The organism is Micromonospora sp. M71_S20 (assembly GCF_003664255.1).
GTDB lineage: Bacteria > Actinomycetota > Actinomycetes > Mycobacteriales > Micromonosporaceae > Micromonospora.
Map to the genome: position 1 here is coordinate 4228766 of NZ_RCCV01000001.1, position 115343 is coordinate 4344108.

The 115343-nt window shown below is 73.9% G+C and carries 102 protein-coding genes, 1 pseudogene and 1 riboswitch (2 of these 104 running past the window's edge); of the genes and pseudogenes, 56 read left to right on the forward strand and 47 right to left on the reverse strand.

What is annotated here, in order from left to right; translation table 11 throughout:
- On the reverse strand, positions 1–668 hold the start of the coding sequence (locus DER29_RS18210) for a sodium:proton antiporter (RefSeq protein ID WP_233600079.1). It extends 688 nt beyond the left edge of the window; only the first 668 of its 1356 coding nucleotides appear in the window; its start codon is at positions 666–668; its stop codon lies off the left edge, out of view.
- Between the two features lie 197 nt (positions 669–865).
- Between DER29_RS18210 and DER29_RS18215 the strand changes: the two genes are divergently transcribed.
- Together DER29_RS18215 and DER29_RS18220 are read left to right on the forward strand one after the other, a co-directional pair.
- Positions 866–1750, forward strand: a complete 885-nt coding sequence (locus DER29_RS18215; protein ID WP_199729345.1) for an ABC transporter ATP-binding protein — start codon at positions 866–868, stop codon at positions 1748–1750.
- Positions 1747–3372, forward strand: a complete 1626-nt coding sequence (locus DER29_RS18220) for a polyketide antibiotic transporter (RefSeq protein ID WP_121398419.1) — start codon at positions 1747–1749, stop codon at positions 3370–3372. Before DER29_RS18215 ends, DER29_RS18220 begins: the two co-directional genes overlap by 4 nt.
- Positions 3373–3537: 165 nt before the next feature.
- Here the strand turns inward: DER29_RS18220 and DER29_RS18225 are convergent, their stop codons facing one another.
- Genes DER29_RS18225 through DER29_RS18245 form a run of 5 tightly spaced genes read right to left on the reverse strand, consistent with a single transcriptional unit; the run spans position 3538 to position 10507 of the window.
- On the reverse strand, positions 3538–4407 hold the full coding sequence (locus DER29_RS18225) for a carbohydrate ABC transporter permease (RefSeq protein ID WP_121399313.1): 870 nt from the start codon (positions 4405–4407) through the stop codon (positions 3538–3540).
- 38 nt (positions 4408–4445) lie between these two features.
- Positions 4446–5489: an ABC transporter ATP-binding protein gene (locus DER29_RS18230; protein ID WP_121398420.1), complete on the reverse strand. Its 1044-nt coding sequence runs from the start codon at positions 5487–5489 to the stop codon at positions 4446–4448.
- Positions 5486–6808: a sugar ABC transporter substrate-binding protein gene (locus DER29_RS18235; RefSeq protein ID WP_121398421.1), complete on the reverse strand. Its 1323-nt coding sequence runs from the start codon at positions 6806–6808 to the stop codon at positions 5486–5488. Before DER29_RS18235 ends, DER29_RS18230 begins: the two co-directional genes overlap by 4 nt.
- Before the next feature lie 26 nt (positions 6809–6834).
- Complete coding sequence (locus tag DER29_RS18240) at positions 6835–7689, reverse strand: carbohydrate ABC transporter permease (protein ID WP_121398422.1); 855 nt, start codon at positions 7687–7689, stop codon at positions 6835–6837.
- Positions 7690–7714: 25 nt separating this feature from the next.
- Complete coding sequence (locus DER29_RS18245) at positions 7715–10507, reverse strand: sialidase family protein (protein ID WP_121398423.1); 2793 nt, start codon at positions 10505–10507, stop codon at positions 7715–7717.
- 171 nt (positions 10508–10678) lie between these two features.
- On the opposite strand from DER29_RS18245, the gene DER29_RS18250 reads away from it, so the two are divergent.
- The 4 genes from DER29_RS18250 to DER29_RS18265 all read left to right on the forward strand — a co-directional run bounded on the left by DER29_RS18250 (position 10679) and on the right by DER29_RS18265 (position 13480).
- Complete coding sequence (locus tag DER29_RS18250; protein WP_121398424.1) at positions 10679–11491, forward strand: SDR family oxidoreductase; 813 nt, start codon at positions 10679–10681, stop codon at positions 11489–11491.
- A gap of 334 nt (positions 11492–11825) precedes the next feature.
- Positions 11826–12716: a pentapeptide repeat-containing protein gene (locus DER29_RS18255; RefSeq protein ID WP_233599894.1), complete on the forward strand. Its 891-nt coding sequence runs from the start codon at positions 11826–11828 to the stop codon at positions 12714–12716.
- Positions 12717–12964: 248 nt separating this feature from the next.
- Positions 12965–13201, forward strand: coding sequence for a preprotein translocase YidC (locus DER29_RS18260; protein WP_121398426.1), 237 nt, complete (start codon positions 12965–12967; stop codon positions 13199–13201).
- A gap of 48 nt (positions 13202–13249) precedes the next feature.
- Positions 13250–13480 carry a hypothetical protein gene (locus DER29_RS18265; protein ID WP_121398427.1) on the forward strand — a complete coding sequence of 77 codons (231 nt, stop codon included), beginning with the start codon at positions 13250–13252 and terminating at the stop codon, positions 13478–13480.
- Between the two features lie 17 nt (positions 13481–13497).
- On the opposite strand, the gene rnhA is transcribed toward DER29_RS18265, so the two are convergent.
- Positions 13498–13977 carry a ribonuclease HI gene (gene rnhA, locus DER29_RS18270; protein WP_121398428.1) on the reverse strand — a complete coding sequence of 160 codons (480 nt, stop codon included), beginning with the start codon at positions 13975–13977 and terminating at the stop codon, positions 13498–13500.
- Between the two features lie 223 nt (positions 13978–14200).
- Positions 14201–15451: a lycopene cyclase family protein gene (locus tag DER29_RS18275; protein ID WP_121399314.1), complete on the reverse strand. Its 1251-nt coding sequence runs from the start codon at positions 15449–15451 to the stop codon at positions 14201–14203.
- A gap of 144 nt (positions 15452–15595) precedes the next feature.
- Here DER29_RS18275 and DER29_RS18280 point away from each other — a divergent pair, with 144 nt between their 5' ends.
- The gene (locus tag DER29_RS18280) at positions 15596–16738 is read left to right on the forward strand and encodes a serpin family protein (RefSeq protein ID WP_121398429.1); all 1143 of its coding nucleotides are present in this window, start codon (positions 15596–15598) and stop codon (positions 16736–16738) included.
- Here DER29_RS18280 and DER29_RS18285 read toward each other — a convergent pair.
- Positions 16711–17247, reverse strand: a complete 537-nt coding sequence (locus DER29_RS18285) for a GNAT family N-acetyltransferase (RefSeq protein WP_121398430.1) — start codon at positions 17245–17247, stop codon at positions 16711–16713. The two genes, DER29_RS18280 and DER29_RS18285, sit on opposite strands and share 28 nt — an antisense overlap.
- 55 nt (positions 17248–17302) lie before the next feature.
- Positions 17303–17638: a helix-turn-helix domain-containing protein gene (locus DER29_RS18290; RefSeq protein WP_121398431.1), complete on the reverse strand. Its 336-nt coding sequence runs from the start codon at positions 17636–17638 to the stop codon at positions 17303–17305.
- Between the two features lie 138 nt (positions 17639–17776).
- Between DER29_RS18290 and DER29_RS18295 the strand changes: the two genes are divergently transcribed.
- The 6 genes from DER29_RS18295 (at position 17777) to DER29_RS18320 (ending at position 23287) form a co-directional block, all read left to right on the forward strand.
- Positions 17777–18661, forward strand: a complete 885-nt coding sequence (locus tag DER29_RS18295; RefSeq protein WP_121398432.1) for an NAD(P)-dependent oxidoreductase — start codon at positions 17777–17779, stop codon at positions 18659–18661.
- Positions 18658–19548, forward strand: a complete 891-nt coding sequence (locus tag DER29_RS18300; RefSeq protein ID WP_233599896.1) for an NAD(P)-dependent oxidoreductase — start codon at positions 18658–18660, stop codon at positions 19546–19548. The genes DER29_RS18295 and DER29_RS18300 overlap by 4 nt, the downstream gene beginning before the upstream one ends.
- Before the next feature lie 110 nt (positions 19549–19658).
- Positions 19659–20498 carry a metalloregulator ArsR/SmtB family transcription factor gene (locus DER29_RS18305; protein ID WP_121398433.1) on the forward strand — a complete coding sequence of 280 codons (840 nt, stop codon included), beginning with the start codon at positions 19659–19661 and terminating at the stop codon, positions 20496–20498.
- Positions 20499–20904: 406 nt separating this feature from the next.
- A complete protein-coding gene (locus tag DER29_RS18310) occupies positions 20905–21393 on the forward strand; it encodes a hypothetical protein (RefSeq protein WP_121398434.1) in 489 nt (162 codons plus the stop codon).
- A 111-nt stretch (positions 21394–21504) separates the two neighbouring features.
- Positions 21505–22119: a class F sortase gene (locus tag DER29_RS18315; protein ID WP_233599898.1), complete on the forward strand. Its 615-nt coding sequence runs from the start codon at positions 21505–21507 to the stop codon at positions 22117–22119.
- 64 nt (positions 22120–22183) lie between these two features.
- The gene (locus DER29_RS18320; RefSeq protein WP_121398436.1) at positions 22184–23287 is read left to right on the forward strand and encodes a magnesium and cobalt transport protein CorA; all 1104 of its coding nucleotides are present in this window, start codon (positions 22184–22186) and stop codon (positions 23285–23287) included.
- Between the two features lie 6 nt (positions 23288–23293).
- On the opposite strand, the gene DER29_RS18325 is transcribed toward DER29_RS18320, so the two are convergent.
- The 6 genes from DER29_RS18325 to DER29_RS18350 form a co-directional block, all read right to left on the reverse strand.
- Positions 23294–25477 carry a N,N-dimethylformamidase beta subunit family domain-containing protein gene (locus tag DER29_RS18325; RefSeq protein ID WP_121398437.1) on the reverse strand — a complete coding sequence of 728 codons (2184 nt, stop codon included), beginning with the start codon at positions 25475–25477 and terminating at the stop codon, positions 23294–23296.
- 247 nt (positions 25478–25724) lie between these two features.
- A complete protein-coding gene (locus tag DER29_RS18330; protein ID WP_121398438.1) occupies positions 25725–27197 on the reverse strand; it encodes an NAD(P)/FAD-dependent oxidoreductase in 1473 nt (490 codons plus the stop codon).
- Positions 27194–27454, reverse strand: coding sequence for a (2Fe-2S)-binding protein (locus DER29_RS18335; protein WP_121398439.1), 261 nt, complete (start codon positions 27452–27454; stop codon positions 27194–27196). The genes DER29_RS18330 and DER29_RS18335 overlap by 4 nt, the downstream gene beginning before the upstream one ends.
- Before the next feature lie 43 nt (positions 27455–27497).
- Complete coding sequence (locus DER29_RS18340; protein WP_121398440.1) at positions 27498–28685, reverse strand: FAD-binding oxidoreductase; 1188 nt, start codon at positions 28683–28685, stop codon at positions 27498–27500.
- On the reverse strand, positions 28682–29602 hold the full coding sequence (locus DER29_RS18345; RefSeq protein ID WP_121398441.1) for a dihydrodipicolinate synthase family protein: 921 nt from the start codon (positions 29600–29602) through the stop codon (positions 28682–28684). Before DER29_RS18345 ends, DER29_RS18340 begins: the two co-directional genes overlap by 4 nt.
- 72 nt (positions 29603–29674) lie before the next feature.
- Positions 29675–30211, reverse strand: coding sequence for a helix-turn-helix domain-containing protein (locus DER29_RS18350; RefSeq protein ID WP_089000224.1), 537 nt, complete (start codon positions 30209–30211; stop codon positions 29675–29677).
- Between the two features lie 302 nt (positions 30212–30513).
- Between DER29_RS18350 and DER29_RS18355 the strand changes: the two genes are divergently transcribed.
- From DER29_RS18355 to DER29_RS18440, 18 genes are all read left to right on the forward strand, one after another.
- The gene (locus DER29_RS18355; RefSeq protein WP_121398442.1) at positions 30514–32121 is read left to right on the forward strand and encodes an ABC transporter substrate-binding protein; all 1608 of its coding nucleotides are present in this window, start codon (positions 30514–30516) and stop codon (positions 32119–32121) included.
- A 7-nt stretch (positions 32122–32128) separates the two neighbouring features.
- Positions 32129–33217, forward strand: a complete 1089-nt coding sequence (locus DER29_RS18360; protein ID WP_199729347.1) for an ABC transporter permease — start codon at positions 32129–32131, stop codon at positions 33215–33217.
- Positions 33214–34131 carry an ABC transporter permease gene (locus DER29_RS18365; RefSeq protein ID WP_121398443.1) on the forward strand — a complete coding sequence of 306 codons (918 nt, stop codon included), beginning with the start codon at positions 33214–33216 and terminating at the stop codon, positions 34129–34131. The genes DER29_RS18360 and DER29_RS18365 overlap by 4 nt, the downstream gene beginning before the upstream one ends.
- A gap of 3 nt (positions 34132–34134) precedes the next feature.
- Positions 34135–35112: an ABC transporter ATP-binding protein gene (locus DER29_RS18370; RefSeq protein ID WP_121398444.1), complete on the forward strand. Its 978-nt coding sequence runs from the start codon at positions 34135–34137 to the stop codon at positions 35110–35112.
- Entirely contained in the window at positions 35109–36092 is a 984-nt protein-coding gene (locus DER29_RS18375) for an ABC transporter ATP-binding protein (RefSeq protein WP_121398445.1), read from the forward strand. Before DER29_RS18370 ends, DER29_RS18375 begins: the two co-directional genes overlap by 4 nt.
- A 10-nt stretch (positions 36093–36102) precedes the next feature.
- Positions 36103–37341: an amidohydrolase family protein gene (locus tag DER29_RS18380; RefSeq protein WP_121398446.1), complete on the forward strand. Its 1239-nt coding sequence runs from the start codon at positions 36103–36105 to the stop codon at positions 37339–37341.
- Positions 37338–38984 carry a DUF885 domain-containing protein gene (locus DER29_RS18385; protein WP_121398447.1) on the forward strand — a complete coding sequence of 549 codons (1647 nt, stop codon included), beginning with the start codon at positions 37338–37340 and terminating at the stop codon, positions 38982–38984. Before DER29_RS18380 ends, DER29_RS18385 begins: the two co-directional genes overlap by 4 nt.
- Before the next feature lie 41 nt (positions 38985–39025).
- On the forward strand, positions 39026–39403 hold the full coding sequence (locus DER29_RS18390) for a nuclear transport factor 2 family protein (RefSeq protein ID WP_121398448.1): 378 nt from the start codon (positions 39026–39028) through the stop codon (positions 39401–39403).
- Complete coding sequence (locus tag DER29_RS18395; protein WP_121398449.1) at positions 39400–39726, forward strand: TIGR04076 family protein; 327 nt, start codon at positions 39400–39402, stop codon at positions 39724–39726. Before DER29_RS18390 ends, DER29_RS18395 begins: the two co-directional genes overlap by 4 nt.
- On the forward strand, positions 39723–40721 hold the full coding sequence (locus DER29_RS18400) for an LLM class flavin-dependent oxidoreductase (protein WP_199729348.1): 999 nt from the start codon (positions 39723–39725) through the stop codon (positions 40719–40721). Before DER29_RS18395 ends, DER29_RS18400 begins: the two co-directional genes overlap by 4 nt.
- Positions 40722–40893: 172 nt before the next feature.
- Positions 40894–43278, forward strand: coding sequence for a discoidin domain-containing protein (locus DER29_RS18405; RefSeq protein ID WP_121398450.1), 2385 nt, complete (start codon positions 40894–40896; stop codon positions 43276–43278).
- Between the two features lie 70 nt (positions 43279–43348).
- On the forward strand, positions 43349–45394 hold the full coding sequence (locus tag DER29_RS18410) for a glycosyl hydrolase family 28-related protein (protein WP_121398451.1): 2046 nt from the start codon (positions 43349–43351) through the stop codon (positions 45392–45394).
- 448 nt (positions 45395–45842) lie between these two features.
- The gene (locus DER29_RS18415) at positions 45843–46547 is read left to right on the forward strand and encodes a tryptophan 2,3-dioxygenase family protein (RefSeq protein WP_121398452.1); all 705 of its coding nucleotides are present in this window, start codon (positions 45843–45845) and stop codon (positions 46545–46547) included.
- Positions 46548–46605: 58 nt separating this feature from the next.
- The gene (locus DER29_RS18420; protein WP_121398453.1) at positions 46606–47898 is read left to right on the forward strand and encodes a tryptophan 2,3-dioxygenase family protein; all 1293 of its coding nucleotides are present in this window, start codon (positions 46606–46608) and stop codon (positions 47896–47898) included.
- Entirely contained in the window at positions 47895–49073 is a 1179-nt protein-coding gene (locus DER29_RS18425; RefSeq protein ID WP_121398454.1) for an aminotransferase class V-fold PLP-dependent enzyme, read from the forward strand. The genes DER29_RS18420 and DER29_RS18425 overlap by 4 nt, the downstream gene beginning before the upstream one ends.
- The gene (locus DER29_RS18430; RefSeq protein ID WP_121398455.1) at positions 49070–50101 is read left to right on the forward strand and encodes a methyltransferase; all 1032 of its coding nucleotides are present in this window, start codon (positions 49070–49072) and stop codon (positions 50099–50101) included. The genes DER29_RS18425 and DER29_RS18430 overlap by 4 nt, the downstream gene beginning before the upstream one ends.
- 107 nt (positions 50102–50208) lie before the next feature.
- Positions 50209–50580: a hypothetical protein gene (locus DER29_RS18435; protein ID WP_121398456.1), complete on the forward strand. Its 372-nt coding sequence runs from the start codon at positions 50209–50211 to the stop codon at positions 50578–50580.
- 129 nt (positions 50581–50709) lie between these two features.
- Positions 50710–51126: a YchJ family protein gene (locus tag DER29_RS18440; RefSeq protein ID WP_121398457.1), complete on the forward strand. Its 417-nt coding sequence runs from the start codon at positions 50710–50712 to the stop codon at positions 51124–51126.
- 39 nt (positions 51127–51165) lie between these two features.
- Here the strand turns inward: DER29_RS18440 and DER29_RS18445 are convergent, their stop codons facing one another.
- The 8 genes from DER29_RS18445 to DER29_RS18480 all read right to left on the reverse strand — a co-directional run bounded on the left by DER29_RS18445 (position 51166) and on the right by DER29_RS18480 (position 58840).
- Positions 51166–51711 carry a gluconokinase gene (locus DER29_RS18445; RefSeq protein WP_121398458.1) on the reverse strand — a complete coding sequence of 182 codons (546 nt, stop codon included), beginning with the start codon at positions 51709–51711 and terminating at the stop codon, positions 51166–51168.
- Positions 51701–53035, reverse strand: coding sequence for a D-mannonate dehydratase ManD (manD, locus tag DER29_RS18450; RefSeq protein WP_255421060.1), 1335 nt, complete (start codon positions 53033–53035; stop codon positions 51701–51703). The genes DER29_RS18445 and manD overlap by 11 nt, the downstream gene beginning before the upstream one ends.
- Positions 52963–53916 carry a sugar kinase gene (locus DER29_RS18455; RefSeq protein WP_121398460.1) on the reverse strand — a complete coding sequence of 318 codons (954 nt, stop codon included), beginning with the start codon at positions 53914–53916 and terminating at the stop codon, positions 52963–52965. Before DER29_RS18455 ends, manD begins: the two co-directional genes overlap by 73 nt.
- Positions 53913–54551 carry a bifunctional 4-hydroxy-2-oxoglutarate aldolase/2-dehydro-3-deoxy-phosphogluconate aldolase gene (locus DER29_RS18460; RefSeq protein ID WP_121398461.1) on the reverse strand — a complete coding sequence of 213 codons (639 nt, stop codon included), beginning with the start codon at positions 54549–54551 and terminating at the stop codon, positions 53913–53915. Before DER29_RS18460 ends, DER29_RS18455 begins: the two co-directional genes overlap by 4 nt.
- A gap of 4 nt (positions 54552–54555) precedes the next feature.
- Complete coding sequence (gene dgoD, locus DER29_RS18465; protein WP_121398462.1) at positions 54556–55704, reverse strand: galactonate dehydratase; 1149 nt, start codon at positions 55702–55704, stop codon at positions 54556–54558.
- Between the two features lie 7 nt (positions 55705–55711).
- Positions 55712–56527: a carbohydrate ABC transporter permease gene (locus DER29_RS18470; RefSeq protein WP_121398463.1), complete on the reverse strand. Its 816-nt coding sequence runs from the start codon at positions 56525–56527 to the stop codon at positions 55712–55714.
- Entirely contained in the window at positions 56524–57474 is a 951-nt protein-coding gene (locus tag DER29_RS18475; RefSeq protein WP_199729349.1) for a carbohydrate ABC transporter permease, read from the reverse strand. The genes DER29_RS18470 and DER29_RS18475 overlap by 4 nt, the downstream gene beginning before the upstream one ends.
- A 76-nt stretch (positions 57475–57550) precedes the next feature.
- Complete coding sequence (locus DER29_RS18480) at positions 57551–58840, reverse strand: sugar ABC transporter substrate-binding protein (RefSeq protein ID WP_233599902.1); 1290 nt, start codon at positions 58838–58840, stop codon at positions 57551–57553.
- 145 nt (positions 58841–58985) lie between these two features.
- On the opposite strand from DER29_RS18480, the gene DER29_RS18485 reads away from it, so the two are divergent.
- The gene (locus tag DER29_RS18485) at positions 58986–59747 is read left to right on the forward strand and encodes a FadR/GntR family transcriptional regulator (RefSeq protein WP_233599904.1); all 762 of its coding nucleotides are present in this window, start codon (positions 58986–58988) and stop codon (positions 59745–59747) included.
- 224 nt (positions 59748–59971) lie between these two features.
- Positions 59972–60691 (forward strand): DUF4287 domain-containing protein, encoded by a 720-nt coding sequence (locus DER29_RS18490; RefSeq protein WP_233599906.1) that lies wholly within the window; start codon positions 59972–59974, stop codon positions 60689–60691.
- Positions 60692–60799: 108 nt separating this feature from the next.
- On the opposite strand, the gene DER29_RS18495 is transcribed toward DER29_RS18490, so the two are convergent.
- The 4 genes and pseudogenes from DER29_RS18495 to DER29_RS18510 all read right to left on the reverse strand — a co-directional run bounded on the left by DER29_RS18495 (position 60800) and on the right by DER29_RS18510 (position 66301).
- A complete protein-coding gene (locus DER29_RS18495) occupies positions 60800–62170 on the reverse strand; it encodes an MFS transporter (protein WP_121398467.1) in 1371 nt (456 codons plus the stop codon).
- 466 nt (positions 62171–62636) lie between these two features.
- A pseudogene (locus tag DER29_RS18500) lies at positions 62637–63431 on the reverse strand (hypothetical protein); the annotation flags it as partial.
- A gap of 52 nt (positions 63432–63483) precedes the next feature.
- Positions 63484–64620 (reverse strand): hypothetical protein, encoded by a 1137-nt coding sequence (locus DER29_RS35455; protein ID WP_233599908.1) that lies wholly within the window; start codon positions 64618–64620, stop codon positions 63484–63486.
- A 46-nt stretch (positions 64621–64666) separates the two neighbouring features.
- Positions 64667–66301: a serine/threonine-protein kinase gene (locus tag DER29_RS18510; protein WP_121398469.1), complete on the reverse strand. Its 1635-nt coding sequence runs from the start codon at positions 66299–66301 to the stop codon at positions 64667–64669.
- Between the two features lie 264 nt (positions 66302–66565).
- Between DER29_RS18510 and DER29_RS18515 the strand changes: the two genes are divergently transcribed.
- A complete protein-coding gene (locus DER29_RS18515; RefSeq protein ID WP_121398470.1) occupies positions 66566–68125 on the forward strand; it encodes an ATP-binding protein in 1560 nt (519 codons plus the stop codon).
- Between the two features lie 22 nt (positions 68126–68147).
- Here the strand turns inward: DER29_RS18515 and DER29_RS18520 are convergent, their stop codons facing one another.
- The gene (locus DER29_RS18520; protein ID WP_121398471.1) at positions 68148–69002 is read right to left on the reverse strand and encodes an SPFH domain-containing protein; all 855 of its coding nucleotides are present in this window, start codon (positions 69000–69002) and stop codon (positions 68148–68150) included.
- A 93-nt stretch (positions 69003–69095) separates the two neighbouring features.
- Positions 69096–70331 carry an MFS transporter gene (locus tag DER29_RS18525; RefSeq protein WP_121398472.1) on the reverse strand — a complete coding sequence of 412 codons (1236 nt, stop codon included), beginning with the start codon at positions 70329–70331 and terminating at the stop codon, positions 69096–69098.
- 249 nt (positions 70332–70580) lie between these two features.
- Here DER29_RS18525 and DER29_RS18530 point away from each other — a divergent pair, with 249 nt between their 5' ends.
- From DER29_RS18530 to DER29_RS18545, 5 genes are all read left to right on the forward strand, one after another.
- Entirely contained in the window at positions 70581–71312 is a 732-nt protein-coding gene (locus DER29_RS18530; RefSeq protein ID WP_233599909.1) for an RraA family protein, read from the forward strand.
- Between the two features lie 77 nt (positions 71313–71389).
- A riboswitch (SAM riboswitch) is annotated at positions 71390–71501 on the forward strand.
- A gap of 32 nt (positions 71502–71533) precedes the next feature.
- Positions 71534–71665 carry a hypothetical protein gene (locus DER29_RS35975; protein ID WP_255421046.1) on the forward strand — a complete coding sequence of 44 codons (132 nt, stop codon included), beginning with the start codon at positions 71534–71536 and terminating at the stop codon, positions 71663–71665.
- Positions 71666–71774: 109 nt separating this feature from the next.
- Complete coding sequence (locus DER29_RS18535) at positions 71775–72629, forward strand: ABC transporter substrate-binding protein (protein ID WP_121398473.1); 855 nt, start codon at positions 71775–71777, stop codon at positions 72627–72629.
- A gap of 40 nt (positions 72630–72669) precedes the next feature.
- Positions 72670–73449, forward strand: coding sequence for an amino acid ABC transporter permease (locus DER29_RS18540; protein ID WP_121398474.1), 780 nt, complete (start codon positions 72670–72672; stop codon positions 73447–73449).
- The gene (locus DER29_RS18545; RefSeq protein ID WP_199729350.1) at positions 73446–74189 is read left to right on the forward strand and encodes an amino acid ABC transporter ATP-binding protein; all 744 of its coding nucleotides are present in this window, start codon (positions 73446–73448) and stop codon (positions 74187–74189) included. The genes DER29_RS18540 and DER29_RS18545 overlap by 4 nt, the downstream gene beginning before the upstream one ends.
- A gap of 54 nt (positions 74190–74243) precedes the next feature.
- On the opposite strand, the gene DER29_RS18550 is transcribed toward DER29_RS18545, so the two are convergent.
- On the reverse strand, positions 74244–74945 hold the full coding sequence (locus DER29_RS18550; protein ID WP_121398475.1) for a phosphotransferase family protein: 702 nt from the start codon (positions 74943–74945) through the stop codon (positions 74244–74246).
- Between the two features lie 153 nt (positions 74946–75098).
- Between DER29_RS18550 and DER29_RS18555 the strand changes: the two genes are divergently transcribed.
- From DER29_RS18555 to dinB, 8 genes are all read left to right on the forward strand, one after another.
- Positions 75099–76208: an N-acetylmuramoyl-L-alanine amidase gene (locus DER29_RS18555; protein ID WP_233599910.1), complete on the forward strand. Its 1110-nt coding sequence runs from the start codon at positions 75099–75101 to the stop codon at positions 76206–76208.
- A gap of 121 nt (positions 76209–76329) precedes the next feature.
- Positions 76330–76743 carry a VOC family protein gene (locus tag DER29_RS18560; RefSeq protein ID WP_121398477.1) on the forward strand — a complete coding sequence of 138 codons (414 nt, stop codon included), beginning with the start codon at positions 76330–76332 and terminating at the stop codon, positions 76741–76743.
- Positions 76744–76863: 120 nt separating this feature from the next.
- Entirely contained in the window at positions 76864–77319 is a 456-nt protein-coding gene (locus DER29_RS18565) for a hypothetical protein (RefSeq protein ID WP_121398478.1), read from the forward strand.
- A gap of 66 nt (positions 77320–77385) precedes the next feature.
- Positions 77386–78606 (forward strand): PP2C family protein-serine/threonine phosphatase, encoded by a 1221-nt coding sequence (locus DER29_RS18570; RefSeq protein ID WP_121399321.1) that lies wholly within the window; start codon positions 77386–77388, stop codon positions 78604–78606.
- A gap of 114 nt (positions 78607–78720) precedes the next feature.
- Complete coding sequence (locus DER29_RS18575; protein ID WP_121398479.1) at positions 78721–80304, forward strand: FMN-binding glutamate synthase family protein; 1584 nt, start codon at positions 78721–78723, stop codon at positions 80302–80304.
- A 72-nt stretch (positions 80305–80376) separates the two neighbouring features.
- The gene (locus tag DER29_RS18580; RefSeq protein WP_121398480.1) at positions 80377–80781 is read left to right on the forward strand and encodes a DUF2809 domain-containing protein; all 405 of its coding nucleotides are present in this window, start codon (positions 80377–80379) and stop codon (positions 80779–80781) included.
- A 57-nt stretch (positions 80782–80838) separates the two neighbouring features.
- Positions 80839–81363: a GNAT family N-acetyltransferase gene (locus tag DER29_RS18585; RefSeq protein WP_121399322.1), complete on the forward strand. Its 525-nt coding sequence runs from the start codon at positions 80839–80841 to the stop codon at positions 81361–81363.
- 141 nt (positions 81364–81504) lie between these two features.
- Positions 81505–82692, forward strand: coding sequence for a DNA polymerase IV (gene dinB / locus DER29_RS18590; RefSeq protein WP_121399323.1), 1188 nt, complete (start codon positions 81505–81507; stop codon positions 82690–82692).
- A 73-nt stretch (positions 82693–82765) separates the two neighbouring features.
- Here the strand turns inward: dinB and nhaA are convergent, their stop codons facing one another.
- On the reverse strand, positions 82766–84085 hold the full coding sequence (nhaA, locus tag DER29_RS18595; protein ID WP_121398481.1) for a Na+/H+ antiporter NhaA: 1320 nt from the start codon (positions 84083–84085) through the stop codon (positions 82766–82768).
- A gap of 327 nt (positions 84086–84412) precedes the next feature.
- On the opposite strand from nhaA, the gene DER29_RS18600 reads away from it, so the two are divergent.
- Positions 84413–85039 carry a universal stress protein gene (locus DER29_RS18600; protein WP_121398482.1) on the forward strand — a complete coding sequence of 209 codons (627 nt, stop codon included), beginning with the start codon at positions 84413–84415 and terminating at the stop codon, positions 85037–85039.
- A 197-nt stretch (positions 85040–85236) separates the two neighbouring features.
- Here DER29_RS18600 and DER29_RS18605 read toward each other — a convergent pair whose 3' ends face one another.
- Positions 85237–87669 carry a M14 family metallopeptidase gene (locus tag DER29_RS18605; protein ID WP_121398483.1) on the reverse strand — a complete coding sequence of 811 codons (2433 nt, stop codon included), beginning with the start codon at positions 87667–87669 and terminating at the stop codon, positions 85237–85239.
- Positions 87670–88073: 404 nt separating this feature from the next.
- Between DER29_RS18605 and DER29_RS18610 the strand changes: the two genes are divergently transcribed.
- Both DER29_RS18610 and DER29_RS18615 read left to right on the forward strand, forming a co-directional pair.
- On the forward strand, positions 88074–88553 hold the full coding sequence (locus DER29_RS18610; protein ID WP_121398484.1) for a hypothetical protein: 480 nt from the start codon (positions 88074–88076) through the stop codon (positions 88551–88553).
- 145 nt (positions 88554–88698) lie between these two features.
- On the forward strand, positions 88699–89031 hold the full coding sequence (locus DER29_RS18615) for a hypothetical protein (RefSeq protein ID WP_233599912.1): 333 nt from the start codon (positions 88699–88701) through the stop codon (positions 89029–89031).
- Positions 89032–89131: 100 nt separating this feature from the next.
- Here the strand turns inward: DER29_RS18615 and DER29_RS18620 are convergent, their stop codons facing one another.
- The 3 genes from DER29_RS18620 to DER29_RS18630 form a co-directional block, all read right to left on the reverse strand.
- Positions 89132–89995 carry an SDR family oxidoreductase gene (locus DER29_RS18620; RefSeq protein ID WP_199729351.1) on the reverse strand — a complete coding sequence of 288 codons (864 nt, stop codon included), beginning with the start codon at positions 89993–89995 and terminating at the stop codon, positions 89132–89134.
- A 164-nt stretch (positions 89996–90159) separates the two neighbouring features.
- Positions 90160–90804: a dihydrofolate reductase family protein gene (locus tag DER29_RS18625; protein ID WP_121398486.1), complete on the reverse strand. Its 645-nt coding sequence runs from the start codon at positions 90802–90804 to the stop codon at positions 90160–90162.
- A gap of 109 nt (positions 90805–90913) precedes the next feature.
- On the reverse strand, positions 90914–91567 hold the full coding sequence (locus DER29_RS18630; RefSeq protein WP_199729352.1) for a hypothetical protein: 654 nt from the start codon (positions 91565–91567) through the stop codon (positions 90914–90916).
- 312 nt (positions 91568–91879) lie between these two features.
- Here DER29_RS18630 and DER29_RS18635 point away from each other — a divergent pair, with 312 nt between their 5' ends.
- Positions 91880–92680 carry a serine protease gene (locus tag DER29_RS18635; protein WP_233599913.1) on the forward strand — a complete coding sequence of 267 codons (801 nt, stop codon included), beginning with the start codon at positions 91880–91882 and terminating at the stop codon, positions 92678–92680.
- A gap of 70 nt (positions 92681–92750) precedes the next feature.
- Here the strand turns inward: DER29_RS18635 and DER29_RS18640 are convergent, their stop codons facing one another.
- The 10 genes from DER29_RS18640 to DER29_RS18685 form a co-directional block, all read right to left on the reverse strand.
- A complete protein-coding gene (locus DER29_RS18640; protein WP_121398489.1) occupies positions 92751–95231 on the reverse strand; it encodes a tetratricopeptide repeat protein in 2481 nt (826 codons plus the stop codon).
- A gap of 138 nt (positions 95232–95369) precedes the next feature.
- A complete protein-coding gene (locus DER29_RS18645; protein WP_121398490.1) occupies positions 95370–97790 on the reverse strand; it encodes a carbohydrate-binding module family 20 domain-containing protein in 2421 nt (806 codons plus the stop codon).
- Positions 97791–98062: 272 nt separating this feature from the next.
- A complete protein-coding gene (locus tag DER29_RS18650) occupies positions 98063–98992 on the reverse strand; it encodes an ROK family protein (protein ID WP_233599915.1) in 930 nt (309 codons plus the stop codon).
- A 40-nt stretch (positions 98993–99032) separates the two neighbouring features.
- Positions 99033–100490 (reverse strand): argininosuccinate lyase, encoded by a 1458-nt coding sequence (locus DER29_RS18655; RefSeq protein ID WP_121398491.1) that lies wholly within the window; start codon positions 100488–100490, stop codon positions 99033–99035.
- Positions 100491–100553: 63 nt separating this feature from the next.
- Positions 100554–101507: an amidohydrolase family protein gene (locus DER29_RS18660; protein WP_199729353.1), complete on the reverse strand. Its 954-nt coding sequence runs from the start codon at positions 101505–101507 to the stop codon at positions 100554–100556.
- A complete protein-coding gene (locus tag DER29_RS18665; RefSeq protein WP_121398492.1) occupies positions 101504–102436 on the reverse strand; it encodes a creatininase family protein in 933 nt (310 codons plus the stop codon). Before DER29_RS18665 ends, DER29_RS18660 begins: the two co-directional genes overlap by 4 nt.
- On the reverse strand, positions 102424–104217 hold the full coding sequence (locus tag DER29_RS18670) for an iron ABC transporter permease (RefSeq protein ID WP_233599916.1): 1794 nt from the start codon (positions 104215–104217) through the stop codon (positions 102424–102426). The genes DER29_RS18665 and DER29_RS18670 overlap by 13 nt, the downstream gene beginning before the upstream one ends.
- Positions 104214–105287 (reverse strand): ABC transporter ATP-binding protein, encoded by a 1074-nt coding sequence (locus tag DER29_RS18675; RefSeq protein WP_121398493.1) that lies wholly within the window; start codon positions 105285–105287, stop codon positions 104214–104216. Before DER29_RS18675 ends, DER29_RS18670 begins: the two co-directional genes overlap by 4 nt.
- Before the next feature lie 92 nt (positions 105288–105379).
- Positions 105380–106432 (reverse strand): extracellular solute-binding protein, encoded by a 1053-nt coding sequence (locus DER29_RS18680; protein WP_121398494.1) that lies wholly within the window; start codon positions 106430–106432, stop codon positions 105380–105382.
- A gap of 49 nt (positions 106433–106481) precedes the next feature.
- A complete protein-coding gene (locus DER29_RS18685; RefSeq protein ID WP_121398495.1) occupies positions 106482–107645 on the reverse strand; it encodes an ROK family protein in 1164 nt (387 codons plus the stop codon).
- Between the two features lie 414 nt (positions 107646–108059).
- Between DER29_RS18685 and DER29_RS18690 the strand changes: the two genes are divergently transcribed.
- Positions 108060–110756 carry a PIG-L family deacetylase gene (locus DER29_RS18690; RefSeq protein WP_121398496.1) on the forward strand — a complete coding sequence of 899 codons (2697 nt, stop codon included), beginning with the start codon at positions 108060–108062 and terminating at the stop codon, positions 110754–110756.
- 99 nt (positions 110757–110855) lie between these two features.
- Here the strand turns inward: DER29_RS18690 and DER29_RS18695 are convergent, their stop codons facing one another.
- Positions 110856–111617 (reverse strand): sulfite exporter TauE/SafE family protein, encoded by a 762-nt coding sequence (locus DER29_RS18695; RefSeq protein ID WP_121398497.1) that lies wholly within the window; start codon positions 111615–111617, stop codon positions 110856–110858.
- Between the two features lie 195 nt (positions 111618–111812).
- Here DER29_RS18695 and DER29_RS18700 point away from each other — a divergent pair, with 195 nt between their 5' ends.
- The 4 genes from DER29_RS18700 to DER29_RS18715 form a co-directional block, all read left to right on the forward strand.
- Complete coding sequence (locus tag DER29_RS18700; RefSeq protein WP_121398498.1) at positions 111813–112184, forward strand: SCP2 sterol-binding domain-containing protein; 372 nt, start codon at positions 111813–111815, stop codon at positions 112182–112184.
- Positions 112177–114258 carry a glycogen debranching N-terminal domain-containing protein gene (locus DER29_RS18705; protein WP_121398499.1) on the forward strand — a complete coding sequence of 694 codons (2082 nt, stop codon included), beginning with the start codon at positions 112177–112179 and terminating at the stop codon, positions 114256–114258. The genes DER29_RS18700 and DER29_RS18705 overlap by 8 nt, the downstream gene beginning before the upstream one ends.
- 11 nt (positions 114259–114269) lie before the next feature.
- Positions 114270–114872, forward strand: a complete 603-nt coding sequence (locus DER29_RS18710; protein WP_121398500.1) for a cysteine hydrolase — start codon at positions 114270–114272, stop codon at positions 114870–114872.
- Between the two features lie 164 nt (positions 114873–115036).
- Positions 115037–115343, forward strand: partial view of a non-ribosomal peptide synthetase gene (locus DER29_RS18715; RefSeq protein ID WP_121398501.1) — the beginning only. Its footprint extends 8072 nt past the window's final position; 307 of the gene's 8379 nt are visible here — the first part of the coding sequence; it begins with the start codon at positions 115037–115039; its stop codon lies off the right edge, out of view.

The following is a 115343-nucleotide window of genomic DNA, read 5'->3' on the forward strand; positions in this document are numbered from 1 at the left end:
TACGCCGTCGACGCGGCGAACCAGCGGGTCCGCTCCAACGCGATCGCCAACAGCGGCACCAGCACCCCGATCAGCAGACCTACCGCCAGTTCGGTGCCCAACTCCCACAGGTGCAGGTCGTCCGAGCCGGCCGCGACCGCCAGGAGGACCACCACGAACGGCAGGGCCAGGCCGTCGTTGACGCCGGACTCCACGTTCAGCAGGTGCCGCAGCCGCGCCGGGACCTTGTCGTTGCCGACCAGTGCGGCGGCGAAGACCGGATCGGTCGGGGCGAGGATGGCCCCGACCAGCAGCGCCTCCGGCCAGTCCAGACCGGCCACGTAGTGCGCCAGCACCGCCGTCACCAGCAGGGTCAGCGGCAGACCCCAACCCAACGCCCGACCGGGCAACCGCCACGCCGAGCGCAGGTCGGCCCAGCCCACCCGCATCCCGTCGGTGAACAGCACCGCGAACAACGCCAGCTCCGCCAACTGGGCCACGATCGGCGAGTCGGCCCGCAGATGCAGCACACCCCCGGTGTCCTCGCCCAACAGGAAGCCGGCGACCAGGAACAGCGCCGCCGTGGAGAGGATGGTGCGGTGGGCCAGCGCCGACACGAGCACGGCAGCCAGCAGGACAGCGGCGAAGCACAGCAGCAGCACAGGGAGACCTTCCGGGGCGCGGACCATCACGGTGCCGACCAGACTTCCCGGCGCTCCACAGATCCCGGCGATCATACCGACAGCCGGCGCGGCGACGCACCGGCCGCTTCGCCGGCGCCGGGCGAACGGGCACTTCCCCGGCGTGACGCGGCGCAGTACGGTGAGGACGGTGCGCCGGGAAGCCTGGTCGGCAGTCGTGACACGTCGTCGACCGGAGGAATCCTGTGGCCACACCCGCGGTTCGCACGCAGCACCTGAGCAAGCGCTACGGGAAGGTGCTCGCCCTCGACGGGCTGGAGCTGACCGTGCCGGCCGGCGAGGTGTTCGGGTTCCTTGGCCCGAACGGCGCCGGGAAGTCCACCACGATCCGGCTGCTGCTGGGCCTGGCCCGGCCCACCACCGGCCGGGCGTGGATCTTCGACACCGACGCCGGCGACGTCGCCGCCCATCGCCTGCTGGCCTACGTCCCGGCCGACGTGGCGCTGTGGCCGCAGCTCACCGGCGCGGAGACCCTCGAGCTGCTCGCCGCCACGGGACCCGGCGTCGACCGCGCCTACCGCGACGAACTCGTGGAGCGGTTCGCCCTCGACCTGTCCAAACCGGCCCGCACCTACTCGACCGGCAACCGGCAGAAGATCGCGCTCGTCGCCGCGTTCGCCACGCGCGCGCCGTTGCTGGTCCTCGACGAGCCGACGAGCGGGCTGGACCCGTTGATGGAGCGGGAGTTCCGCCGTGCCGTCGCGGTCGCCCGCGACCGCGGCCAGACCACGTTCCTCTGCTCGCACCAACTGGCGGAGGTCGAAGCGATCTGCGACCGGGTGGCGATCCTGCGCGCCGGCCGGCTCGTCGACGTCGCCACCGTCGACGAGCTGCGCCGCCTGCACCGTACCGAGGTGACCGCCCGGTTCACCGGCCCCGTACCCGACCTGTCCGGTGCGGCCGGAGTCGACATCGTCGCGCAGGACGGCGGGACGCTCAGCTTCTCCCTGACCGGGCCACCCGCACCGGCGCTACGCGCCCTCGCCGCCGCCGACGTCACCGCCCTCACCGTCCGGGAGCCGAGCCTGGAGGAGATCTTCCTCGACTACTACGGCGAGACCGCCCGATGACCGCCGCCCTGCCAATGGCCGGCCGCACCGCGGACACCGCCGCCCGGCGGGCGGTCACCCGCCTGGCCGTACGCCAGGTACGCCGGGGCGCACTCGTCGTGCTCGCCGTGACCGTCGGCATGTCGACGCTGGTCGCCGCCACCCACGCCAGGACCGTCGGGGACGCTCTCGACGCGGGCGCGCTCGCCGTCCTGGCCCGCAACCCGGCGATCCGGACCCTGTTCGGCGAGCCGGTCGCCCTCGAGACCGCCGGCGGTTTCACCGTCTGGCGGACCGGCACCATACTCGCCGTCCTGCTGTCGGTGTGGGGGCTGCTCGCGACCACCCGCATCACCCGCGGCGAGGAGGCGGCGGGCCGGTGGGACCTCCTGCTCGCCGGCCGGCTGGGCCCGGCCGCGGTGCTCGGCCGGCACCTCGCGGTGCTGGCGGTCGCGGCGGCCCTGACCGCGGCCACGCTCACCGCGGCGCTCGTCGCGGTCGGCACCCCCGCCCGCGGAGCGGCCCTGCACGCCGCCGGGCTGGCGCTGGTCGTCACGGTGGCCGTCGCGGCGGCCGCCCTCGCCGCCCAGGTCTTCCCCACCCGGGCCACGGCGACCGGGGCCACGCTGGCGTTTCTCGGCGTCGGGCTGCTCGCCCGAATGGTCGGTGACGGCGTCGCCTCGCTCGGCTGGCTGCGCTGGCTGCCTCCGTACGGGCCACTGGCCCTGACCCGCCCCTACCGGGACGACCGGGTGTCCCCCCTGATCGTGCTGGCGTTCGCCACGGTCGTCCTCTCCGCCGCCGCGCTCACCCTGGCGCGCCGGCGGGACGTCCGCGACGGACTGCTCTCCCCCGCCGCTGGCCGGCCGCCCCGTCTGCGGCTGCTCGGCTCGGTGGAGGCCTTCGCCGTCCGGCGGATGCTGCGGCCGCTCGCCGGCTGGTCGGCGGGCGTGGGCGCGTACTTTCTGTTGATCGGCGTGCTCACGGTGTCCCTGACCGACTTCCTCGGCGACAACCCCCGCTTCGCCGATCTCGCCGCACGGGCGGGCTTCGCCGGTCTCGACTCCGCCCGCGGGTACGCCGCCACCCTGTTCGCGCTGCTCGCCGTGCCGGTCGGCGCCTTCGCCGCCGTCCGCGTCGCCGCCTTCGCCGCCGCGGAGACCGACGGGCGTCTGACCCTTCTCAACGCCGGCATGGTCCCGCGCGCCCGGCTGCTCAGCGCGGAGGTCGGCACCACCGCGGTCGGCGCGGCGGTGCTGGTCACCGTCGCCGGCGCGGCGACGTGGCTCGGCGCGGTCGTGGTCGGCGCGGATCTGCCGCTGGGCGCGGCGTTTGCCGGCACCTGGAACGTCCTTCCGGTGGCGCTGCTCAACCTCGGGGTCGCGGTCCTCGTCCTCGGCCGGACGCCACACGGGGTGGCGGTCGTGGGCATGGTGCCGGCGGCCGGAGGTTTCCTCCTCAAGGTCATCGCCGACAGCACCGGGGCCGCGAGCTGGGTGAGTTGGCTCTCGCCGTACACCCACCTCGCGGACGTGCCCCAGGCGACGCCGGACTGGCCCGCCACGGCCGTCATGGTCGGTCTCGCGGGCGCGGCCCTGGCCGTCGGCACGTTCGGTTACCGGCGACGGGACGTGATGGTCTAACCCGCGGGGAGGATGCGACGCCGGCGATCGTCCGCAGCACGGCCGCCGCGACCGCCGGCCGTGGTGGTGATGTCGTCAAGGTGGCAGCGACCGGGAGCATCCCGGTTCCACCGGGGCGGCGTCAGGGCGGACGGCCCCCGTCGACGGCTACGGTCCCGGGCGAGGTCACACCCGGTAGAAGCCCCGGTAGCGACGGATGAGCCGCCACTGCACCACCACCGCCGCCACGGTCAGCAGGATCATCACCAGGGTCGCGGCGGCGGCGTAGCCGTAGCGCAGGTACTCGAAGCCGGTGCGGTAGACGAACAGCGACAGGTAGGTGGTGGCGTACGGGGGTGGGCCGCCGTCGGTCACCACGAAGGCCGGCACGAAGGAGAAGTGCAGGCTCTGGATGGCGTCGCGCACCGCCAGCAGCCCGAGCACGGGCGCCATCAGCGGCAGCGTGACCCGGCGGAACACGTCCCAGCCGGTGGCGTCCTCGATCGCCGCCATCTCGTAGACGTCGCGGGGCAGCGCGCGGCGGGCGGCCAGCAGCACCACGAAGGTCTCCCCGACGGTGAACAGGCTCATCAGAATGATCGCCGCGCGGGCGTCGGTCGGGTCGGTGAGCCACTGCGGCGGGGTGCGTCCCAGCGCGGTCAGCCCGTTCTCCCCGCCCGTGCGCAGCAGCTGGTTGATCGGGCCGTAGAGCGGGTTGAGCAGCCAGAGCCAGAGCAGCCCGTAGGCGATCTCCGGCACCGCGGTCGGCAGCACCGCCGCGGTGCGGGCGCCGCCGACGCCGACCGCGCGGCGGTGCAGCAGCAGCGCCAGGCCGAGCGCGAAGAGCACCCGCAGCGGTACGGCCACCAGCGCGAAGACCAGCGAGTTGGTCAGCGACACCCGGAACACCGGGTCGGCCAGCAGCGCCGCGAAGTTGTCCAGCCCCACCCAGCGCGGCGGGCGCAGCAGGTCGTACTCGGTGAAGGCCAGCGCCAGGGTGACTGCGGCGGGCAGCAGCACCAGCCCGACCAGCCCGACCAGGTACGGCGTCAGCATCAGCGCCAACTGCCGGCGCGAGCGGCGGTCCGTGCCCGTCACGGGGCGTACCGGCGCCCGGAGCCGGCGTGGAAGACGTGCACCTCGGCCCAGCGCACGCCGACGCGTACCGCCGCGCCCCTTCCGGGCCGGCGGGCGGCGGGCACCCGGGCGACGACGGGGTGCCCGCCGGCGAGCCTCAGGTACGCGTACGCGTCCTCGCCGACCACCTCGACCCGGTCGACGGTGGCCGCCGCGCCGTCGACCGCGTCCAGGACGACCGCCTCGGGCCGGAATCCGATCTCCAGCTCGCCCGCCCCGGCCGGGTCGACGGGCGCGGTGCCGCCGGGCGTGAGCGGCCCCCCGGCGGGCAGCAGGTTCATCGCCGGGGAGCCGACGAAGCGGGCGACGAAGGTGGTGGCCGGGGTGCGCCAGATCTCGTCGGGGGTGCCGACCTGCTCGATGCGCCCGTCGCGCAGCACGGCGATCCGGTCGGCGAGCACCAGCGCCTCGGTCTGGTCGTGGGTGACGTGCACCATCGTCGCGCCCAGCCGGTCGTGCAGGGCCCGCAGCTCGGCGCGCATCTGCACCCGCAGCGCCTGGTCGAGGTTGGACAGCGGCTCGTCGAGCAGGAACACGTCCGGCTCGCGCACCAGAGCCCGGGCCAGCGCCACCCGCTGCCGTTCGCCGCCGGAGAGCTGGCCGGGCCGGCGGTCCAGCAGGGCGGCGCAGCCGACGGTCTCGGCCGCCGCGCGGGCCCGATCCCGGGCCACCGCGCGGGGTGTGTCGCGTACCTCCAGGCCGAACGCGATGTTCTCCGCGACGCTCAGGTGCGGGAAGAGCGCGTACGACTGGAAGACCATCGACACGTTGCGCCGGCCCGGGCGCTCGGCGGTGACGTCGCGGCCGGCGATGCGGATCCGGCCGGCGGTGACCGGCTCCAGGCCGGCGACGACCCGCAGCACTGTCGACTTGCCCGCCCCCGACGGGCCGAGCACCACCAGCAGCTCGCCCCGGGCGGCGGTCAGGTCCACCTCGTGCAGCACCGTCGACCCCCGGTACGCGGCCGAGACGCCGGCCAGGGCCAGGCCCGGATCGCTCACCCGTGCTCCCCGCGGGCGAAGATCGGCCGGGTCTGCCGGTCGAGCTCGCGGACGACGTCGTCGAGCCGGTCGCCCCGGTGCATGGCGTTCTCCAGGATGCCGTAGGTGACGTCCTCGATCTCCGGCCAGGTGGAGACGGTCGGCAGCGCCCGGACGGTGGGGATCGCGTCGAGGAAGACCTTCGCGCTGCGTGGCGGCTGGGCGGGACCGAGGAACGCCGGCGACCGCGACACCCCGATGTGCGACGGGACGGTACGTCCGGTGGCGGCGATGATCCGCTGGCCCTCCTCGGCGATGGCGAACTCCAGGAACCGCCACGCGGCGTCCTTGTGCTTCGCGCCCCGGGTCATGCAGTACGCGTCGGAGTGCAGCACCCCGACCTGCTCCTTGTAGACGGGCAGCGGGGCGACGTCCCACTCGAATCCGGTGATCGAGCGGAACGTGGTGGTGGAGCGGCGGGAACTCATCAGCATGGCGAGCCGGCCGTTGGCGAAGCGGGACTCGTCGTCCTCGGCCTCCACCTCCTCGTCGGTGGGCACCACCCCGTACGCCAGCCGCAGGTCGACCAGGTTCTTCAGCGCCTCCCGGGCGGCCGGGGTGTCCAGGGTCAGCCGGGTCGGCCTCGCCGGGTCGTCGACGATCTCGGCGCCACCCGACCAGACGAACGGGGCGAGCCGGATGATCGACGGCTCGACGCCGAGGCCGTGCACGGCCGGCCGCAGCGCCGCGCCCTCGCTCTCGGTGGCCTTGACCACCACGCCACGGGAGTCGCGGGTCATCGCGGTCGCGGTGGCGACCAGGTCGTTCCACGTCCAGCCGGCCCTCGGCTCGGGCACGCCGTACTTCGTGAACAGGGTGCGGTTGTAGTAGACGGCCAGGCTGGAGACGTTCTGCGGCAGGCAGAGCTGCCGGCCCTGCCAGCGGAACGCGTTCCAGGCCACCGGGTAGTAGTCGGCCGGGTCGACGGCCTCGGAGGCGGCCAGCCGGTCGTCCAGCGGCTCGATGACGTCCTTGGCGGCGAACTGGCCGTAGAAGCGGTAGTTCATCAGGAACAGATCCGGCGGGGCGCCGCCGGCCACCGAGGTGGCGAGCCGGGCCAGCAGGTCCTTGCGGTCGCTGGCCTCGACGAGCTGCACGTCGGCGCCGGGACGCGCCTTCTCGTACGCCTCGACGAGGGTGCGGTAGGCGGCGAGTTCCTCGGGGGCGCCGAAGACCAGCAGCCGCACCGGCCCGTCGGCGGACGACCCGGAGCCGGCGCCGCACCCGGCGGCGGCCAGCACGGCGGTGAGCAGCAGCGCGAGCAGCGCCTTCGGTCGCATCGTCGGTTCCGTTGCCGGTCGCATCGTCAGTCCCGTCCCGTCGGGTCGTCGTGGTGGAGGAAGCGCCGCTGGGCGAGCACGAAGACGGCCAGCGCCGGCACCGTGGCCAGCACCGCCCCGGCCAGGAACACCGGGAAGTTCGTCGGGTCCAGCACCGACAGGGAGCGCAGCGCCAGCGGCAGGGTGAACAGGTTGCGGTCGTAGACGTAGACCAGCGGGTCGAGGAAGTTCGACCAGGTGAGCACGAAGGTCAGCGCGGTGAGGCCAGCGGTGACCGGGCGCACCAGCGGCAGGGCGACCCGCCACCAGGTGCGCAGCGGCGACAGGTCCGCCACCAGGCAGGCGTCGTAGAGGTCGGTCGGCAGCGCCCGGAACGCCAGGTGGTAGACCAGGACGTAGAGCGGTGAGGTGCCCAGCAACGCCGGGGCCACCAGCGGCACCAGGGTGTCGGTCAGGCCGAGCGTCCGGAAGATCGCGAAGCGGGGCACGAGCAGCGCCGTGGCCGGCACCATCAGCGCGACCAGGGAGGCCGCCACGACGACGCCGGTGACGCGCGGGGCGATCCGGGTCAGCGCGAAGCCCGCCAGGGAGGCGACGAGCACGCTCAGCGGCACGGCGACGACCGCGACCAGGACCGAGTTGAGCGAGGCGCGCAGCAGCCCGCCCAGCTCGACGGCCTCCCGGTAGCCCGTGGTGGACACCGGCTCCGGCACGAGCTGCGGGGTGGGCGGCGGCGGCAGGCCCGGCTCGGTGAGCGAACCGGAGACCAGCAGCAGCAGCGGCGGGACGAAGACGAGCAGGACGAAGGCCGCGCCGAGCGTGCGCCAGGCGCGGCCGGCCGCCTCGGGCAGCGGTGAGGGGCCGCGTGCGCGGCCCCTCACCGTGTCGTTGCCGATGGTCGCCTGCTCAGAGCGTGAGCTGCCAGGCGCCGAGGCCGTGCGAGGCGGCGTAGAGCACCCGCTTGCCCGGCACGATGGTCAGCCCGGCGACCTCCACGTTCGGCATGCCCCGGGCCGCCTTCACCCAGGTCGTGCTGCCCTTGGCCAGCCGCAGCACGCCGAAGTCGGTGGCCGCGTAGAGGGTGCCGGTGACGTCGTCGCGGACCAGGTCGGTGATCGGCTGGTCGCCGAAGTCGTACGACCGGTCGGTCCAGGTCGCGCCGGCGCCGGCCAGCCGCACCTCGAACGCGTGCCCCAGGGTGGCCGGGGTGTTCGAGTTGAAGCCGCTGTAGGAGACCCACGCCCGCGCCGGGTCGGCCGGGTCGACGTGGACGCCGGTGACGAAGCGGTTCGGCGTGGCGGCGGTGTCGATCCGCGTCCAGGTGACCGCCGACGCCGGCTCGGCGTCGACGTTGCGGGACACGAAGACCCGGCCGGTGCTGGTGGCCGCGTACGCCGTGGACGAGTCGGAGGCGACGCGCTCGACGACCGAGACGGCGCCGCCGGCCCGGTCGCCCCACGCGGCGTCGGTCAGGTTGACCGTGCCCAGCGGCGCGAAGTCGCCGCACTGCGCCTCGAAGGTGCCGGTCCAGGTGTTGCAGATCCGGTCGGCCTCGGCCAGGCTCCGGTCGCCCAGCCCGAACGTCTTCGTCCGGTAGACGGTGCGCGAGGTGCCGGCGAACATCGTGCCGCTGACCTTCGGATCGGTGATCACCGGGGCGTAGAACAGGGTGCCCGGCTGCCCGAAGATCGGGTCGGAGATCGAGATCCAGCTGCCCACGTCGCCATTGGCGAAGTTCACCTCGGGCGAGGCGTCGTAGAAGGTGTGGAAGCGGAACTCCGGCCTGCCGACGTCGAAGCCGGACGCGCCGCCGTCACCGATCATCGTGTTGACCCAGCGCCGGCGCTCGCCCTTGTTCTCCCAGGTGCCGTTGTCCTGGGTGCCGCCCTGCAGCAGCCGGTGGTCGTGCGGGCTGGCCGAGAGGCTGATGAACTGCAAGGTGTTCATGCCCTTGTTGATGCCGTCCAGCTTCGACGGGATCTTCGACAGCATCTGCCGGCAGCGGTCCTTCTGCGCCTGCGTGGTCAGGTTGCGGTCCGGGTTGTCGCACCAGGCCGAGCGGTCCACGAACTGGCCGCTGGAGCGCATCACGCCGCCGTCGTTGGCCTCGAAGAACTGGTACGGGTTGCGCGGGTTGGTGACCAGGGCGTGCTGGTCGGGGTGCAGGCCGTTGGGGTGCAGCTCGTCGGTGCCGTCGTAGGTCATGTCGGTGCCGCTGACGCCGGCGTCGGTGGACAGCACCACGGCCCGCTTGTGGGCGACGGTCTCGCCGTAGACGTACGAGCCGCCGGTGTAGACGATGTCCGGGTGCCCGGCCGGGGTGTGCACGAACACGTCGTACCAGCACTGGCCGGTGCACTGGTTGTAGGTGGCGTAGCCCGGGTCGGCCGGGTTGGCGCTGCTCAGGTCGGTGAACGCGGGGGCGGCGCCGGCCACGTCGTCGCTGCGGAACAGCCGCGAGTACGGGTTGCCGAGGTTGCCCTCGTAGACGTACATGCGGGTCTTGCCGTTCGGCAGGGCGGTCACGTCGATCGCGGCCCGGGTCTGGAAGACCGCCGGGTTCAGCGAGGGCTTGATCTGCGTCCAGGTGGCGCCGGCGTCCGCGGAGCGCCAGACCCCCCGGGCGTACGAGGAGGCGTAGACGGTGTTCGCGTCGCGCGGGTCGAGCTTGACGTAGCGCACGCCGCGCGGCGAGCAGGCGGCGGTGTTGTTGTATTCGGCGGCGCTGCCCGTGCACTGCGTCGCGTCGGCCGAGCCGTTGTGGATGAACTTCCAGTTCGCGCCGCCGTCGGACGACTTGTAGAGGCCCCACTTCTCGGCGTCGGGCACGGGCCGGGTGACGCCGGTGCAGCAGGAGCCGGACATGCCGCGCAGGGCGGTGGTGGTGGCGACGTAGAGCGTCTTCGGGTCGCCGGGCTTGATGGTGATCTCGCCGATGCCCTTGCCGGCGAGGGCGTCCTTGCCCAGCGGGCCCTTCCAGGTGACGCCGCCGTTGGTCGACTTGTAGAGCCCGACGCCGGCGACGCAGCCGGAGGCGCAGGTGTTCGCCTCGCCGGTGCCGACGTAGATGGTCAGCCCGGTCCTGTCGTTGCGGTCGATCTTGACCGAGCCGGCCGCGTTGATGCCGAGCGGCCCGCCCAGGTAGAACCACTTCGGTTCGGCGGCGAGGACGTTCAGGGTGCCCCAGACGCCCCCGCCGGCCGGCGTGACGTACGCCCGGCAGAGCAGCGCGTTGCAGTCGGGGGCGATGTCGATGGAGGTGACCCGGCCACCCGCGACGTACGCGTTCGGCACGTAGTTGGAGGCGTTGCGGAACTCGGTGAACGGATAGAGGGCCTCGCTGGGGCCGATGTTCGTCCAGCCCCGGGTGCCGCCGGCGCGCCGCTCGGCGGCGGCGTACGCCGACTTGGACCGGTCGACCTGGGCGATGCTGATCGTGCTGGCCGGGTACGCGCGCTCCAGGAACTCCTGCTGCGCGGCGTTGCCGGGCCCGTCCGGCGACATGCCGTCGCTGCCCGGCACGGCCTGGCGCAGCCGCTCCATGTGGGCGCCCAACGCGCCCGGCATCTCCCCGTCGCCGGCCGCGGCGACGGGGGCCGGCACCTCGGCGCCGGCGAAGTGGATTCCGATGAGCCCGGTCGATGCCACCAGGGCACCGACCGCCAGTCCTGCGAGCAGATGGCGACGTCTGCGCTTCACGAGGTCCCTCCGGCAGATGACGGCGCCACCTCAGCGCGACCATCCGGATTGCCGACCGCCGCTGGCAGCGTCCACGGTGGAGAATGACAGAGCGCATCGACGCAGACAATCCCCTGCATGGACGGGGATCGACGCGTGGTTGCATTCGCAGGGAACGGGTAGTGCGCCAGCATGCCATCGCGTTACGAGGACTACCCGAGAATCGCCATCGTCACCGGCGCGGACTCCGGCATCGGCCGGGCCTGCGCCGTCGCCCTCGCCGAGGCCGGCTTCGACGTCGGCGTCACCTGGCACCGCGACGTCGAGGGCGCCGAGCGGACCGCCGCCGAGGTACGCGCCGCCGGCCGGCGCTGCGAGGTCGCCGAGCTGGACCTGACCCGGCTGCCGGGCGCCGACGCGGTCGTCGACGGGCTGGCCGACCGGCTCGGCGGCCTCGGCGTGCTCGTCAACAACGCCGGCACCGGGGCGTCCACACCGTTCGTCGACACCGGCTGGGAGCAGTGGCGCGAGGTGCTCTCCGTCGACCTCGACGGGCCGTTCCTGTGCGGGCAACGGGCCGCCCGGCGGATGCGGGCCGCGGGGCTGGGCGGGCGGATCGTCAACATCACCAGCGTGCACGAGCACGCGCCCCGGGTCGGCTCGGCCGCGTACTGCGCCGCCAAGGGCGGGCTCGGCCTGCTGACCAAGGTGATGGCGCAGGAGCTGGCCCCGGACGGGATCACCGTCAACGCGGTCGCCCCGGGCGAGATCGCCACCCCGATGACCGGCCAGGAGGACGTCGACCCGTTCACCCAGGAGCGCCCCGGGGTGCCGGTCGGGCGGCCCGGCGACGCGCGGGAGGTGGCCGCCGTGGTCACGCTGCTCGCCTCGCCCGCCGCCGCGTACGTCACCGGCGCGTCCTGGCCGGTGGACGGCGGCATGCTGATGATGGGCCCGCAGGCCAACGCGCTGGAGTCGCACGACTGGCGTTCGGTGCAGGGCTGAGCGCAGGCGTGGCCCGCGCTGCCTGCGGCTCCGCCCCCTGCACCCGCTACCTGGCAGCGCAGCCGGTGTGCCGGCTCCACCGCGCCCGGCGTGGGCCGCGCGGACGGTGCGCCGCGGCCCCACCGCACCCGGACGCGAGAGCTGCGCAGACGGGCGTCACGGCTCCACCGGCCCCCGGACGTGGGCCGCGCGGACGGTGCCGCCGCGGCTCCCCGCGCCCGGGGCGTGGGCCGCGCACCCGGCGGCCCGGTGGCCCCCCGGGGGCGGGACAATGGGAGCCTCCGCCTGCGAGACCGCCGGCGGGAAGGCCCCGATCGGCAGGAGAACGGTCAGCGTGTCGGAGACTCCCGGGGCGACCTCGCCTGCGGACGGACTGCGCGCCGACTGCGCCCGGTGCTTCGGGCTCTGCTGCGTCGCGCCCGCCTTCTCCGCGTCCGCCGACTTCGCCATCGACAAGCCCGCCGGGCGGCCCTGCCCGAACCTGCGGGCCGACTCGCGCTGCGGCATCCACGCCAACCTGCGCGACCGGGGTTTCCCCGGCTGCACCGTCTTCGACTGCTTCGGCGCCGGCCAGCGGGTGGCCCAGGTCACCTTCGGCGGGCGGGACTGGCGCGACGCGCCGGAGACCGCGGCGCGCATGTTCGACACGTTCGCGGTGATGCGGCCGCTGCACGAGCTGCTCTGGTACCTGACCGAGGCGCTCGCGACACGCCCACCGCAGCCGCTGCGCGACCATTTGTCCGCCGCGCTCGACGAGACCGAGCGGCTGGCCCGGGAGCCCGCCGGGACGCTGCTGGGGCTCGACGTGGACGCGTACCGGGGACGGGTCAACCCGCTGCTGGCCCGCGCCGGGGACGCGGCCCGGGCCCGGGGTGGCCGTCCCGGCGTGGACCGGCGGGGCGCCCAACTGTTCGGCGTCGACCTGCGCCGGGCCGACCTGCGCCGGGCGAACCTGCGCGGGGCGCTGCTGATCGGCGCCGACCTGCGCGGCGTCGACCTCGGTCTGGCCGACCTCACCGGCGCCGACCTGCGCGGCGCGGACCTGCGCGGCGCGGATCTCTCCGGCGCCCTGTTCCTGCACCAGTCGCAGCTCGACGCGGCCCGGGGCGACCAGCACACCGCCCTACCGCCCGGGCGGACGCGCCCCGGCCACTGGTCCCCGTTGTCCCTCACCCCCCTGCGCCGCCCACCCCGCTCCCCCACCCGCCCACCCCGCCGCCGCTGACCCCCTCTCCCGCCCCACCGCCCCGCCCTCGCCCCCGTGCGCCCCACCCTCGCCCTCGCGCCCGCTCTTCGCGATCATGCAGTTGTGGTGCTGGACAAAACGGTCTTCACCCCATCACGGCGGGCACCACAACTGCATGATCGCCACGGCACCCCGCCCGGGCGGGGGCGGGGTGGGGCGGGTTTCGGGTGGGGGGTTGCGGGTAGCCGGGGGCGGAACGGCAGCGGCGGACGGCAGGGGAGGCAGCGGTGGGGTATCGGGCGCGCGACGGTGAGCTGCCGGTCGACCCGGCACACGCCGAGGACGAGGCCGGCCAGGCCCGGCTGGTCCAGGTCGAGGCGGACACCGACGTCCCGGCGCCGGACGACACGACGACGAAGCCCGACATCGTCACCGAGGACGACGGGTCGGGCATGGCGGGCGGCGCGTCGGGCACCTCCAGCGGCGGGTCGGGCATGCCGGGCCACCCGGACGCGGCGCGCTGAGCACCGCGAGGCACGTTTGCGGGCAGGCCACGGGGGCAGGAGAGCGGCATGACCGATCAGAACCGTACCGACCGGGCCGCCACCGACGAGCCGGACGGCGCCACCGCCATGCAGGCGTCGCTGCGTCCGCCGGGCGAGTCCCTGCGCAGCACCGACGACACCGGCGACGACTTCGCCGACCTGCCGGCCGAGGACCGGAGGTCGGCCCGGGAGGTCAGCCGCGCCGGCTACGACGTGGACGCCGTGTCCGGCACCACCGACCCGAGCCGCACCGAGTGACCTGACCGCCGGTCCGGTCAGCGACCGGCGGGCACCGCCGACGCGCGGGCCTCGGTCATGCCCCGGTTGGCCAGCGCGTCGGCGCGCTCGTTCTCCGGGTGGCCGTTGTGCCCCTTCACCCACAGCCAGGTGACCTCGTGCCGGGCGCACGCGGCCTCCAACCGCTGCCACAGGTCGGCGTTCTTGACCGGCTGCTTCGCGGCCGTCCGCCAGCCGTTGCGCTTCCACGAGGCCAGCCAGCTGGTGATGCCGTTGCGCACGTACGTGCTGTCGGTGTGCAGTTCGACCGTGACCGCCCGGGTCAGGCTCTCCAGGGCCTGGATGGCCGCCATCAGCTCCATCCGGTTGTTGGTGGTCGGGGTCGCCTCGCCGCCGCACAGTTCCCGCTCGTGCGCGCCGTAGCGCAGCACGACACCCCACCCGCCGGGGCCGGGGTTGCCGCTGCACGCCCCGTCGGTCCAGATCTGCACGACCCTGCCGGTCGTCTCGTCCACCATGCCGGCAACCTACCGAATCCGCACCGCCTCCCCCGCCGTCGGGCGGCGGCGCGGCGCGGGTCACCTCCCGCGCGTACGCGCCCGACGGCCGGAGGGTCGCCGCCACCGGCCGGGCGTGGGCGACGGAAAAGGCCGTGTCCCGGTTCCCCCGCCGCTGGCAGGATGGCCTCCCGTGACGGGAAGCCGGGACGGCCTGCGGGCCGACGCCGCCGGCTGAGGCGGCTCAGTCGTCGGCGTCGGCCCGGTCGCCCACCACCGGCCGCGGGACCGTCCAGGTCGCCGCCCGGCGGGTCGGGTCGAGGCGGTCGCGGAGCCGGGCCACGGCGTCACCGGCGGTGGCGGCGACCATCGGCCGCAGCCGGGTGGAGCTCATCAGCGCCACCTCCTCCGCCGGGGTGGTCGCGCCGTCGAGGAACCGCAGCACCCGCTCGGCGGGGTTGCGGTCGAAGATCCGACCGAAGAATTCCGGCCCGCCGACGCCGCCGGCGTCCAGCGCCCGCAGCGCGACCGCGTCCATCCAGCGGTGCCGACGGGGGTACGCGGGATCGGGCACCGGCGGGCGGCCGGCGGCGAGGGCGCGGGCGACCTGCTCGGCCTGGCGGTGCATGGCGGAGAAGGTGAAGCCGGTGGAGGGTCGGGTGGCGCCGCCGGCCGTGCCGAGGCGGACCACCCGGGGCGAGGGCCGGGCCTCGAACGGGCCGTCGGTCATCGGAATCACCCCGTTCTCCACCTCGCGGACGGTCAACCGGGTCGGGTCGAGGCCGAGCAGGTCCCGGTAGCCGGCCAGCGCCGCGTCGTACCCGGCGTCGGTGAGCAGGTCGGGGCCGAACTCCGTGTACTCCACCAGGGCGTACCGGTCGCTCACCGGCAGGACGTAGCCGAACGACACGCCCCGGGCGGGCTGCGGGGTGCGGAAGTCCATCAGGACGGCCCGTGCCGGGTCGAAGACCGGCACGTCGGACTCCAGCCACCAGCCCCGGAAGTGCTGGAGCCAGTTGGTGCGCCCGGGTCGCCGGGGCGGCCGGGGCCGGGAGTCCAGCACCCAGGACGCGCGGACGGCCGGCCCGGCGCCGCCGGCGCGTACCGTGACGTGCCCGCCGTCGTCGTGCAGGGCGTCGACGGGCGCGACGATCCGCCGTACCCCGAGCCGCCGCTCGGCCTCGGCAGCCCGGTCGTAGACCGGGCCCGAGCGCAGCATGGCGTACCGCAGGGGGGCGAGATCGAGGACGCGGCGGCCGTCGGGTGTCGCCACCTCGACCTGGGGCCAGCTCGCAGCCAGCAGCGGGTCCAGGTCGCTGCCGGGACGGTCCCAGAACGCCCAGGTCCGGTCCTGGCCGCGCCGGTGGACCGGGTCGATGACGGCGACCCGGAGGTCCCGCACCCCGTGCCGGTCCAGGGCCGCGAGGACCAGCGACGCGGCGCCGCCGCCGCCGACCAGCGCCAGGTCGACGTCCAGCGGCGCGGAGGTGTTCACGCCGCCCACGCTGCCACACCGACCGGGCCGTCCGGCCACCGACCGGCCCCGCCCGCGCACATCCGGCCGGCGGCGGTACGGCGGTAGGGTGCCAGCGGTCGCCCCCCGGGCGACGGTCACGTCACCCCGGAGGACGCCCGCCCCATGAGCACCGACGCCACCAACGCCCTCACCGCCCGGTGGGCGTCCGGCCTGGACGACGGCCAGACGGTCCTCTCCGGCGCCGGCGTCTACCCGCTGCTGGCGCTGCTCGCCCGCTACGCCGCCGGTCCGGCCCGCGACGAGCTGCTGGCGGTCGCGCCGGAGCCGGCCCGGTCCGACCTGGACCGCTCCCCCACCACCCGGCTCGCGCTCGCCGCCTGGGCGCGGCGGGACCTGCCGCTGACCGACCGCTGGTCGCGGGAGGTGCCGGCGGCAATGCGCGGGGAGCTGACCGGTGATCCGGCGCGCGACGGGGCGGCCCTCGACGAGTGGGCCGCCGCCCACACCGACGGCCTGGTCCCCCGGATGCCGGTGCGGGTCACCCCGACGACGGCGATGGTCCTGGCCAGCGCGCTGTCGCTGCGGACCGGGTGGGCCGAGCCGTTCCGCGACGCGTGGTGCCAGCCGGCCGCCGGGCCGTGGGGCGGCCGCCGGCTGGCCGGGCTGAGCCGGCTCGGGCACGACCTCGACGCGCTACGGGCCGTCGACACCGCCGCCGGTCCGCTGAGCCTGCTGACCGTACGCGGCGCCGAGGACGTCGACGTGGTCCTCGCCCTGGGCGCGCCGGGGCGCGGGGCGGCGGCGGTGCTGCCGGCCGCGATCGGCGCGCTCGGCGCACCGTCCGCGCTGCCGGTCGACGCCGGCCCCGGCGTCGTCGAGCAGGTCGTGGACGCGTACGACGACCGGCCCGAGCTGCTCGTCTCCACGGTGGGCTTCACCGTCTCGGCCGACCACGACCTGCTGGAGCGGGCCGCGACGTTCGGCCTCGCCACCGCCGTCGGCGACGGCGACCACTTCCCCGGCATCGCCCGGCTCCTGGCCGTCTCGCAGGCGCGGCAGAGCGCGACGGCGACGTTCGGCGCGACGGGTTTCCGCGCGGGGGTGGTGACCGCCGTCTCCACGCGGGCGGGCTCGGCACGGCGGCCGGTCACCGCGCGCAGACGGCGGGTACGCCTCGACGTCGACCGCCCCTTCGGCTTCCTCGCCGTGCACCGGCCCTCCGGGCTGGTGCTGCTCGCCGGCTGGGTGACCGACCCCGACGCCGCGACGCCCGACGCTCAGCGGTCCCCGGCCCGCCTGCGGTAGACGACCTGGCGGCGCAGCGGCCCGGACTCGACGTCCGGGTCGTCGAAGTCGTCGGCCGGATCGGTGGTCATGCCCAGGCGGCGCATCACCGCCTGCGAACGCACGTTGGTCGCGGTGGTGATGGCGAGGATCTCCGGCAGCCCGACGGTGTCGAAGCCGTGGCGCAGGACGGCGCGGGCCGCCTCGGTGGCGTAGCCGTGCCCCCAGGCGGAGCGGGCGAGCCGCCAGCCTGCCTCCACGCCGGTGACCGGCACACCGTCGTCGACCCGGTCCAGCCCGGCGAAGCCCACGAACGCGCCGCCGTCGCGGACCTCGACGGCCCAGAAGCCGTAGCCGAGCCGGTCGAGGTCCGCCTGGAACGAGCGCGCCGAGGCGGCGGCCTGCTCGGCGGTGAGCAGCGGGCCGAGGTGCTCGCGTACCTCGGGGTCGGCGTTCATCGCGGCCCACGGCGAGAGGTCGGACTCCCGCCAGTCGCGCAGCAGCAGCCGTTCGGTCCTGATCTCCGTCACCGCGCGACCCTAGCGCCGGGCGGGCGCCGGGGCACGCGGGATTCAAGGCGGCCCGTCAGTCCCGGGCGATGGCCTCGATGGTCGCCATGTGCCGCTCGCCCCAGTCGCCGAGCGGCATCAGCGCCTGGTTCAGGGACCGGCCGAAGTCGGTGAGCGAGTATTCCACCTTGGGCGGCACCTGCCGGTAGACCTCGCGGTGCACGAGGCCGTACGCCTCCATCTCGCGCAGCTGCTGGATCAGCATCTTCTCGCTGATCCCGTCGATCCCCCGGCGCACCTCGGCGAAGCGGCGAGGGCCGTTGTCCAGCTCCCACAGGATCAGCGCCTTCCACTTGCCGCCCACGACGTCGATCGCGGCGTCGAGCCCGCACGTGTAGGTCCGCTTCTTCACGTCGCTCCCCTCACTTACCAAAAGGTAAGTACCTGAGAAAATAGTCGGTACTTGCTGCTCCGTGCGTACGGAAACAGGATGGGACCGGCCCGGCGGCACGCGCAAGGCCGGGCGATCCGTCCACGAAGGAGCACTCCCATGACCGACCGCGACCTGCCCCCGGTGACCGTGCTGGGCCTCGGACCGATGGGCCAGGCCCTCGCCGGCGCGCTGCTCGCCGCCGGGCACCCGACCACCGTCTGGAACCGCACGGCCGCCCGGGCGGACCCCCTCGTGGCACGCGGCGCACGCCGGGCGCCGACGGTGACGCAGGCCGTCCGCGCGAGCCCGCTGGTGCTCGCCTGCGTCATCGACTACGCCGCCGTCCGCGCCATCGTCGAGCCCGCGGCCGACGCCCTCGCCGGGCGCACCCTGGTGAACCTCACCGCCGACACCCCGCGGCGGGCCCGGGCGATGGCCGCCTGGGCCCGCGGGCAGGGCGTCGACTACCTCGACGGCGCGATCATGACCCCGGCCCCCACCATCGGCGGCCCGGAGGCGCTGGTGCTCTACAGCGGGCCGGAGCACCTCTGGCGCGCCCACCGGGACAGCCTGGCGCACCTCGGCGGCTCGGCCGACTGGCTCGGCGCGGACCCGGCTCGCGCCGCCGCATACGACGTGGCGCTGCTCGACATCTTCTGGACCGGAATGAGCGGTATCGCGCACGCCTTCGCCCTGGCCCGGGCGGAGGGGATCACGGCGGCGGAGCTCGCGCCGTACGCCAGGGGCGTCTCGGGTCTGCTGCCCGACCTCGTCGACGACCTGGCCGGGCGGATCGACGTCGGGAACCACACCGCCGACGTCTCCACCATCACCTCCGCCGCTGCCACGATGACACACATCGTCGAGGCGGCCGAGGGACACGGCATCGACACCGGCACGCTGCGGGCGGCCAACGCCGTCGTCGCCCGGGCGGTGGACGCCGGGCACGGTGACGACGACTTCTCCCGCCTGGCCCGGGTGTACGCGGAGGCGGCCGCGTGAGCGCCCCGCGCCATCGGCCCGTCACCGTGCTCGGGCTCGGCGCGATGGGCAGGGCCCTGGCCGGCGCGCTGCTCGCCGCCGGCCACCCCACGACCGTGTGGAACCGGTCGCCGGAGCGCTCCGCCGCGCTGGCCGGGGCGGGAGCGGACGTGGCCGGATCCGCCGCCGAGGCGGTCGCGGCGGGCGATCTGGTCGTGGTATGCCTGCTCGACGACGACGTCACCCGTCGGGTGCTCGAGCAGGCAGCGCCGGCCCTGGCCGGACGGACGGTGGTGAACCTGACCAACGGCACCCCCGCGCAGGCCCACCGGCTCGCGGAGTGGGTGACCGCGCGGGACGCCAGGTACGTCGACGGCGGCATCATGGCCGTGCCGTTCATGATCGGCCAGCCCGGCGCGTTCGTGCTCTACAGCGGCGCGGAGGACGCCTTCCTCGACTGGCGGGACACCCTCGCGGCGTTCGGCGACGTCCACTGGCTCGGTGCCGACCCCGGTCGGGCGGCCGTGCACGACCTGGCCCTGCTCGCCGCCATGTACGGCATGTTCGGTGGATTCCTGCACGCCACGGCGATGGTCCGCGCGGCCGGCACGCCGGCGGGCCAGTTCGCGCCGATGGTGACCGGGTGGCTGACCGCCATGCTCGGGGAGCTGCCCGCCCTGGCGGCGGCCGTCGACTCGGGCGAGCACGACGCCGACGGGTCCTCCCTGCGGATGCAGGCCGCCAGCTTCGGCAACCTGCTCGCGGCCTGCCGGGACCTGGGGGTCGACGCCGGGCTGATGCGCCCGGTGCGTGACCTGCTGGACGAGGCGGTCGCCCGGGGCCACGGCGAGGAGGGCCTCTCCGCGCTGGTGGGGCTGCTGCACGACGACGCCGGCCGCCCGGCCTGACCGCTCCCGCCGCCCTCTGCCGGGTGGATGCGGCGACACGCTGGACATGCAGTCGTCCGGTTGCCTAATCTGACAGGCAGCCGGGCGGCTGCATGTGTGAGGTGGGCAGGGTGGACGACGTGTTCCGGGCGCTGGCCGACGCGAGTCGGCGTCGGCTCCTCGACGACCTCAACCGGCGCGACGGGCAGAGCCTGCGCGAGCTGTGCGCCGGGCTCGACATGACCCGGCAGTCGGTCAGCAAGCACCTGGCGGTGCTGGCGGCGGCCAACCTGGTGACCACCGTGCGACGCGGCCGGGAGAAGCTCCACTACCTCAACCCCGTCCCGATCAACGCCGTCGCCGACCGATGGATCGACCATTACGACCGCGAGCGGGTGCGCGCACTCGCCGACCTACGGACAGCTCTGGAGCGGGAGCCGATGGACAGTCCCACCTTCGTCTACACCACCTACGTCAACACCAACCCCGAGAGGCTCTGGGCCGCGCTGACCGAGCCGGCATTCACCCGCCGCTACTGGGGCGGCGTCGCGCTGCGCTCCGACTGGCGGGTCGGCTCACCCGTGCTGTGGCAGGACGAGCCGGGCGGCGAGTTCCGCGACCTCGGCCAGCGCGTCCTGGTCGCCGAGCCGTTCCGCCGGCTCTCCTACAGCTGGCACGGCTTCCAGCCGGAGCACGCCGCACACTTCGGCTGGTCCGACGAGGAGTTGGCGGCCCGACTCGGCGAGCGGAGGTCCCGGGTCACCTTCGACATCGCCCCGTACGGCGGGTTCGTCAAGTTGACGGTCACCCACGAGGACTTCTCCCCCGGCAGCGAGATGTACCGGGCCGTCAGCGGCCAACTCGACGGCAGTGGCGGCTGGCCGGAGCTGCTGGCCAGCCTCAAGTCGCTGCTGGAGACCGGGGAGCCACTGCCCGAGCCGCGCCCCGAGAGCGCCACCGCGCAGGGCTGACCCCGTCCCGGCACGCGGGCGACACCGGCGGACCCCGCTGCCGGGCGACCGGCACGGCGGCGCGTCCCGCCCCGAGCAAACCGGCCAGGACCGGGTCAAGGCGGCGGGCCGGACGCGTACGGCCCGCCGCGGGGCACCGTTCCCGAGTGGGGCCGGGACGGCCCAGCCGCGACAGCACGACCCCCGCTGACATCGGCACGGCCAACCCTCGCGGGTGGGCCGTGCCGGCATTTCCGCAGCTCCCTCCGCCTCGCGGGTGGACACGTGACGGCAACGAAGATTTCTCATTTTCACCGGATCGGGGCCCCAACCCTCCTAGGGTTGGTCACACCGGTGCTAGTCACGGAGTTGGCCACCCGAACGACGTCCCACGCAGTCAGCGGACGAAAAGTGAGGGAAGACGCGTATGAAGGCAAAGACAGTTCTCGTATCGGCGGCGCTCGGCGTGGGTCTCGGCACGCTCCTGCTCCCCGGCGCGGCGCTGGCCGACACCGTCGTGTCACCGGCCACCACGCCGGTCGGCGGCACGGTCGTGCTCACCGCGACGACCTGCAACCCGAAGTCCGGCGACGCGATCTTCCGCGTCACCGGCCCCGACCGCGACCAGAACGTCCGGTCCACCACCGCGGCGGCCGGCGGCGGCCTGAGCGCCGAACTCTTCACCGCCGGCTTCACCCTGGGCACCTACACCGTGACCGCGACCTGCGGGGACGGCAGCGCGGCCGGCAGCGCCACGTTCACCGTCACCCCGATCGGCGGGGCCCAGGCCGGCGGCCGCGGCACCGACGACGGGACCGGGGAACTGGCCGCCGGCGGCGCCCTGCTCGGCTCCGCCGCGGGCGGCGCACTGATCCTGGCCCGCCGCCGACGCCACATGGCAGCGGCCACGCTCTGACCGACGGCCCCGCGCCGTCCACTCCTGAAAGCCGTCCATCCCTGCAACGGGTGCCCGCACCGGTGAACCACCGGAGCGGGCACCCGGGCGAACGCGTACGGAGGTGGGATCGTGTCCTGGCGCAGGCCCGGCTGGGCGGTGACGGTCATCGTCCTGCTCGCCACGTCCGGGCTCGGCCTGGTCGCCGCCGGACTGGCGACGACCCCGCCCCGCCCGCCCCGGCCGGGGGCCGCCGCCGCCCCCGTACCGACCCGCCCCGCGCTGCCGCCGCTGCACCGGGCCGAGCCGGTCGACGTGCGGATCCCGGCCATCGACGTACGGGCGCGGATCGTCCCGGTGGGCGCCGACGCCGACGGGCACCTGGAGGTGCCGCCGCTGGACCGGCCCACCCTGGCCGGCTGGTACCGGCATGGTGCCAGCCCCGGCGAGACCGGCAACGCCGTGATCGTCGGGCACGTCGACTCCGCCGCCGGCCCCGCCGTATTCTTCGACCTCGGCCGGCTGCGGCCCGGCGACACCGTGCGGATCACCCGCGCCGACGCCAGCGTCGCCACCTTCGCCGTCGACGGCGTCGGGTCGTACCCGAAGGACCGCTTCCCCACCGACCTGGTCTACGGGCCCAGCGACGCGACCGGCCTGCGCCTGATCACCTGCGGCGGCCGGTTCGACCGGGACACCGGCAACTACGTCGACAACGTCGTCGTCTTCGCCACCCGGGTGCCGTGACCCCCGGATCCGCCACAGCCGAGTACGGTGGCCGCGCGGATGCGGGCGCGACGGAGGGGGACGGGTGGCTCGTCGGGTGGGAGAACGGGTGAGGCTGTCGGCCGTGTTCGACCGGCTGCTCGGCCGACCGCTGCCCGGGCAGCGCGCGCCAGAACCCCCACGCTCCAATCCCGACGCCGTGGTCGACTGCGCCGTCTACGTCGACGGGCGGCGCGAGCCCGGCCGTCCCCACTACGCCGACGCCTACGCCCGCAGCCGTCGCGGCCGCGACGCCTTCGTCTGGCTGGGCCTGCACGAGCCCGACGCCGCGGTGATGGCGGCCGTCGGCCGCACCTTCGGGCTCGACGACCTGACCGTCGAGCAGGCCCTCGCCGACGGCCACCGCCCCACGGTGCGCCGCGACGGCGACGTGACCCTGCTGGTGCTGCGCACCGCCCGTTACGTCGAGCACGCCGAGCTGACCGACACCTCCGAGGTGGTCGACACCGGCGACGTGATGGTGCTGCTCGGCGACCGCTTCGCCGTCACGGTGCGGCACGGCGCCGCGGGCGCGCTCACCTGCGTGCGCGCCGACGTCGAGCAGCGCCCGGCGGTGCTCGCGCAGGGGCCGTGGGCGGTCGCGTACGCGGTCTGCGACCGGATGGTCGACCTCTACCTGGAGGTCGCCGGGCACGTCGAGCGGGACCTGGAACGCATCGAGGAGGCGGTGTTCGCCCGCGACCGCTCGGCCGACATCCAGCACGTCTACCAGCTCAAGCGGGAGGTGGTCGAGTTCAGGCGGGCGGTGCAGCCCCTGCAGGCGCCGCTGCGCTCCCTGCTCGACCAGCGGCCCGACAACCCGCCGCGCGGCCTGCACCGGTGGTTCGTCGACGTGGACGCCCGGCTGACCCGGGCGGTGGACCGGGTCGCCGCCTACGACGACCTGCTGAACTCGATCGTGCAGTCCCGGTTGGCGCAGCTCGCGGTGGAGCAGAACAACGACATGCGCAAGATCGCCGCGTGGGCCGCCATCGCCGCGACCCAGACCGGCATCGCCGGGATCTACGGCATGAACTTCGCCAACATGCCGGAGCTGCAATGGCGCTACGGCTACCCCGCCGTGCTCGGCCTGATGGCGCTGACCGCGTTCACCCTGCACCGCCTCTTCCGCCGCTCGGGCTGGCTCTGAGCGCCGTCACTCCATCGTGGACGGCTCCGGGATCGCGGGCGCGGGGCTGGTGCGCGGCATCGGGACCTCGGTGGCCCGGACCGCCGGCGCCGACGCCAGCATCCGGTCGAAGACGTTGCGGAACAGCGTCGACATCGCCGGATCGTCCGCCAGGGCGCCGACGAACGAGATCGAGGACGCGCTGAAGACCAGGGCGCCGCTGGGCCGCTCCAGGAGGACCAGCGCGGCGCCGCGGCCCCCGGGGTTCTCCCCCCGGGCGATGACCTGCGCCGGGGACGCCTCGCCGGCCAGCCCGCGCAGCCCGTCGGTCTCCCAGCCGCTGGCGGCGCCGTTGTAACCCGTGCGGCCGAACCTGCTGCCGACCACCAGGCCCGTGCCGGCCAGCAACGGGTGCTCACGCAGCACCTGGTACGGCGCGTACGTGCCGGCGTCGGTGTAGTTGGTGCCGAGCAGCTGCGAGGCGGGCAGGCCCAGCTCCGTGTAGATGTCCCGCCTGCCGTCCGCGCGGCGGTAGGTGACCACCGTACGGCCGGAGTTGACCTGCACCCGCTCGTACAGGCCGTTGCCGCCCGGATAGATCAGCCGGCCGCCGCCGGCCTGGAAGTTGACCAGGCGCTGGCGCATCGTGTCGGACCAGTACTCGGGATGGCTGCCCAGCACGAGCACCCGGTAGTCGGTGAGCCAGCCGTTGGAGCCGTGCAGGTCGGCGTCCTCGTAGACGTCGAAGGCGAGCCCCTGTCGGGACATCCAGCGGGTCAGCAGCAGGTCCGAGAAGAGGGTGTGGTCGCGGATCCCGGGATCGTCGACGTTCAGCTCCGTCGACGGCCGACGCAGGAAGAGGGGGCGCCGGCCGGTCGTGTCCGGGCAGTACTGGCTGTGCCCGCCCCAGCTGTTGTAGGCGTTGTAGGTGAAGGTGGGCAGCAGCACCGCGATCTTGTTGGTGGGGCGGGTCGGGCGCACGAGGAACGGCACGTACCGGTGCAGCCCGTTCGGGCCCTCCAGCCGGGCGGCGTAGAGGCCGGGCTGCCAGTCGGCGGGAACCCGGAACTGCAACCGGTCCGACCACCCGCAGCCGACGCCGAGGAACCCCACCGGCAGCGACTGCACCCCGCCGGTCACGGGCAGCGGTGCCGAGACGACCACGGGGGCGCCGGGGTTGGGCGCCAGCCGCACCATCGACGCGGTGAGCGACGGGAATCCGGTCGACACCGCGATCCGCGCCACCTCGCCCTGCGCCACGCTCGGCGTGTTGGCGTAGCCCTGGAGGGCGGCCTGGGTCTGCACCGTCCAGCCGGAACCGACCCTCTTGCCGGTGCCGCTGTTCATCCAGACGGCCCGCCGGTCGGGGCCGGCGGTGGTGTGGTTGGTCAACCGGTACTGCGCGAGCGCGCCGGTCTGCCGGGCGGTGGCCGCGTCCGGCGGGATCGCGTACAGCGCCCCCTGGCCGGTGAACCACACCCCGTCGTTGAGGAAGAAGTTGCGAAACCCGGAGCCGATCCGCAGGCCCGAACCCGACGCCCAGGTGCCGCCGCCGAGGTGCCGGTGCCAGCGGATGTCGCCGTAGTGGTAGGCGTAGAGGACCCCGGAGGTGTCCGCCTGCAACACCGCGCCGGTGAAGCCACCACCGATCCGCGCCCCCTGGACCGTCCACGTCCTGCTGACCAGGTCGTACTGGTGCAGGAACAGCTCGCCCGCGGCGTTCTGCCCGTAGAACGCGCCGTGGAACCCGCACAGCCGGGGGTAGCGCTCGAATCCGGCGCCGATCTGCCCGCCGCTGATCCAGGTGCCGGCGCCGGTCGTCGCGTTGGTCAGCCGGTAGCGGTAGTAGTGGACGGTGCCGTCGCCGCGTACGGCGTAGAGCGAGCCGTCGAGCCCACCGAAGACCGCCCGGAACTGGTGCCACCCGGAGCCGATGCGGCGGCCCGAACCGCTCGCCCACCTGAACGCGCCGGTCTGCCAGCCCGTGTGCCGGTACCAGTGCAGCGCGCCGTCGGCCTGGATGGCGAAGATGACGCCGTATCCGCCGCCGACCAGGCGGATGAACCGTTGCTGCGGGTCGTGGCGGGGCGCGGCGGCCGACGCGCCGGACGGGCCCGCCAGCAGCAGCGGCGGCACGGAGGCGGCGATGACGGCACCGTCGCGCAGCAACCGTCGGCGTGATACGCCCCCCAGGTCCGGCATGTTCCCCATGGCGACCCCTCTCCGGCGAGGCGGATGTGCTGGGCAACCTACGGAACCAAGGGCGACGGCGTGACCCCGTCGAGCGCCCGCGGCGGGAATTCGGATGATCCGCGAGCACCTGCGACCGGCCGGCCCGCGCCGGTCCCGCCGATCAAGGGATTGACGGAATGCAATTGATAGTTGTCGATCGACGGCCCAAGGTCGGTACGGCCGGGCTGCGGGCGGCCCGATCAGCGGCGGGCGGCGGGCGCTCCGGTCAGGGCGCGCAGGGCGGGGCCTGCGTGTCGCCGGCCGCGAGGGCGCGCAGCGGGACCGGCTTGACCGGCGCCTGCGCGGTGAACGCCCCGACCTCCTCCGGCCCCCGGCCGGTCAGCGTGCAGATGAGCTGACAGAGGCCCGGCTGGCAGGACCGGCCCTGGCACAGGCCCATCCCGACGCGGGTCACCAGCTTCACCGCGTTCGCGGTGCCCAGGTGCGGGTTGGCCCGCAGCGCGCGGCGCACGTCACCGGCCCGCACCTCCTCGCAGCGGCAGAGCACGGTGTCGTCGGTGACCAGGCTGCCCAGGGCCGCCCGGTCCGGCGCGAACCGGTCGAGCACCTGGGTGACGAAACGTCGCCGGCGCCGCAGTTCCCGGCGCACCGGGCCGGCCAGCGCGGCGGCCCGGCGCTCGTCGAGCAGCCCCAGGTCGCGCAGCACGCCGAGGGCGGCCAACCGGCCCTCGACCACCGCCTGCTCGGCACCCGCGACGCCGGTCAGCTCGCCGGCCACCGCGATCCGGGGCACCGAGGTGCGCAACCACTCGTCGTGCCGGACCACCCAGCCGCCCGCGGGCGAGTCCCAGGTCACCGCGCAACCGGCCTGGCGGGCCAGCTCGACGGAGGGGACGAAGCCGTACCCCAGCGCCAGCACGTCGCAGGGCACGTCCCGGTCGGTCCCGGGCACCGGCTGCCCCGTGGCGCCGACCTCGGCGAGGGTCACCCTGCTCAGGTCCGGATCGCCGTCGGCGCGGCGGACCACCGTGGCGAACCGGACCGGCACCCCCGCCCGGCGCAGCACGCGCAGCGCCCCGACGCCCTCAGCGATCTTGCCGCCCGCGCCCGCCGCGGCGGCCAGCCCGGCCGGTCCGGGCAACAGGTCGCGGCGGCGTTGGACCAGCGCGACCTCGACCACCCGGGCACCGGCGCGCACCAGTTGGGCGGCGACCACCAGCAGCAGCGGATGCCCCCCGGCCAGCACGAACCGGCCGCCCGGCAGCAGGCCCTGCGCCTTGACGAACGTCTGCACGCCGCCCGCCGTGAGCACTCCCGGCAGGGTCCAGCCGGGAAACGGCACCGGCAGGTCGTACGCGCCGGCGGTGAGCAGCACCGCCCGGGGTTCGAGCAGGCGGACCCCGGCCGGGCCGTGCGTGGCGACCCGGTAGCGGCCCGGCGGTGGCTGCTCGCCCGCGTACCCGTCGAGGCCGGCCCGGGTGCCGAGGACGCCCCACACCGTGGTGTCGGCGAGCCACCGGACGCCGGGAGCGGCGGTGGCCTCGGCGAGCAGCGCCCGACCGGCGGAGGACGGTGCGGCCGGCGGGGCGAAGCCGGCCGGCGGCCGGCGGTGGATCTGCCCGCCCGGCTGCTCCTGCTCGTCGACGACGGTGACGGCGGCGCCGTGCCGGCCGAGGGTGGCGGCGGCGGCCAGCCCGGCCGGGCCGGCGCCGACCACCACCACGTCGGGCGCGCTCACCGGGGCACCGCCGTGCGGACCCGCATGTCGGCCCGCACCCGGATCAGGCAGGACCGCTGGCAGGGCACGTCATCCACGGTGACGACGCACTCGAAGCAGACGCCCATGTTGCAGTAGGGCCCCCGGCGGGCGCCGCCGCGCGTGGTGCCGACGGCCCGCTGCCCGGCGGCGAGCAGCGCGGTGGCCAGCGACTCGCCCGGGTGGGCGGACACCGGCCGCCCGTCCACCTCGATGGTGACCGGCGCGGGCCGGTGCATCGCGGTGCGCCTCGGCGCCTGCGCGGGCTCCGGCGGACGGTGTTCAGACAAAGTTCAGCGCTCCGAAGCGGGAGGGTGAGTAGTCCTCGATCGACCGGTCGGGCTCGCCGGTGACGACCATGGCGGCGAGCAGCCGGGCGTAGGTGAGACCGAGGGTGAAGGCCGAGCCGCCGGTGGCGACGTACAGTCCCGGCCGGCGCGGCACCGCGCCGAGCAGCGGCAGATGGTCCGGGGTGAGCGTGGTCATGCCCGTCCACGTCCGGATCACCGGCAGGTCGAACACCGCCGGCACCACCCGGGCGGCGTCGGCGTTGCCCACCAGCGACTCGTACCGCAGCTCCGGGTTGGTCTCCAGGTCGACCCGCCCGGCGCGGCTGACCAGCTTGGCCGGCCATCCGCCACCGATCAGCACGTTGCCGTCCTCGGTCTGCTTCATCGACAGCCGCCGGCCGACGTGCTGGATCAGGTGCGGCAGGAACGGCCGGCTGCGGGCGGTGGCGCTCATCGTCAGCCCGACCGGGAAGACCGGCAACCGGACGTCGGCCATCGCGGCCAGCTCGGCGGTCCAGACGCCCCCGGCGAGCACGACCGTGTCGGCCAGGTGGGTCTCCCCGGCGGTGTCCCCCGGGCCGGCCCCGGTGCGCAGTTCCCAGTGCCGGCCGCGCCGGTGCAGCCCGGTGACCCGGCAGCCGGTGCGCAGCACGGCACCGTGGCGGCCGGCGGCCCGGGCCAGCGCCGGGGTGACCAGCCGGGGGTTGGCCTTTCCTTCGCCGGGCACGTGACCGGCGGCGAGCACGGTGTCCGCCAGGTACGGCGCGAACCGGCGCAGCTCCGGGCCGGAGAGCACGGCGACGTCGAGCCCGTACTCGCGTTCCAGGGCCGCCTTGCGATCCAGCACGGCGATCTCCGCCGGGGTCTCGGCGAGCATCAGCCCGCCGGTGCGGGACACTCCGCAGCGCTCGCCGAGCTCGTCCTCGATGGTCGCCCAGGCCCGCACGGCGTCCAGGTGCAGCGGCAGCGCGCGGGCCGCCGCCCGGGCCGCGTCGTCGCCGTGCTCGACCATCCGGAACTCCAGCTGGAAGTGCAGGCTGCCCGCGTTCTGCCCGGAGGCGTGCCGGTTGACCTGGTCCTTCTCGACGAGCAGGACCCGATTGCCGGCGCGGGCCAGGTGCCAGGCGGTCGCGCAGCCGAGCAGGCCGCCGCCGACGACCGCCGTGTCGTACACGGTCACGGCAGCAGGTCGAGCTGGGTCATGGTGGCCCGGACGCGGTCCTGTTCGGCGGGGGTCAGCGGGAGCAGCGGCGCGCGCACGTGGCCGGCCGGCACGCCGCGCAGCGTGAGCGCGTACTTCATGATCGCCTGCGCGTTGCCGAACCGGGCGCCGTAGTCGGGCCCGAACCAGTCCTCCATGATCACCCGGTCGCGGGCGCCGAGCATCCGGGCCCGGTCAAGGTCCCCGGCGCGCAGGGCGCGGAAGAAGTCGGGGTGGTCGGCGCCGAGCACGGCGCCGGCGCCCATCAGCCCGTCGCCACCGATCGTGGTCATCAGCTCGATGCCCACCTCGTTGGTGGGGATGCCGAAGTAGCGCACCCGGTGCCGCAGGGCCACCAGGCTCCGGACGAAGCCGCCGAAGTCCGGAGTGGAGTTCTTGACCGCCACCACGGTGTCCAGCGCGCTCAGCTCCAGCAGCAGGTCAGCGTCCAGGTCGACGCCCGTGCCGCGCGGCCAGTTGTAGACGCAGAGCGGCAGGTCCACCGCCTCGGAGACGGCCCGGTAGAAGGCCACGACCTCGGCCCGGGTGGGCACCACGTACGGCGGCGGGGTGAGCAGGATGCCGTGCAGGCCGGCGTCCCGGGCGGCCTCGGCGTGCCGGATCGCCTCCGCCGGCGTGTACGCGTTGCAGCCGCCGAGGACGGTGAGCCGGTCGCCGACCCGCTCGGCGGCCGTCCGGAACAGCTCGGCCCGTTCGTGTTCGCTGAGACTGAACCACTCGCCGGTGGTCCCGCCGACGATCACCCCGTGCAGCCGCTCGGCGGCGAGCCAGTCCAGTTGCCCGCGCCAGGCGGCGAGGTCCAGCTCACCCGTGGCGGTGAACGGGGTGGTGACGGCCGGCAGGTAGCCGAACCAGTCGACGCTGTCACGGTCCACTGCGGGTCCTTTCGACGGGCGGCGTCGTACCGCCCACGTGCGCGACGTGGGCCGGGTGACGTGCCGGGTGGGTCAGGGGGTCGGCGGGGTGACCGCGATGATGAGCCGGGCCCGCTGGTCGCTGGCGTTGCGGTAGAGGTGGGGCAGCCGGGAGTCGAAGGTGATCGCCTCGCCGGTCTTCAGCACGTACTTCTCGCCGCCGATCTCGGCGACGACCTCACCGGTGACGGCGATCGCGCACTCGGTGGAGGGGTGCGCCCACGGCTCGGTGGAGCTGGCGTCGCCGGGCGCCAGCTCGGCTTCGAGCACCTCCAGGTCGCCCCGCCCCGGCGTGAGGCGGTCGTAGGCGATCTGCCCGGGAGGCGCGGCGAGCCGGGACCGCGAGCCGGGCCGGCTGATGTGCACCAGCGGGGCGTCCGGCTCGGAGAACAGCGCCGCTATGGAGGTGTCGAAGACCTTGGCGAGCTTACGCAGGGTGGCCAGGCTGGGGTCCGTGGCGCCGTTCTCGATCTGGCTGAGCAGGGCGGGCGACACGTCGGCCGCGGCCGCGAGCTGGCGCAGCGTGAGGGAGTGCTGCTGGCGCAGGTCGCGGAGCTGGTCACCGAGCATGCGTCTTTCCTCGTTCCGAAAACAGTGTGGCTAGAAATGTTTGACGTGACTATACGCCGCTGTCTAGGGTGGTCAAACACAAGGTGAACGTGTTTGGCGCTACTAGACAAGCGGCGTCGAGGCACGAACCGGACACGAGTTCTGTCCGGGTACATCCAACCCCATGACGGCACAACGGCGCAGACCCGCGAAGCCGCCACGGTTGGCACCAACGGCCCGGCCGCGGCGCCACCGACGTCGCCGGGTGTGACAGCCCCAGAGCCCGTCCCGCGCGGGCCGGCCCATACGAAGGTAGGAACAGCATGTCGGTGTCCCCTCGCCGGCTCCGCGTCGGAGCGATCGCTCTGGCGGCGCTGGCCATAGCCTCCAGCACCGCGTGCAGCGCGGGCGGCAGCGGAGGAAGTGGAGACGGCGGTTCGGCCAAGACCCTCACCGTCAACACCTCGTTCGTCCTCAAGACCCTCGACCCCGGCCGGATCTACGAGGCGACCGGCCTCACCGCCGTGCACTCGCTCTACGACACCCTGCTGACCTTCGAGGGCTCGGACGTGAGCAAGCCGGTCCCGGCGCTGGCCGAGTCGTACGAGGCGTCGCCCGACGCCAAGACCTTCACCTTCAAGCTGCGCGAGGGCGTGAAGTTCTCCGACGGCACCGCGCTGACCGCCGACGACGTCGTCTTCTCCCTCAACCGGCTGAAGAACGTCAAGGCCAGCCCGGCCGTCATGGTCAGCGGCCTCACGTTCGCCAAGACCGACGAGCGGACCGTGGTGGTCACCTCGGCGACCGCCGACCCGAACATCCCCGTGGTGCTCGCGATGCCCTCCACGGGCGTCGTGAACTCCAAGGTCGCCAAGGAGCACGGCGCGACGGACGCCGCCGACGCCGCCAAGAACGACACCGCGCAGCAGTACCTCGACACGAACTCCGTCGGCAGCGGCCCGTACGTGCTCAAGTCGTACGACCCGTCGGCGCAGGTGGTGCTGGAGGCCAACCCCAACTACTGGGGCGACAAGCCCGAGTTCAGCCGCGTCGTGCTGCGCAACATGGACGTGCAGACCCAGAAGCTGACCATGCAGCGGGCCGGCGGCTCCGAGATCGCGCTGGACATCTCCGGCAAGCTGCTGGAGGGGCTGCCGGGCAGCCTGAAGACCTCCGCCATGCAGGACACCGTCTACTTCCTCTTCCTCAACGCCGACCCGGCCGTGTCGCCGGTGACCTCGAACGCGAAGTTCAACCAGGCGCTGCGGGCCGCCATCGACTACGAGGGCATCGCCGGGCTGTACGGCAAGGGCGCCGCCCCCGGCGCCGGCCTGGTGGCCCCGGCCTACCCGGGCGCGCTGCCCGCCGAGGAGCAGTCGAAGCGTGACGTGGCGAAGGCCAAGGCGTTGCTCACCGAGGCGGGGCTGACCAACCCCACGGTCAAGTTCAACTACCCGGCCATCACCTACAAGGGGGTCGACCTGGGCACGGTCGCGACGAAGGTGCAGGGCGACGCCGCCGAGGCCGGCATCAAGCTGGAGCTGACCCCGCAGCCGCTGACCACCTTCCTCGACGAGATGCGTACGGGCAAGATGGCCCTCGGATTCACCCCGCAGAGCCTGAACTACCCGGTCGCCGACTCGCTGATCAACAACATGTCCCCCGGCCAGGCCACCGCGCTGCGCTCGGGCTGGACGGTGGAGCGGGCCGACCCGGCCGTCGTGACCGCCGGCAAGAAGGTCACCGAGACCCTCGACCTGGCCGCCCGGGCCGCCGCCATGCAGCAGTGGCAGCGGGCGATGAACGCCGCCTCGCCGTACGTCGTCCTGGCCAGCAACTCCTCCACCGTGGTGGCGAGCGGCGACCTGACCGGCACGGACTACACCGCCGCCGGTTGGCAGGTCGACCTCGCCGCGGTGGGCCGGGGGTAGCAACTCCATGACGACGACAGTCGACGACGCCGAGCCGGGCGCGGTCACCACGACCGTGTCCCGGCCCCGGCCGCACCGGGCACTGCTGTTCTTCCTGCTCAAGCGGGTGGCCATCACGGCCGGGCTGCTGCTGGGCGTCACGATCGTGACGTTCGGCCTGGTCACCGTGGTGCCCGGCGACCCGGTCACGGCCAACCTCTCCGACCAGGCGCTCAACGACCCCGCGACGGTGGCCGCGTTCCGCGAGAAGTGGGGCCTGGACCAGCCGCTGTACGTGCAGTACCTGCAGTACCTGGGCAACCTGTTCCAGGGCGACCTCGGCATCTCCCAGCAGACCGGCCGTACGGTGGCCGACGACCTGTTGCAGTACGTGCCGGCGACCATGGAACTGGCCATCCCCACCATGGTGCTGGCGCTGCTCATCGGCACCGGGATCGGCATGCTCGCCGCCGTCCGCAACGGTCGGGTCACCGACCAGCTGATCCGCGTCGGCGCGCTGCTCGGCCTGTCCACGCCGCCGTTCTGGCTGTCGCTCGTCGTGCTCTACGTCTTCTTCTACCAGCTCGGCCTGGCGCCCAGCGGCGGCCGGCTCTCGACCGACTTCAGCCCGCCGCCGACGGTGACGGGCATGTACACGGTCGACGCCGCCCTCGCCGGCCAGTGGGACGTCGCCTGGGACGCCGCCCAGCACCTGGTCCTGCCGGTGCTCGTGCTGACCAGCCTGACGGTGGCGATGCTGGTCCGGTTCGTCCGCTCGTCCATGCTGGAGGTGCTCCAGCAGGACTACATCCGGGCCGCGTACGCCAAGGGCCTGCCCGCCCGGGTGGTGTTCCGCCGGCACCTGCTGCGCGCCGGCCTGGTCCCGGTCATCACCGTCTCCGGTCTGGCCTTCGCCTCGCTGCTCTCCGGCACGGTGCTGGTGGAGAACATCTTCGGCTGGCCGGGCCTCGGCCAGTACGCGTACCGCAGCGCGACGGCGCTGGACCTGCCCGCGATCCTCGGCGTCAGCCTCTTCGTGGCGCTGGTCTACACGCTCGTCAACCTCACCGTCGACCTGCTGTACGGACTAATCGACCCGAGGATCCGCCTGTCATGACCACACTCGCACCCGATCCCGTGGCGCCCGACCCGAAGGCGACCGGGGCGCTGGCCCGGCGCCGGTGGCCGGGTCGGCTGCGCGGTCGCTCGACCGGGCGGCCCATCTGGCGGCAGCCGATCGCCGTGGCGGCCCTGGTCATCCTCGGCGGGTGGCTGCTGGCCGCGCTGTTCGCCCCGCTCGTCGCGCCGTACGACCCGCTGGCGCAGAGCCCCGACGCCTACGCGCCGCCGTCCGGCACGCACTGGTTCGGCACCGACTCCCTCGGCCGGGACGTGTTCAGCCGGGTGATCCACGGCGCCCGCCTGTCGATCCCGCTCGCGCTCGCCATCGTCTCGCTCGCCCTGCTGATCGGCGGCCTGCTCGGCCTGGTCGCCGGCTACGTGGGCCGGTTCGTCGACGAGGCGCTGATGCGTCTGACGGACCTGGTCTTCGCGTTCCCGCAGATCATCCTGGCGATGGCGGTCACGGCCGCGTTCGGGCCCAGCACCCGCAACGCCGTCCTCGCGCTGGTCATCGTCTCCTGGCCGGTCTACGCCCGGGTCATCCGCAGCGCCGTGCTGACGATGCGCGGCGAGGACTACCTGAGCGCCGCCCGGCTGCTCGGCATCGGGCCGATGCGCGCGCTGCGCCGCGACGTCCTGCCCAACAGCGTGGGTCCGGCGATCGTGCTGGCCACCCTGGAGCTGGGCAACGCCGTGCTGCTGCTCTCCGCGCTGTCCTTCCTCGGCCTCGGCCCCCGCCCGCCGGCCGCCGAGTGGGGCTCGATGGTCGCGCTCGGCTCGCAGGACCTCTCCATGTGGTGGGTCAGCGTCTTCCCCGGTCTGGCCATCCTCACCGTGGTGATGGCCTTCAACGTGCTCGGCGACGCGCTGCGCGACCGGATCGACCCCCGCTACGCGAAGGGACGTTGAGAAATGGCACCCCTGCTCGAGGTCGACTCCCTGGCCGTCACCCTGCCCGGCCCCACGGGGCCGCTGCCGATCCTGCACGACGTGTCGTTCACCGTCGACGAGGGCGAGATGGTCGGCATCGCCGGGGAGAGCGGGTGCGGCAAGAGCCTCACCGCGCAGACCCTGCTCGGGCTGCTGCCCGCCGGCGCCAAGGTCACCGGGTCGGCCCGCTTCGCCGGCACCGAACTGCTCGGCCTGGACACCAGGCGCTGGCAGAAGGTGCGCGGCGCCGGCATCGCGATGGTCTTCCAGGACCCCACCGCCGCGCTGCACCCGATGCTCACGATCGGCCGGCAGCTCACCGAACACATGCAGGTCCACCTGGGCCTGGACCGGCGGGCGGCCGACCGGCGGGCCGTGGAGCTGCTCGAGCAGGTCCGCATCCCCGACCCGCAGCGGGCGGTGCGGGCCTACCCGCACCAGTTCTCCGGCGGCATGCGGCAGCGGGCGGCCATCGCTATCGCCCTCGCCGCCCGCCCCCGGCTGCTGATCGCCGACGAGCCGACCACCGCGCTGGACGTGACGGTGCAGGCCGGCATCCTGGCGCTGCTGGACCAGCTGCGCGCCGAGACCGGGCTGGCCGTCGCCTTCATCACCCACGACCTCGGGGTGCTCAGCGCGCTCACCACCCGCGGGTACGTCTTCTACGCCGGGCGGGTGGTGGAGACCGGGCCCACCGGGGCGCTGCTCACCGCGCCGCGCCACCCGTACACGGCGGCGCTGCTCGGCGCCCGCCCGCACGGCACCCAGGCCGTCGGCACGCTGCGCCCCATCCCGGGCGGGCCGCCGGCGCCGGGACAGGCGCCGCCCGGGTGTCCGTTCCAGCCCCGGTGCGGGTTCGCCGAGCCGTCCTGCGGCACCGCGCCGCCCCCGCTCGCCCCCGCCGGCGCCGACCGGTCGGTGGCCTGCGTGGTCCGTCCGCACCTGGAGGTGGCGGCATGAACGAACCGGTCGGCTCGGGCAACCTGCTCGAGATCAGCGACGTCGAGGTGGAGTACAGGGCGCGCGGCCGGGGGCCGGTGCGGGCGGTGGCCGGGGTGAGCCTCGAGGTGGCGCCCGGCCAGATCGTCGGCCTGGTCGGCGAGTCCGGCTGCGGCAAGTCGTCGCTGGCCCGGGTGGCGGTCGGGCTGGCCGCGCCGAGCGCCGGGACGATCCGCTTCGCCGGCCGCCCGGTCACCCCGCTCGGCTGGCGCCGCCGGCCCGTGCCACAGGTCGGGCTCCAGATGGTCTTCCAGAACCCGTACGCGTCACTGAACCCCCGGCGCACCATCGGCGCCCAGCTCCTCGACGGGGTGCCGGACACGGTGACCGGCGCCGCCCGCCGGGCGCGGGTCGCCGACCTGCTGGACCGGGTCGGCATGCCGGCCGGGGCCGCGGAGCGGTACCCGCACCAGTTCTCCGGCGGCCAGCGGCAGCGGCTCGCCATCGCGCGGGCGCTCGCGCCAAAACCCCGGATGATCATCGCGGACGAGCCGGTCACCGCGCTGGACGCCTCGTCCCAGGCGCAGGTGGTCAACCTGCTCGTCGGGCTGGTCCGGGACCTGGACATGGGCATGCTGTTCATCTCGCACGACCTGTCCCTGGTGCACGAGATCGCCGACGTCACGGCGGTGATGTACCTGGGCCGGATCGTGGAGACCGCACCCACCCGTCAGCTGTGGCGCTCGCCCCGGCACCCGTACAGCCGGGCGTTGATCGACGCGGTGCCGCAGATCGGCCCGCACCCGCAGCTGCCCAGGACGCTCGCCGGCGAGGTGCCCGACCCGGCGCACGCGCCGACCGGGTGCCGGTTCCGGCCGCGCTGCCCGCACGCCTTCGCGCCGTGCGGGCAACAGCCGCCCACGCTCGACCTCGGCGGCCGCAGCGCCGCCTGCTGGCTCAACGACCCCACGGTGGCGCCGACCACCGTGCCCGCCGCGTAGAGGACTCCGCATGCACATCCCCACCGAACAGGTCCTGGTCAACCTCGCGCTCTACGACGGCGTACGGGACGACGTCCAGCGCGACAGCGGCGTCTGGATCGGCGCCGACGGCACGATCCGCGCGGTCGGGCCGGTCGACGACGTCCTCGCCGAGGCCGGCGGCGCCCGGGTGGTCGACCTGCACGGCGACCACGTCATGCCCGGCCTGACCAACATGCACGTGCACCTCTCGCTCGGGCTGCCCGGCCACTTCGGCGACGAGGTGCACCGGTCGAACCTCGCCGAGCTGGTGCTGCTGATGGCCGACTCGGCGCGGCGCACCCTGCACTCCGGGGTCACCACCGCCCGGCTCGTCGGCGAGAGCCGGTACGCCGACTTCGCCCTGCGCAAGGGCATCGAGCGCGGCGCGGTCGACGGCCCGCGGATCTTCACCGCCGGGCACGCCCTCTGCTGCACCGGGGGGCACGGCTGGGAGGCCGACGCTCTGGAGGCCGACGGGGCGGACGGGTTCCGCCGGCTCACCCGGCAGCAGATCCGGGCCGGCGCCGACCTGATCAAGGTGTGCATCTCCGGCGGCATCGCCGGCGAGTTCGAGTCGATCGACACCCCTCAGCTGCTCGACGACGAGCTGGCGGCGGTGATCCGGGTGGCGCACGACTGGGGACGCAAGGTCACCGCGCACGCCGGCCCGGCCGACTCGGTGCGCCGCGCCGTGGAACTGGGGCTGGACTGCGTCGAGCACGGCTACGAGCTGACCGACGAGGTGACCCGGCTGATGGCCGACCGGGGTGTCTGGTACGTCCCGACCATCGTGGTCAGCCGCTGCGAGCAGTTCTTCCGCGACTCCGGCGTGCCGGGCTGGCTGATGGACCGCGCCCTGGCCGCCGGGCCCCGGCACTGGGAGAGCCTCCAGCACGCCATCCGCAACGGGGTGCCGATCGCGCTGGGCAGCGACATGCCGCCGCACGCCGGCTACGACGAGACGACCGCGACCGTGCGGGAGCTGGAGTTCATGGTGGACGCCGGGATGCCCGTCGCCGACGCGCTGAGGTCCGCCACCATCCGCCCCGCGCAGTGGCTCGGCCAGGCCGACGCGCTCGGCAGCGTCGAGGTCGGCAAGCACGCCGACCTGCTGGTCCTGCGCGACGATCCCACCCGCTCGGTGTCCGCGCTGCGCACCCTGCACGCGGTGCTCAAGGGTGGCGTCGCCTACCGCGACGACCACGGCCGCCTCGGCGTCGCCCGATGACGACGATCACCGAGGTCGCCGACGGGTACCTCGACGCGCTCGCCGAGCTGGACCCGGAGGCCGCCGAGGCGGCGGGTCGTACCCCCGGATCGCACTTCGCGGACCTCTCCCCCGACGGCTTCGCCGCCCGCGCGGAGCTGGCCCGCCGCACCGCCACGGCGGCGGCCGGCGCCAGCGCCGACGGGACCGCGCAGCGGGCCCTCGCCGGCGCGCTGACCGACCGGCTGGCCAGCGAGGTCGACCTGTACGACGCGGGCTTCACCACCCGGCTGCTCGCCCCGCTGGCGACGCCGGTGCACCTGGTCCGGCAGGTCTTCGACAACCTGCCCCGCAGCAGCGCGGAGGACTGGGCGGTCGTCGCCGCGCACCTGCGCCGGGTGCCCGCGGCGCTCGGCCAGTACGCCGACACGCTGCGCTGGTCGGCACAGCGGGGACACCTGGTCGCCCGCCGGCAGGTGCTGGCGGTCGCCGACCAGTGCACCGCCTGGGTCACCGCCGACGACTTCTACGGCCGGCTGGTGGCCGCTCACCCGGGCGGGCCGCTGGCCGGGGAGCTGGCCGCCGGGGCGCGGTCGGCCGCCGCCGCGACGGCGGACTTCGCCGCGTTCCTGCGCACCGAGCTGGCGCCCCGGGCCACCGACGTCGACGGCGTGGGCCGCGACCTGTACGCCGTCACCGCGCGCAGCTTCCTCGGCGCGAGCGTCGACCTGGACGAGCTGTACGCGTACGGCTGGGAGGAGCTGGCCCGCACCGCCGCCGAGCAGCGCGCCGTCGCCGCCGAGCTGGGCCACCCGAACGTGGCGCGGGCGCGGGCCGCGCTGGACGCCGACCCCGCCGGCCGGGTGCCGGTCGGGCCCGACCTGGAGCGGTGGCTGCGGGAGCGCACCGAGCGGCTCACCGACGCCCTGGACGGCCCGCACTTCGACATCCCGGCCGCCACCCGCCGCGTGGTGTGCCGGATCAGCCCCGCCGCCTCCGGCGTCATGTACTACACCCCGCCCGACGCCGGGTTGACGCGCCCGGGCGGGATCTGGTGGTCGACGCCCCCGGGCGAGTCGACGGTGCCGGTGTGGCGGCACGTCGGGACGCTCTGCCACGAGGGGCTGCCCGGGCACCACCTCCAGCACGCGATCACCCTGACCACCGCCGAGCTGCACCCGTGGCAGCGGTCGCTGTGCCAGGTGCACGGGTACGCCGAGGGCTGGGCGCACTACGCCGAGCGCCTCGCCGACGAGCTGGGCCTCTACGCCGGCCCCGCCGAGCGGCTCGGGATGCTCGACGGGCAGATGTGGCGGGCCGCCCGGGTGGTCATCGACCTCGGCCTGCACCTGGACGTGCCGATCCCGGCCGGGACCGGTCTCACCGACGCGCGCCGGTGGACCCCCGAACTGGCCGTGGACTTCCTGATCCGCGTCGCCGGGCTGGACCCGGCGACCGCGCGCTTCGAGGTCGACCGCTACCTCGGCTGGCCGGCGCAGGCGTTGGCCTTCAAGGCCGGGGCGCGGCTCTGGCAGCAGGCCCGCCGGGAGGTCGAACGGCGCGAGGGCGCCGGGTTCGACCGCAAGCGGTTCCACCACCGCGCCCTGCGGCTCGGCCCGATGGGGCTCGACCCGCTGCGCGCCCGCCTCGCCGAACTCTCCTGACCCACCGACACCCCCGTCCGCCCGACCGGAAGCGAGCCCCGATGACCGTTGACGATCTCACCGCCGCCATCACCGACATGTACCGGTCGTTGGGCGACCGGGCGGCGTTCGACGCCCGGCTGCACCCCGAACTGACGATCTGGGAGTCCGACGCGCCCGACCTGCTGGACGGTCTGGCCGCCCTCGACGACCTGCGGGACCGCCGGGCGGCGGACCGGGGACCGGCCGCGCCGCCGGCCTCGGTCGCCCCCGAGCAGTTCCGGGTCGAGTCGTGGGACGACACCGGCCTGGTCCGCTACGTCCTGCGGGCCCGGTACGCGGCCGGGCAGCCGGACGACTGCTTCCGGGTGACGGACGTGCTGCGCCGCGACGAGCGGGGCTGGCGGATCGTGCACCACCACGCGGAGGCCCTGCGATGAGCGCCGAGGAACCGGTCACCGACCTGTACGACCTGCGGGTCGTGGTGGAACGGATCGAGGGCCGCTCCGTCTGCGGCCTCCAGCCGGGGGACCACATCGACCTGACCGAGTCGAACCGGCTCCGCATCCCGACGGGCAAGCACTTCTGCCTCTACGCCCTCGCCGCGTGCCTGCCGCTGCTGCCGGCCAAGCAGCGCCCGTTGCCGCCGGGGGACTGGCTGGCCCGGGACTGCCACGTGGCCTGCCCCGATCCCGACGAGCGGGTCATCCTGCGCATCGAGCGGACCGGCCGGCGCCAGATCCCGACTGGAGAACTGACGTGAGCACCGACGACGGACGCCGACTGGTCGGCATCGGACTGCAGTCCGACAAGAGTGCCGACGAGTACGCCGCGCTGGCCGAGCTCGCCGAGGGGCACGGCTTCGACGTGCTGTCGGTCTTCGGTGACCTGATGTACCAGCCGCCGTTCTTCCCGCTGCTGGTGGCCGCGCGGCACACCCGGCGGATCCGCCTCGGGTCGGCCTGCCTGAACCCGTTCACCATGCATCCGGTGGAGATCGCCGGACAGGTCGCGGCCCTGGACCTGGCGTCGAACGGGCGGGCCTACCTCGGGCTGGCCCGGGGCACCTGGCTGGACCAGGTCGGGGTGCCCCAGGCCCGGCCGCTGCGGCGGATCGCCGAGACCGTCGACGTGGTCCGGCTGCTGCTGTCCCGTGACGACCGGGGCTTCCAGGGCCGGGAGTTCACCGTGGCGCCCGGCACGGCGCTGCGCTACGCCCCGGTCCGCGCCGACGTGCCCGTCCTGGTGGGGACGTGGGGTCAGCAGACCGCCCGGACGGCCGCCGCGTTCGCCTCGGAGATCAAGGTCGGCGGGTCGGCCAACCCGGCGATGGCCAAGACCATGCGCGCCTGGCTGGACGACGCCGCGCCCGAGGCCCGGGTCGGCGTGGTGCTCGGCGCCGTGACCGTGGTGGACGAGGACGGCGCCCTGGCCCGGCGGGTGGCCCGTACGGAGGTGGCCATGTACCTCGCCGTGGTCGCCGCCCTCGACCCGAACGTCGACATCGACCCGGAGCTGCTGGCGCGCATCCAGCAGCACGTCGCCCGCCAGGAGCACGACCTCGCCGGCGCGCTGATCGGCGGGGACCTGCTCGACCTGTTCGCCTTCTCCGGCACCCCCGAACACGTCGCGGCGCAGGCCGCGGCGGTGTTCGACGCCGGGGCGACCCGGGTGGAGTTCGGCACCCCGCACGGGTTGACCCCGGCTGGCGGCGTCGACCTGCTCGGCCGCCGGGTGCTGCCGCTGCTGCGGCAATGACGCCGTGGCGGGGGCGGGCGTGCACCGGCCCGCCCCCGCCACGGGCCCGCCGTCCCGCCCCGCTTGCACGGGCAGTCGAATTCTTTCGTTCTGAGATCCAACTCTTGCGCTGGCAAGTCCAGTACTGACACCATACCCATCGATACCTTTCCGTATCGGAGGGAGCAGGGCCATGGCGGTGTCGCGCCGGAGACTGATCGGATCACTCGCCGCGGGCTCGGCCCTCGCCGCTGTCGCGCCGACCGACCTGGTGGCGGCCCTGCGCGGCACCGCGTACGCGGCCAGCCCGCCGGGCGACGTCGTCGGCAAGGTCTCGGTCGGCTACCAGGGCTGGTTCAGCTGCCCCGGTGACGGCGCGCCCATCGGCGGCTGGTGGCACTGGAGCCGCGACCGGTTCCAGTCTCCCTCCCCGGCCAACACCACCATCGTCTCCTGGCCCGACATGCGGGAGTACGCCCGCGGCTACACCACCGCCTACCCGCCGCTCGGCAACGGCCAGCCGGCGCAGCTCTTCTCCTCCTACGACGAGCAGACTGTCGACACCCACTTCCGCTGGATGCGCGAGCACGGCTGCGACACCGCCGCCCTGCAACGGTTCAACCCGTTCGGCGACGAGGGGCCGACGCGCGACGCCATGACGGTCAAGGTCCGGGGCGCGGCCGAACGCCACGGCCGCAAGTTCTACGTCATGTACGACGTCACCGGCTGGACGGCGATGCAGTCCCAGATCAAGGAGGACTGGCTGAACCGGATGTCCGCGCACACCGCCTCCCCGGCGTACGCGCGGCAGAACGGCCGGCCGGTGGTCTGCGTCTGGGGCTTCGGCTTCAACGACGACGGCCGCCCCTTCGCCCCCGCCGCCTGCCTCGACGTCGTCAACTGGTTCAAGGCCCAGGGCTGCTACGTCATCGGCGGCGTGCCGACGTACTGGCGACAGGGCGTCAACGACTCCCGGCCGGGCTTCTCCGAGGTCTACCGTGCGTTCCACATGCTCTCGCCGTGGATGGTCGGGCGCACCGGCACCCTCGACGGGCTCGACTGGTTCCACACCAACGTCAACGTCCCCGACCTGGCCGACTGCGCCGCGCACGGCATCGACTACCAGCCCTGCGTGATGCCGGGCGACCTGTCGGCCGGGCACCGCCGCCACGGCGACTTCTACTGGCGGCACCTCTACAACATGACCCGGCTCGGCGCCCAGGGCCTCTACGTGTCGATGTTCGACGAGTTCAACGAGGGCAACCAGATCGCCAAGACCAGCGAGACGCAGGCGACCACCCCGGCGGGGGCGGGCATCCGCGCGCTGGACGAGGACGGCGTCGCCTGCTCCGCCGACTACTACCTGCGGATCACCGCCGACGGCTGCCGGATGTTCAAGGGCCAGCTCGCCCTGACCCCCGTACGGCCGACGCCGCCCGTCGTCGGCGGCGGCCCGGCGCCCGGGGGCGACCTGGCCGCCGGCCGGCCGACGTCGGCGAGCAGCCGGAACGGCTCGTTCGCCGCCGGCAACGCCGTCGACGCCGATCCGAACAGCTACTGGGAGTCCACCAACGGCGCCTTCCCGCAGTGGTGGCAGGTCGACCTCGGCGCGGCGCACGCGGTGACCCGGATCGTGCTGGCCGTGCCGGCCGGCTGGGAGGCGCGCACCCAGACGCTGACGGTGCAGGGCAGCACCGACGGCGCGACCTTCCGCACGCTCGCCGGGCCGGCCGGGGTCCGGTTCGACCCGGCCACCGGCAACACCGCGACCCTCACCGTGCCGTCGGCCACCGCCCGGCACGTGCGGGTGACCGTCACCGCCAACACCGCCTGGCCGGCGGCCCAACTCGCCCGCGTCGGGGTGTACGCGGCGACCGGGACGCCCACCCCGCCCACGCCGCCGGGCGGCCTCACCGTGACCGGCCGCACCTCGACAAGCGTGTCGCTGGCCTGGACGGCGTCGACCGACGCCGACGGCGTGACCGGCTACCAGGTGCGCCGCGACGGGCAGACCGTCGCGTCCGTCCCGGGCACCTCCGCCACCGTGGGCGGGCTGACGCCCAGCACCGCGTACACCTTCACCGTCGTCGCCGTGGACGGGGGCGGCACCCTGTCGGCGCCGTCCAGCGCGGTGTCGGTGACCACCGACCCGGCACCCGGGACCGACCTCGCTCGGGGCCGGCCGGTGACGGAGAGCAGCCACGTCCAGAACTACGGCTGCGCCAACACCGTCGACGGTGACGCCGACAGCTACTGGGAGAGCGCCGGCAACGCCTTCCCGCAGTGGGTGCGGGTCGACCTCGGCACGGTCGTCGAAGTCGGACAGGTCGTGCTCCGGCTCCCGCCCGCCGCCGCCTGGCAGCGACGCACCCAGACGGTCGCGGTCGAGGTGAGCCCGGACGGCGCCGCGTGGAGCACGCCCGTCGCGCCGGCCGGCCGGGTCTTCGATCCGGCCACCGGCAACCGGGTGACGCTCGCCGTCCCGGCGACGCCCGGCCGGTACGTGCGCATCCGCGTCACCGGCAACACCGGCTGGCCGGCGGCGCAGCTGTCCCAGCTTGAGGTGTACGCCGCATAGCGGCGGTCACTGCCGGCCGCGCGGCTGTGCCGCGCGGCCGGACCCGTCCCACCACGAGAAGAGTCCCGTCATGCCCCTGAGCAGATACTCGCCGCCCGGACCGTCGTCGCGGCGGCGGCCCCGGGCGGCGGTCGCCGCCACCGTCGCGCTCGCCACCGCCCTCGGCGTCCTGGCCGGCGCGCCCGGCCCGGCCACCGCCACCCCACCCGCCGGCACCGGGCCGGTCGTGACCAGGGCCGGCCTCGACCCGCGCCTGGTCGCGGGACGCGGCGCCGACGTCGACTTCGTCGAGCAGGAGGCGGAGAACGCCACCACGAACGGCGAGGTCATCGGCCCCGACCGCACCGCCTACACGCTGCCGGCCGAGGCCTCCGGGCGCAGCGCGGTCCGGCTGACCCCTGGCCGGTACGTCGAGTTCGTCCTGCCCCGCGCCGCCAACGCGATCACCGTGCGCTACAGCATCCCCGACGCCCCGCGGGGCGGCGGCATCACCGCCCCGCTGGACGTGGCGGTCAACGACCGGCGGGTCCGGACGATGACCCTCACCTCGCAGTACGCCTGGCTCTACAACCAGTACCCGTTCTCCAACGACCCGACCGCCGGGCTGCTGCACCCGGACTGGTGGATCACCGAGTGCTCGTGCGTGCCGGCGGCCACCACGCCGTACCCGAGCATCCCCACGCCGTTCCGCCCCAGCCACTTCTACGACGAGCAGCGGCTGCTGCTCGGCCGGACGTACCGGGCGGGCGACCGGATCCGGCTCACCGCCCCGGCGGGCAGCAACGCGGCGTGGACGGTGATCGACCTGCTCGACTCCGAACTCGTCGGTCCCCCGCGCGTCCGGCTGCGCGCCGCGAACGTCCTGGCCTTCGGCGCCGATCCGACCGGCCGCCGCGACTCCGCCGACGCCCTGGACCGGGCCATCGCCTTCGCCCGACGGGCGGACGTGCCGGTCTACCTGCCGCCCGGCACGTACCAGGTCAACCGGCACATCATCGTCGACGACGTGACGATCGAGGGCGCCGGCAACTGGTACACGATCGTCAAGGGGCGCGAGGTCGCGCTGCCCACGCCCGCGCCGGACGGCTCGGTGCACACCGGCGTCGGCTTCTACGGCCGCAGCGCCGCCGACGGCGGCAGCCGCGACGTGCACCTCTCCGGCTTCGCCATCGAGGGCGACGTGCGCGAGCGCATCGACACCGACCAGGTCAACGCGATCGGCGGCGCGATGAGCGACTCCACCATCGACGGGCTGCACCTGCGCCACACGAAGGTGGGCATCTGGTTCGACGGGCCGATGACCAACGTGCGGGTCACCGACACGATCATCGTGGACCAGATCGCGGACGGGCTCAACTTCCACACCGGCGTCACCGACTCGCTGGTCACCCACACCTTCGTCCGCAACACCGGCGACGACGGGCTCGCCATGTGGTCGGAGAAGGTCGGCAACGCCCGCAACCGGTTCGACCACAACACCGTGCAGTCGCCGGTGCTGGCCAACGGCATCGCCCTCTACGGCGGCACCGACCTCACCGTGTCGCACAACCTGGTCGCCGATCCGGTGCGCGAGGGCAGCGCGATCCAGGTAGGGTCCCGCTTCGGCGCGGAGCCCTTCACCGGGCGGCTGCTGATCACCGGCAACACCACCGCCCGCGCCGGCACGTACGAGCTGAACTGGAAGATCGGGCTGGGGGCCATCTGGTTCTACGCCCTCGACCGGGACATCGACGCGACCGTCGACGTGATCGGGGACAGCTACCTCGACAACACGTACAACGCCATCATGCTGGTCAGCGACTGGCCGGTGAAGGACCTCCACTCGATCACCGGCGTCCGGTTCCAGGACATCCGGGTCGACGGCACGGGCACCTCCGTGCTGAGCGCCCGCGCGGCGGGCTCGGCCTCGTTGCGCAACGTCGACGCCCGCAACGTCGGCGCCGTCGGCGTCAACAACTGCGGGTCGTTCAACTTCCCGGCGACCGGCTCGGAGTTCGCCCTCACCGATCTCGGCGGCAACGACGGCGGCTGGCTGGCCCCGTGGCAGTTGCCGAACACCATCACCTGCGACGACCGCCCGCCGGTCGTGCCGCCGCCGCCACCGTCGGCCTGGTGAGCCCCTCGCGGTGGGCGGTGGACTCCGCCGCCCACCGCACCGGCCAGTCCTGTCCGGCGGGTGTCCAGCGCCAGGTCGGAGAGGCGATCGTATGCGCGGCCGCCTCCGCCGCGCCACCGCCAGCCGCCGCCGTACCGGGACACCCCGGCACGGCGGCGGCTTTCTCGTACCCCCTGAACGGGAACCGTCGACCCAACCCCGCACCCACCCGCCGGCCGTGTGACGGGTCAGCCGTTCACCACGATTGACGAATGTCGACCAAATGTGCTAACAAACCGCCTTGTGAATGTCGTCGAAAATGGCGGAAACCCTCCTCTTTCCGGAAACTGACACGGGACGCGACAGAGGCGTGACACATTGCCTTTCGTCGTTGCATAATGGCCGCCGCACGCGCTGTCGCACCGTCGGTTTCCGATGCGGCGACGCCGACCGAAGGGGACACAATTCCGTGAAGCGGGACCACTCACCTGTGCTGCCTGGCGACGGCGCCACGGACTATGCGCGCTACATGCGGCTGGACGCGCTGCTCGACCTGCAACGGCGTCCGGAGGAGATGCTCCACCGCGACGAGCTGCTCTTCCAGGTGGTGCACCAGTCCACCGAGTTGTGGCTGAAACTCGCCGCCGCCGAGCTGGCCGAGGCGGTCACCCGGCTGCGCGCCGGCGAGCTGGCGGTGACCGAGTCGCTGCTGGCCCGGGCGACGCTCGGAATCCAGCTGGTCACCGACCAGCTGGAGATGTTCCGGCACCTGTCCCCGGCCGACTTCCAGGCCATGCAACCGGCGTTGGGCAAGGGATCCGGCGCGGAGTCGCCCGGCTGGCGGCAGGTCCAGGCCACGAGCCGACAGCTAGGCCGGGCGTTCGCCGAGCATCTGGAAGCCCAGGGAATCGACCCGGCCACACTGGGCCGGCCGGATCCGGCGGACCCCGTCCAGCGGCTCGCCGAGGCGCTCGTCGAGTGGGACGAGCGGGTGTCGCTGTGGCGGACGCGGCACTATCAGCTCGCCCTGCGTGTCGGGGGCCACGCCCCGGACGGTGCCGAGGCGACGATGCTCGCCAAGCTCGTCGGATACCGGTTCTTCCCCGAACTGTGGCGGGCCCGCCTGAAGCCCACCGATGAATCCGGTAACGAATCACAGGTCGGTCGTCCCTGACAATCCTCGTCCACCAGAAATTGTCAATCCCTCCCCACCTGTCTGCGTGGCGACCGAAATGTCGAGGTGCGGTTTCGTGCGTGAACTGACGAGCTGGCTGTCCGGTGCCGGTGAGCCCGACAGTTTCCCATACTCCGCCGTGCTGGCGGAGTTTCACCGGGTCGGCAAACACTTCGTCGAGAAGGAGCTGCTGGCCCTGCTCGACCAGGCCCGTGCGCAGTCGACGGTGCCGGCGGCCGCGCGGGACGCCCACGCCCGGTTGCTGGGTGACTTCCTCGACACCGCGCTCGACAAGTGGGACGGCCGGTACGACTACCGCAGTTACCTGGCGCTGCGGCTGCTCCGGCTGCCCTGCGGGGACGACGTCGACGACGGGCCGGCCGCCGACCCGCTCGGTGCCCGGCGGGAACGGGACCGGCTCCTCGTCCGCCTGGTCGCCGACGCGCTGGCCTTCGAGCTGACCGCCGCCTCCGGCACCACCGACCTGCTGCCCGAGCGGCGCCCGAGCCGGGACGTGGTGGCCAAGCGCTACCGGCTCGGCGTACGGGCCGCGTCCCCCGCCCTCGTCCGGATGGGCCTGGCCGGCACGGTCCCCCACCGGGAGGCGGTGGCGACCCCGGACGAGCTGCGGGCCCTCGCCGCCGACCCGGATCCCAGCGGGGAGCTGGTGCTGCGGCTGAGCATGCTGCCGGTCCACGTGACACACGACGAGTACTTGTTCATCCGGGTGCTCCAGGCGTACGAGTGCCTCTTCGCCGGGATCGCCGACGAGCTGCGCGCCACCGTCGCCGCCCTGACCGCCGGCCAGGCGGGGCCGGCGGTCGAGCGGCTGGCGTACGCCCGCGAGCAGCTCACCAGCGCCGGACCGCTGTTCTCGCTGCTGGCCACCATGCATCCGGAGGCGTTCCGGACGTTCCGGGAGTTCACCGAGGGGGCGAGCGCCATCCAGTCGCGCTCCTACAAGCTGGTGGAGTCGCTGTGCCGTACCCCGGAGGGGTCGCGGTTGGACTCGGCCGCCTACCACCAGGTGCCGGAGGTCCGCGACCGGGTGCACGCCGGGCGGCCGTCGGTCGACGACGCGTTCCGGGCCGCCGTACGCGACGGCCTGCTCGCCGCGCCTGGCGGCGAGCGGGTCGAGGAGGAGATGCGGTCGTTCGCCGCCGCGGTCGTCCAGTGGCGGCGTACGCACCACCGGCTGGCGACCCGGATGCTCGGCCCCCGCCCCGGCACCGGCTACACGGAGGGCACGCCCTACCTGGCCGCCGTCCGGTCCATCCCGGTCTTCACCTCCGTCGCCGACGACTCCCGATCGGCGTCCCCGACCGGACCGACCGGAGGCAGCCCCGAGTGAGCCCGCCCGAACCGCACCCCGACGCGCACGTGCCCGAGTGCCTCGACGCCACCGCGCACGCCGCCCTGCGCGCCGAGTTCCCCCTGCTCCAGAGCGCCGTCTATCTCAACAACAACTCCACCGGCGCGGTGCCCAGAGGGGCGGAACACGTCCTCACCGGCTACTGGGAGACGCTGCGGAGCTGGCGCGACGAGGTCTGGCAGGGCTGGCACGTCGGCCTCGACCGGTACGCCGACTCGGTCGCCGACCTCATCGGCGCGCCGGCGGGCAGCGTCGTCACGGACGCGAACCTCAGCACGCTGCTCGCCCGGGTGGCGTCCTGTTTCGACTACCGCCCGCCGCGCGACCGGATCGTCACCACCGACCTCGAGTACCCGACCGTGCCGTTCATCTGGAACGCGTTCCGCCGCTACGGCGCCCGACTCGACGTGGTCGGCTCGGGCGGCCCGTGGTTCGACGAGGACGCCCTCGAGGCGCGGATCGACGAGCGGACGCTGCTGGTGTGCGTCCCGCACGCCAGCTTCTCCTCCGGCGCCACCGTCGACCTGCCCCGACTGGTGCGCCGGGCCCACGACGTCGGTGCCCTGGTGGTCGTCGACGCCTTCCAGAGCGTCGGGGTCATGCCGCTGGACGTGACGGCGCTCGGCGTCGACGTCGTCCTCGGCGGCGCGCACAAGTGGCTCTGCGGCGTCGGCACCGCCTTTCTCTACGTCCGCCCGGGCCTGGTGCCGCAGCTGGAGCCGGCGGCGACCGGCTGGCAGGCCGGCGACCGGGCGTTCACGTTCCAACCGTCGACCGGCTGGGCCGACGGGGCCCGGCGATTCGCCGGCGGGACACCGTTCCCCCTCACCTCGTTGGTCTCCCAGGTCGGCCTGGACCTGCTGGCCGGCGTCGGCATTCCCGCGATCCGCCGGCACTCGCTCGCCTGCACCCAACGGGTCCTGGACCGGGCCGCGGCGGCCGGCATCGACGTGGTCAGCCCGACCGAGCCGCACCGGCGCGGCGGCGTGGTGTGCCTCGATGTCGCCGACGGCGAGGCGGTCAAGCGGCGGCTGGCCGCGCGGGACATGGTCTGCAGCTGGCGTGGCTACCTGCGGGTCGGACCGCACGTCTACAACACCATCGAGGAGATCGACGCGTTCATGGACGCACTGGAAGAGGAGCTGGGCCGGTGAACGTCACCCTGTCACCGCGGGCACTGATGAGCCTGCTCGCCAACGGGCCCAAGGCCATGGACGTGCTGGAGACCGCGCTCGGCATGGGGCTGCTCGACGCCCTGGAGCCGGGCCCGGCCCGCCTCGGCGAGCTCGCCGAGCGGTTCGGCGTGCGGCCCCTGCGGCTCTACAAGTTCCTCGACTGCCTGGAGAGCCTCGGCTTCGTCGCGCGCAGCGAGCCCGGCGACGACATCGCCTCGGCCACGTACCGGACGGCACCCGGCCTGCGCGACGCCGTCGCGGCGGTGGTCGGCCCGGACGCCATCGAGCGGGACCGGGACCGCTATCCCTGGCGGCGGCTGCACGGCCGGCTGGGCGAGAGCCTGCGCGGCGAGGTCAGCATGGGCGACGACGACTTCGCCTGGCCGCCGAAGACCGACGAGCAGACCGCCGACTTCGAGCGCAGCATGGCCGTCGGTCTCGGCCCGGTGATCGAGGCGGTGCACCGCAACGCCGACCGGCTGTGGCCGGGGCGGACGCGACTGCTGGACGTCGGCGGCGGGGACGGCACGCTCGCCGCGCACGTCCTCGACGACGCCCCGGGGCTGCGGGTCGACGTGTACAACCTGCCGGCGGTGGCGCCGCTGGTGGAGGCCACCCGGGCCCGCAGGGGGCACGCGGACCGGCTGGGGTTCGTCGGCGGCGACTTCCTCGCCGAGCCGCTGCCGTCGGGCTACGACGCGCTGGCGTTCGTCCGGGTGCTGCACGACTGGCCGAACGAGGTCGCCCGCCGGCTGGTCGAGAAGGCGTACGCGGCCCTGGAGCCGGGCGGGATGCTGCTGATCTGCGAGGAGTTCCGCACCCCGGACCGGCTGGCGATGCAGTTCTTCTGGAGCTACTTCCTCATCGGGGTCGACAGCTGCGTGAGCCGGCTGCGGGAGGTCGACTTCTACACCGGCCTGCTCAAGGAGGTCGGCTTCGAACGGGTGGCGGTGCTGCCCGGCGGCTGGGAGCTGGTCTGCGCGTACAAGCCGGGGACCGGGGGGTGAAGCGCGCGCGGGGGCCGGGCCGGCTCCCGCGCCGCGGCGGCCCCGGCGTTTGACCGCCGGGGCCGGGGGAAGACCGTGCGCCCAGGGCCGATTCCCGAGGAGCGACGATGGCGGACGCAGGACGGGCCAGGAAGGCCACCGGGGCGCGCAAGGCCCCGATGAAGCGGGCGGCGGCGGCGAAGAAGGTGGCGACGGCCACGAAGCGGGCCACCGGGGCGACCGCGGCCAAGTCTCCGGGTGAGAAGCCGACCGCGACGACCGCCCGCGTGGCCCGGAAGAAGGACACCTCGGCCACGGCGACCCCGGCCCGCGCCCGCAAGGCGCCCGCCACGGCCGCGCCGGCGAAGAAGGCGCCCGCGAAGAAGGCGGTGAAGGCCGCGGCGACCCGCGCCGGCGCGGCCTCGAAGACCTCGGCCCGCAAGGCCACGACCATGGAGTCGTTCGGCACCCGACGGGCGCCCCGGACGAGCGCCGGCTGACCCGGGAGGGCTGGGGCACGCCGGGCCCGGTCGCGGCGCGCCCGTCACCGGCGTCGGACCCGACCCCCGCGTGCCGCCCGGCCGGGGTCCGGACGCCGGCCGCGCCGGGCCGTCGGCCAGAATGGGCCGGTGGCGAAGCGACCCCGCCGGCGGGCGGCCGACGACCCTGACCGGCCCTGCCCGTGCGGCTCCGGCCAGCCGTACGCCGGATGCTGCGGGCGGCTGCACCGGGGCGAGGCGGACGCGGCGACCGCCGAGGCGCTGATGCGCTCGCGGTACAGCGCCTTCGCCGTCGGCGACACCGCGTACCTGCTGCGCAGCTGGCACTCCTCGACCCGGCCGGGCCGGCTCGACCTCGACGCCGGCCAGCGCTGGACGGGCCTGGAGATCGTCGACACCGACCGGGGCGGGCTGTTCGACGCCACCGGCACCGTCGAGTTCCGGGCCCACCACCGCGCCGGCGGCCGGCCGGGTACGCAGACCGAGCGCAGCCGGTTCGTCCGTGAGGACGGCCGCTGGGTCTACCTCGACGCGCTGCCCGACTGACCCCGGTCGCGGCGCCGGGGCACCGCGACCGGCACACGGTCAGCCGTTCGCGGTGATGCCCTTCGACAGGCCGAGCCGCCGCACCGCCGCCGAGACGAGCGCGTCCGGCGTCAGCGACACGTCGAGCACCAGCACCGACTCGTCTGGGTGGGGCCGTTCCAGGGTGGCCAGCTGCGACTGAAGCAGGCTCGCCGGCATGTAGTGCCCGGCACGCCCGGCCATCCGCTCCCGGATCACCTCGGCCGCACCGTCCAGGTGGACGAACTCGACGCTCGGCGGCCCCTGGCGCAGCACGTCGCGGTAGGTGCGCCGCAGCGCCGAGCAGGCCAGCACCGTCGACACGCCCTCGGCGGCGCGGGCGGCCATCCAGCCGGCCAGCTCGCGCAGCCAGGGCAGGCGGGCGGCGTCGTCCAGCGGTACGCCGGCACGCATCTGCGCCACGTGCTGCGGCGTGTGGAACTCGTCCGCCTCGGCGAAGGTCAGGCCGGTCGCGGCGGCGATGCCCAGGGCCACCGTGGTCTTGCCGGCCCCGGACACCCCCATCACGACGACGTGCCGCGTCGGGGACGCGCCCTCACCAGTCATGGACGGTGCCGTCCTGGAGCCGGTTGAACGGCAGGTAGGCCGGCACGTACGGGAACTTCGCGGCCGCCTCCTCGTCCAGCTCGACGCCGAGCCCGGGCTGCTCCCCGGGGTGCAGGTAGCCGTCGGTGAAGGTGAACGACTGCCGGAACACCTCGTTGGTGAGCGCCCCGTGCTGCATGTACTCCTGGATGCCGAAGTTGTGGATGGCCAGGTCCAGGTGCAGGGCGGCGGCCATGCCGACGGGCGAGATGTCGGTCGGCCCGTGGATGCCGGACTTGATCTGGTACTGGGCCGCGAAGTCGAGCAGCTTGCGCATGGCCGTGATGCCGCCGGTGTGGGTGACGGCGGAGCGCACGTAGTCGATGAGCTGCTCGCGGATGAGCGTCTGGTAGTCCCAGACGGTGTTGAAGACCTCGCCGATCGCCAGCGGCGTGGTGGTGTGCTGGCGCACCAGCCGCAGCGCCTCCTGGTTCTCCGCCGGCGTGCAGTCCTCCAGCCAGAACAGGTCGTACGGCTCCAGCGCCTTGCCGAGCTTCGCCGCCTGGATGGGGGTCATCCGGTGGTGGCCGTCGTGCAGCAGCGGCAGCTCGGGGCCGAACTCGTTGCGGACCGCCTCGAACACGCCGGGCAGGTGACGCAGGTAGGAGCGGGTGTCCCAGTCCTCCTCGGCCGGCAGCGGGGTGCGCTGCGCCGGCTCGTAGTCGTAGCGCTTGCCGTCGGCGCTGGGCTGGGTGGCGACCCCGTACACGGCGTTGATGCCCGGCACCGAGGTCTGCACCCGGATCGAGCGGTAGCCCTGTTCGAGGTGCCGGCGGATCGAGTCGAACAGCTCCGGCAGGTCCCGGCCGGAGGCGTGCCCGTAGGCCATGATGCCGGTGCGCGACGCCCCGCCCAGCAGCTGGTACAGCGGCATGCCGGCGGCCTTGGCCTTGATGTCCCACAGGGCCACGTCGACCGCCGCGATGGCGGCCATGGTGACCGGCCCGCGACGCCAGTACGCCGAGCGGTAGAGGAACTGCCAGGCGTCCTCGATGCGGTGCGCGTCCCGGCCGATCAGCAGCGGGACGACGTGGTCGCGCAGGTACGAGGCGACCGAGAGTTCCCGTCCGTTGAGGGTGCCGTCGCCCAGGCCGGTGACGCCGTCCTCCGTGGTGATCTTCAGGGTGACGAAGTTGCGGTCGGGGCTGGAGACGATGACGTCAGCGGCGACGATCTTCACGGGGTGCCTTTCTTCTTCGGGGTGCTCGGCGGCTAGCGGAGGACGTCTCCGGCCTCGCGGCCGTCGAGGAGGGACAGTTCGGCGCGGCGTGGCAGCCCTTCCCAGTCGCCGGGGCTGGAGACCGCGAAGGCGCCGAGGGTGGCCGCGCGACGCAGCCGGCCGGCCAGGTCGAGACCGTCGAACCAGCCGGACAGGTAGCCGGCGGTGAACGCGTCCCCGGCGCCGACGGCGTCGACGGCGGTCACGGTCAGCGCCTCGGCGTGCCGCACCCCGTCGCGGGTGTGCGCGCGGGCGCCGTCGGCGCCCAGCTTGACCAGGACCGTGTCCACGCCGCGGCGCAGCAGGTCCGCCACGACGGTGGGCTCGTCGGCGCCGGGGTCGCCGACGAGGTCCAGCTCGTCGGCGGAGGCGACGACGGTCGAGGCGTACCCGGCCAGCGGGGTGAGCACCTCGCGGGCGGTGTCGCGGGACCAGAGGCGCTCGCGGTGGTTGACGTCGAGGCAGACCGGGATGCCGGCGGCGACGGCGGCCTCGGCCGCCCACCGGGTGGCCGCGCGGGCGGCGTCGGACAGCGCCGGGGTGATGCCGCTCAGGTGCAGCATCCGCGCGCCGGCCGCCAGCGGCGCCCGCAGGTCGTCGACGCCGAGGGCGGAGCCGGCCGACCCGGCCCGGTGGTACTGCACCCGGGTCAGGTCGGCGGTGCGCCGCTCCAGGAACATCAGTCCGGTCGGCCGGTCCGGGTCGCGGGTCACGCCGTCGACGGCGACGCCCTCGGCGCGCAGTTGCCGCAGGACGTACTCGCCGAACTCGTCGGCGCCGAGGCGGCCGATCCAGGCGGCGCGGTGGCCCAGCCGGGCCACCGCGACGGCCACGTTGGACTCGGCGCCGGCCAGGTGCATCGTCAGCGGTCCCCCGGCGGCGAGCGGGCCGGCCGAGCGCAGCGACACGAGGGCCTCGCCGACGGTGAGCAGGTCCGGTGCGGTCATGACGCGGCCGGCTCCCGCACGGCGGCGAGGTAGGTGCGCGCCCGCGCCCGCAGCGCGTCCAGGTCGCCGCCGGAGGCGGCGTCGCCGACCAGCGGGCCGCCGAGGCCGACCGCGATCGCGCCGGCCCGGAAGTAGCCGGGCACGTCGTCCAGGCCGACGCCGCCGACGGCGACGAACGGGATGTCCGGGAAGGGGTCGCGCACCGCCCTGAGGTACGCCGGGCCGCCGACCGACGCCGGGAACAGCTTGACCGCCGACGCCCCCATCCGCACCGCGGTGTACGCCTCGGTCGGGGTGAGCGCCCCGGCGGCGACCGGGAGGCCGCGGCGCGCCGCCTCGGCGATCGACTCGACCACGGCCGGCGTCACCACGAACTGCGCGCCTGCGGCGGCCACGTCGGCGACGTCGGCGGTGGTCAGCACCGTGCCGGCCCCGACCAGCGACCCGGCGGGGGCCGCCGCGCGCAGCGCCTCGATCGCCCCCGGGGCGTCCGGCGTGGTGAGGGCCACCTCGACGACGCGTACGCCCTCCTGGAGCAGCGCGGTGCCGGCGGCGATCGCGGCGGCGGTGTCGGTGCCGCGGATGATCGCGAGGATGCGGGCGGCGGTGAGTTCGGCGGTGAGGTTGACGGTCATGTGATCACCATTCCGCGTAGGAGCCGTCGCGGTGCCGCCACGTGGGGCTGCGCCACGCGTGCCCGCGCTTGTCCGCCGCCCGTACGGCGTCTTCGTCGATCTCGATGCCGAGGCCGGGTGCCGTGAGCCGCTCGACGTACCCGTCGACGAACGTCAGCGGGGTCTTGTCGAGGCAGTAGTCGAGCACCTCGGCGCCGAGGTTGTAGTGGATGCCGATGCTCTGTTCCTGGATCAGGTAGTTCGGCGTGGCGAAGCCGACCTGGAGGCAGGCGGCGAGCGCGATCGGCCCGAGCGGGCAGTGCGGGGCGAGCTGCACGTCGTACACCTCGGCCAGCGCGGCGATCTTGCGGACCTCGGTGATGCCGCCGGCGTGCGAGAGGTCCGGCTGGGCCACCGCGATGCCGGCCTGGAGCACCGGCAGGAACTCCTGCCGGTTGTAGAGCCGCTCCCCCGTCGACACCGGCGTGGTGGTGGAACGGACGAACTCGCCGATGAGGTGCGAGTTTTCCGGCACCACCGGCTCCTCCAGGAAGAACGGCCGGTACGGCTCGAGCAGCGGGGCGACCCGGCGGGCGGTGGCGAGGGTGAACCGGCCGTGGAAGTCGACCGCCACGTCCCGCTCGTCGCCGAGCACCTCGCGGGCGGCGGCCACCCGCTGCACCACGCCGTCGATCTCGGCGACGGACGCGACGGCGCTCATCCGGCCGGAGGCGTTCATCTTCACGGCGGTCAGGCCGGTGGCGACGGCGGCGGCGATCTGGTCGCGTACCTCGCTCGGCTCGTCGCCGCCGACCCAGCCGTAGACCCGGATCCGGTCCCGGACCGGGCCGCCGAGCAGCTGGTGCACCGGCGCGCCGAAGTGCTTGCCGGCGATGTCCCACAGCGCCTGGTCGAGCCCGGCGACGGCGCTGGCCAGGATCGGCCCGCCCCGGTAGAACGAGCCCTTGGTCATGACCTGCCAGTGGTCCTCGATCCGCAGCGCGTCCCGGCCGTCGAGCAGCTCGCTGAGCTGCTCGACGGCGGTGCGGACGGTCTCGGACCGACCCTCGCAGGTCGCCTCGCCCCAGCCGACGATCCCGGAGGACGTCTCGACCCGGACGAACAGCCAGCGCGGCGCGACGAGGAAGGTCTCCACCCGTTCGATCGTGGTCACGGTGTCCTCAGCCCTTCGTGGCGCCGGCGGTGAGGCCGGAGACGACGTACTTCTGCACGAACAGGGCGATCAGCATGATCGGCAGGGTGACCACCGTGGCCGCCGCCATCAGGCCGCCCCAGTCGATGCTGGCGTAGCCGACGAAGTCGAAGATCGCCACCGGGAGCGTCTTGGTGTCGGCCCCGGAGAGCACGAGGGCGAACATGAAGTTGTTCCAGGAGAAGATGAACGACAGGATGCCGGCGGTGGCGATGCCGGGCACCGACAGCGGCAGGGTGATCCGCCGGAACGCGCCGATGTGGGTCAGCCCGTCGACGAGCGCCGCCTCCTCGAGTTCGGCCGGCAGGCCGTCGAAGTAGCCCATCATGATGTAGACGATCAACGGCAGCGACACGAACATGTGGCTGAGGATCAGCACGGTGAACCCGCCGACCATCTGCAGGTTCGAGAAGACGTAGTACCAGGGCACCAGCAGCGAGACGCCGGGGATGACCCGCGCCATGAGCACGACGAGCGCGGACTTCTTCATGTTGAAGCGGCTCATCGAGTACGCGGCGGGCACGCCGAGCAGCAGCGACAGCACGGTGGCCGCGAGCGCCACCCAGAGGCTGTTGCCGATGAACTGGACGTAGTTGGCCTGCTGGAGGACGTTGGAGTAGTTGTCCAGCGTCGGGGAGAAGACGAACGCCTTGTCGGTGTCGTAGATGTCGACGTTCGTCTTCAACGACGCGGCGACCATCCAGACCAGCGGCGCGATCAGCGCCAGCACCACGAGGACGAGGGCGACCGTCCGGAAGATCTTGTAAGGCCTGCGCAGCTTCATCGGTCCATGCCCTTCTTGCGGTAGGTCAGGGCCCACATCACCCCGATGATGATCAGGAAGAAGATGATGAGGACGGTCGATGAGACGCCGTAGTCGTTGTAGTCGAAGCTGAGGCCGTAGGCGTACACGTTCAGGGTCTCCACCTCGTGGAACGACCCGCCGCCGCGCCCCTTGGTGGCGTACAGGATGTCGAAGGTCTTCAGGGCGTCGATGCCGCGCAGCAGGATCGCGACGATCACGGTGGGCATCAGCAGCGGCAGGGTGACGTGCCGGAACCGCTGCCAGGTGCTGGCGCCGTCGATCAGCGCCGCCTCCTGCGGCTCGTCGGACAGCGACGTCAGGCCGGCGAGCAGGATCAGCACGACCATCGGCGTCCACTGCCAGATGTCGATGAACATCGTCGTCGGCAGGGCCGAACTCTGCCCGGAGAGCCAGGGCTGGGGGCCGATGCCGACCCAGCCGAGCACCTGGTTCGCCATGCCGATGTTGGGATCGAAGATCAGCCGCCACATCATGCCGACCGCGACCGGGGTGGCCACCAGCGGCAGGAGGATCGCGACCCGGACCCACTTCTCACCGCGGAACGGCCGCCACAGCAGCAGGGCGATCGCCATGCCGAGGACGACCTCGAAGAAGAGCACGACGCCGGTGAAGAGCGCGGTGCGCCACACGGCCGGCCAGAACCGGTCGGTGTCGCCGAGCACGTCGAGGTAGTTCTGGATGCCGATGAACTCGCTCTCGGCGCGGACCGAGCCCTCGGCGTCGGTCAGGCTGAGGTACCCGGTCCACGCCACCGGAAAGACGATCAGCACGGCGACGAACAACATGGCGGGTGCCGCGAAGAGCCACTTGCGGTGCTCGTTGGCCCAGCGCGACCAGGCCGAGGTCTCCGGGGACGCCGGACGCGCCTCGGGCGCTCTTTTGACTGGTGTGGTGACGGCTGACATCAGGTCTCCGGGTGGGTCAGGGCAGCGGCCCGACGCGGGTGGCGGAGCCGGTCGGCTCCGCCACCTGCGCTTCGGGCTACTTCGCCTCGTCGTCGAGGAACTTCTGGAACGCCTCGTTCGCCGCGTCCGCCGAGGCGGCCGCGTCCTTGCCGGTGATCGCGTCGACGATCGGCTGGCCGACGATCTCCCGGGCCTGGGCGACCTTCTCGACCAGCGGCCGGTCGTGGCCCACGCCGTTGGCGGTGCTGACCGTGGTGGCCTCGGCGAGGTCCTTCGGGTAGGTCGCCGCGCCCTCCGGGTTCTCCCAGACGGAGGTACGGGCGCTGGGCACGCCGGCCTTCTGCTGCGCCAGCGCCTGCTCCTTGCCGGCCGCCCACTGGATGAACTTCCAGGCGTTGTCCTGGTTCTTCGAGGCCTCGTTGACGCCGAGCGCCCAGGACGGGATGTTGTACGGCTTCGAGCCGGCCGGGCCGGCCGGGAAGGCCGCGAACCCGACGGTCTCGGAGACCTTCGACTTGGCCGGGTCGGTGGCGTTCTTGTAGAGCGAGTTGGCCTCGGTGTAGAAGGCCGCCTTGCCCTGGGTGAAGATCGCCATCGCCTCGGACCAGCTCATGTCGGTGCTGATGTTCTCCGGGCCGTGCTCACGCAGCAGCCCGCCGTAGTAGGCGTACGCCTGCTTGGCCTGCTCGCTGTTGATCGAGGCCTTGCCGTTGGCGTCGACGAAGTCGCCGCCGAAGCTGTAGAGGAAGCTGGAGAACTGGGTCACGGCGGCGGCCTTGCCGGTACGGGACACGAAGCCCGCCACGCCCGGGTTGTCCGCCTCGACCTTCGCCGCCTGCGCCTTGAGCTCGTCGAGAGTCTTCGGCGGGGCGGTGAAGCCGGACTTCTCCAGCAGGTCCTTGCGGTAGTAGAGGACCTCCTGCTCGGTGATGATCGGCACGCCGACCACCTTGTCCTCGTACGTGGTGGCCTGCACCGGCCCGGACTGGAAGTCGGCGATCTCGAACGCGCTGTCCGACTTGCTCTTCTCGGTCAGGTCGGCGAGGTACTTGTTCTTGGCGAACAGCTTCCCCTCCTGCAGCGGCCGGTACATCATCACGTCCAGGTCGGTGGACCCGGCGTTCAGCTTGACGTTGTACTGGTCGGAGAGCTGGTCCTCACCGAGCTGGGTGACCTCCACCTTCAGGCCCGACTGCTTCTCGAACTCCGGCAGGGCCTTCTTGATGTTCTCCGTCCAGACGTGGTTCACCAGCGTCACGCGAACGGTGTTCGAGCCGCCGGCGTCGTCCCCGCCGCCACCGCAGGCGGACAGGCCGAGGGCGACGACCATCGCCAGGGAAGTCCCAATAACTGATCGACGTCTCACGTCCATCTCTCCTTATGCCGTGGCCGTGGCCGCCGCCCTGACGGGTGGGCCGCCACCTCGCGGTTTACATCCGCTTAACAACCGGATGCTAGGCCGAAAAAACAGATTTATACAAGGGGTAGACCCAACTGATATGCTCCGTGACGTGAAATCGTCCTCCCCGGGGGCTGTGGCCGCCCAGCTCGCCCCTGTCGAGGCTGGCCTGCACGCACGCGTCCTCGATCGCCTCGGCACGGCCATCTGTGACGGTGAGCTGGCTCCCGGGTCGGTGCTCAACATCGACGACCTGGTCGACCGCTACGCCGTGTCCCGCTCGGTCGTCCGCGAGGTGCTGCGGGTGCTCGCCTCGATCGGGTTCATCGAGACCCGTCGCCGCGTCGGGGTCATGATCCGCCCGTCGGAGGACTGGAACGTCTTCGATCCGCAGGTGATCCGCTGGCGGCTGGCCTCGGCCGGCCGCATCGTCCAGCTTCGTTCGATCACCGAGCTGCGGACCGCCATCGAGCCGCACGCCGCCTGGCTGGCCGCCGGCCGCGTCGGCCACGACGAGGCAAGCGACCTGGTCGGTCTCGCGGCGAAGATGTGGGCCGCCGGCAAGGCCGGCGACGAGGAGCGCTTCCTCCAGCTCGACATAGAATTCCACCGCCGGATCCTCGTCGCCTCCGGCAACGAGATGTTCGTCCGGTTGCAGGACCTCATCGCGGAGGTGCTCACCGGCCGGCACCAGCACCACCTGATGCCGCACCACCCGCACGAGCAGGCCCTCCAGCTGCACGCCGAGGTGGCCCAGGCGATCCAGCGGCGCGACGGCGAGCGCGCCCGGCGAGCCATGGTGCAGCTCATGGAGCAGGCCTTCGACGAGATGAGCTCGATCTGGGAGCAGACCGGCGAGACCGCTGGCGCCTGACCGCGACCCACCGACTCCCGCCCCACCCCCACGGTCCTGCCGTCCCGGCCTATGCTGGTGGCGGCGCCGTCCCGCGCCCCACCTCCTTCCCGGTGCCCACGCCACCGGCCCGCGGAGGCAAAGGGAGCCCCGTGCTCTCGGGACGCCGTGCCACATGCCCTTCTCCGGCGCGGTCGACGGGAGCGTGGGTCCCTGCGACCCGTGCCGTCGACAGGGAGCATGTGATGACGCGCCACAAATCGTTCAAGAACCGGATCCGGGCCCGGATGGAAAAGACCGGCGAGAGCTACACCACCGCCCGCCGGCAGTTGACCGTCCGGGCGAACGCCGCCGGGTCCGAGCCGTCGGCCACGCGGCCCGCGCCGGCGCAGCCGTCGCCCGCGACGGGCGCGACGGGGCAGACCGCACGGATCTCCGACGCGCTGGTCCGGGACCGCACCGGCCGCGGCTGGGACGAGTGGTTCGCCCTCCTCGACGCCTGGGGCGCCACCGGGCGTACGCACACCGAGATCGCCCGCTGGCTGGTCACCACGCACGAAGTGTCCGGCTGGTGGGCGCAGAGCGTCACCGTCGGGTACGAGCAGACGCGCGGCCTGCGCGCCCCCGGTCAGCGGCGCGGGGGCGACTTCTCCGCCGCCGGCAGTCGGACGGTCGGCGTACCGGTGCAGCGGCTCTTCGACGCCTTCGCCGACGACGCGCTGCGCCGGCGGTGGCTGCCCGACGCGGCGGTCCGCGTCCGCACGTCCACCCCGGCGCGGACGTTCCGGGCCGACTGGGGCGACGGGCCGACCCGGATCGTGGTGGGCTTCGCGGCCGTCGACGCGGCGAAGTCCCGGGTGTCCGTGCAGCACGAGAAACTGACCGGGGCGGAGCAGGCGGCCGAGCTGAAGGCGTACTGGCGCGACCGACTCGCCGCGCTCAAGGAGTTGCTGGAGGACCGCTGAGCAGTCCCGCAGCCTCGGCGACCACCAGTGGTCGTTCCCGCACCTTCCCTTCCGGCTGACGGGCGACGGGCCCGGCGGCGGTCGCACTGGACCGCCGCCGGGCCCTGGTCAGCCGGTGAGCCGCGCCGGCCGGCGGCGGGCCGAGTGGCCGGAGCGGGTCACCAGCAGCAGCGCCACGATCAGGTACGGCACGGCGGCCACCGCGAACGCGACCCCGTTGCCGGCCCCGGTGGCGAGCAGGCCGTAGCCGCCGTAGACCGCGATGACCGTCACGTCGGTGGCCATCCCGGCCAGCGAGGTCACGGTGGCGCGGCTGCCCCCGCCGATCCGGGCCTGCAACCGGGCGTCGGCGAGCACGGTGGCGAGCTGGAAGCCGCAGAACGCGGCCGCGACCAGCGCGAAGCCGACCGGCCGGACGGACAGCGCCCCCGCGACCAGGGCCAGGGCCGACAGCGCCAGCAGGCCGGCGTACCCGCGGGCGGTCAGCCGCTCCCCCGCCGGGGCCAGCAGACCGCCCGCGGCCACCCCGAGCCAGGTGAGCAGGAGCAGCAGCGGCACGGTCGCCTCGCCGACGCCGGTGTCCCGGGCCAGCAGCGGGGTGTACTCGTCGAGGGCGCCCCAGACCGCCGCGACGACCGCGACCAGCAGCACCGCCGCGCGCACGGCCCGGTCGGCGTGGACCTCGGCGATCCCGGCGCGCAGGCTCGCCCACCAGCCGAGGTCCTCGTCGTCGTCCGCCCCGCCGTCGCGCCCGGTCCGGTCCGGTCCCCCGTCGGCCGCCACTACGGCGGCCGGGGCGGGCGCGGAGCCGACACCGGCGGGCGCGGAGCCGACACCGGCGGCCGGGGCGTCGGCCCTGCCGGGTGCGGCGTCGACGTCGGCGGGCGCGGGCGGGCGGTGTTCCGGGAGGCGGGTGGCGACGGCGGCGGCGAGCAGGCAGGCGAGCACGCTCGCCACACCGACGGCCGGGTAGCCGCCGACGGCGAACACGGGGCCGGCCAGCAGGATCGAGGCGAGCACCCCGATTGTCCCGGCCGTCTTCGCCCGGCCGATGACGCGGGCGTAGCGGCCGGCGGCGCCCAGGCGGTCGAGTTCGGTGAAGACCAGCGCCTCCAGCGTGCCGGAGGCGAGCGCCCCGCCGGCGCCCCAGAGCACGAAGCCGACGGCGAAGGCCGGGTACGAGGGCACGAGCACCCAGAGGGCGAAGCCGGCGGCGGTGACCACCGGCGCGAGGCTGAGCAGCAGCCGCCGGGAGACCGCGTCGGCGAAGGCGCCGGAGGGCACCTCCAGCATGATGCTGGCGGCCGACCAGATCACGAACAGCGACGAGATCTGCCACACCGACAGGCCGGTGTCGCTGAACAGCAGCGCGTACAGCGGATAGAGCAGGACGAGTTCGCTGAGGAACGCGTACCCGTAGAGGGTGGCCGCCAGCCGGCGGACGCGCGCGTCGGACACGCGCGGAGGGTGGACAGTCATGGGACCTTCCCGTGGGGACGAAGCGGACGCCGGACGTACGGCGACCGCGGCGGCCCACGGCAGTGGCCCCTAGCAGTGCATCAACATCGCCACGTCATGCCCGCGATGGTAGCGGCGCCGGCCCGGGTCGTCACGCCCTTCGCCGGACACCCGCCGGGGCGGGATCCGATGAGGATCCCGCCCCGGCGGCGGTACGCGGTCAGCGGCGGCGCTGCTCGCCGTCCAGCGGCGGGATCACCATGGTGGCCTCGCTGTCCTCGCCCGCCGGGCGGGACGGGACGGTGGCCTCGCCCGAGGTGACCTGGGTGGCGGCCGGTTCGCCCTGCCGCGGCACCGGCACGGTCGGGTCGGTGTCGACGCGGGGACCGGAGACCACCTGCGTGGCATCCGGGTCCGCCACGACGCGCGGGCCGGGAACCACCTGGGTGGCCTCCGGGTCCGTGTCGAGGCGCGGCCCGGCAACCACCTGCGTGGCGTCCGGGTCGCCACCCACCGGGCCGCCGTCCGTGGCCGCCGCGGCGAGGTGAGCCTCGCTGTCGCGGCGTCCGGCCTGGTAGGCGCGCGCGTGCTCGGCGATCAGCTGCGACTCCCGCTCGGCCCGGCTCAGCCACGACTCCCAGCGGCTCTGCATGGGACGGACCAGCCCGCCGCCCACCCCGACGACGAGGATGCCACCGACGGTGGCCAGCACCGCGATCAGCACCGGAGTGGTGACCGCGGTGGCCACGCCGATCTGGTTGAGCGCGGCGATGACGCCCAGGCCGAGGATGAACACGGAGGCGACGGTGGCCAGGATCCGGCCGTACGACAGCCCGCCCAGGGCGCCGCTGATGATGTCCTTCACCGCGTTGGCGATGGCCGCGGCGACCACGACGATGACGATCGCGACGAAGGCGCGGGGCAGCCAGGCGATCACGCCCGCGATCAGGTCGGAGATCGGGTTCGGGCCCCAGATGCCGAAGGCCAGCTGGAGGGTCACCAGCAGCACCCCGTAGTAGGCGAGCTTGGCGACGATGTCGCTGGCGTCGTACCGGGAGCGGGCCAGGGCCCGCCGGATCCCGCCGCGTTCCACGGCACGGTCGAAGCCCACCCGCTCCAGCACCTTGTCCACGATCTTCAGCACGGCCTTGGCGATCAGCCAGCCGGCCACCAGGATCGCCACGAAGGCGACGGCCTTGGGCAGGAACAGCATCACCGACCGGAGGGCGTCCCCCACCGCGTCGCCGAAGTTCTCTCTCATCGGAATTCCTCCACACGGCATCCGGGTTCGTCCGGCCCGACCTACCCCCGGCGGCGGCCGGGGAAACGCCCCGTCAGCGGCGCCGGCAGTCGTAGGACACCGGGGTCTCGGCCTGCACCGGAGCCGGTGAGGTGATGTTGACCGTGGCCGTCTCGGTCGTGCTGCCCACGCCGCTGAAGGCCCAACGCAGCGTCAGCTCGACGGTGCGCTGGCCGCGCCCGACCCGCTCGGTCAGCAGGCTGCCGGGCGCGCTGCCGGTACGCAGCCACTGGTAGCGGATCTCCCCCGCCCGGCCGTTGGTCGACACGGTGGCGACCACGTCGACGGTGACGTCGCACCGGTCACCCGCCGGCTGGGGCACCGCCACCGTCACACCCGTCACCTCCAACGGGCTGATCCGCTGCCAGAGGTAGAGGCCGACGACCGCGAGCAGCGCGACGGTCAGCAGGGTCGACAGCACCGAGGTCACCGTCCGCCACACCGGGCGCCGCCGTGGCGGCGCGGGCGCCGGCCACGCGGGCGCCGAGGGCGGGGTGGCCGGCACGCCCGGCCCGAACCGCACCTCCCCGCCGGGCACGGCGCCGGCAGCACCGGTGGGCCCGCCGGGTGCGGTACCGGCGGCCCCGGTGGGCCCGCCGAAGAGCGTCCCCGGGCCGAACCCGGTGGTACGCCCGGTCGCGGTCTCGTGCCCGGCTCCCGCGGCCGTCGCCCCCGGGCTCCGCTGCCCCGGAGCGGGGTGCGCCGCCGGCCACGGCCCGGTCCGCCCGCCCGGGGCGCGCTGCGGCGTCGTCGGCTCGCCGTAGGCCAGGTGCACGGTCGCCTCGCCCTGGGCCGGGTGCACGGTCGCCTCGTCGCGGGTCAGGCGCGCCGTGGGCTCGTCGCGGGTCAGGTGCACCGTCGCCTCGTCGCGGGTCGGGCGCGCCGTGGGCTGCCCGGTCACGCGGTGGACGGTCGGCTGCCCCGCGGCCGGGTACACGGTCGCGTCACCCGAGGCCAGACGCGCCGTCGGCTCCCCGGCGGCCAGGTACACGGTCGCGTCCCGCAAGGGCAGGTGCGTGGTCGGGCCGGCCGGTGGCTGCGGCCGGCGGACGTCGAAGCGGGCGGTCGCCGCGTCGTCGTCCGACTGCCGGTAGGTGGGCAGCGCCTCGGTCGGCTCGCCCGGCTGCCGGTGGGTGGGCAGGGCCTCGGTCGGGTCGTTCGGCTGGGTCACGGCGGCCCGCCCTCCGTCGTCGTGGTCGGCATCCGGGTGTCCGGGCTCAGCCCGGGGTGCAGGACGGGTACAGCGTCACGTGGACCGGCGAGCCCTCGGGCGAGGCGTTGCCGGCCTCGTCCACGGCGACGACCCGGACCGGGATCCGGGTGCTGGTGGCCGGCCGGGGCAGGTCGCCGAGCACGCCCCGGAACGACCCGCGCCCACCGGACGCCATGGCCACCTCGGTGGTGCGGCCGTCCAGCGTGTACCGGAAGCTCACCCTCAGCTTCCCAGCCGCCGTACGGTCGTCGGAGACGACCGCGGAGATCGTGCTGGACGTGGGCCCGTACGGGCAGCCCCGGGGATCGAGTCCGGTCGGGTCGGCCGCGACCCGCCCGACGGAGGGCGCGACGGTGTCCGCCGGCGCGGCGCTGGTGCTGGGCGGCGCGCTCGGCGAGGCGGGCGCGGACGTGGTCGTGGTCGTGGTCGGCGTGCCGGCCGGCTCCGGTGCCGCCGTCGTGGCGGCCGGGGCGACGGGAGGGGTCGGCGTGGGCGTCGTCCCGGCCGCCGGGGTGGGCGGCGCGACGGCCGACGCGGACGGCGTGCCCGTCGGCTCCGTCGGCGCCTCGGGTGCGGCCGGCCCGGCGGCGGGCAGCGGCTCGTCGCGGCCGGCGTAGGCGAGCCCGGCGCCGCCGAGCAGCAGCGCCGCCGCCAGCCCGCCGCCGACCAGCGCCGCGCGGGCCCGGCCGGATCGCCGCCACGTCCACCGGCCCGACCCCTCGCCGAACGCGGTGCTGGCCAGGCTGGTGGCCCCGCCGGTGCCGTCGGGGAACGGGAAGAGGGCGGCGAGCAGGGCCGCCCGCCGGGCCAGCTCGCGCAGGCCGCGCTCCTCCCACCGCTGCCCGTACGCGTCGGCCGCCATCCGCTCCAGCAGGGCGAGGAAGACCTGGGCGGGTTGCGGTCGCTCGGCCGGTTGCTTGGCCATGCCGTGCCGCAGCAGGTCGTGCACCGGCACGGGAGCGGGTTCGGTGGGGATCGGCGCGCGGGCGTGCTGCTGGCGCAGGGTGATCAGGTCCCGCCCGTCGAAGGGCGGCCGGCCGGTGAGGCACTCGTAGAAGGTGGCGGTCGCCGCGTAGATGTCGCAGGCCGGGCTCGCCGGGGCGCCCGTCCACTGCTCGGGCGCCATGTAGCGGGGAGTGCCGGTGACGCTGACCCCGGAGCTCTCGCCCACCGGCATGGCGATGCCGAAGTCGGCCAACTTGCTGGTGCCCTCGGCGGTGACCAGCACGTTCTCCGGCTTGTAGTCGCGGTGCACGACGCCCCGGGCGTGCGCCGCGCCGAGCCCGGCCAGCGAGCCCTTGAGGACGCAGAGCGCCGACTCCGGCGTCGTCGGTCCGTGCGCGCGCAGCATCTGCCGCAGCGACACGCCGTTGACCAGCTCCATGACGATCGCCGCGCCGCCGGGCGACTCGACGTACTCGTAGAGGCGGGAGACGTGCGGGTCGTCGATCCCGGCCAGCAGCCGGGCCTCGGCGCGGAACGCGGTGCGGAACGCCGGATCGGCGCCGATCCCGCCGGTGAGGTACTTGATCGCGACCGGTGTGCCGGTCGCGTCGTGCACGGCGAGGTCCACCCGGCCGGACGCGCCCGCGCCGAGCTGCCGCACCGGGCGGTAGCCGGAGACCTGCCAGCCGGTCACGCGTCCACCTCCCCGCCCCCGGGGGCGGTGGAGCCGCCTCCGGTGGTCATTGTGGTCGCGGGAGCCGGCGCGGCCATCGGCGCAACGGCTGTTTCCGGCCCCCGTACGTCCGGGGCGTCCCGGCGGGTGGCGGCATGGTCGGTTACGGACACACGCCACTGGTACCACCCGCCGGCAAGCGTGCCGCCCTCCCGCCCGGTTGGCTGCACTAAGGTGCAGGCCGTGGGCAGCGAGGCGACTCCCGAGGCAGCGACCCGACGGCCGATGACGACCCGTCGGTGGCTCACTGTCCTGTTGCTGACGATGACCGCCCTGGTCCTGCTCGGCGGGGGCGCCGGCGCCGCCGCGCTGCGGCACACCGCCGCCGTCTCCAACCACCTCGCCGACCGGGTCGCTCCGGCCCGTACGGCCGTCGGCCAGCTCGACAGCGGCCTGCTCGCCCAGGCGGCGGCCGTACGCGGCCACGTCGTCACGGCCGATCCGCGGTTCCTCGACTCGTACCGGCAGAGCGTCGAGAGCGAACGCGCGACCATCTCCCGGCTGCGCGGGCTGCTCGCCGACGAGCCGGCGGCGCTGGGCGACCTGGACCGGGCGCAGCGGCTGGCCGACCGCTGGCGCACGGAGTTCGCCGAGCGCCTGGTCGCCTCCCGGCAGGCCGGTGGGACGCCGGAGGAGCTGGCGCCGCTGGTGACCGGGGACGCGGAGACCTTCGCGGCGGTGCGCGCCGAGCTGACCCGGCTCGTCGGCCGCCTCGACGGGATCCGGGACACCGGCCGGGACGACCTCGACAGCGCCCGGGCGCTGCGGGACCTGACCTTCGTGGCGATCCTGGCGGCCCTGCTGCTGTGCGGGATCGTCGGATCCGTGCTGGTGCGCACGCGGGTGCTGCGGCCGCTGGACCGGCTGGGCGCCTCGGTGCGGCAGGTGGCCGGCGGCGACTTCCGGCACCGGCTGCGGCCCGACGGCCCGGCCGACATCGCCCGGCTGACCAGCGACGTGGAGACGATGCGCCGCACCGTGGTGGAGGCGTGGGAGCGCAGCCAGCACGACCGGGACGCCCTGGAACAGCAGGCGGCCGAGCTGCGCCGCTCCAACGAGGACCTGGAGCAGTTCGCGTACGTCGCGTCGCACGACCTTCAGGAGCCGCTGCGCAAGGTGGCGTCGTTCTGCCAGATGCTGGAGCGCCGCTACGCCGACCAGCTCGACGACCGGGCCCGGCAGTACATCGGCTTCGCCGTCGACGGGGCGAGCCGGATGCAGGAGCTGATCAGTGATCTGCTCACGTTCTCCCGGATCGGCCGGGTCTACGGCGACCTGCGGGAGGTCGACCTGGCCGAGGTGTTCACGCAGGCCGAGGCGAACCTGTCCCGGGCGGTGGAGGAGTCCGGCGCGACGATCACCCGCGACCCGCTGCCCACCGTGCGGGGCGAGCCGACCCTGCTGACCATGCTGTGGCAGAACCTGCTGGGCAACGCGGTCAAGTTCCGCAGCCCCGAGCGGACGCCGCTGATCCGGGTGACGGTGACGGACACCGGGGAGGCGTGGTCCTTCGCCGTCGAGGACAACGGCATCGGCATCGACCCCCGGTACGCCGAGAAGATCTTCGTCATCTTCCAACGCCTGCACCCCCGGGGCGCGTACCCGGGCACCGGCATCGGGCTCGCGGTGTGCAAGAAGGTCGTCGAGTTCCACGGCGGCACATTGAGCCTGGACGAGGGGTACCGCGACGGGACCCGCTTCGTGTTCACGATGCCGCGGCTGCCGACGGCGGTCGTACCCGCGCAAGCGGGCGAGCCGGCCGCGGAGTCGGCGGCCGGGATCTGAGAGCCTTGCCCGCCGCCCCGGATCAGGCCTGCGGGCGCCGGTGGCCGTCACCGGGCACCGGCGCGGCGGGTTCCGGCCGCCCGACCGGCGGGCGCTCCGCCGCCGGTGGCTCCGCACCCCGGGTGAACTTGTCGAAGAAGCGCAGCAGCTCCACCGGGAACGGCATCACCAGGGTGCTGTTCTTCTCCGCCGCCACGTCCACCACCGTCTGCAACAGCCGCAACTGGTAGGCCCCCGGCGTGCTCGCCATCGCCCGGGAGGCGTCGGCGAGCCGGCGGGACGCCTGGTACTCGCCGTCGGCGGCGATCACCCGGGCGCGGCGTTCGCGTTCCGCCTCGGCCTGGCGGGACATCGACCGTTTCATCCCCTCGGGCAGCGCGACGTCCTTGACCTCGACCCGCTCGATCAGCAGCCCCCACGGCCCCTCCGTCGGCGCGTCGATGACCGCCTTCAGCTCGGCGTTGACCCGGTCCCGGTCGCCGAGCACGGTGTCCAGGTCGGCCTTGCCGATCACCGAACGCAAGGCGGTCTGTGCCACCTGGAGCACGGCCGAGGGGTAGTCGCGAACGTTGACCAGCGCCTTCACCGGGTCGACGACCCGGTAGTAGACCACCGCGTCGACGGTGAGGGTGACGTTGTCCCGGGTGATCGCCCCCTGCGGAGGCACACCGATGACGGTCGTCTGCATGCTGACCCGGACCATCCGGTCGGCGACCGGGACGATCAGCCGCAGGCCGGGCTCCCGGACCGGCGTCAGCACCCGGCCGAAGCGGAAGACGACGCCGCGCTGGTACTGCTGCACCAGCCGGACGCTCAGCGCGCCGACGAGAGCCAGGAGCGCGGCCACGATCACCACGCCGACCACGACCGCTTCCACGGCACCCCCGATCCGAACGGCTCCCCGGCCGCCCCTTTCCCGCTGCGGCTGGAAGTAGTCCCGGCACCGCCGGTGGCCGGCCGGCCCGTCGGATCAGCCCGCCGACCCGCCGCCGTCGATCCTGCGGGCGGCCACCAGCGCGATCCCGCACGCCGCGACGGCGCTCAGCGGGGCGACGAGGAAGCCGACGGTGACCTCCCCCGTGGCGTCCAGCAGCGCGCCGGCCACCGCCGCGCCGCCCGCGCTGCCGACCGAGAACGCCGTCGCCGCCCAGGCGAACGCCTCGGCCACCGTGCCGGCGGGCGCCACGTCGTCGATCGCGAGGAAGGCGATGGTCAGCAGTGCCGGAAGCGCGAGTCCGCTGACGGCCATCAGCACCAGCATCACGGCCGGGGCCGGGGTGAGCAGCAACGGCAGGTAGCCGACGGCGAAGACCCCGACCGCGCGCGGCAGGGTGGCGTACCGGCGCAGGCCGCCGAAGCGTACGTAGAGCAGGCCGCCGACCAGCGCCCCGGTGGCCTGCGCGGCGAGCAGCCAGCCCGCCCAGGAGCGGGCCCCGGCGGACTCGGCGTACCCGGTCGCGGCGACGGTCACGCTGCCCACCGCCGCGCCGACCAGCAGCAGCGCCCCCAGAACCAGCCGGAGCCGGTTGGCGCGCAGCGGCCCGGCCCAGTGGCGTACCGCCGGCTCGCCGCGCCAGCGGCGGACCGCGTCGGTCGTGGCGAACCACGCGGTGCCGGCGGCCTGGAAGAGCGCGGCGGCGGCCAGACCGCCGCTCGGGCCGGCCAGGCCCACGCCGGCGAGCGTGACCACCGGGCCGAGGATGAAGATCGTCTCCTGCACGGCGATGTCCAGGGTGTACGCGGTCTGCACCCGGTGCGCGGGGAGCAGGTCGCGCCAGAGCACCCGCAGGCACGACTCGAAGGGTGGCGCGCCCGCCCCGGCCAGGGCGGCGGCGAACACGGTCACCGGCAGGTTGACGTGTGCGGCGGTGAGCGCGAAGCCGATCGTCGACGCCGTCACGGCCAGCCACAGCACCGGCGGCTGCCGCCAGCGCTGCGCCAGCCGGGCGAGCATCGGCTGGCCCACGGCGGTGCCGGCGGTGAACGCGCCGACCAGCAGGCCCGCGACGGTCAGCGTCATCGTCTCCCGGGCGAAGACGAGCAGGGCCAGCGGGGCGGCGCCCAGCGGAATCCGGCCGAGCAGGCTGGCCGCCAGGACCCGGGCGGTCTGCGGCGCCCGCAGCACGGCGAGGGCGGAGGTGTCGGTGGGGTCGGTGGGCGCGAGATCGGTGGGCGGTACGAGCTGGCGGTGATCGGGTCCGGGCATGACTGGACGCTCCCAAGGCGTGGCGGAGATGGACCGGGGTCGGCGGAGTGCCGGGCCGGTCAGGGAACGTAGTCGGAGCGGTCGTGGCCGTCGCCGTACAGCGGAAGGTCCGGGGTGACCCAGCGACCGTGCGCGGTGGCGACGGCATGCGGCGGGGTCACGGTAGGCAGTCTAGACCCGCACGCCGCCACCGCTGGGGCCAGCCGGATCGAATTGGACCTCGCTGCGGCACCACCCGTGCTCCCTACGATGACGGCCCACGACTCGCCGCACCGCCGGGAGGACGTCATGCGGGAGCGCTTCGCCGACCTGTCCACGCCGCTGATCGCCGACGCCTGCGTACGCCTCGGCGTGCCCCCGCGCGCGGCACCGGCCGGGATCCGGGCGGTCGTCCCCGGTCACCGCCTCGTGGGCCGGGCGCTGCCGGTGCGCCACCACGGCAGCGTGGACGTGTTCCTGGAGGCGTACGGCAGCGCCGCCCCCGGTGACGTCCTCGTCATCGACAACGGCGGCCGGAGCGACGAGGCATGCGTCGGGGACCTGGCGGTGCTGGAGGGCGTCGCGGCCGGGATCGCCGGCCTCGTCGTCTGGGGCCTGCACCGGGACACGCCGGAGCTGGTGGAGATCGGCCTGCCCGTCTTCAGCTACGGCAGCCTCCCGGCGGGCCCCGCCCGTCTCGACCCGCGGGAGCCGGAGACGCTCACCAGCGCCCGGGTCGGGCCGCACCTGGTGACCGCCGACGACCTCGTCGTCGCCGACGACGACGGGGTGTTGTTCCTGCCCGCCGGGCGCGCCCCTGAGCTGTTCGCGACGGCGGAGCGCATCGGGACCGTCGAGCGGGTCCAGGCGCGGCGGATCCGCGCCGGGGAGACGCTGCGGGAGCAGACCTCCTTCGCCGACTACCTGGCCCGCCGCGCCGCCGACCCCGCCCTCACCTTCCGGCAGCACCTGCGGCAGGTCGGCGGGGCGATCGAGGAGTGAGCCCCGGCCGGAGGGCGCGTGAGGGTGGTCATAGCGGCTGGACGGCCCACCCTGGCGGGCTGCTAGCCTCGTCGGCAGGTCATGAGCGCCAGCGTCAAGCCCCGGCTCGCTGGCCGGCAACCCTCGTCCGCGCAGGGGTGCCCCGGGTGAGGACCAGGCACCGGAGCGGCTCCGGTGCAAGCGCGGCCTGGTTCCCAGGTCGGCACCGACCGAGGAGAGCCATGTCCATCCGCATCTGCGCCCCACCGGCGGTTCCCGCCGTGGCCCCGACGTCGCCGGCGCTGACCCGGCGCCGCCACATCGACATGATGCGGGTCTGCGCCACCTCCTGTCGCCCCGGCGACGCGCGCTAGCCGCGCCACCCCTTCTTTCCAGGACACATCCCAGCGGTACGCCCACCGGGCGCACCGCCGGCGCCGCACGCCCGTGCCCGCCGCCGGAACACCTCGTTCGGAGACACCTGTGCGAATCCTTTCCTCCCTCATCCGGGCCGCCGCCCTCGGCGTGGCCGCCGTCCTCGCCGCCACCACCCTGACCGCCTGCGGCGACGACGCGGCCGGCGCGGCCGACAACCCGTACGGCCTGCTCCAGCCGGGCGTGCTGCGCGCCGGCACGCTCACCGACGCCCCGCCGAACGTCTACCTCAAGGACGGCAGGTTCACCGGCTTCGACAACGACCTGCTCACCGCGGTCGCCGCGAAGGTCGGCCTGAAGGTGGAGTTCGTCGGCACGGACTTCTCCGCCCTGCTCTCCCAGGTCAACAACCGCAAGTTCGACGTCGGCAGCTCCTCGATCACGATCACCGAGGCGCGGAAGAAGACCGTCGACTTCGGCAACGGCTACGACTTCGGCCACTTCGGACTCGACGTGCCGGCCGGCTCGTCGATCACCGGATTCGACCAGCTCGCCGGCAAGCGGGTCGTGGTCGTGCAGGGCACCGTCCAGGACGACTACGCCACCGGCGAGGGGCTCGACCCGGTCCGGGTGCCCGACTACAACGGCGCGATCAACCAGCTCAAGGCCGGCACGGCCGACGCCTGGATCGCCCCGGCCGAGATCGGCGACAAGTCGGCCGCCGACAGCGGCGGCAAGATCACCGTGGCGGCCAAGCTGCTCAGCCCGGCCCCCACGGCGTACGCGTTCGCCAAGGGCAACGACAAGCTGCGCGAGGCGCTCGACAAGGGCCTCGACGAGGTGATCGCGGACGGCACGTGGAGCCGCCTGCAGGCCCAGTACTACCCGGGCCGCCCGATCCCGGCCGACTTCACGCCGGGCAGCGGCACGGTGCCGGTGCCGTCGGCGTCGGCCACCTCCTGAGACGTACGGACGACGAGCGAGCGGGGCGGTGGGAGCGACGATGGATCCGTTGAGCACCCTGTGGGAGACCTTCTTCGACGCAGACTCCATGCGCGAGGCGCTGCCCGAGATGCTGACGGTGGGGCTGCCCAACACGCTGATCCTGGCGATCTCCGCCGCCCTGCTCGGCTCGGTGCTCGGCATGGCGCTGGCCGTCGCCGGCATCTCGCGTACCCGGTGGTTGCGGTGGCCGGCGCGGGTCTACACCGACGTGTTCCGTGGCCTGCCCGCCGCGGCGACGATCCTGCTCATCGGGGTCGGCCTGGCGCCGCTGGGCATGCAGGTGTGGGGACCCAACCCATATCCCCTGGGCATCCTGGCGCTGTCGCTGATCGCGGCGGCCTACATCGGCGAGATCTTCCGCTCCGGCATCCAGTCGGTGGAGGCCGCGCAGCTGGAGGGGGCCCGGGCGCTGGGCCTGTCCTGGGGCGAGGCGATGCGCCTGGTGATCGTCCCGCAGGGGATCCGGCGGGTGCTGCCGGCCTGGGTGAACCAGCTGATCGCGCTCATCAAGGACTCCAGCCTGGTCTACTTCCTCGGCCTGCTGGCCAGCCAGCGGGAGCTGTTCCGCATCGGGCAGGACTACGCGGCGAACACCGGCAACCAGTCCGCGCTGCTGCTCGCCGGGCTGTTCTACCTGACCCTGACGGTTCCGCTGACGCACGCCGTCAACTGGATCGACCGGCGGTTGCGGCACGGCCGGCAGGCCACCGCGCCGGGTGACGCCGACGACGACCTCGACCTGGCGCTGCCGGGTGCCGCGGGAGGGAACCAGCGATGAGCATCGACACCACGACGTCGGTGAGCCTGAGCGTCCGCGACGTGCACCTGGCCTTCGGGTCGCACCGGGTGCTGCGCGGGGTGGACCTGGACGTGGCACGCGGGGCGACGGCCTGCGTGATCGGCCCGTCCGGGTCGGGCAAGTCCACCCTGCTGCGCACGATCAACCGCCTGATCGAGCCCGACCGCGGCGACGTGCTGCTGGACGGGCGCAGCGTGCTGGGCGACGACCCGGACGCCCTGCGGCAGCGGATCGGCATGGTCTTCCAGCAGTTCAACCTCTTCCCGCACATGAGCGTGCTGCGCAACGTCACCCTCGCGCTGCGCCGGATCCGCAGGCTCGGTGAGGACGAGGCGGTGGCCGTCGCCCGCGAGCACCTGGAGCTGGTGGGGCTCGCGGCCAAGGCCGACGCCCGCCCGGCGCACCTGTCCGGCGGGCAGCAGCAGCGGGTCGCGATCGCCCGCGCGCTGGCGTTGCGCCCGCAGGTGATGCTCTTCGACGAGGCGACCTCCGCCCTGGACCCGGAGCTGGTCAAGGGCGTGCTCGGGCTGATGGCCGAGCTGTCCGCCGGCGGCATGACGATGGTGGTGGTCACCCACGAGATGGGTTTCGCCCGCGAGGTCGCCGACACCGTGGCGTTCATGGATCGCGGGGTGGTGCTGGAGGCCGGCGAGCCGGCCGCGATCTTCGAGCGGGCCGAGCACCCCCGGCTGCGCCGCTTCCTCTCCCAGGTGCTCTAGCGCCGAGCCGGTCACGTCGGTGGGCCGACCCGTCCGGCGCCGTAGGTCTCGTCCTCAACGCGTGGGTAGGCTCCGCAGTTCCGCGGTGAGCTGTTCGAGGTACTCGGGTGGCCCGGCCTCGGCGAACCACAGCCAGAGTTCGGCGGCGTGGATCGGCAACCAGGCCCGGACGGTGGCCGGGTCCGCTCCGTAGCCCTCGACGAGGACGTCGAACGACCGCGGGTCCTTCCGCGCGGCGCCCCAGGCCGCACGCGACAGTTCTCTGAGCGGGTCGCCGAGGTGGGCCGCCTCCCAGTCGATGACGGCCGTGATGTCGCCGTTCGCGGCGAGGAGGTTTCCGTCGGTCCAGTCGCCGTGACAGAACACCGGGCGACCGGCCGGTGGAACGGCGAGCGGAAGCGGGGGGCCGCCGGCGTCGCGGTAGCGGCGGACGATCAGCGCGTCGTCCGGCGCGGCCGGCAGCCCGTCAGGTGGCGGCAGCTCGTGGAGCCGACGGAGCAGTGTCGCCGAGGCACGGAGGCCGTCGAGTCGCACGTCGGCGTTTTCGCTGTCCAGTCGTTCACCCGGCATGAGCGTCATGAGGATCGAGCCCGGCCTGACCTCGACGAGCTCGGGAACCGGCATGCCCGTGTCAGCGAGCGCCCGCAGGGCGAGCACCTCCGTATCGTGGCGGGAGGGTTGCGTCATCCGCTTCTCGACCAGGCGGCGCCCCTCGCGCTCCACCAGCCGGACGTGACCGACCGCTCCCTGCCGCATCCCGCCATCCTGCCAGGCGCGGAGGCTGGCGTACCGCCGAGTCTTGGCAATATCCTCCACTGCACACGCGATGCCTGGAGTTCCTTTTCATGGGGCCGCCCCGCCCCCACCTCCGGCCGCAGAGGAGATGCCATGCACGTCGAGAATTCCGCAGTGGACCGTCGGACCCTGCTGCGGGCCGGCCTCGGCGCCGCCACGGTCGCGGTCGTCGGCAGCCAACTCGCCCTCCCGTCCGCCGCGCAGGCGGACCCCGGCACCGATCTGGACTGGATCTACAGCTGCGACGAGTGGGGCGCGCGCCCACCGGCGGACCCGCTGGCGGTCAGCGCCATCCCCACCAACAAGATCATCGTGCACCACATGGCGTTCCCGAACGTCACCGACTACTCCGAGGCGCAGGCGGTCAAGCTGGCCCGCGACTGCCAGGACCTGCACATGGACGGCAACGGCTGGTCCGACACCGGCCAGCACTTCACCATCAGCCGCGGCGGATACGTCATGGAGGGACGCCGGGGCAGCCTGGAGCGGCTGCGGGCCGGCGACCGGCAGATGATCTCGGCGCACTGCCCGGGCGAGAACGGCCGGGCCATCGGCATCGAGAACGAGGGCACGTACGTCACCGAGACGCCGCCGGAGGCCCTGCTGGACTCGCTGGTCACGCTCTGCGCGACCATCTGCCGGCGGTACGGGCTGCACGCCCACGACATCTTCGGCCACTGGGACTTCCGCACCACGCTGTGTCCCGGCGCCGCCTTCTACGGGCAGTTCCCCGCCCTGCGCCGCCGGGTCTTCGAGGCGCTCGGCACCGACCTCGCCGACGTGCCGGCCCGCCGCTGGCCGGACCTGTGGCGCTTCGTCGGTTCCCCCTCCGTCCGGGTGGTGCAGTACCTGCTGGCCCACCGCGGCTACACCGTGCCGGTCAACAGCGTCTTCGACGCCGCCACCGTCGCCGCGGTGCAGGACTGGCAGTTCCGCAACGGAATTCCGGTCGACGTCGACGCCACCCTCACCGCGCCCACCTGGGAGACCCTGGTGCCGGAGCTGGGCAGGGACGCCACCGGCCTCCCGGTCACCGCCGTGCAGTTCCTGCTGAACTTCCGGGGCCACCCCGGGGTCACCGTCACCGGCGAGTACGACCACCCGACCAAGACGGCCGTCAAGGACGTCCAGCGCAGCCACGGCCTGCCGGCCCACGGCAAGCTGGACGTCGACACCTGGTGCGCGCTCGTCGGCGGCGTCGTACGCCGGTCGTTCCGCCACTGACCACCGCCGCCGGCCCGTGGGGGCGCACCGCCCCCGGCGGGCCGGCGAAACGCGGCGCACCTCGCCCCCGCCAGGCTCCTGATCTGCGACGATGAGTCCGTCACGACCGGAGGAGGGTGCTGTGGCGTCTCGACTCAACCCGTACTTCAGCTTCCCGGGCAACGCACGGGAGGCGATGGAGTTCTACCACCGCGTGTTCGGCGGTTCGCTGTCGATGGACACCTTCGGCTCGATGGGCACCGACGATCCCGCGCTGGCCGACAAGATCATGCACGCGATGCTGGAGACCGACCGGGGCTTCACCCTGATGGGCTCGGACACCGCGCCCGGCATGGAGCACGACCCCGGCACCAACGTCTCCGTCAGCCTCAGCGGCGACGACGCCGACGACCTGCGCGGCTACTGGGAGAAGCTCACCGAGGGCGGCACGGTGACCGTGCCCCTGGAGAAGCAGATGTGGGGCGACGAGTTCGGCATGTGCGTCGACCGCTTCGGCATCGGCTGGATGGTGAACATCGGCCAGCCCCGGGGCTGACGAGGTGTAGCGGCGGCGTGAGCGGGTAGGGACCGCTGTCCGACGGGCCCGGGCGGCACCTGACCGGTGCCCCCGGCCCGCAGCCGCCGGCCGGAGGGGTGCACCCGATGCTGTCGACGCTTGCGCAGCCGCACCCTGGGGCTGGCCCGGTACGGCTGCTGGAAGCACCTGCACCGGCTCGCGGAGGGGATGTTCTCCGCGGCGGCGCTCTTCACGGAACACCGCCTGCCGGAGGTGCTCAGCGGACTGCCCCGCGACAACGCCCACCCGCACCCCGGCGTCTACCCGGACTCCTGCTCGCCGCAGGCCTGGTCCGCCAGCGCGGTCGTCGCGCTGATCCAGGCGCTGCTGGCGCTGCGCCCGGCCGCGCCGCTGCGGGCGATCTTCGTCGACCCGCACCTGCCGGAGTGGCTGCCGGACCTCGCGCTGGAGGGCGTGCGGGTCGGCGGCCGCACCGTCGACCTGACCGTCCGACGTGGGCGCGGCGGGCGTACGTCGCTGCGGGCCCGGGGCGACCGGATCGCGGTGATCCGCCGGCCCACGCTCCAGGCCTCGGCGACCCGCCGCCGGTCCTGACCGCCCGGGCCCGGTCGGCGCAGCGCGGAAGGCGGCGGACGCGGCCGTCAGGGCTAGGATCCGGTGGTGGCCGATCAGGGGCTCATCCAGGACGACGAACGGTTGCGCCGCCTCGAGGCCGTGACCGACGCGACGCTGTCCCGCCTCGACGCGGCCGACCTCTTCGACGAGCTCCTCGACCGCGTCCGGGACCTGCTCGACGTCGACACGGCGGCCATCCTCATGCTGGACACGCACTCCCAGCAGCTCGTGGCCACCGCGGCCAAGGGGCTGGAGGAGGAGGTCCGGCAGGGCTTCCGCGTCTCCGTGGGCCGTGGGTTCGCCGGCCGGATCGCCCTGACCCGGCGGCCGGTGCTCGTCGAGGAGGTCACCTCCGACGTCGTGGTCAACCCGGTCCTGCTGGCGATGGGGCTGCGGTCGCTGCTGGGCGTGCCGATGTTCGCCCGGGGCGAGCTGATCGGCGTGCTGCACGTCGGCACGCTGGGCCGACGCCGGTTCACCACCGACGACGTACGCCTGCTGGAGCTGGTCGCCGACCGGGCCAGCCTGGCCAACCTCGCCCGGTCCCACAATCTCGACCACAACGCCGCCCTCGCCCTGCAACGCAGCCTGCTGCCGACCCAGCTGCCCAGCCTGCCGGGCCTGGACATGGCCGCCCGGTACGTGCCCGGGCACGTCGCCGGAATCGGCGGCGACTGGTACGACGTGTTCGTCCTGCCCTCGGGCTGGCTGGGCCTGGTCATCGGCGACGTGTCGGGCCACGGCCTGCAGTCGGCCGTGATCATGGGGCGCATCCGCAGCGCGCTGCGCGCCTACGCGCTGGTCTGCGACGACCCGGCGGAGGCGTTGACGCTCCTCGACCGCAAGGTCGGCCACTTCGAGGCCGGGAACCTCACCACGGCGCTCTACGCCATGGTCTCCCCCGACCGGACCCGCATCCGGCTCTCCTCCGCCGGGCACCTGCGCCCCGTCCTCGCCGCGCCGGGCCAGCCGGGCGCACCCGTCCCGGTCCACGCCGACCCCCCGCTCGGTACGGGCCGCCGGCCGCCGCCCCGACAACAGGCGGAGGTGGACTTCCCGCCGGGCGCGGTGCTCGTCTGCTTCACCGACGGCCTCGTCGAACGCCGCCACGAGGTCATCGACGTCGGTCTCGAGCAGCTCGTCGGCGTGGTCCGCCCGGCTCCGGCCGAGGAGGTGTGCGCCACTATCATGGACGCCCTCGGCGCCGAGCGGCCGACCGACGACATCGCCATGCTGGTCGTCCACCGTCTCCTGACGCCGGGCTGATCCGGCGGGGCCGCTGCCGTCCGCCGCTCCCGGGAGCGGCGTCCGGGTCGGCGACGCCGGCCGCGTGACCGCCGGCCCGTTTGGCGGGAGGCGATCGCGGAAAGAGTGGCGGGCATGAAGTGGGCAAGCCGAGCCGTACCCGCCGCCGTCGCCGCCGTCGCCGCCGTCGCGGCCCTGGCCGCACGCGACCTGATCCAGCGCGAGCACGCGTTGCTGCGTACCTTCCCGGTCCTCGGCCGGGCCCGGTACCTGCTGGAGTCCATCGGGCCGGAGTTGCGCCAGTACATCGTCGCGGGCAACAACGAGGAGCGGCCGTTCACCCGCGACCAGCGCCGCTGGGTGTACGCGTCGGCGAAGCAGCAGAACAACTACTTCGGCTTCGGTACCGACAACGACATCGAGTTCACGCCCGGATATCCGATCATCAAGCACCGCACCTTCGGTCGGGCCGTCCCGCCGTCGACGCCGGGCGCCGGACACGACGTGCGGCTGCCGTGCGCCAAGGTGCTCGGCGCCGCGCGGGGACGTGCCCACGCGTTCCGGCCCGAGTCGGTGGTGAACATCTCCGGGATGAGCTTCGGCTCGTTGTCCGGCAACGCCGTCGAGGCGCTCAACCGGGGCGCCGCCCTGGCCGGCTGCCTGCAGAACACCGGCGAGGGCGGGCTGTCGCCGTACCACCGCAAGGGCGGTGACCTGGTCTTCCAGATCGGCACCGCGTACTTCGGCTGCCGCGACGAACGCGGCCGGTTCAGCCTCGACCGGCTCAAGGACCTGGTCGCCGGCGCGCCGGTACGGGCGCTGGAGATCAAGCTCAGCCAGGGTGCCAAGCCCAGCCTTGGCGGCCTGCTGCCGGCGGCCAAGGTCTCCGCGGAGATCGCGGCGACCCGGGGCATCCCGCAGGGACGCGACTGCGTCAGCCCGTCGCGGCACGCCGAGTTCTCCGACTGCGACAGCCTGCTCGACTGGGTGGAGCTGCTCGCCGCCGAGACCGGCCTGCCGGTCGGCATCAAGTCCGCGGTGGGCGACCTCGGCTTCTGGGAGGAGCTCACCACCCTGATGCGCGACACCGGGCGTGGGGTCGACTTCGTGACCGTCGACGGTGGCGAGGGCGGCACCGGCGCCGCGCCGCTGATCTTCACGGACTCGGTGTCGCTGCCGTTCCAACAGGGCTTCGCCCGGGTCTACAAGGTCTTCGCCGAGCACGACCTGCACGAGCAGGTGGTGTTCGTCGGCGCCGGCAAGCTCGGCCTGCCCGACAACGCGGTGGTGGCGTTCGCGCTCGGCTGCGACATGGTCAACGTGGGCCGGGAGGCGATGCTGGCGATCGGCTGCATCCAGGCCCAGAAGTGCCACACCGACACCTGCCCCACCGGCGTCGCCACCCAGAACCCGTGGCTCGCCCGGGGCGTGGACCCGGGCTCGAAGTCCGTCCGCGCCGCCAACTACGTCCGGACGCTGCGCCGGGACCTGGTCAAGGTCGCCGAGGCCTGCGGCGTCGAGCACCCGGGCCTCATCGACACCGACTCGATCGAGGTCCTCGACGGCCGGACCGCCTCGCACCCCCTGCACGAGGTGTACGGCTACCGTCCCGAGTGGGGGCTGCCGTCCGCCGCCGACCGGGCGCAGATCGTCCGGCTGATGACGGCGGAGGCCCCCCAGGGCGGCACCGCCCCACCCTCGCCGACCGCGATGTCCTGACCGTCCGCGACGCGCCGCACGAGTACGCCCGGAGTTCCTGGCCGCCGCGGGCGGACGCCTAGCATCGCCGGAATGTCGATCACCCCTCGGCGGTGCCGGATCCTGATGCTCGCCGCGGCCGTCCTCTTCGTGCTCGTCGCCCTCGTCGTGCGGGCGGCGGCCGGCGGCGGCGTCGAACAGCACTCCGGCACCGCGCTGTACGCCTGCGTGGTCTGGGCCGGCGTGTTGTTCCTCCGGCCGCGGCTGTCGCCGCCGGTGGCCGGCGCGGTCGCGGTCGCCTTCTGCTGGGCGGTGGAGTTGTCGCAGTTGACCGGGGTACCGGCGGGGCTGTCGGCGCGCAGCCCGCTGGCGCGGCTCGCGCTCGGGGCGCAGTTCGACCCGGTCGATCTCGCCTGGTACCCGGTCGGGGTACTGCCGCTGGTGGCGGTGCATTGGATCGTCGCCGTCCGCGCCCGGCGTCGGCGGCCCACGGGGTGAGCGGGCGGCGCCGTTAATGGCGCGCGTCGGGTGCACGACCGCACCTATCGTGGCCCGGTGCTGATCAGACGCGAGACCCCCGCCGACATCAACGCGATCCGGGCGGTGCACCTGGCCGCCTTCGCCGACCCGCAGAAGCCGGACGCCGTACCCGTCGAGGCGGGGCTGGTGGACGCGCTGCGGGCCGACGACGGGTGGCTGCCGGCCCTCTCCCTCGTCGCGGCGGACGACGCCGGGCGGGTGGTCGGGCACGTGGTGTGCACCCGGGGCCGGGTCGCCGGCGAGCCGGTCGCGCTGGGGTTGGGTCCGCTCGGCGTGCTGCCGGCCTGGCAGCGGCGCGGGGTCGGCTCCGCGCTGATGCACGCGGTGCTCGGCGCGGCCGACGCGCGCGAGGAGGCCCTGGTGGTGCTGCTCGGGCACCCCGACTACTACCCGCGCTTCGGGTTCCGCCCGGCGGTCGACCTCGGCGTCACCCCGCCGCAGCCGTGGGGGCCGCGCCACTTCATGGCCCGGCCGCTGAGCGCCTGGCGGTCGTCGATCCGGGGCGCGTTCGCCTACGCCCGCCCGTTCGACGAGTTGTAGGCGCTGGCCGCCCTCGCCGTCGCCGCCACCCCGCCGCCGCGCCGGTCGGTCGCGCGGCCCCGGCGCCTCCGGGGATGCCCGCCCGGCGGTGTTCGGGCAGGTCAGCGCCGCCGTGGCGGGCTTCTGTGCGAACATGTGTTCGTGTCGCGAGAGGCCAGCATCCTGCACGCCGACCTGGACGCGTTCTACGCGTCGGTCGAGCAGCGGGACGATCCGCGCCTGCGCGGCCGGCCGGTGATCGTCGGCGGGGGCGTGGTCCTGGCGTGCAGCTACGAGGCGAAGGCCCGGGGCGTCCACAGCGCGATGGGCGGCCGGCAGGCCCGGCGGCTCTGCCCCGAGGCGATCGTCGTGCCGCCGAGGATGGCGGCCTACACGGCGGCGAGCCGCGCGGTGTTCGAGATCTTCCGGCGCACCACCCCGATCGTCGAGGGGCTCTCCATCGACGAGGCGTTCCTCGACGTGGGCGGCCTGCGCCGGCTGGTCGGCCCGCCCGCCGACGTCGCCGCCCGGTTGCGCCGGGAGGTACGCGAGGGGGTCGGCCTGCCGATCACGGTGGGCGTGGCCCGCACGAAGTTCCTCGCCAAGGTGGCCAGCGGCGTCGCCAAGCCCGACGGCCTGCTGGTCGTCCCGCCGGACGGGGAGCTGGCGTTCCTGCACCCGTTGCCGGTGGAGCGGCTGTGGGGCGTCGGGCCGGTGACCGCGACGAAGCTGCGCGAGCGACGCGTCCGTACGGTCGGGCAGGTCGCCCGCCTCGGCGAGGCGACGCTGGTCTCGCTGCTCGGCGCGGGCGCCGGTCGGCACCTGCACGCCCTGGCGCACAACCGCGACCCCCGGCCGGTGCAGGTCGGCCGCCGGCGCGGGTCGATGGGCGCGCAGCACGCCCTCGCCCCCGTCCCGCACTCCCCCGCCGAACTGGAGGCGGTCCTCGCCGGCCTGGTCGACCGGGTGACCAGGCGGATGCGGGCGGCGACGCGGGCCGGCCGGACGGTGACGCTGCGCCTGCGGTTCGGCGACTACAGCCGCGCGACCCGCTCCCGCACGGTGGCCAAGGCGACCGCCGACACGGCCCCGCTGCTCGCCGCGGCGCGGGCGCTGCTGCGGACGGCGCTGCCCGAGATCGAACGGCGGGGCGTGACCCTGCTCGGCGTGTCGGTCGGGAACCTGGACGACTCCCCCGTCCAGCCGCCGCTGCCGTTCGACCGCGATCCGGGGGCGGACCTGGACGCGGCCGTGGACGCGGTGCGCGACCGGTTCGGGTCCGGGGCGCTCACCCGGGCGGTGCTGCTCGGCCGGGACCCCGGCCTGGAGATGCCGCTGCTGCCGGACTGAGCGACGGGCCCGACCCAGCCGCGGGACTGCCCTGGCCCTCGGGCGGGGAACGGTGTCGGCCCGGCACGGGTGTTCAGTAGGCGTCCGGCCGGTCAGGATGCCGGTCGTAGACGTCCGGCACGCCGTCCCGGTCGCGGTCGACGGCCTCCGCCTCGCAGACCTGCCGGTGCAGGCGGCTCCGGGCGCGCAGGACCACGGAGGCGAACAGCGCCGAGAGCAGGGACCCGGTGAGCACGGCCACCTTGACGTGGTCGTCCCGCTCACTGCCCACCCCGAAGGCCAACTCGCCGACGAGCAGCGAGACGGTGAAGCCGATGCCGCCGAGCAGCGACAGGCCGAACACGTCGAGCCAGTTGAGGCCCTCGTCCGGATGGGCACGGGTGAACCGGGAAACCAGCCAGGTGGCACCCATGATGCCGACCGGTTTGCCGACGAGCAGACCGATGACGATGCCGATCGCCACCCGGTCGCTGAGCGCGGTCGCCAGGCCGGTCAGGCCCCCCACCGCGACCCCGGCAGAGAAGAACGCGAAGACCGGCACCGCGACGCCGGCGGAGATCGGGCGGAACCGGCGCTCGAAGTGCTCGGCCAGTCCTGGCCCGGTGCCCGGTCCCCCGGCGGCGTCGCTGCGGACGACCGGGACGGTGAAGGCCAGCAGGACCCCCGCCACGGTGGCGTGCACCCCCGACTCGTGCACCAGCACCCAGGTCAGGGCCGCGAGTGGGAGCAGCAGCCACCAGGACCGGACGCGACGCTGCACCAACAGACCGAAGACCGCCAGCGGGGCCAGGGCGCCGAGCAACGGCACGACCGACAGGTCGGTGGTGTAGAAGACGGCGATGATCACGATGGCGATCAGGTCGTCGACGACCGCGAGGGTGAGCAGGAAGGTACGCAGCGCGGGCGGAAGGAACCGGCCGACCACGGCGAGCACAGCCAGCGCGAAGGCGATGTCGGTCGCCGTCGGGATCGCCCAGCCCTTCGCCGCGTCGCCGCCGGCGATCAGGTGGTAGAGCAGGGCCGGCACCAGCACGCCGCCACAGGCCGCCGCCACCGGGACCACCGCGCGACGCGGATCCCGCAGGTCCCCCGCCACGAACTCACGTTTGAGTTCGAGCCCGGCGACGAAGAAGAAGACGGCCAGCAGGCCGTCGGTCGCCCAGGTGGCCATGCTGAGGTCGAGGTGCAGGAAGGCGGGTCCGGCGCGGAAGTCCCGCAACGCCTGGTAGTGCTCCACCCAGGGTGAGTTGGACCAGAGCAGCGCCACCAGCGCCCCGACGAGCAGAAGCGCCCCGCCCACCGTCTCCCGGCGCAGGATGGCAGTGATGCGGCTGGTCTCCGCCCACGATCGCCGGGCGAACAGGCTGCCACGGCGCCGACCGGCGTCGGTCACGGGGTCTCCTCGTCCGAAGGGGCCGGGTCGTCCATCGCCGACCGCACCACCCGGAAGACCGGAGCCACCCCCGTGCGCCGTAAGCCCGGGACGCCCGCATCCGGTCGGCGCCAGCAGAGTGGTACCCGTCCGGGACTGGTCGAACCCTCGTCGTGCGCGCACACCACAGCCGGCGCTCCACCCCGCGCGAGCGCCGCCGCGTCGGTGGGTCGGACGGTGTGCGCCGACAACTGGCCTCGCCTGCGGACGCGGTGGCCTACCCGCGGCGACCGGGGGTAGTCAGCCGCATGACCCGTCCGCCCGCACCGACCACGCCGGGAGGCCGCCGTGGCTGAGCTGGGACTGGCCCTGCTGGCGATCGTGGCCTGGCTGGTTGCCGGGCTGGTCACCGCAGCGGTCTTCGTGACCCGTGGTGGGCACCGCAACCTGCTCTGGTATCTCGTCGGAGGCCTGCTCGGGCCGCTGTTCATCCCGATCGCCGCCGAGCGCGGCCGGGCCGATCCGCAGCGGGTCGACGTCCGGGCGCCGGCGCCGGCGCCGGCGCGGTCCGGCCTGCGCGTGCTGGTCGGCCTGGACGGCTCGCCCGACTCCGACCGCGCGCTGCGCGCCGTCGCTCACGCGTTGGGCGGCACGGCCGGCGAGTTGGTGCTGGTCACCGTGACCGACCCGGACGTGGTCGACATCCAGGCGGACGAAGAGCACCAGCGGGCCCGACTACTGCTCGACGAGGCCGCCCGTAACCTGCCGGACGAGCTGCCCACTCCCAGCACGGAGGTGGTGTCGGGTCATCCGGCCGACGCTCTCCTGGCAGTCGCCGAGGCGCGGGACGTGGACCTCTTGGTGATCGGAAGGCGGGGCCACGGGCTCGACGAGAAGCTGCTGGGCAACGTGGCGGAGGATCTGGCGCACCGCAGCTCCCGAGCGGTGCTGCTGGGCAGCCTCCCCGGTCGCTGATCGGCGTTTCCCCGGCCGGATCGCGGGTAGGCCCGCCTCACCGCCTCGGGCGACGCGGAGCGACGGCGGGAGGACCTCGGGCGGCCTTCGGCTCCCACGCCTCGCATGAGCGATGGCCCGCACCGCACGCTGGCCAAGCTGGACGTCGGAGCGGGAGTGCGGGGTCGGTGACCACGCACTCCCGTCCCGGTGCGCGGTCAGCCCGCCGGCGGCACGGCGGTGCCCTTGCGGTAGTTGCGGCCGTTGCCGTCGGGGCGGTAGTTGTTCTCGACGTTGCCCGCCGAGTCCACCGAGAACCAGTGGATCCGCGTTCCCGTTGGGACGGTCAGCGTCTCCCCGCCCTCCCGGATGCCCGCCGAGCCGTAGAGCTTCGACGCGTACGTGGGGGCGGCCCGGTCGAGGGTGTAGAAGACGGCGGCCGGCTCGCTGGTGGAGAACGTCACGTCCACCGTGCCGGGCGTCGCGCCGGGCGCGACCGCCAGCGTGCTGCGCGGCCGGGTCCGGTCCCTGGCGAAGTCCCGGGCCACCCGCATCAGCTCGACCAGGCCGTTGGCGAACTCCAGCGTCTCGGCGTGCGCCTCGTCCCACTCCGGCTGGAAGGAGGTGCCGACCTCGAAGTTCCAGGCGTAGATGCCGTACCTGTACCAGAGCATGTCCCCGGAGTTGCCGGCCGCCGAGTAGAGCACGTCGGAGATCGGGCCGGTGCGCGCCGGGGTCACCGCCATGTTGCGGTGCCGCTTGATGGCGGCCAGGATCCGCGACGAGGCGCCCCAGAACGCCGACTCCTCGGCGAGCGTCGGCCGGGGCGCGGAGACGCGGTCGGGCAGCGCGTACGCCCCCGGCGACCACATGAAGTAGTTGCCCGAGGAGTGCAGGTTCATCGAGAACCTGATGTTCGGCCGGGATGCCAGCCAGTCGAGATTGCGGTTCTCGGGCTCGGACAGCTCGCCCGGCCCGGCGTACGTGCCGCTGGTGCAGTTCGCCGACGCCCCCGAGTAGCCGTCGAAGAGGCTGTACTCGGTGTAGTTGCGGTTGTTGTCCACGCCCCAGGAGTTGCGGGCCAGGAAGTCGGCCGCCCCGTTCGTCGGGCAGTGGTTGGTCATGTTCTTGCGCTGCGAGTTGAAGTCGTAGAAGGAGTAGTGGCCGCCGTCGGGGTTGACCGAGGGGGCGATCCAGATGTCGAGGCTGTCCAGCAGCTGCCGGGTCCGCCCGTCGTGGGCGTAGTTGCGCAGCAGCCGCTCGGCGGTCTCGACGGTCACCAGCGGCGGCACCCACTCGCGGGCGTGTTCCTGCGCGTACGCGAGCACGCCGAGCTTCGAGCCGTCCCGGTGCTTGCCGATGCGGATGGCGTACACCGGGTGCGGGTCGCGGGAGACGCTCGCCGGCGCGCTCAGACCGTCGCTGAGCGGGGTCCGCGCGGCCGGCGCGACCACGCCGCCGCCCGGGCTGCCCCGATAGGTGTACGCCCGCACGAGCGTCCCGGCGCCGGCGTTGAGCGCCGCGACGACCTGGGCGGCGGTGCTGGTCACCGCGCCGTCGCCGTCGGTACCCAGGGTGACCCGGACGGCCTCGCCGGCGACGGTCACCGACAGCGGCGCGTCCGCCGCGCCCGGGTCGACCAGTTCCACGGAGACGTCGTTGCCGCCCTCGTGCCCCCAGGCCAGGGAGTCCACCGCGACGCGGCTGTCGGTGGCGGTGCCCAGCACCGCCTGGGCGTGCCGTCGGTAGCCGTTGGTCCGGTACGGCAGCTCGACGACCTCGGCCAGCCGGGGGAACTCGGCCGCCAGCTGATGGATCCGCCCGTACAGCTCGGTCGGCGTCAGGTAGCTGGTGACGAAGTCCTTCTGGTAGCCCGGCCCCTCGGGGCCGTCGCCGGGGGTGGGAAGCCACTCCCGCACCTGGGCCACGGCGACGTCGCCGGTCGGGCTGGTGATGCGGATCCGGTCGGGCCGGCTGGTCACCTGCGCGGCCCCACGGTGGTACAGGTAGACGCCGGCGTCGACGAAACGGGAGATCGTCTGCGTACCGCCGGAGCCGATCTCGGTGCCCGGGCCGCTGTCCCGCTCGACGGTGAGGGCGTCGGCGGCGGTCTGGCCCTGCGCCCACTTCGCCTCGACGGAGAGGACCTGGCTCGTTCCGGAGGTGTAGTAGTCCGCCCGGATGATCTTGACGTCGGACGCGGCGGCGGTGGCCGGACCGCGCGCCGCGGCGGCGAACTCGCGGTTCCGCGCGACGTGCCCGGCGATGGTCGCCTCGCGTTCCGCCACCCGGGCCCGGGCGTCGGCGGGACGGTGCAGCACCTCGCCGAGGGTGAAACCGGCCCTGGTCAGCGCCGCGGCCTCGCTGGCGGTGACGACCGCGTGCGCGACGACCCCGTCCCCGGTCCGGGTCACGTGGTGGTCGAGGTCGACGCCGGTGGCGACGAGGGCGTCCAGTTGGGCGGTGCCGGCGAGCAGCACCTCGACGACGTTCGCCTCCTCGTCGGCGACCCGGACCAGCTCGACCGGGGGTCCTGCGGCGGGCACGACGGCCGAGGCCGGGCTGACCAGCAGCACCGCGGCCGTGGCGGCGGCGAGCGCGGCCGGGACGGGGAGGCGGCGTCGCCACCGGGGAGTCAGGGGATCACGCATGTGTCCGCCCTTCTGGTGTCGGCAGGGTGGCCGGACGGGATGGCCGAAGGGCCGCCCGGGTTGCGCGGCTGCGCCCCGTCGGTCGCGCGTGCACGACCGCGCGTCGCGACACGGCGGAGGAGAGTCGGTGGTGTCCGGTTGCGACGGACCGACGCCGCCGGGCGCGCAAGCGTCGTCGGGCTGGTGGACGAGAGGCCGTTCCGGCCGAGATCGGTGGACTGGAGTCATCCTCAACGCACACAAAGCGATATGTCAATCCTCGTCGATGTCCCGGCCGCGCCGCCGGTGGACCCGCGAGCCGCACTGCGGCCGGCGGTGAGTAGGTGTGCTCACGCCCTGCCTGAAGGCCGCCCACATACTTACCCGAGCAGCGTGGACCGGCCCGCGGGAAGAAGGCGACACACATGACCAAGCCGCACCGACTGACGTTGCCGACCACCGCGCTCGTCCTGGTGCTCGGCACACCGGTGGCTTCCTGGTGGCTCATCGGCGACCTGACCAACGACGAGGCCCGACGACTCGCCGCCGAGGGCGTCGAGTTGGACTACGCGATCCGGCCGGTGAGCCTCGGCCCGGCGGGCGACCGGATCGTCGGCGTCCTGGCGTGCGTCGGCGTCGTCGTCGCGCTCGCCTGGTTGCTCCGGGCCACCGCACGCCGCCGTCTCGACCCCCGGTGGTGGTGGGTGCTGGTGCCGCTCGTCGGAGCCGGCGTCCTCGTCGGCCTCGCCTGGCGGGTGCTGACCGCCGGAGGAATCGGCGCCAACATCGGCGCGGGGCTCATGGTCGTCGCAGGTGGGCCGGCGCTGACGGTCCTGCTGATCGTCGCCGCCGTCGCGGCAATGCGGATGCGCCGGCCGCGACGAGGCCCGGACGCCTCCGAGTGACGACGGGCCCCTGTCCTCGCCCGTCCCGCGGCCGGCGGCAGGGCTCCGCAGACCTACTCCGCAGCCTGGAAGGGTGTCGAGGTTTCGTCGGCGTGGAAACTGGAGAAACTGAAGATCGCACCTGCGCTCAAGGGGGATCAAACTCGTGTCAGACACCACCGACCGGTCCGACCGTCAGGCAGACCGTCCCGCCGAGGTGACCGACCCGTTGCTGTGGAAGCTCGCCCTGGACGTGGCCGACGCCCACGAACCGGACGGGGACGGGGGGTGCCGCAACCTGCTCTGCGCGGGCCAGGCCTGGCCCTGCCCGGCCTGGAACAACGCCCAGCGCGCCCTGCGCATGGCCCGGTCCGACTCCGGGCAGTCGTCGCCGCACGCGGTGCGGCCGGCTGGCGGCCAGGGCCGCTCGGACAGGTCCGCCGCCGGGTTGGCGCAGCGCACCCGGCCGAACGACCCCCGGGCCGCGTCGGCGGCCTAGCGCTTCAGCCGCAGATCGGGGCAACCTAGGTCGCGGACGGAGCAGCGCGCCCGTCCGCGACACGAACGGCGGCCGTCGGAGCGGGCGACCGGACAGGCCCCTACTGCGGACCGGTGAAGTCCTCGGCGTGGTCGCGGGCCCACTGGGCGTAGGTCAGGGCGGACCGGCCCAGCAGGTGCCGGACGGTGTCGGTGACCGGCTCGGGTTGCGCGACCATCGCCGCGTGGCCGGCGATGATGCCGGCGGCCACGCCAGCCGGCATCGAAGGGAAGAGCTCGGCGGCGGCCTGTGCGGAGTCCATCTCCTCGAAACGCAGCGTCCGGCCGAGCGCGGCACCGATCGCCGCGAGCTGCTCGACCTGCGTCAGCTGCTCGGGGCCGGTCAGGTGGTAGGCCCTGCGGTGGTGCCGGTCGTCCGTCAGCAACCGCGCTGCCACCGCCCCGAGGTCCGCCTCGTGCACCAGGGCCCGGCTGGCCTGGGGCACGAACCACCGCAGGACGTCCGACCGCCGGATCTGCGGCGCCCACGCCAGGGTGTTCGCGGCGAAACCGCTGGAGCGCAGGAACGCGTACTCGGCGGCCGACCCTGCGATCAGGGCCTCCACATGGGCGTGGGAGCCCATGATGGTCCCGTCCGGCTCAGCGGCGCCGTCCGGGTCGTCCGGTACGCCGTGGGCGGACAGGTAGACGACGCGCCCGACCCGCTCGGCCAGCGTCGCCACCAACCGACCGGCCGCCCGGTCGGCGGTGACCGACGGGAAGACGAGGAACAGCGCATCCACACCGTCCAGGGCGGCGCTCAGGCCGTCGGGCACGGCGAGATCACCGCCGACCACCTCCACCTGCGGTCCCAGGACCACCGATGCCCTCGCCGGATCGCGGGACAGCACGCGCACCCGCACGTCCCCCGCGCCGACGAGCCGGGCGACGACCTGCCCACCCACCCGCCCGGTCCCCCCGGTCACCAGTACCGTCCGCCGCACGCTCATACCGACCACGTCCTGTCCGCTCGATCAGCTCTGACGTGTCGACGGTAGAAGTTGAAGTGGGCTTGAGAGCAAGCGCCGGCGAGGCCGTGCCCGGTCGGATCCACCCGCCGGTGACAGGGACCACCTGGGATGGGGCGACGTCAGTCGTCGACTCCGGCACCGCGATCGGGTGCGCTCATGTCCCCCGTTTCGGGCGTGCCATCCGCGAACCCGTAGCGCAGGTACACGGTGCCCCTCGGATTGGCTACCGGCGGTTCGAGGAGGGTGAGGTTCGTGGGCACCGCGCCACCGTCGAACACCTTCTTGCCGACGCCGAGCACGATCGGGTGCACCCAGAGGTCGAGCCGGTCGAAGAGCTTCTCGCGCAGGAGGGTCTGCACCAGGTTCAGGCTCCCGACGACCTTCACGTGCTCGTGCCGGTCACGGATCTCACGCACCGCGCCGGCCAGGTCCGGACCGAGCTGGGTGGACCCGGCCCACGAGAGGTCGGGCCTGCCGCGGGAGGCCACGTACTTCGGGACCCTGTTGAAGATCGTGGCGATCTCGTCGTCCTCGCCGCCCTCCTGGTGCGGCCAGTGGGCGGCGAAGATGTCGTACGTCCGGCGGCCGAGCAGGAGGGCGTCCGTGCCCTCGTACGCGGCACCGACCTGTGCGCCGGCGACCTCGTCCAGCAGGGGCGCCTGCCAGCCGCCGAACGGGAACCCCACCGGGTCCTCGTCGGGGCCGCCGGGCGCCTGCCCGACGAGGTCGAGGGTCGCGAACAGTTCGATGTGGATGAGGCCCATGCCTTGCTCCCGGTGAGTTGGTCGGCTCGGTCGGGAGGTGGACCCGTGGGCGCCGGCACGGTGCCCTGCTCACGCCACCAGGCCGGGGCGCCGCACCGGCACTTCCCGCTCACGATAGATCACAGTACGCGCCCAGACCGGGTGGCCGTCCCGCGTCGCCGTAGCGCGCGAAGATCTCCTGGACGGCGGTCAACTCGTCGCCCTCGTCAGCGTCGACGTACCAGCCGTGCTCCGTGTCCGCGACGACGGCCTCCGGGGTGACGAAGTCCTGGCCGAAACGGTAGACGTCCAGGCAGTAGACGAACTCGGACCCGATCATCGGGTCGACGCCGGTCCGGTCGCAGTGGTCCAGCAGGCCTTCGGCGACCCGCCACTGCTCGCCGTCGAACCAGAACACGCCGCAGGCCCAGTGGATCGTCCGGCCGGTCGGCACATCCGTGACGTTGCCGGCCGCGTTGCTCGCCGGACGGTCGCGCACCAGGCGGACCAGGTCCTCGGGGACGTCGCCGTAGAGCGCCTCCTGCGCGGCGTACTGGTCCCAGCCCACGCTCAGATCCGCCTCGGGACCGAACGTCAGCAGCAGGGCCCGCCCGTCGGCGAGGAAGTGCCAGAGGGTCGACTGCCCACCGTTGTCGTCCCAGGCGAAGCGCTCCGCCGCGTCGACCATCGTCGGCTTGTGGAAGGTGAGCTCGCTGACGATCGCGGCGCGCCGGCGCACCTCACGGATCGGAGTGACGCGGAGCGCGTGCCAGGTCTCGTCCACGGGCAGCATGGTAGCCACCGCAGGGGCAACGGCCGTGCGCGCGGATCTCAGTGTCCGGCCGGAGGGTTCCGGTGTCCGGGAACCGGTCGGACGGCATGGCCTTTCCGCAGCCTGGTCTACGTAGGCACAAGCGCGGGGAGAGCCCCGTCCGGCCAGAGGAGAGCCATGCTGAAGAAGAGATGGGCGGTAGTAGCCCTCGCCGCCGTGGTCGTCGGTACCGCGGCGCCTCCGGTGGGGCCGGCGGCTGCCGCGACGGCTCAGGACCGACCCGCCGCCGGAGACACGGCACCAGCCGGTCATCGGCCCACGAGCGTGACGGTCCCCGCGGCCGGCGCCGCGGCCGGCGCGACTCCCACGGTCGGCACCAACGCGATCTTCGGTCCCGACACGCGGGTGCCGGTCAGCCCGACCACCATGTTTCCCGCCAGGGCCACCGTCCGGTTGACGTTCCCCGGCGGCCAGTGCACCGGCTTCATGATCAGCGAACGTACGGTCGCGACCGCCGGCCACTGCGTGCACTCCGGGGGCTCGCGCGGCGCCTGGCGTACCAACATCGTCGCGTACCCGGGGCACGACGGCACGACGGCGCCCTTCGGCTCGTGCGCGGCGGTCCGGCTCTTCGCCCCCTCGGGCTGGACCGGCTCGATCTACGCCCCCACCCCCGCCGACCCGGCCTACGACTACGGCGCGGTGCAGCTCAACTGCGCGATCGGCACCAGGACCGGCTGGCTCGGCCTCGGCTACCCGAGTCAACCCGTGACCGGATCCTGCACGTCGACCCAGGGATACCCGCTCGACCGATCCGGACAGTGGGCGAGCAAGGACGTCATCCGTGCCGAGAGCACGAGCTTCCTCTACGTCCGGCACCCCCTCGTCGGCGGGCAGGAGGGCAGCCCCGTCTTCTACACGCCCGACCCGGACGACTGGTGCCCGACGCCGCCGCGGCTGGTGAACCCGTGCCCGTGCCCGCCGCCACCGGACTGCGTGTGCCCGACCCCGGCGGTGCTGGGGATCCTCGCCCGCGGACCGTACGGCGCCGGACCCGGCGCCACCAACAACATCGTCACCCGGATCACGGCGCCGGTCGTCAACAACTTCATGCAGTGGCGTTGACCTCTTCCACGAGTCGCTCCCGGGGCGGGGACGGCAGGCCGTCGCCCCGGGAGCGCGCCTCGGCGCCTGTTCAGAAGGACTGTGCGGGCTCGGAGCGCAGCCGGTCCCGGACCTGCTCGGCGTCCAGGTGGCCCAACTGCTCCAGGATCTCCAGCGCACCGCGCCAGGCGCGGTGGGCGAGGTCCGGCGCACCGGCGGCGCGGTGGCTGTCGCCGAGATGGGTGAGCGTCGTGGCCTCGTAGTAGCGCTCCGCCGCCTCCCGCCACAGCGCGAGCGCGTTCTCGTAGCAGCGGATCGCCTCCGCCTGCTGCTCCAGCTGGTAGTGCACGTAGCCGAGACTGTCCCAGGTGTGCGCCTGCCAGTACCGGTTGCCGACCCGCTGTTGCAGGACCAGCGCCCGCGTGCAGTTGTCGAGCGCCTGCTGGTAGTTGCCGAGCTGGCTGTGGTACCAGCCGATGTTGTTCAGCGCGTTCGCCTGCCCGTTGGTGTTCTCCCCCGCCGCGAACAGGCCGAGTGCCTGCTGCGCGTGATGGAGCGCCTGCTCGTAGCGGCCCAGGCGCTCGGCCAGGATGCCGAGGTTGAGGTGGGCCCGTGCGCTCCCGACGGCATTGCCGAGTTCGGTGTAGAGCCGGAGCGACCGGTGCAGGTGCGCATGGGCCTGGTCGTGGTCCTCCAGCCGCAGGCAGGCCACGGCCCGGTTGCGGTGGGCGCGGGCCTGACCGTCCCGGTCGGCCACCCGTGACGCGGCGCGCAGCGCCCGCTCCTGGACCACCAGCTGTTCCTGCCACGCGCCGAGGCGATCGAGGTACGTGTTGACGGCCCAGGCCAGCTGCCAGGCGTGCGTATCGAACCGGGCGTCCGTGGCGAGGCCGACCACGGCCAGGAGCACCCGGTGCTCCGTGGTGAGCCAGCGCCACGCCTCCGCCCGGTCCCTGACCGCGGTGACCGTTGTGCCCGTGCGGGCCGGGGCGGGGTCGATCGGGTCCCGCTGGTCGTAGAGGAGCAGATCCGCGGCGTGGGCGGTGTGCAGGTAGCAGTCGAGGAGCCGGCCGAGCGCCTGCGCGCGTGCCTCCTCGGGCTCGTGCCCGGCGACCAGCTCGGCCGCGTACGCGCGCAGGAGGTCGTGCAGGACGTACCTCTCCGGGAGCTGCTCGGAGACCAGGTTCGCGCGGACGAGCGCCGCCATGGTCCGGCCCGCCTCCGCCACGGGCACGCCGGCGAGGCTCGCGAGCGCCGGCACGGAGACGTCCGGCCCGGGGTGTAGTCCGAGCAGCCGGAACGCCCGTGCCGAGGTCGCGTCCAGACTGCGGTACGACCACGAGAAGACCGTGCGGATGTCGGTGGCCGCGTCGCCGTAGCTGAACCGGTCGAGACCGCCCTGCCGCGTCAGCTCGTCCGCGAGCCGGCCGAGGCTGAGGCCCGGTTGGGCGGCGGCCCGTCCCGCCACGATGGCCAGCGCGAGCGGCAGCCCCGCCGCCGCGTCGACGATCCGGTTCGCCGCATCCGGCTCGTTCTCCACCCGGTCCGTGCCGAGTCGCCGGGACAGCAACTCGTACGCCTCCGTCCGCGACAGCGGGTCGAGGACGAGCGGACGTGCCCCTTCGATGGTGACCAGCCCCGGCAGGTGCCCACGGCTGGTGACCACCACCAGGCAGCCCGGCGAGCCGGGCAGCAGCGGGCGGACCTGGTCGGCGTCGCCGGCGTTGTCGAGCAGTACGAGCACACGCCGGCCCGTCAGCAGGCTGCGGAACAGCGCCGAGCGGGCGTCCGGTCCCGCCGGGACGCGTAGCGCCGGCACGCCGAGAGCTTCGAGGAACTCGCGGAGCACCTCCGCCGGGTTCGTCGCCGGCCCGGTGGCGTCGAACCCGCGGAGGTTGACGTAGAGCTGCCCGTCGGGGAAGTGGTCGGCGACCTGGTGCGCCCAGCCGACCGCCAGGGTCGTCTTGCCGACGCCGGCCGTGCCGCTGATCAGGCAGATCGTCGTCGTGCCCGGTGCACCGTGCATGTGCGGCAGCAGGCCGGCCAGCCCGGCGAGCGCCGCCCGGCGACCCACGAAACACGGTACGGCCGTCGGCAGTTGCCGGGGCGTCACGAGTTCGAGGACGCCCGTCGGTCGGTCGGTGGGCAACGGCGGTGACGACGGCTCGGGCCCTCCGGCCGACGTGCTACCGCCGCTGGAGCGGCGGCCCAACTGGGTGTGGGCGGCGGCCCGCAGCCGGTCCTCCGTACGGGCGGCGTCGGCGATCCTGAGCAGCCGCCAGTGTGCCGCATCCCAGTGACTCATCTCCGCCAGCTCGGCCGGCAGTCGGATACCGGCTCGGTCGGCGTGCGCCAGGCAGGCCTCGACGAAGGCGACGACGAAGGGCCACTCGGGCAGTGACTTGGCGTTCAGCTTGTCGCTCAACGTCGAGCGCGCCAGCGGCTGACGCAGCGCTGTCGAGATGGCGACCAACGTGTTCAACGACGGGGCCCCGGAGAGCTGCCGGAGGCGCCTGAGTTCACCGACGAACCAGGCCAACGCCTCCTGCGCCTCCCGGCCCGGTTCGCTCATCCGCTGCACCTCTCCGCGCCGGACGAGCCTATCAATCCATCAAGGATTCACGATGTCCTGCTCGGACCCGCGACGCGGGCGCCGACGGCCGCGCAACGGCCGGGTGGCCGGCCCCGGGCGGGGCCGGCCACGGTTGCGTCAACGCCAGGTGTCGGTGCGGGTGTGGGTGCCGCCCGCCGGGGTGGTGAAGCTCCGGTTGCCGCCGGCCTCCCAGGTGACGGAGCCGTCGGGGTTCTTCTTCAGGTACTTGTACTCGACGGCGGTGTTCGGCGGCAGGCTGACGGTGGCCCGCCAGACCGGGTAGTCGGCCGGGGACAGCGCGACGGCGTTCGCGGGGTTCCAGCCGCCGAGGGCGGGGAGGTTGCCGACGACGTACACGTCCTGGCCGAAGGAGGTGGTGGCGGTGGCGTGGAAGGAGGTGGCGACCGGCCCGGCGGTGTCGCCGCGGAAGGTCTCGGTGACGGTGTGGCTGCCGCCCGCCGGGGTGGTCAGGCTCCGGTTCGCGCCGGACTCCCAGGTGACGGCGCCGGCTGCGGTCTTCTTGATGAACTTGTACTCCACGTTGGCGGAGCGGGGCAGGTCGACCACGCCGCGGAACACCCCGCCGGCGGCGGGCAGCCGTACCGCGTTCGCCGGCGCCCAGTTGCCCAGCGCCGCGACGCCGCCGACGACGTAGACCTCCTGGCCGGCGGTCACGGTCGCGGTGACGGTGAAGGTCGTGGCGACGGTGTCGCCGACGGGCCCCGGCACGTAGGTGTCGGTCCGGGTCGTCGTCCCGCCGGCCGGCGTGGTGAAGGTGCGGCTGGTGGCCTCCTGCTCTACCACCGTGGTGCCGCTCTTGACCAGGTACCGGTAGGAGACGGCGGTGGCCGCCGGCAGGTCCACCGTCGCGGTCCAGGCGCCGGTGCCGGTACGGGTCAGCGGCACGGAGGCGGTCGGGTCGCCGTTGCCGAGCGCCGGGGTGTCGCCCACGACGTGCAGCGTCCGGTCGGCGGGCAGCGAGGCGGCGGCGGTGAACGTGGTGGCCACCTTGGCGGCGGGGCCGCCACGGGCGTTGGCGTGGATGGCGACCGCGCCGTTGGCGGGGATGGTGACGGTGGCCCGGCCGCCGGTCACGGTGACCGTGGCGCCGGTGCATCCGGCGGCGGTGGCGGCGCCGGAGATGACGTCGCAGTACGCGCCGTCGGCGAGGCCGGTGACGAACTGGGCGGTGCTGGCGGCGCCGGAGTCGTTGATGCCGATCCACCCGCGATCGCCCCGGTGGAAGCCGATGACGTTGCTGTTGACGACCGTGAAGTCCGAGATGCTCTTGACGGCCCGGGCGGTGTTGGCCCAGCCGACCATGCCCTTGATGCCGGTGGACCGGGTCAGGCAGGTCCAACCGTCGCCGCAGACGGTGTCGGTCACGTGGCCGCTGCCGGTGGCCGGCGGCGACTGGTTGCGGTTCGACCAGGTGAAGCTGTCGTAGACCGAGGGCTTGCCGTGCGGGTACGCCAGCGCGAAGTAGTTGGCCAGGGTGTAGTCGCTGCCGTTCTTGTAGGACAGCACCACCCCGTCGCGCTCCAGGTCGTGGTTGGTGACCATGGCGAAGACGTTGGCGCCGGGCGCGTCGAGGTTCCAGTTCGGGATGTTCGCGAGGTTCGCGATCGAGCCCTGGAAGCTGGACCTGAGGCCCTTGGCGTAGGCGAAGTCGAGCACGTCGCCGTTGCCGATGAAGGCGCGGGCCTTGAGCGCGTCGTTCGAGGCGCCGTCGAAGATCTCCTGGGCGACGTACGGGCGCCTGTTCTCCGCGACCGTGTTGTCCAGTCTGCCGAGGATGGCCGCGAAGTCGGCCTTCTTGACGTGCTTGACCGCGTCGACGCGGAACCCGTCCACGCCCAGCCCGATCAGGTCGTTGAGGTAGGCGGCGATCTTGTCGCGGACCTGCTCCTTCTCGGTGTACAGGTCCGACAGGGAGAGCAGTTCGCAGCTGGTCACCTGGGACTCGTTGTTCCAGTCGGTGATGCCGCCGGAGGTCGGGCAGTTGTCGCCGGGGTGGTGGAAGTCGCCGTGGCCGTACGGCACCGCCGGGTAGCCGTAGCCGGTGAAGGTGGTGCCGGCGTAGCCGACGGTGCCGGCGGGGTTGTTGACGCCGGCCATGTGGTTGACGACCGCGTCGACGTAGACGCGTACGCCGGCGGCGTGGCACGCGGTGACCATGGCGGCGAACTGCTGGCGGTTGCCGAACCGGCTCTCCAGCTTGTAGGACACCGGCTGGTACACCTCGTACCAGGGGTGGACCCCGTCGGCGCTGGTGGGCAGGCTGACCGACTCCTGCGGCGGCGCGACCTGGACCGCGCCGTAGCCCGCCGGGCCGAGGTGGTCGGTGCAGGCCGCGGCGACGGAGTTCCAGTTCCACTCCCACAGGTTGGCCGTCACCTCGCTGTCGTTGAGCGCGACGGCGGCATGGGCGGGGGCGGCGGCGGTCGCCACGACCGGGGTGGCGCCGGACGCGACGACGGCGGCGGCGAGGAGCAGGCGGGGGATGCGGGCGCGCAGGGGCGGTTTCGATCGTGCCATGACAGGGAGACCTTCTTCCGGGGACGAAGAGGCACTGACGAGAGGGGACGGCCGTCCGCGTAGCAAAGACAATGCTCGATCGACGGCAGGCTCTGCAATACCTTGCAGCAAACTTCTCGAAATTTCATGGCAACACTGTCGACACCTCCGACAGGGCTCGTGCATAACCCGCAAAAGCCACGAGGCCGACGATCCATGGTGGATCGTCGGCTTCGTGGTCTGCAAATACTTGCAAGGGTCGGCGCGCCCGACGGCGGCGCCGGCCGGGCCGGTCAGCGGGGTGTCGGCACCGCCTCGCGGGCGAGGATGACCGCGCCGAGCAACGCGGCGTCGTCGGCGAAGCGCGACAGCACCACCTCCGGCGGGTACGGCAGGACCGCCGCCATCCGCTCCCCCAGCAGGCCGCGGATCAACGCGTTGCCGGCCACCCCGCCGACCAGCACCACCCGCTGCGGGTCGAGGAGCAGGCAGCAGGTGACCAGGTGCCGGGCCAGCTCGTCCGCCCGGGCGGTCAGCGCGTCGCGGGCCGGGCCGGGCCGCTCGGCGGCGGCGGCCAGCCCCCGCGCCCCGCCCGGCACGCCGAGCGACTCGGCGAGCCGGTCCAGCGCCCGGCCGGAGAAGCCCAGCTCCAGCATCGTGCCCGGCCACGGGCCACCGGCCACGGCGTACCCGATCTCACCGGCCGCCCCGTGATGACCGGCCAGCACCGACCCGCGGACCGTGACCGCCGCCGCCACGCCGGTGCCCAGGCCCACCACCAGGCCGGGGTCGGCGTCGCGCAGCGCGCCGAGCCGCAGCTCGGCCAGGGCGGCGGCGTTGAGGTCGTTGTCGACCGCCACCGCCGGCGCCGCCAACCGGTCCCGGACCGCGTCGGCCAGGCGCAGCCCGTCCCAGCCGGGCACGTTCGGGGCCAGGTCGATGCCGTCGGAGCGGACCACGCCGGGCGAGGCGATCCCGGCCGCCGCGACCGGCGCGCCGACCTCCCCCACCAGCTTCGCGGCCAGCTCCAGCGCCCGGTCCAGGGCCTGCGGGGCACCCCGCTCGGCGTACGTCGGCACCCGCTCGCGGGCCAGCAGCCGGCCCTCGCCGTCGGCCACCCCGACCGCCATCTTGGTGCCGCCGAAGTCGATGCCGAGCAGCACGCCCGCATCGCCGGCCGGCGGCGCGGACTGGGCGGCCCGACCGGCCAGTCGCACGCTCACCGAACCACCTCCATGCCCCCGGCCGCCGCGTCCCGCGCGCTCATCGGGCCGCCCCCTGCGCGGCGACCGCGTCCAGCGCCTCGTCGGCGGCGGCGAGGCGGTCGCGGACGGCGGCCAGCCGGCCGGCGACGGTGTCGAACGTGCCGCGCAGCACCGCCACCTGGGCGCGCACCGCGGCCGCGCCGGGGCCGTCGACCTGGGCGCGGTCGAGCACCAGCTCCGGGCGTACGGCGGCGGCGATCAGGTCGGCGACGGCGTCGTCGTCGAGCCCGTCGGCGATCTGATCCGCCGCCGCCCGGACGGTCTGCGCGGTCCAGGTGGCCGGGGCCCCGCCCCGGACCAGCCGGCCGACCACCGAGTGGGCGGCCCGGAACGGCACCCCGTGCCGGGTCAGCGCGTCGGCCGCGGCGGTGGTGGTGGCGCCGGAGGCGACGATCTCCTCGGCCGACGGCGGCTCCAGCGGCTCGATCTCAGCGAGGAAGCCGCCGAGCAGGGCGAAGAACCGGTCGGTGCGGTCGTTGCTCTCCCAGAGCCGCACCTGAACGTCGGTGGTCGCGTTGTTGGAGTCCTCCCACCAGGCGGCGCCGACGTTGTTGAGCACGCTGGCGGCGTCGGCGGCGGTGGCCCCGGCCATCGAGACGAGGTGCTCCAGCACCACCGGGTTGCGCTTCTGCGGCATGATGCTGCTGCCCTGGGTGAAGTCGCCGGGCGTGGTCACCCAGCGCCAGCTCAGCCAGTCCATCAGGGTGCGGGCCAGCCGGGCGCCGGTCGCGAGGGCCTGGGCGTTGAGGGTGCCGACCCGCACGAGGTGGTCGGCGCCGGCCACCGCCTCGTACGAGTTGGTGACCAGGCCGTCGAAGCCGAGCAGCTCGGCCACCCGGGCGGGGGCGATGTCCAGGTCGGTGCCCGCGAAGGCGCAGGAGCCCAGCGGCGAGGTGTTGAGCTGGTCGATCAGGTCGGCGTAGGCGACGGCCTCACCGGCGAGGGCCTCGGCGTAGCCGGCGAGGGCGTGCCCGATGGTGGTGGGCTGCGCCGGCCGGCGGTGGGTGTAGCCGGTGATCACCACATCGGCGTAGCGGTGCGCGGAGTCCAGGGCGGTCGCGCCGGTCGCGAGCACCCGGTCCAGAACCCCGAGGAGCTGGTCGCGCAGCAGCATCCGGAACACCCCGGCGTCGAGGTCGTTGCGGCTGCGGGCCATCTGCACGTCGAGCTCGGAGGTGGGGATGCCGCACGCCTGCGCCAGCCGCTTCTCCATCAGGTAGTAGGTGTCCTCGAACGTGCCGTCGAACTCCGGCGCGCCGGCGGTGTCGGCGCGCAGTTCGGCCAGCCCGCGCAGCAGCCGGGCGCCCCGCTCGGCGGGGACCAGCCCCTGCTCGGTCAGCATCACCACGTGGGCCTGACTCGCCCGCACCATCGCCGGGAAGAGGTACCCGACGTGGTGGTCGTAGGTCGGCCGGAGGTGGTGCCGCTGGTAGGTGGTCAGCGCGGGTGTGCTCATGACGGTCTCTACTTCCTTCCGTGCCGGGCGTGGCGTCGTGCGCCGAGCCCGGGCGTCAGCCGGTCAGTCGTCCAGGCCGAGCAGGCGCTCGGCGTTCCCGGCGAAGATCGCGCGTAGGTGCTCGTCGGGCAGCCCCAGCTCGCGGCAGATCCGCAGCTGGTCGTCGAGGTAGCGGGTGACGTACCCGCGCGGGAACCACGACGAGTCGCTGCCGAACACGATGCGGTGCGGGCCGATGGTCTCGTAGCAACGCCGGAACAGCTCGTCCAGCGTCAGCTTGTAGGGCATCCAGCGCACCCACTGGTTCGACCCGGAGGTGTCGACGTGGATGTTCGGGCAGCCCCACGCGGCGAAGAGCAGGTCCTGCACGTGCTGGACGCCGAAGTGCGGCACCACCACGGCCAGCTCGGGAAAGCGGCGGGCCATCCGGGCCAGCTCGTCCGGGCCGCCGTACCGGCCGTGGGACAGGCCGCCCGCGCTGCCGTAGTGGCCGATGTGGATCAGCACCGGCACGCCGAGGCGCTGGGCGGTGCCCCAGAGCGGATCGAGGGCCTCGTCGTCGAGCGGGCCGCGCAGCAGCGGGGCGAAGAGCTTCAGCCCGCGCAGGCCCCGCTCGGTGACGGCGCGTTCCAGCTCGGCGGCGGCGTCCGCGCCGTACGGGTCGTGGTGGGCGAAGCCGAGCAGCAGGTCGGGGTGGCGGTCCACCACGTCGGCGACGGTGTCGTTGCCGCCGCCGGTGACGAAGACCGCCCGGCGCACGTTCACCGCGCGCAGTTCCTCGGCCCAGCGGTCCGCCTCGTCCTGCCAGCGCGCGGCGGGCGGCTCCGGGTCGGGGAAGCCCCACGCCTGCCGCCACCGCCGCGCGTACGGGGCGGAGCCGGCGGCCCGTACGGCCTGCTCGTGCTCGCCGCCGGGGTGCATGTCGGCGGCGTGCTCGCAGGCCCGGATCGTCTCGTCGGCGCCGATGCGGAAGTGCAGGTGGAAGTCGACGACGTCCAGTCCGCGGTCGACGGTCAAGGCGCCTCCTCGGGCTCGGGCCCACCGGCGGTCGCGTCGGTGGGCAGCGGGGCGTCGGTGGGCGGGGCGGGCGGCGGGGCGGCCACCCAGGCGGCGACGACCTCGCGCAGCCGGCTGCCGGCCAGCTGCCGGACCCGCCGACCGGCCTCCTCGCCGGCCAGCGAGATGTGCCCGGACCAGCCCTGCCACGGGTCGGGCCGGGACTCCACCAGGACGTACGGGTGGGTCACCGGCAGCTTCGGCTTCGGCGGCAGGTCGGCGACCGCGTCTAGGCGGACCGCGTCGGGGTCGAAGCCGAGCACGCCGGAGGTCTCGTACGCCCCGCCGTGCCCGCGCGCCGGCAGCGGCCCGTACAGCTCGGCGGTCTCGGCCGGGGTGACCAGCTGGAACCAGTTGACCAGCAGCAGGCTCGCCGTGCGCCGCCCGGAGACCCACTCCATGGCGGCCCGGACCGTCGACATGTTCGCGTCGTGTCCGTTGACGATCAGCAGCCGGGGGAACCCGGCGGCCACGATCCCCTCGATCACGTCGGCGAGGTAGCCGACCGCGATCTCCGGCCGGATCGCCACGGTGCCGGGCCACGGCCGGGTCTGGCCGGGGCAGGCGGCGTACGGCACGGCGGGGAAGAGGACCCCGCGCGGGCCCGCCGCCGTCGCGCGCCCGCCGGCCGGGGTGGTCGCGGTGCCGTCCGGGGTGCCGCCGCCGGACGGCACCGCGCCGTCGCCGGGGATCGCGCTCTCGGCGGCGAAGCCCTCGGCGAGGATCAGGTCGGTGCCGAGCGGCAGGTGCGGGCCGTGCCACTCGACCGCGCCGACCGGGAGCACCGCGAAGTCCGCCGCCTCGGCGACCGCCGCGAGTTCCCCGCCGGGGATCCGGGCGGCGGGGACCAGCCCGCCGCCCGCCGGCCAGGCCGCGCTCACGCCGTCCACCGGGCCGCCTCCCGACTGGAACGCCGGCCGCCTTCCAGCCGGCCGGAGACCACCATCACCACGAAGATCAGGACAACCTGGAGCATGCCGTACGCGGCGGCGGTGCCGACCTCGAACGAGTACATCCGGTTGTTGATCTCCACGGAGATCGGCGCGGTCTCGGAGGTGTAGATCAGCACCGAGGCGACGAACTCGCCGACGCCGTGCACGAAGGCGAGCAGCGCGCCGGCCACCACACCGGGCAGCATCAGCCGCAGGGTGACCGTGCCGAACGCCCGCCACCAGGACGCGCCCAGGTTGCGCGCGGCCTCCTCCAGCGACGGGTCGATCTGCGCCAGGGTGGCCGAGCTGGACCGGAACACCAGCGGCAGGAACCGCACGAAGTACGCCAGCGGCATGATCCAGAAGGTGCCGATCAGCACCTGCCCGAAGCTGAACGCGTTGCCCGTGCTGAACGCCGAGATCAGGTTGATCGCCACCACCGTGCCGGGCAACGCCCAGGCCAGCATGACCGCCACGTCCAGCAGGCCCCGGCCGCGGAAGTCCAGCCGGCGCACCGCGTACGCGATGAGCACGCCGACGACGACGCAGGCGACGGTGGCGATGAGGCTCATCTGCAGCGAGTTGAGGATCGGCTGGAACGCCGCCGGATCGGAGAAGATCGTGACGAAGTTCTGCGTGGTGTACGCCGCCGGGATGACCTCGGTGGTCCAGGAGCCGTCCTGGGAGAACGCGACCAGGGCGATGGTCGCCACCGGCGCGAGCAGGACCGCGGTGGCCAGGACCGAGGCGGCCAGGGCGAGCCACTTGCCCAGCGGGTTGGTGATCTCGCGGCGGTGCGCGGCGACGCCCTTGGACTGCGAGCGGTAGCTGCGCCGCCCCTCGTACCAGCGCATGCCGAGCAGGAACAGCACCGAGACCACGCCGAGCACCGAGGCGTACGTGGAGGCCATCGGCAGGTCGCCGTTGGTGCGGTTGATGTAGATCTGCATGGTCATCGTCTGGTCCACCCCGAACAGCAGCGGGGCGGTGTACGACGCCAGCGAGGTCATGAACACCAGCAGCGAGGCGGAGACCAGCGCCGGGGTGAGCATCGGCAGCAGCACCGTGCGCCACACGCGGACCCGGCCGGCGCCCAGGTTGTACGCCGCCTCCTCCACCGACGGGTCCATCCCCGACAGCGCGGCCGAGGCGGAGAGGTAGAAGTACGGATACATGGTGAAGGTGTGCACGACCAGCACACCGGCGATGCCGCTGAACGGCAGCACCGGGTTCTCGGCGCCGAAGAGCTGCTGGAGGCCCCGCGGCAGGATGCCGGTCTCGCTGTAGAGCAGCTGGAACGAGATCGCCCCGATCAGCGGCGGCAGCGCCGCCGGCACCAGGATGATCGCCTCGATCAGCTTGCGGCCGGGAAACGAGAAGCGCTTGAGCAGGAAGGCCATCGCCACGCCCACGACGCCGCAGAGCAGCACGCTGGCCGCGGAGATGATCAGCGAGGTGACCAGGGAGGACCGGGCCACGCCCCCGCCGGTGACGAAGCTGCCGTAGTTCTCCACGCCGTCCACGCCGACGCTCTCGGCGAAGGTGGCGAACATCGGCTGCACCACGTACCCGAAGAGGATCAGGGCGAGCGGGAAGACCAGGACGTACGGGAACCAGCGCGAGCCGGTGCCGCCGGCGAACCGGTCGGCGAGGCGGCGGCGCGGGCCGCGCGGCGGCGTCGGCTCGCCGGTGATCGGGGCGACGGTGGCCGGGCTGGGGGTGGCGGGGATGGTGCTCACGGCCGCACCACCCACATCCGCTCCCGGTTCAGCCGCAGGCCGACCTGGTCGCCGGCGGCGATTCCGGCCGGCACGTCGATCGCGGCGACCTGCACCGGCTCGCCGGCCACGTCGACCACGAGGTTGGTGGCCATGCCGGTGAACTCCACCTCGGTGACCCGGCCGGGCAGCGCGCCCGCCTCGGTGGCCGAGGTCAGCCCGATGTGCTCGGGACGGACGGAGACCAGCGCGGTGTCGCCCTGGCGCAGGCCGTGGTCCGTCGGGGCGGGCGCGGTGATCTCGCCGCCGGCGGGCAGCCCCACGGTGACGGTCTGCGCGGCGGCGGCGACGACCGGGAGGCTGAGCACGTTGCTGCGGCCGATGAAGCGGGCCACGAAGCTGGTCGCCGGGCGGTGGTAGATCTCCTGCGGGGCGCCGATCTGCTGCACCCGGCCGGACTGCATGACCGCGATCCGGTCCGACATGGCCATCGCCTCGGCCTGGTCGTGGGTGACGTAGATGGAGGTGGTGCCGGCCTCGCGCTGGATGCGGCGGATCTCGACGCGGGTCTCCTCGCGCAGCTTGGCGTCGAGGTTCGACAGCGGCTCGTCGAGCAGCAGGGTGCGGGGCCGGATCACCAGCGCCCGGGCCAGGGCGACGCGCTGCTGCTGGCCGCCGGAGAGCTCGTCGATGCGCCGGTCGCCGTAGCCGGCGAGGTGCACCTGGCCGAGCGCCTCCTCGACCCGCCGCCGCGCCTCGACCCGGCCGACCTTGCGGATCTTCAGTCCGTACGCGACGTTCTGCGCGACGCTCATGTGCGGGAAGAGCGCGTAGTTCTGGAACACCATGCCGGTGTCGCGCTTGTTCGGCGGCCGGCGGGTGACGTCCTCGGTGCCGAACCGGATCCGGCCGGAGGTGGGGAAGTAGAACCCCGCCACCATGCGCAGGGTGGTGGTCTTGCCGCAGCCGCTCGGGCCGAGCAGCGTGAAGAACTCCCCGGCGGCGATGGTGATGTCGACGTCGTCCACGGCCGCGGTGTCGCCGCCGCGCGCGAAGCGCTTGCTCACCGACTCGAGCGTGACATCGATCATGAGGTCCTCTCCTTCGTGCGGTACCGGACCTGGACGGTCGTCAGGTGGGGGCGCGGGGGCGGGACCGGCCCGCCCCCGAAACGCCCGGGCGGTCAGCCCTTGTTCTTGATCTGGCCGTTCCAGTGGTTGATCCACTCGGTCTCGTTCTTGCCGATCACGTCCCAGTTGACGTCCAGCGGCTTGAGGTTGAGCTGGGCCAGCCACTCCGGCTTCTCGGCGATGTCCACGGCCGGGATCTGGTAGTAGTCCTTGGCCAGGTCGGCGCGGAGCTTGTCGTCGAAGAGGAACTCCATGAACTTCTGGGCGCCGGTGGTGTTGCCGCCCTTGACCGCGGCGATGCCGTCGACCAGCACCGGGGCGCCGGAGGCGGGCATCACGTAGCCGAACGGCATGTTCGACTGGTTGGCCTGGAGCAGGACGTCCTGGAGGTTCCAGGCGCTGAGCACGCCCTGCTGGCGGGAGAGCTTCAGGTAGAGGTCGGTCGGGTTGGCCGCGTACGCGCCGGTGTTGGCGTCGAGCTTCTTGAGCCAGTCGTAGCCGGGCTGCGGGTTGCTGCCGTCCGGGGACTGCCGCATGATCATCGCGGCGTAGATCGACCGCATCGTGCCGGACGCGGCCACGTCCCGGATGATGATCTTGTCCTTCCACTCCGGCTTCAGCAGGTCGTCCCAGTCCTTCGGGGCCTGCTCCGGGGTGAGTGCCTTGTTGTTGTACATGATGACCTCGGGGAGCAGGATCTCCCCGAACCAGCGGCCCTCGGCGTCCTTGTACTTCGGGTCCATCTTGCCGGCGAACGCCGGCTGCCAGGAGGTCAGCAGGTCCTCGCCGGCGCCGGCGGAGAGCCCCTGCTGGGTGCCGCCCCACCAGACGTCGGCCTGCGGGTTGGCCTTCTCGGCCCGGACCCGCTCCAGGATCTCCTGGGCGCCCAGGTTGAGGATCTCGACCTTGCCCTTGTACTCGGGGTACTTGGCGGTGAACTGGTCCACGACGTAGGTGGAGACCTTCTTGTCGCGGGCCGTGTAGATGGTCAGCTTCTCGGCGCTCGCGCCGCCGGCCGCGTCGTCGCCACCACCGCCGCCGCCACAGGCGGTGCCGGCGGCGAGCACGGTGGCGAGCGCACCGGCGAGGAGAAGTCGACGTCTCATGGGGTACCTCCGAGGGTGTGGGGAGAACTGCGGTGTGCGTGGTGTGTGGTCAAGGGGTCGGCAGCAGGGTGGGCATGCCGGCGGCAGCCGCGGAGAGGGCGTAGCTGACCGCCCCGTGCAGCACCGCCCGGTCGCCGAGCACGGCCCGGCGCACCTCGGTGGTGCTCGGTGCGGCTGCGGCGACCAGCGCCTGGAGCCGGTCGACGGCGGCGTCGTCGAGGTGGGCGGCCGCCCCGCTGAGCAGCACCCGCCCGGGGTCGACGACGCAGACGCAGGAGACGATGAGCCGCGACCAGGCCGTGAGCACGTCGTCCAGGTAGGCGGCGGCCCGGTCGTCGATGGCCGCCAGCGCGACCAGGTCGGCCACGGGCGAGTCCGGCCGCCGCCCGGGAGCCAGTGCCACCATCCGCTCGGCGATGGCGTTCTCCGACCAGCGGGCCTCGAACGGGCCGATCCCGTCGTGGCCCCGGTCGGTCGGGTCCAGCGGAAGGAAACCGACCTCGCCGGCGGCCCCGCCGGCACCCCGGCGGACCTGCCCGTCGAGCACCAGGCCGGCGCCGATGCCGTCGGCCACGTGCAGCAGCAGCAGGTCGGCGACGTCGCTGCCCGCGCCGACCGCGTGCTCGCCGGCCGCCATCAGGTTCACGTCGTTGTCCACCACCACCGGCACCCCGAGCCGCCGTTGCACCGACTCCCCCACCGGCCGCCCCTCGACGAGGCCGACCGAGGGGGCCAGGCGCACGGCGCCGCCGGTGGAGACGCCGGGCGCGGCGATGGCCACCCCGCGCAGCGCCGGCAGCCCGTCACCGGCCAGCTCGGGCACCGAGCGGCAGATGGTGTCGACGATGTCGCCGGCGAGCCGGACCGCACGGTGGGCGATGACGGCGCCGTCGCTGTCGGCGATCTCGCAGCTGATCCGGGACGGCTCCAGGGAGACGGCGGCGACCAGTTCGGCCCGGGGGTTGAACTCCAGCATCGCCCGGGGGCGGCCGGTGCGGGAGGTCCCGGGGCCGCGCTCGATGAGGTACCCCTCGGCGATCAGCTCGCGCACGAGCGGGGTGAGCGTGGCGGGGCTCAACCCGGTGAGCTCGGTCAGCTCGGCGCGGGAGAGCACCCGCACCTGGCGGGCGGTGGAGATCACGGACAACCGCTTGATCTCCTTCGACCGCTCCCGGCTCACCGGGCTCGTTGGTGGCGTCACCACGTCTGTCACACTTCCTTCCTACGGCGAACGAACTATCGAGTCAAGTAACGAAACCGTCTCGTTACCTTGCGGCCTCCTTCGTGAGCAGCAGAAACGCCCTCCCTGCGGGCCTCGCCGAGGCCGCCGGACGGGCGCGCTCACCGCCAGCGACACCCCGCCTGGCGGGGAGTTAGTTTCTTTCGCAAATAAAGAAAGACCTTGCAAAGCATTGACGGGCCACCGCGCCGGTCCCTAGCGTCACCGGGCGAAGGCCTTCCAGTGTGTACGGACCCCCGTGCCGCTGCGTACCCCGGTGACGCCGGCGCTCCTCTGCCCGGCGCCCCTGCCCCGCCCTCTCACCGTCCGACCGCGACCCCACGTCGACGCCCCGCGTCCGACGTCGCCGGCCGCTGCGCGGACCTCGCGTCACGCGAAAGGATCTGCATGCGTCTCAAGGCGTTCCTGCTACCCACGGCGCTCGCCCTGGCCCTGTCCGGGACACCGGCCGTGGCCCTCGCCGCCCCCTCCGACGCCCGGCCGACCGACGCCGTCGACCTGGACGTCCTCTTCGTCAGCGCACACCCCGACGACGAGGCCGGCAGCCTCGCCACCCTCGGCCAGTGGAAGGAGAAGCACGGCGCCAAGGCCGGCGTCGTCACGATCACCCGCGGCGAGGGCGGCGGCAACGCCGTCGGCCTGGAGGAGGGGCCGCCGCTGGGCATCATCCGCGAGCGCGAGGAGCGCACCGCGATCGGCCGCGCCGGGGTGGAGAACCTGTACAACCTCGACCGCGTCGACTTCTGGTACACCGCATCCGCGCCCCTGTCGGAGCAGATCTGGGGGCACGACGACACCCTGGCCCAGATCGTCCGGGTGATCCGGCAGACCCGGCCCGAGATCGTCATGACGATGAACCCGTCGCCCACGCCCGGCAACCACGGCAACCACCAGCAGGCCGCCCGCTTCGCCGCCGAGGCGTTCCACGCCGCCGCCGACCCGAAGGCCTTCCCCGAGCAGGTCACCAAGGAGGGGCTCAAGCCGTTCCGGGCGGCGAAGTTCCTGCGTACCGGCGGCACCGGCAGCTCGTCGACCGGGCCGCAGTGCGCCACCGGCTTCGTGCCGGCCGTCCCGACCGACCAGGTGTTCGGCGTCTGGGAGGGCACGCGCAGCGCCGGCGGCAAGACCTGGGCCGAGGTCGAGGTCGACGCCCGCCGGGACTACGTGACCCAGGGCTGGGCCAACACCGCCGCCGCCCCCACCGACCCGGCGAAGATCCGCTGCGACTTCTACACGCTTGTCGACAGCCGCGTCCCGTACGACCCGGCGGACACCTCCCCCGAGGCGATCCTGCGCGGCTCGGTGCTGCCCCCGGCGGCCGGCGGGCTGCCCGGCGGCACCGAGCTCTACCTGACCGCCGACCGGTTCGACCTCGCCCCCGGGCAGAGCGTCGAGGTCACCGCGCACGTGCGGGCGCCTCGCAACCGGGCACTCACCTCGCCCCGGGTCTCGCTGCGGCTGCCGCAGGGCTGGACCGCCGTCGGTTCCGGTGCCGTGCGCGGCGCCGTACCGGCCGGCAAGGAGCGGACCGTCACCTTCACCGTGACCGTTCCCGCCGGCGCCGACACCAACGAGCAGCACCTCGTCGGCGCGTCCCTGACCACCGGGCAGGGCACCGGCCGTACGGACCGCGCGGTCCGGGTGGTCGCCGACGTGCGCGGCACCCTGGAGCCGCTGCCCGAGGTGGGGCTGTTCCGCACCTGGGCCGGCGACAGCGGCTACCCGCAGCTGGACACCCTGATCAAGCCGGTGCTGACCATCGGCTCCGGCAAGAGTCGGACGGTCCGGGTCGACCTGCGCAACCACGGCGAGACCGCCCAGAGCGGCACGGTCGCCCTCGGTCTGCCGGCCGGCTTCACCGCCGACGCGGCGACGAAGAGCTACGCCGCCCTGGCGCCGGGCGCCACGGGGGCGGTCACCTTCACCGTCACCAACAGCGACGCCAGCCTGCCGACCGCCAACGAGGGTGGCGACGGCGGCGACTACGGGATCACCATCACCACCACCAGCGCCGCCGGCAGCACCGTGGAGACCGGCGCCCTGGAGATCGTGCCGACCAGCGAGGTGCCGCACGCCGGGCACGACCACGCCGTCGACGGGGTGGCCTCCCCCGGCGAGTACCCCGGCGAGGAGCTGGACCTGTCCCGCATCTGGGAGGGGCAGGCCACCACCGGGCAGGACGCCTCGGCCACCGGCCGGATCGCCTTCACCGAGGACGCGCTCGTCGTGTTCGTGCAGGTCACCGACGACGTGCTCGGCAAGAAGGTGGTGCCGCAGGACTGCAAGCGGCAGCGGCGCACCGACAGCGTGGAGATCATCGTCGACCCGAAGGGGAACTCGACGGACACCTCCACCGTGTTCAAGGCGGGCATCTTCCCGGTCACCGACGACCCCGCCAGCGGCGACCCGCCGTGCTGGCAGCGCGACGCCGACAACCGGCAGGGACCGGGCGCCACGACCGCCCCGGGGATGACCGTCGTCAGCAAGGTCACCGCGCCGTACGCCGGCTACACCATCGAGGCGCGCATCCCGTTCGCGGTGCTGCCCGACGCCATCGACCCGGCGCGGATGGGCTTCAACGTGCTGGTGTACGACTCGGACACCCAGGACCTCAGCTCCCAGTCGCGGCTGGGCTGGTCCACCTTCACCGGCGTCCGGGCCGACCCGTACCGGTACGGCCTGGTCACCCTGCCCGGCCTCACCCCGGCCCAGCGGCAGCCCAGCGCCCCGGTCTTCCCGGACACCGCCGCCCGCAGCGTGCACAGCCCGCAGACCATCGCGCAGTCGGCGGTGGACGGCGTGGCTCCGGCCGCCGTCGCCCGCCTGCCCGAGCGGGCGCTGCGGCTGACCGGCCAGCGGCAGGTGGCCGGTGGCGTGCAGGTGACCGTCCGGGCCGACCGCGCCGGCACGGTGTACCTGCACACCGCCGACGGCGACCGGTCGCTCGGTGAGCGTTCGGTGCAGGTGCGCTCCGGCCGCCCGGTCACCGTCCTGGTGCCGGTCGCCGGTGGCACGCCCACCTCGGTCCTGGCCGCCTTCGAGGCCGACGGTGCCGCGCTCGCCCGCCAGGTCCCGCTGACCTGACCGGACCGGGACGGGCCCCTGCCATCCGCGCGGACGGCAGGGGCCCGTCCCGTTGCCGGGGTCGATCTTCCTGCCGTCGGCCTGGCGGGAGCGCGCCGTCTACAGGACGTTGCGCCCCAGCAGGAACAGCCCGAAGGCCACCCCGAACGCGACGACCACCGCCCTGAGCGGGCCACCGGGAAGCCTGCGGAGCAGCCGTGCCCCGACGTAGCCGCCGACGACGGTGGCCGGGGCCAGGATCGCCACGCCCGCCCAGTTGACGGTGCCGAAGAGGACGAAGAGCACCACCGCCGTCAACGAGATGACGGCCGACAGCAGGTTCTTGAAGGCGACCGTCCGGGTGAGCGGTTCGCGCTGCAGGAGCGCCAGGCCGGCGATCAGGACGATGCCGAACCCCGCGCCGATGTAGCCGCCGTAGACGCCGCTCAGGGCGACGGACACCTGAAGGGCCGCCGGGTGTTCCCGCCCGTGCCGCAGGACGGAGCGCCGGGCCAGGCCGTCCAGCCGGCCCCGCAGACCGAGGACGGCCGACGCGGCGATCACCAGGAACGGCACGATCGCGTCGAAGACGCGGCTCGGCGTCACCAGCAGCAGCACCGACCCGGCGACGCCGCCGACGACCGCCGCGGGCAGGACACGCCGGACGTCCCCGCGGGGCGGCAGGTCCCGGTATCCTCCGGCGACGCTGGCCACGTTGCCGGGAAAGACGGCGACGGTACTGGTCAGCTTGGCGGTGAGCGGCGGTATGCCGGCGGCGATCAGCGCCGAGAAGGCGATCAGGGAACCGCCGCCCGCGACCGCGTTGAAGGCACCCGTGGCGACACCGGCGGCGACGAGCAGCGTCGCCTGGATGGGATCCATCGGGTCCCAGGCTAGTGGCGATGCCGGGCGTTGGGGCGGGTGTCGGCCGGGCCGCCCCACGCACCAGGGCGGGGCGGTTCAGGGCCGGCCGGCGGCGAGCGCGGCCCGGCGGCGCCGCGTCGGCGAAGTTCACCTTCTCCGGGTGAGGCGGTAGCGGCGTTTCCGGGGAATGGTGGCCGGTGAGGAGGGATCGCGATGGCGGATGCCACCCAGGATTTCTTCCACGGCCTCGCGCGCCGTGGGCACGACCGCCGGCTGAGGAGCATCGACGAGGGCAGCGTGCGCTTCGACATCAGCCGCGAAGGCCGTACCGACCACTGGCTGGTCTCCATCGACAAGGGCGACATCAGGGTCACCGAGGAGACGACCGGCGGGGACGCGGTCGTCGAGGCGGACCGGGCGGTGTTCGACCGGATCGCCAGCGGGGAGGCGTACTTCCTGACCACCGTGCTGCGCGGCGAGGCGTCCGTGGCGGGCAGCCCCCGGCTCTTCGCGACCGTCCGGAAGCTGTTTCCGCCGCCGCCCACGTCCCGGTCGACGCGTCACCGGGGAGGCGGCCATGGGTGACGACCAGGTGGGCATCCTGGACGGCACGACCTTCGTGGTCTGTGACCGGGCGGGCGACATCGTCCCGTCGCCCGACACCCCGCTCGGCCTGTTCGCCCACGACACGCGCCTGCTGTCGAAGTGGGTGCTGACGATCGACGGGGAGCGGTTGAGCACCCTCGCCATCGACGACATCCACTACTTCGAGAACCGCTTCTACCTGGTCCCCGGCCACCAGGACGTCTACGTCAACAGCACGCTCTCGGTGCGGCGGGTGCACACGCTCGACGCCGGCCTGCACGAGGAGCTGAGCATCATCAACCACGACGGCCGGCCGGTCGACCTGACCGTCCGGGTCGAGGTGGACGCCGACTTCGCGGACATCTTCGAGGTCAAGGACGCGACGGCGCGGAAGAAGGGCCGGCACTACCGGCGCGTCGACGACGGACGCCTCGTCCTCGGCTACCAGCGGGAGCGGTTCAGGCGGGAGACGATCGTCTCCGCGACGACGCCGGCGGAACTGGACGAGGACGGGCTGACGCTCAGGGTCCATCTCGAACCGCACAGCACGTGGCGGACCAGGCTGACCGCCGAGCCGGACCTCCCGATGCCACGAGGGCTGGAGCGGCTCACGATCCCGGGGCGGGCGCGCACCCCCGACAAGGAGCGTCGGCTCAAGGACTGGCTGGCGGAGGCGCCCCGGCTGGAATCCGACTTCGAGCCCCTGCGCGGCGCGTACCGGCGCAGCCTCATCGACCTGGCCGCGCTGCGGTTCAGCCCCTTCCTCGCCGAGGACCGGAGCGTGCCGGCCGCCGGCCTGCCCTGGTTCATGAGCCTGTTCGGCCGGGACAGCATCCTCACCAGCCTCCAGGCGCTGCCGTTCGCGCCCGACCTCGCCGCCACCACCCTCAAGGTGCTCGCGTTCCGGCAGGGCAGCCGGGTCGACGACTTCCGGGAGGAGGAGCCCGGCCGGATCCTGCACGAGATGCGGTACGGGGAGATGAGCGTGTTCGAGGAGACCCCGCACACGCCCTACTTCGGCAGCGCCGACGCCACTCCCCTGTTCCTGGTGCTGCTCGACGAGTACGAACGCTGGACCGGCGACGCCGCGCTCGTCCGCTCGGTCGAGCAGGAGGCGCGGGCGGCGATCGACTGGATCGACAACTACGCCGACCTGACGGGCAGCGGCTACATCTCCTACGAGCGGCGCAACACCCGCAACGGCCTGGAGAACCAGTGCTGGAAGGACTCCTGGGACGGCATCTCGTATCAGGACGGGCGGCTGCCCGGCTTCCCCCGCGCGACCTGTGAGTTGCAGGGGTACGCGTACGACGCGAAGATGCGCACCGCCCGGCTCGCCCGCGCGATCTGGAACGACCCGGAGTACGCGGACCGGCTGGAACGGCAGGCCGCCGACCTCAGGCAACGCTTCAACCGCGACTTCTGGGTCGCCGACGGCGAGTACATGGCCCTCGCGCTCGACGGTGACGGCCGCCAGGTGGACGCCCTGTCCTCCAACATCGGCCACCTGCTGTGGAGCGGCATCGTCGACGAGCCGAAGGCGGCCGCCCTGGCGCGGCACCTGATGTCGCCCCCGCTGTTCAGCGGCTGGGGGGTGCGCACGCTGGCCGAGACCGCGGGCCGCTACAACCCGATCGGGTACCACGTCGGGACGATCTGGCCGTTCGACAACTCGTTCATCGCCTGGGGCCTGCGCCGTTACGGGTACGGCGACGAGGCGGCCCGGATCGCCGCCGGGATCCTGGACGCGGCGGTCTTCTACGACGGCCGGCTGCCCGAGGCGTTCGCGGGCTACAGCCGGTCCGAGACCAAGTATCCGGTCAACTATCCCACCGCGTGCAGCCCGCAGGCGTGGTCCGCCGGGGCCACCCTGCTGCTGTTGCGCACGATGCTCGGGCTGCAACCGGTCGGCGAAGACCTCGTGATCAGGCCCGCTCTGCCCGCTAGTCTCGACTTCGTGGCGCTGCTCGACATTCCGGGGCGGTGGGGGCGCCTCGACGCGTACGGCAGAGGGCCGGCCAGCGCGGGCGGCCAGGGCTACCAGCCGGCGCCGCAGCAACTCTCCGCCCCGTGACGGGAGGGACGATGCGAAAACTCGACCCGATGCGGACCGCCGTCGTCGGCGTCCACTGGCAGCACGAGGTCGTCAGTCCCGACGGGGTGTTCGGTCCGTTCTTCGCCGAGCAGGTCTCCCGACACCGCGTCGCCTCGTACGCGGCGCAGGTCGCCACGGCGGTACGCGCCAGTGGCGGCCTCGTCGTCTACACGCGGGTCGCGCACCGGCCCGGATATCCGGACCTCATCCCCAACACGCCCAGCTTCGCCATGATCCAAGAGCGGCAGGCCTTCCTCGAGGGTGCGCCCAGGGCCCGGATCGTCGACGAACTCGCGCCGGAGGCCGGCGACGTCGTCATCACCCACGTCCGGCTCACCGGCTTCTTCGGCAGCGAACTCGACACGGTGCTGCGCCGCCGGGGCGTGGACACCGTCCTGTTCACCGGCGTCGCCACCAACCTCTCCGTCACCGGCACCGCGTTCGAGGCGGTCAACCACGGCTACCGGCCGGTGGTGGTCTCCGACGCGTGCACCGCCGCGACCGACGAGGCGCACCGGGCGAGCCTGGAGACGCTGGGGCAGCTCGGCGAGGTGGTCAGCACCGCCGAGGCCGTCGACCGCCTGTCGAGGTGAGCCACCGGGCGGGCGAGCCGGGCGACCCGTCGCCCCGCGAGCGGGCCGCTCCGGACCCCGGCCCGGCGGGCGGCCGGCCAGCCCCGACAACGGCCCGGAGAGCCCCTAGCCCGGCCCGTTTCCATTGACGACGGGCGTGCCGCGCTGGCAGCATCCGGCGCATCATGATCAAGGAAAGCGGTTGGTCAGCGTACCCCGTCCCCGCCCGGTCGCCCGGCGAGCCCGCCGGGGGCGAACCACACCACGCGGACCTCGTCCATGAGGCGATCGTCCGGCATCCCGCCGCCGCGTTGGCGTTGGGTACGGACGACGCCCTCGTCACCTACGGGGAGCTGCGTGCACGCAGCAACCGGCTGGCCCGGCACCTGCGGGCCACCGGGGTACGCCGAGGTGACCTCGTCGCCGTCCTGCTGCCCCGCGGTGTCGACGGGATCGTCAGCGTGCTGGCGGCGCTCACCGCCGGCGCCGCGT

Coding starts and splice junctions, on each gene's coding strand:
- DER29_RS18680 (WP_121398494.1), bottom strand. CDS start 106,432: ATGAGACGTCGACTTCTCCTCGCCGGTGCGCTCGCCACCGTGCTCGCC.
- DER29_RS18515 (WP_121398470.1), top strand. CDS start 66,566: ATGACGACCCGTCGGTGGCTCACTGTCCTGTTGCTGACGATGACCGCC.
- DER29_RS18700 (WP_121398498.1), top strand. CDS start 111,813: ATGGCGGATGCCACCCAGGATTTCTTCCACGGCCTCGCGCGCCGTGGG.
- DER29_RS18420 (WP_121398453.1), top strand. CDS start 46,606: ATGTCGAGGTGCGGTTTCGTGCGTGAACTGACGAGCTGGCTGTCCGGT.
- DER29_RS18455 (WP_121398460.1), bottom strand. CDS start 53,916: ATGACCGCACCGGACCTGCTCACCGTCGGCGAGGCCCTCGTGTCGCTG.
- DER29_RS18280 (WP_121398429.1), top strand. CDS start 15,596: ATGAGCACCGACGCCACCAACGCCCTCACCGCCCGGTGGGCGTCCGGC.
- DER29_RS18605 (WP_121398483.1), bottom strand. CDS start 87,669: ATGCGTGATCCCCTGACTCCCCGGTGGCGACGCCGCCTCCCCGTCCCG.
- DER29_RS18220 (WP_121398419.1), top strand. CDS start 1,747: ATGACCGCCGCCCTGCCAATGGCCGGCCGCACCGCGGACACCGCCGCC.
- DER29_RS18645 (WP_121398490.1), bottom strand. CDS start 97,790: ATGGCACGATCGAAACCGCCCCTGCGCGCCCGCATCCCCCGCCTGCTC.
- DER29_RS18350 (WP_089000224.1), bottom strand. CDS start 30,211: ATGCTCGGTGACCAGCTCCGCGACCTGCGCCAGCAGCACTCCCTCACG.
- DER29_RS18325 (WP_121398437.1), bottom strand. CDS start 25,477: ATGGGGAACATGCCGGACCTGGGGGGCGTATCACGCCGACGGTTGCTG.
- DER29_RS18490 (WP_233599906.1), top strand. CDS start 59,972: ATGACGCGCCACAAATCGTTCAAGAACCGGATCCGGGCCCGGATGGAA.
- DER29_RS18360 (WP_199729347.1), top strand. CDS start 32,129: ATGACGACGACAGTCGACGACGCCGAGCCGGGCGCGGTCACCACGACC.
- DER29_RS18495 (WP_121398467.1), bottom strand. CDS start 62,170: ATGACTGTCCACCCTCCGCGCGTGTCCGACGCGCGCGTCCGCCGGCTG.
- DER29_RS18225 (WP_121399313.1), bottom strand. CDS start 4,407: ATGCTGACGCCGTACCTGGTCGGGCTGGTCGGGCTGGTGCTGCTGCCC.
- DER29_RS35975 (WP_255421046.1), top strand. CDS start 71,534: ATGTCCATCCGCATCTGCGCCCCACCGGCGGTTCCCGCCGTGGCCCCG.
- DER29_RS18580 (WP_121398480.1), top strand. CDS start 80,377: ATGTCGATCACCCCTCGGCGGTGCCGGATCCTGATGCTCGCCGCGGCC.
- DER29_RS18545 (WP_199729350.1), top strand. CDS start 73,446: ATGAGCATCGACACCACGACGTCGGTGAGCCTGAGCGTCCGCGACGTG.
- DER29_RS18335 (WP_121398439.1), bottom strand. CDS start 27,454: ATGCACCGGCCCGCGCCGGTCACCATCGAGGTGGACGGGCGGCCGGTG.
- DER29_RS18540 (WP_121398474.1), top strand. CDS start 72,670: ATGGATCCGTTGAGCACCCTGTGGGAGACCTTCTTCGACGCAGACTCC.
- DER29_RS18625 (WP_121398486.1), bottom strand. CDS start 90,804: ATGGGCCTCATCCACATCGAACTGTTCGCGACCCTCGACCTCGTCGGG.
- DER29_RS18525 (WP_121398472.1), bottom strand. CDS start 70,331: ATGCCCGGACCCGATCACCGCCAGCTCGTACCGCCCACCGATCTCGCG.
- DER29_RS18575 (WP_121398479.1), top strand. CDS start 78,721: ATGAAGTGGGCAAGCCGAGCCGTACCCGCCGCCGTCGCCGCCGTCGCC.
- DER29_RS18355 (WP_121398442.1), top strand. CDS start 30,514: ATGTCGGTGTCCCCTCGCCGGCTCCGCGTCGGAGCGATCGCTCTGGCG.
- DER29_RS18395 (WP_121398449.1), top strand. CDS start 39,400: ATGAGCGCCGAGGAACCGGTCACCGACCTGTACGACCTGCGGGTCGTG.
- DER29_RS18380 (WP_121398446.1), top strand. CDS start 36,103: ATGCACATCCCCACCGAACAGGTCCTGGTCAACCTCGCGCTCTACGAC.
- DER29_RS18250 (WP_121398424.1), top strand. CDS start 10,679: ATGCCATCGCGTTACGAGGACTACCCGAGAATCGCCATCGTCACCGGC.
- DER29_RS18435 (WP_121398456.1), top strand. CDS start 50,209: ATGGCGGACGCAGGACGGGCCAGGAAGGCCACCGGGGCGCGCAAGGCC.
- DER29_RS18295 (WP_121398432.1), top strand. CDS start 17,777: ATGACCGACCGCGACCTGCCCCCGGTGACCGTGCTGGGCCTCGGACCG.
- DER29_RS18460 (WP_121398461.1), bottom strand. CDS start 54,551: ATGACCGTCAACCTCACCGCCGAACTCACCGCCGCCCGCATCCTCGCG.
- DER29_RS18675 (WP_121398493.1), bottom strand. CDS start 105,287: ATGATCGATGTCACGCTCGAGTCGGTGAGCAAGCGCTTCGCGCGCGGC.
- DER29_RS18610 (WP_121398484.1), top strand. CDS start 88,074: ATGACCAAGCCGCACCGACTGACGTTGCCGACCACCGCGCTCGTCCTG.
- DER29_RS18530 (WP_233599909.1), top strand. CDS start 70,581: ATGACGGCCCACGACTCGCCGCACCGCCGGGAGGACGTCATGCGGGAG.
- DER29_RS18550 (WP_121398475.1), bottom strand. CDS start 74,945: ATGCGGCAGGGAGCGGTCGGTCACGTCCGGCTGGTGGAGCGCGAGGGG.
- DER29_RS18375 (WP_121398445.1), top strand. CDS start 35,109: ATGAACGAACCGGTCGGCTCGGGCAACCTGCTCGAGATCAGCGACGTC.
- DER29_RS18410 (WP_121398451.1), top strand. CDS start 43,349: ATGCCCCTGAGCAGATACTCGCCGCCCGGACCGTCGTCGCGGCGGCGG.
- DER29_RS18370 (WP_121398444.1), top strand. CDS start 34,135: ATGGCACCCCTGCTCGAGGTCGACTCCCTGGCCGTCACCCTGCCCGGC.
- DER29_RS18710 (WP_121398500.1), top strand. CDS start 114,270: ATGCGAAAACTCGACCCGATGCGGACCGCCGTCGTCGGCGTCCACTGG.
- DER29_RS18470 (WP_121398463.1), bottom strand. CDS start 56,527: ATGAAGCTGCGCAGGCCTTACAAGATCTTCCGGACGGTCGCCCTCGTC.
- DER29_RS18385 (WP_121398447.1), top strand. CDS start 37,338: ATGACGACGATCACCGAGGTCGCCGACGGGTACCTCGACGCGCTCGCC.
- DER29_RS18445 (WP_121398458.1), bottom strand. CDS start 51,711: ATGACTGGTGAGGGCGCGTCCCCGACGCGGCACGTCGTCGTGATGGGG.
- DER29_RS18310 (WP_121398434.1), top strand. CDS start 20,905: ATGAAGGCAAAGACAGTTCTCGTATCGGCGGCGCTCGGCGTGGGTCTC.
- DER29_RS18695 (WP_121398497.1), bottom strand. CDS start 111,617: ATGGATCCCATCCAGGCGACGCTGCTCGTCGCCGCCGGTGTCGCCACG.
- DER29_RS18235 (WP_121398421.1), bottom strand. CDS start 6,808: ATGCGACCGAAGGCGCTGCTCGCGCTGCTGCTCACCGCCGTGCTGGCC.
- DER29_RS18640 (WP_121398489.1), bottom strand. CDS start 95,231: ATGAGCGAACCGGGCCGGGAGGCGCAGGAGGCGTTGGCCTGGTTCGTC.
- DER29_RS18690 (WP_121398496.1), top strand. CDS start 108,060: ATGCGTCTCAAGGCGTTCCTGCTACCCACGGCGCTCGCCCTGGCCCTG.
- DER29_RS18365 (WP_121398443.1), top strand. CDS start 33,214: ATGACCACACTCGCACCCGATCCCGTGGCGCCCGACCCGAAGGCGACC.
- DER29_RS18655 (WP_121398491.1), bottom strand. CDS start 100,490: ATGAGCACACCCGCGCTGACCACCTACCAGCGGCACCACCTCCGGCCG.
- DER29_RS18405 (WP_121398450.1), top strand. CDS start 40,894: ATGGCGGTGTCGCGCCGGAGACTGATCGGATCACTCGCCGCGGGCTCG.
- rnhA (WP_121398428.1), bottom strand. CDS start 13,977: ATGGTGGACGAGACGACCGGCAGGGTCGTGCAGATCTGGACCGACGGG.
- DER29_RS18390 (WP_121398448.1), top strand. CDS start 39,026: ATGACCGTTGACGATCTCACCGCCGCCATCACCGACATGTACCGGTCG.
- DER29_RS18705 (WP_121398499.1), top strand. CDS start 112,177: ATGGGTGACGACCAGGTGGGCATCCTGGACGGCACGACCTTCGTGGTC.
- DER29_RS18475 (WP_199729349.1), bottom strand. CDS start 57,474: ATGTCAGCCGTCACCACACCAGTCAAAAGAGCGCCCGAGGCGCGTCCG.
- DER29_RS18265 (WP_121398427.1), top strand. CDS start 13,250: ATGACCGATCAGAACCGTACCGACCGGGCCGCCACCGACGAGCCGGAC.